Below are 114,143 nucleotides of genomic sequence, written 5' to 3' on the forward strand. Positions count from 1 at the left end.
GCGTCTGTGCTCAGGGCCTTGATTTGGCCTGTCGTCAACGCTGCCAGGCCTGCGGTGTTGACTACCCCGATCTGGTCTGTGGTCAGTGCCGCCACCGCCGTGGTGGTCAGTGCCTGGACGGTGCGGGTGCTCAGCCCACTGACTTGGTCTGTGGTCAGCGCCACCACTTGGTCGGTGGACAGGGCTTGTACACCAGTGGTGCTTAATGCCCCCAACTGGTTGGTCAGTAAGGCCTGAATTTGGTCGGTCGTCAGCGCCACGACGGTGCTGGTGCCTATCGTGCCCATCTGACCCGTGGTCAGCGCACGGATGTCGGTCGTCTCAATCGCCGCCACTTGTCCAGTACTCAGCGCTTTGAGGGTAGCCGTCGATAGGTTCGCCACTTGGTAGGTGGTCAGTGCTTCGATATCGGCCGTTTCGATAGCAGCAATTTGCTTCGTTGAAAGAGCGGCCAGGGCACTCGTGCTTAGCGAGCCGGCCTGCGCAGTCGACAACGCAATGATTTCATCCGAGGTAAGCGACTGGACTTGAGAGGTTTTCAGCGCAGAAACTGCCGCTGTTGATAACGATTGAAACTGATCCGTGGACAACACCACCAGGTTCGCCGTGGTCAGCGCGCCAACCTGCGCCGTAGTCAACGCACCAACATCATCCGTTGACAGCCCGGTAATCTGCTTAGTAGTCAACGCGGCGATCTGCGCGGTGGTACTACCCAGAATGAAATTTGATGCTGCCATTTTTAACCTCTATTCCTTTTTATTCACACCGGCTGAAGGATGCGAATGAAATGCCGACTTTATGAAACAGGCAATGCGCACCCCATTTATGGAGTTCGCCCGTTCCCTCATAACGACACTTTTTTACAAAACTTAAACAAATTATTTCAACCGACACAAAGAAACAGAATAGTTGCCTCTAAAAGTAGCACCTTATCGCACAAACGGCAGACCCAAGCAAAGGATTTGAGCCCAGAAAACCTGCATTCTTTTTAAAATACAAGTGATTTTACTTATCATTACCAGTTTGTTTGCGAGCACTCACATCCATCCAGATATCGGCTCTGCGCTGTGCTTCCGCAATTTGCATGAGCCCCAGCTGCGCCTCCGACCGCGAATAGTTTGCTATCGCTCCAGAATCGCCAGCCTTTGACGCCAAGATCAGCCACTTATGCGCCTCGATTGGGTCCAACGCCACGCCGTCCCCTGTTACATACATAAGTCCCAGCCTAGCTTGGGCGGGAGCAAGGCCCTGCTCAGCGGCTAAGACGATCCAGCGAAAAGCTTCTCCCAAATCAGCAGACACCCCCTGCCCCTTGATATAGGCCACACCCAAGTTGTACTGAGCTTCCGCGTCACCCAACTGCGCAGCCTTGCGCAGCCAGACCGCCGCTTGCTCAAAATCCCGAGTTCGGGTGAATAACACGCCCAAGGTCGCCTGAGCGGGCACAAAACCAGCGGCAGCAGATTTGTTGCACCACACAAATGCCGCGGGGAGATCGCGCTTGATGCCCCCGCGCCCGCTGGCAAAGATGGATCCGATGTTCCACTGTGCTTTGGCATCACCTTGCTCCGCCGCCTTCTGAAGCCATTCCAATGCTTGGGGAAAATCAGATGCGACGCCGACCCCAGCTAAGTAGCATGCCCCCAACGCACTTTGGGCTTCGGCATGCCCTTGCTCAGCTGAAAGCTTGTACCAACTAACTGCAACAGAAGGGTCCTTAAAAACACCAACCCCAGTGGCGTACTGCTGTGCCACCACATACTGCGCTTGCGCATCACCGAGCTCGGCAGCCTTTCGGTAGCCAATTGTCGCCAACTCCTGTGTGCAGTTGCGGAAAATATCTGCCAGTGCCCGCCAAGCCCGGTGGTCCCTCTGCTCACCCGCTTTGAGACACCAAGCCATGCCGCGAAACAAATCATGGCCGGCATTGTCAGCCCCTAGCAGCCGTTGACCTAAAGCCACTTGGGCGTCGACCGCACCCCGCTCCGCAGCCTTTAAAAGCCAATTACCGGCCCCAGGCGCCTGTCTGACCTCCAGCAACTTGGCCAATGCAAGTTGCGCACGGACATCGTCACCATGGGCGGATCGCGAATACCAATATTCCGCCTGGATCAGATCTTCAGGCACCGCCATCCCAAGCTCGAACATCAACCCTAGGTGGTACCAAACATTCGCATCACCGTGCTCCGCGGCATTTACCCATTCGTCAACCCCTATTTGTCGGCGCTCCGCCGCAGCCCTCCGACGGCGACTCTGACCAGATATCCGACCGACACCCTCGCTATCCAACAGCTCCATTGCCACCTGGGCGGGCGCATAACGTTGCGATGCCGCTCTGCGATACCAGAAAAAGGCGGCGTCCAGATCTGGCGATACGCCTTGTCCGGCAGCGTACATTTCCGCCAAAGCGTGTTGTGATGCTGCCAGCCCCTGTTCGGCAGCAGCTTTGCACCAATGAAATGCCTGAAGCACATCCGGATCAACACCGTCACCTTTGGTAAAAGCTTGTGCAACGGCCAGTTGGGCTTCTGGCGTACCCAGCTCCGCAGCCTTCATGAAACAGGCAAAAGCAGCCTCAGGATGGGCCGCGCCATGCAGCTTTCCCAAACGAAAGTAGGCCTTCGGATGCTCCTGTGCCGCCGCACGCAAGAACCATACAAACGCTTGGTGTTCGTTTTTTTCAATCGCTACGCCACTGGCATAGCGTGTGGCCAATAGATATTGCGCGGGTACATGTCCCCGTTCGGCAGAAAGGCGAATCCAGTGAATCGCCTGCTTGAAATCCTGCGCAACGCCAATGCCATTGGCATACATCAGCCCAACTTCGTACTGTGCATCCGGTAGCCCCAAGCGCGCCGACTTGATCGTTCTCAAAAAAATTGCCTTGTCTCTACCAGACGTCATGCGCACCTCCACCAAAGAAGGCCACACATGTCTTCAGACCCGTTACATGCTCTCAGCACGTTGCTCTCCTCCACCCAACGCCTTGTACAGCTGCACTTCAGCCTCAAGTTGCGCTCGCCGCAAAGTGATGACCGCCTGCTGCGCCGCCAACAAGTCTTGCTGCCCCTCAATCACCTCCCGATAAGCCACCAGACCTCCTTCGTAGCGGCCTAGCGCTATCTGCAAGCGTCGCTCTTGTGCAGTCTTGTTCGAGATCGCTGCGCGCATTTGCCGGCCCAAAGATTCACGGGCCGACAGCTGATCTGCTACCTCTCGAAAGGCCTGCTGAATGGTTTTCTCATACTCCGCCACGGCAATCTCTTGTCGAGCCTGCGCAACTGCCACCCCGCCTTGAATGCGTCCACCATCCCACAGCGCGGGCAACGACACCAGCGGCGAGAAGGTTGAGGCATTCGACGTGAACAAGCTGGCGAAACCGCCTCCGACAGCGCCAAAGCCCGCTGTAATCGCAATTTTCGGAAAGAAAGCTGCGCGCGCCACACCGATATTGGCGTGCGCCGCCCTCAGGCGTTGTTCACTGGCCATGACGTCGGGCCGAAACAACAGTACCTCACTCGGAATGCCTGGCCTCAAAACGGAGTCAAAACCCGGCTCCTCGATAGACTTTCCTTCTGGCTGCACGAAGTCGGTTTTGCCTACCAGGAAATCGAGCCGATTGCCCGCCACGGCCCGCTGGTGCTTCAGCGCCGCCAGACTGCTCTTGGCAGATTCCAGGGCTACTGTCGCCAACAGATACTCGTTGTCATTCGCGGCACCAAGGTCACGCCCCTTCCCAACCAACTCTGCGGCGTATTCGCGCAGATCAACGGTGGCCCGTAGCAAGGACACAAGCTCATCCAATTGCAGTATTTCGTAATACGCGTTCGCAACATCGGCTACCAACGTCAGCTGAACGGCACGGCGGGCATCTTCCGTAGCAAGAAAACTGAATCTGGCGACTTCCGTCATCCCGGTAATGCGCCCCCAAAAATCAAGCTCGTAGGAAACGCTCATCAACGGTGCGGCATACCCGGTAGTGATGGGGGTCCCCCCTGGAGGTCCCAAATTGACTGTCGGCACCCGATCAGCGCGCACCACACCATACTGCGCGCGCGCCTCCTGCACCCGCCCCACCGCCATGCGCAAATCGCGGTTGTTCTCCAATGCGGCCTCCAACAAGGCACGCAACCGCAGGTCTGTGAAAAAAGCTCGCCAATGGGTAGTCGCCGAATTGATCCCCGGAGCGGGACCCGCTTGCGCCCACTTGGCGGGAACAGGGGCGACAGGGCGCTGCAACTCCGTCTGCGAACAGGCCAAGAGGAGAAATGCAACCGCAGTAAGAAGAGAAACTCTGTACATAACAAGCCGAAGTACGCCCATGCAGGCTACGGATACTACGAGGCTTCCCGCGTCTGCAAGACCGTAAATGCCCCCTTTTCACCCCCCGTTTCACGCGGTTGATTCCAGTACATACTTGCTGTAATACCCCTTCATCCCATCGATTCGTTTGAGGCAATGTGGCATCTTTTGAAGAAAACTTCGTAGACATCGTCATGCGCGCATGGAACGGCCAGCTGGAATTTGCCCAGTTGATCGACTGTGCCGCCCAAATGGACGCCAAAAAGCTCAGCCCCTTGTCTGCAGTGCTTTATCAGACTTGGTTGAGTCGGACTCCATCTCCCTACGCATACGCCGCCTATTTCAATCTTGGGGTGACTCTGTCCAATCTGGATGATTTCCCGAATGCTGAAGCGGCCTACCGGAAATCGATGGAGTTACATCCCACATTTGCCCAACCCCGGTTGAACCTCGGCTCCTTGTTTGAACGCATGGGGCAGATCGACAAAGCCTTGGCGGAATGGCGCTGGGTGGCAGAAAACATCAGCGCCGAAGCGCCCGAAACCAGGCCCATGATCATCTTGGCCTGCAACCACCAAGGAAGAGTTCTCGAAGCAAGAAAGCAGCTACATGAAGCGCTGGAGTGGCTCACCAAAAGCCTGACATTGGACCCCAACCAAGAGGATGCGCTGCATCACTGGATTCATCTGCGCCAGAAGCAATGTATGTGGCCGGTTTATCCCGAGTTCCCGGGCATCAGTCTGGATGCCATGCATAAAGCGACCTCGGCGTTGGCCATGCTCAGCGTCTCCGACGAACCGGTCAGACAACTGGAAGCTGCACGCAGGTTCGTTGAAAAGAAGGTGATCTCCAACGTTCCAATCCTGGCCAACCCAAGAGGGTACGGCCACACGAAACTGCGTATTGCGTACGTTTCATCCGATTTCTCGTTACACCCGGTTTCCATGTTGACGGCAGAGCTCTTCGAGCTGCACAATCGCACTCAGTTCGAAATCTATGGCTATTGCTGGAGCCCGGAAGACGGTTCCGGGTTGCGCCAAAGGGTGATCCAGTCCATGGATCAATTCCACCGCATTGACAGGCTGACCGACGAAGATGCGGCCAAGCTCATCCGCTCACACGAAATTGACATCCTGATCGACCTGCAAGGTCAGACCGCAGGTGCACGCGCCAACCTTTTGGCATACCGCCCCGCGCCAGTGCAAATCACGTACCTGGGTCTACCGGCAACCACCGGTTTGCCATCGATTGACTACGTGATTGCAGACAAGTTCTTGATACCTGAAGCATCGGCATCCTTGTATTCCGAAAAACCTCTCTACATGCCTGATGTGTACCAGGTGAGCGATCGCAAGCGTCCCGTGGGCCCGACACCCACGCGAGCCGCATGCGGTTTGCCGTCAGATGCTTTTGTGTTCTGTTCCTTGAACAATAATTACAAGTACACGCCCGAAGTGTTTTCCGTATGGATGAATATCTTGCGCAGGACTCCAGACAGCGTGCTGTGGTTGTTATCCGATAACCCGTGGGCTGAGGCAAATCTCCGAATAGAAGCTCAAAGGCGCGGGATTGATCCAGGTCGCCTGTACTTTGCTGGTAGGGTGCTGCCGCCGGACTACCTGGCGCGCTACGCAGTGGCTGACTTGTTTCTGGATACGTTTCCATTCAATGCAGGCACTACCGCCAATGACGCACTTTGGATGGAACTACCTCTGCTGACCTATACCGGGCAATCCTTTGCCTCGCGCATGGCTGGCGCACTCCTAACTGCGGCCAAGCTGCCAGAGTTGATCACTTACAACCTGCAAGACTACGAAGAAAAGGCTGTGGCGCTAGCCAGTCAACCCAAGGAACTTGCACGCATACGCAAGCACTTGGCTCAAGAAAAAACGAGTGGCGTTTTGTTCGACACCCCTCGGTTCGCACGAAACCTAGAGGAACGCTTACAGCAACTTGTTGCCGCGCTCTAGAATTCGACAAGGATTAGTGCAGAAGGGTGCTCTGGGTGTTGAATCGGGCGTCGCAGTATGCCAGCCACGGTTCAGTCAGATCCCGTACTTTGGCGTCGTTACACAGGATGCGCAGCATGATGCGAGACTTCTCTGCTCGCTCCTGCGCATCCAACTCAAGACGGCGCGCCTGGCTGCGCAACTGTTCTATTAGAACAGCGCACACGCCCTCATGGTGGACAACGGTATCCCAATCCTGAGAGCGGGCAGCATCCAACATCTGAACGCTGCTAGCCTCTATGGCTCGGTAACACTCGATCAATGTCTTTGGCATAGCGGACCCAGTCTCAAACAGGCTTCAGGTAGGCAGGGCCTTGCCCATCAATTTGCTTCCATCCGCTGGCCACCGGCTCAATCAATTGCTTTACCTCATTGAGCAAAGCTGGATCGTTTTTGGCATTGGCAAGAACCAATCGCATGACGCAGTATTCGTACAGATTTTTCAAATTGCCAGCCAGTTCACCGCCTTTGGACAGGTCTAGCGGAGCAATCAGCCCCTCTTCCAGAATGCGAATTGCAGAGCTGATATGGTTGCATTTTGCGCCGATATCACCCGCCTGCATCGCTAGGACAGCAGACCCTAGCGTGCGCTGCAAAGCCTCAAACAGCAAGGTCACCAACTGATGAGGGTTCGCCATTTCCACACTGGCATCCACACTCGCTCTTTTGTAGGCGGAAGCCGAACGGGCGTTGACGGAAGTAAACATGCTGCAATTCCTTATCTTCTTGCAATCTATATCGGCACCGCCAGCGCCAACTAAAGTGCATTCAATCCGAAACCACTCTTCTAGCTGAGTTTGCGAAAGAACTTCGCCATTATTTGAAGCTTAGCGCAAGGCGCGCAAGTACTTCAGAAATAGGAACAAAACCGCCCGTCGGCTGCGCCGGGTCGTCTACGGCGGACGCAACCGCCACCCCAACCACCTTGCCCGTTTTGTCAAAAAACGGCGCACCCGCATCCAATGGTGCCAGCGGCACCGAAGTACGCACCCATTTCGGCCCCACTGCATCCTTCTGGGTACCGACCGCGCCCTTGCGGATGCCGATATCGGGCGCGCGCGCAACAACATCCATTACATACACATCCTCACCCGCTAGCACCGCCGGCGAGGACCGGAGGGCCAATGTTGACGCATTGCGCTCGGTAAGCTGCACCAACGCGACGTCGCTTTGTTCATCTCTGCGGATCACAAACCCAAGAGATTCACGTCCCGTAGCGGATTTGAGCTTGACCAGCTGGTAGCCGCGAACCGTGTGCTCACTGGTAATCAAATACCCATCCGCACTCACGACAAACCCGCTGCCTCGATTCATTCCCGCGATCACTGTGAATACGGCGGATCTGGGCTCATCCACGGCAGAAGCGCCCTTGGCGGCTTCCATTGCCCGCAGCGGTTCTGCCATGGCAGAAGCCCCCTTTTTATCCCCGTGGATGGTTCGATAAAAGGCCGCATCAGCCAGCAAATTTTGAGTCGCTGACGCAAACGCACTTCGCATTAGTTCGGTTGTCCCCCCAGAAACGCTGTCGTCCGTCTGGTACGAGCCTTCGGTTGCAGTTTCGTAGACTACCTTTTTCTGCAGGGTGCTGTACACCTGCCATTGCACCTTGACATAGGCACCGCCACGCGCATCCCGCCAGTTTCCGAAGTCGGACCAAGGGGCGCATGTGTCCATGCTCACACCGGCCACTTGTCCTGACACTAGAAATCCGGCTCGGGGGCTGATCGCGGTCTCAAGGGTCGCACCAGACTCCACCACGGTAGCAAATTTGGCTTTTTCGACTTCCTGGCGAAAGCTTTCCGCGAATTCATCGTCATTGACATTCACGCGTCCATCCCGCCACGCAAGGGGTTTGCCGGGAATGCACAGAACACCAAAACGCGACTTGCCAACCAGTTCGCCTTTGGGCAAGGCATCCGCGATTTTTCGAAACTGGATGATCTTGGTGCCAGCGTCGATGGGGGCCACCAGCGCAGCGCCCACAGGCACCTTTTGCACACTGGTGGAGCACGCGACCAGAAGGCCGGACAAGGCGGCCACCACCAATAATCCAACACCGTGCACCTGAGTTGTCATGGTCGATCACCCATCAACTGGTCGACTTGTTCCAGGTCGTTACCTGCTGCGCCACATAGGCGTTGAGCGCGGACAACGAGGCCATCTTGGTGTCCAACGCTGTGTATTGTTTGCGCAAACGCGCTTCTACGGCATCCGCACGGTCATTCACCCGCGTTTGCTCCGTTGCATTGCGATCCAGATCCTTTTGCAGGGAGGACGCCTTATTGACTACAGACCCACCCGTTCCCAATACCCCCTTCGCCAAGGCGCTGAATTTCAGAGCGAATCCGTTGGTCTGCGCGTTGCTATTGTCTGCAGTGAACAATTTCTGCAGCTCTGTTCCGTTATTGGCTGCAGTGCTCAATTTGGTCGTGTTGAGCGTCAACGAACCATCCAGTTGGCGTTCTACGCCCACGTCAGATAGCCGTTGGTACGTAGAACCCGTGCTGACCGAACCCAACATATTGCGCAAGATACTCTGAAGGCCCAAGACTGCAGAATCACCCTGGAAAATCGCAGGCGTCTTTGTCGAGGCGTCGTACTTGGTCATATCCGCTAAGGAGGCCGCCAGCGCGTTATACGCGGTAATAAAATCCTGCACATTTTTGACTGCAGGTGTGACATCCTCTCGCACCGCCATGGTGACGGGGGACTTCGTCTCACTGACCGTTCCGTAATTAGTCGTGGTTGTCGCCGTCAACGTGATGGTCACCCCTGGGATGTTGTCCGTCAGGGTATTGGTTTTGGAAGTCACTGCCAAGCCATTGATGCGGGCCTTGGCGTCCTGGCCATTTTGCGCAGGAATACCACTCGACGCCATCCCAAACGAAGCAGTCTGGGGGTCATACGCAAAACGGGAAAGCCCTGTGTTGTCCACATTGTTGCTATCAGCGTCAGTCGCCTGAATGCGGAAGCCCGCATCCGCACCCGTGCTCTTGGAACGCAGCAGAAGACGTTCACCTGTTCCATCACGGAATACGGTAGCAACGACCCCGGCATTGGCGGCATTGATTTTGGCGGCCAGTGTGGTGACGGTATCCGCTGCCGTTACCGTGATGGCTACGTCAGAACTGCTAGTTCCTGGAGTGAACGTGGGCCGCGCAGAATTCGCGGCGGTGACGGCTGCAGCCGCAGCGGCTGCCGCAGCCGTCGCCGCGGCGGCAGCCGTTGCAGAAGCAGTGGCAGCACTCAGCGCCACGCCTTTGAGTGCAGAGGCGTCCGTAGCGTCTGCAGTTGCCGTAATGCTGTCGGCCGCGGATTGCTCTCCGCCCGTCATCGCCGCATAAGCATTGTTTTTGGCCGTCAAAGCGGCAGACTCAGCAGCCTGCAACGCCGGGGTGCTGTGGTCATTCGCTGTGATAGCGGCAACCCAATCAGAATAGGCGCTGGCATAGGCTGACTGTTCAGGGGAAACCGCAGCAGATGCAAGATCCGATGCCGCCGTGTTGTCATCGGCCAACGCCGATGCCGCGGTGGCGGAAGTGCTGGCCGCCGTAGCACTGGCTGCAGTCGCAGCGTTCGCGGCGGTCGTGGATGCAGCAGCCGTGCTGGCAACCAACGCGTCTTTGGCGGCTACATCCGCATTGGTCGTAGCAGCATCGGTTGAGCCACCAGACCAAGTGCCGAGTCGGAATGTCAGGGTTCCCGCACCTACTGCAGAGCCCAAGGCAACAGAGGCAGACGAATTGGATTGCTCTTTGGCTAAAGCATCTACGTCTAGGGTGAAAGATGTTGCGGCTGTAGACGCCGTCGCGGTAATGGTCGCGGCACTGGTATTCGAAGATGATGCGACACGAGAACTCCACCCAGAAGTGGCCGATATCCGGGTCGCAACATCACTTAACGCGGAGAACTGAGACTGAATCTGCCCAAAAGAGGAGATTTTTGCCTGCTCAATGGTCGCCTTGGCCTTCAAGGTGGTGAGTGGCTGCTTTTCCAACGCCACCAATTTGGTGACGATCGCCTCAGAATCCAGGCCGCCAGTGCCGACCCCCAATGAAGAAATGGTAGCCATTCAAGCCTCCTACTCAGTCCAAGACTTCGAAGTGTCGCATTTTGGCACCGCGAATAAACCACGAAAAGACCCGGTTTTCCGCCGAAAGAAAAAAGGGTGGAAAGGGACTCCTCCCTTTCCACCCTCTATATCGGACGCCTTGACGAATACTTTAGCGCCGATCTTGGCCTGCGCCGCTTACCGCAACAAGGCCAGCACGCCTTGGGGCAGCTGGTTGGCCTGTGCCACCATCGCAGTACCGGCCTGTTGCAGGATCTGGGCACGGGACAGATTGGCAGTTTCTATCGCGAAGTCAGCATCTTGAACACGAGAGCGCGAAGCACTCAAGTTTTCACCAGTGGTATTCAAGCTCGAGATTGTGGTTTCGAAGCGTGATTGCAAGGCGCCAAACTTGGCGCGCTGACCAGAAACCACGCTGATCGCTGCATCCACCGTAGACAAGGTGCGCGTAGCCGCTTCCACAGTGCCCACATCCAGTGTGTCTGCCCCTTGCAGCTGACTTGCACCAGAGGTAGACAGAATGTAGGCCGTCTTGGCTGCGTTGGTGGAGCCGGCTGTTGCGGACACCGCAAACGATTTGTCCGAATCCAGAGTCAGCGAACCTGTGACGTAGGCGATGCTCGCTGCCGAAAGCGTACCCGTGTCACCTACTACGTTATCCATAAGAGTCGTACCGTTGAAATCCACCATATCAAAAGTGCTCGCCGCAGCGGACTTGTTGCGGATCACAATGTCCTCACCCGAAGCATTGACCAGCGAGATGCCTGTACCAGCGTCGTTCAACTTGGCTGTCACCCCGGTTTGCGAAGACTTCTCGTTGATGGCGCTGATCGCGGAGGCTAGGCCGTCAGCATTGTTTGCTGCGCCAGACGTAAAAGCCACAGTCACCGCAGTGGTGTTGTCCGACACGATTTCGAGCGAGTAACTAGAGCTGGCCTGGAAGTCACCTATCGCGATCTCAGTACGCGCTGACGCAGAAACACCAGTCGTGCCGGTTTTATTATTTATGGTCGCCGCCACGGTTTTCGCGCTGTCACCTTGTGCAATGGCCAGCGTTGCACTGCCCAGCGCGCCATCGATCTTGAAAGCGGCGTCGGCAACGATAGAAGAGTTTGCACTACCCTTGACAACAGTGGCAGCAGCCGATGCAACAGCAGAGGATGCGGTCATGGTGGCAGTGCCACCCACATTCAAGTCGCCCTTGGCCTTGTTGGCAGTCACAGCACCAGCCACCACAGAACCTTGACGATTGTTACCGTATTTGCTGGTCGTGAAATTGGCAGTTGTCGCCGTAATAGTCTGGTTCGCATTGGCTCCCACTTGGAAGTCTGCGGAGGTGAAGCTGCCGTTCAGAATGTTTTGACCGTTGAACTGCGTAGTCTGGGCAATACGATTCAGTTCCGAACCAAGTTGGCTAACTTCAGCGTTCAGCGCTGCACGGTCCGACGCGGAGTTGGTGGCGTTGGCTGATTGCACTGCCAGTTCACGAATACGCTGCAGGATGGTGCTAGATGCGCCCAAGGCGCCTTCAGCCGTTTGGGCCAGAGAAATGCCATCGTTGGCATTGCGGGCGGCTTGGCTCAGACCACGAATCTGGGAAGTAAAACGCTCAGCAATACTCAAGCCAGCCGCATCATCCTTGGCGCTGTTGATGCGCAAACCCGACGACAAGCGCTGGATGGACGTGCTCAACGACGCCTGACTATTGGTCAGGTTACGTTGCGCTGTCAACGAGTTGATGTTGGTGTTGATGGTTGCGGTCATGTGATAACTCCTGGTAAGAACCTGTAAATCCGGCGAAATGCCGATCTCAACGCCAGCATCGCTACTGGCCGCCATGACCGGTGCGCCACAGTGGCGCCTTCCGGACGACAGGCCCGCTAAGGCCCGTTGCATTTGTTTTCGGGTCAATCCCAGAAAACTTTAGCAACTTCACTTCAAAGCGCGCTTAACACGCAGTCCAGCCGACGGAAATTGAATTAGCAGGGGGTTTGCCGGGCAATTCATGCATTCAAGGGTTTACCCCTATCAAGATTGCCGAAGCACCAGGAATTTAGCCGCCTTTTGCCGTGCTTATTGCCCATATGCCAATAGAGGGCTTCTCCAGAATTCACCCATCGTTACTGATTGTCTGCGGGCTAGCAGGCTATGCAATCGGCGGCGACGCTGATTCACTTTATTTAGGAGTTCCGCAATGGCCTCAACCATCAACACCAACGTTCAGTCGCTGACTGCGCAACGCAACCTGAGCAGTTCGCAGTCGGCAATGAGCACCTCCATGGCCCGCCTGTCCTCTGGCTTGCGCATCAACAGCGCCAAGGATGATGCTGCCGGGTTGGCCATCAGTGAGCGCTTCACCTCGCAGATCCGCGGCGTCAACCAAGCCGCCCGAAATGCCAATGACGGCATTTCGCTGGCGCAAGTGGCCGAAGGCGCATTGGGCAGTGCCTCCAGCATCCTGCAGCGCGTCCGCGAACTGGCGGTGCAGTCGGCTAACGCAACGAACTCATCTTCGGACCGCGCCGCCCTGAACGCCGAAGTCAGCCAACTGACGGCCGAACTCAACCGCATCGCGCAGACCACCCAGTTCAACGGCCAGAACATTCTGGATGGCTCCTTCACCTCCGCCACCTTCCAGGTCGGAGCCAATGCCAACCAGACCATCATTGCCACCACCGCCAATTTCAGCACCACGAAATACGGCAATAACCGGATTGGCTCTTCGGTCGCCTCCAGCACAGGGGGAACCGGTGACTTGGTACTGGGCACCACCAGCGCAGGCACCAACCCGTCGACAGCGGTCACCGGCAGCACCAGCCCCGTCACAACCGCAGATACGCTGGTCGTGAGCGGCGCCACAGGCACGGCCAACGTGAGCGTCAACATTGGGGATAGCGCCAAACTCGTGGCTGCATCCATCAATGCCCAAGCTGGCACTACCGGGGTAACGGCAACCGCGCGCACCGAGGTTGACATCAACAACTTCACAACAGCTGGAAGCTATTCGCTCACCGTGGTGTCCAACAACCCGGCAGCCACCCCGGTAACGATCGGTTTCAATATCGGTACCACCCTCAATACCAACGACGGCTTGGCTGCAGCAGTTACTGCTTTCAACGACAAGTCCTCCCAAACGGGCATCACCGCGAAGCTAAATGCCGCTGGTACCGGCATCACGCTGACCAACGATTCGGGCGCCGACATTCAGATCAATAGCGCAGCTGCATCGGTTGGCACCTTCGATGTTGTTAATGCCCCCGTGGGCCCCATCCCGCCCGCCGTCGTAACGACAACACCAGCCGTTGTCTCAATGGCCGCTGGCGGCAGCGCATATGTTGTGGGCGCCTTGACCCTGGATTCCAACGGAAGCTTCAGTGTCAGCAACACCAACGGGGAAAGCACAGGAACTGGCGCCAGCTATTTCTCGACCGCGAACTCCGCAAGCGAGTTGCAATCCGCATCCACCATGGATGTATCCACAGTAGAAGCCGCCACCCGCACGCTGTCGACCGTGGACTCCTCCCTCTCGGTGATCTCCGCCCAGCGCGCCAAGTTCGGCGCCCTGCAGTCGCGCTTCGAAACCGCCATCAGCAGCTTGCAAACCACATCGGAAAATCTGAGTGCCTCACGCTCACGTATCCAGGACGCGGACTTTGCGATGGAAACCGCCAACCTGTCGCGCACGCAAATTCTGCAGCAAGCCGGTACCGCCATGGTGGCGCAGGCCAACCAGTTGCCACAGTCTGTGTTGCAGTTGCTTAAGGGCTGATAGAGCGGCCCTCTTTGAGGGAACCATCCATCGGATGGCGACCGTGGGACAGGTACGTCTGTCGCACGCTTAAATTAAGTTCTCAAGTTTGCAGCCCATGCTGCCGACAACCCATGAGTACGCGTCCTCAACGGACCGCCCACGCCCCTTTGCTGCGGGCCATTCCATGCTGCTTGCATTGCGCTTGTAGGAAGTTCGCCTACAGGGCGCGTCTGCGTTTCTGACACGCGGATTAGTCTTTTTCTGATTCAAGTTTTGAGGCCTGACAACCAGAATTCGCTCCATGGTGATTCACACGAATTGCCCTCACCAGGAGCCGAATATGAACGACGAACAACTACTGGCGCAGATCCGGGAAGCCAACATGACTTACCTGATGCTGGCCCAAAGCCTGATCCGCAAGGACAAGGCTGAAGCCCTGTTTCGCCTGGGCATGTCGGAGGAAGCCGCGGACATGATTACCGCCCTCTCCCCCGCACAAATCATGCGCATTGCATCGAGCAACATGCTGCTGTGCCGCTTCCGGGTGGACGACGACATCGTCTGGAACCTGCTGACCAACCACTCGACCAACAAGGTGGACAACGACGCCACCACCAAGCTGCACGCCAGCATTTTGATGGCCGGCCGTTTCGCCGAAGCCGTCTAAGCACCCCACCCCGCAGGAGCACCCCATGGCCACCAAAAGTGTTTTGAACGACTCCAAGCAAGTCGAGCGCGCAGTCTCCCTGATCCAGCTGGGCGCCCGCCTGCAGGTGCTGGAGAGCGAAACCGACCTGTCCTACGAGCGTCTCCTGCGCTTGTACAAAGAGGTGGCCGGTCGCTCTCCCAGCAAGGGTCAGCTGCCCTTCTCCACCGAATGGTTCCTCACCTGGCAGCCCAATATCCATGCGTCGCTGTTTCAGAACACCTACGAGTACCTGAGCAAGGTCAGCGCCATGGAGGACATCGATGCCATCATGGCCGCCTACCGGCTGTACACCGAGCAGATCGCCGCCTGCGGTGTCGAGCCCCTGCTCTCCATCACCCGCGCCTGGCGCCTGGTGAAGTTCATCGACAACAACATGCTATCCATGACCAAGTGCTCCAAGTGCGGCGGTCACTTTGTCTCCGAAGCCTATGAAAACTCCCGCCACTTTGAGTGCGGGCTGTGCACCCCCCCCGCACGGGCCGGCAAAGGCTCTACCGCCGGCGGCATCCTACTGCACTAGGCGCTATTAATTTAATAGCTTCTTGCGCAATATCTACGGGGGCTGGAGGTCATTTTGATATAAAACTCAAGACAGCGGACTAGGCGACGATATGATAGAGACGGCCCTGAAAAGCCAGGCTGTTCAACCCATGAAGCCCCTGGCTTCCCTGTCACAATGTCCCTATGTTCGTAATCATCGGCTGGCTGGTTGTTCTTGGCTGCGTGTTCGGCGTGTTCATCGCGCACGGGGGCAACATCAGTGTGGTGTTGCACGCACTCCCCTTCGAAATGCTCACCATCGGGGGGGCGACCTTGGGCGCCTTTTTGGCCAACAACCAGATGAAGGTGATCAAGTCCACCATGAAGGGCTTGGGTGCCTGCTTCAAAGGCAGCAAGTACACCAAGGCGCGCTACATGGAACTCATGGCGCTGATGTTCGACATCCTGCAAAAAGCCCGCAAAGAAGGGCTGATGGCGATTGAAAAAGACGTCGAAGAGCCCGAGCAGTCCGAAATCTTCAAAAAATACTCCACCGTAGGTTCCGATCACCACGTGGTGGAGTTCATCACCGACTACCTGCGCATGATGGTGTCGGGCAACCTGAACGCCCACGAGATCGAGTCGCTCATGGACAGCGAGATCGAAACCCACCACCACGAAGAACACGCGGCCGTCGCCGCCATCCAGCGCATAGCTGGCGGCCTACCCGCTTTCGGGATTGTGGCGGCGGTGCTGGGTGTGGTGAACACCATGGGCTCGGTGGGCCAGCCTCCTGCCGTGCTGGGCGGCATGATCGGCTCTGCGCTGGTCGGTACTTTCTTGGGCATTTTGCTGGCGTACGCCTTTGCCGAACCGCTGGGCGGCCTGCTGGAGCAAAAAGTGGAAGAAGCCGGCAAGGAGTTGCAGTGCATCAAAACCACGCTGCTGGCCAGCATGCAGGGCTACAACCCTTCCACTGCCATTGAGTTCGGCCGCAAAGTTCTGTACTCCACAGAGCGCCCCACGTTTGCCGAGCTGGAAGCGTATGTCAAGAAAAAGTAAGCGCGGGGGCGCCTGAGCATGGCCGGAGACGCCAAGAAGCTTCAGCCCATCATCATCAAGCGGGTCAAGAAAGGCGGCCACGCTGCGCACGGCGGCGCCTGGAAGATCGCTTATGCCGACTTTGTGACCGCCATGATGGCGTTCTTCTTGCTGATGTGGCTGCTCGGAAGCACATCGGAAGGCGACAAGAAGGGAATTTCCGATTACTTTCAATCGCCTCTCAAAGTCGCCATGCAAGGCGGCGCTGGTGCGGGTGCCAGCAACAGCGTGATCACCGGCGGCGGCAATGACCTGACCCAGCAAGCTGGCCAGTCGCGCCGCGGCGACGGTACCGAGAAGACCGCCAAAAAGATGTCGGGCGAGCAGACCAAGATCGAGCGCGCCAAGAATGATGCGAAAGCGTTGGCCGCCCTGGCAGCCAAAATTGCAGCCACCATCTCTAACAACCCCAAGATGGCGGAGTTCAGCTCGCAAATCAAGCTCGAAATCACCCCGGACGGCCTGCAAATCCAGATCGTGGACGACCAGCGCCGCCCCATGTTCGACAGCGGCAGCGCCACGGTCAAACCCTATATGCGAGACATCCTGCGTGAAATCGGACTCACCCTGGCCGATGTGGACAACAAGATCAGCCTCGACGGCCACACCGACCGGCAGGCTTATGGCAATGCTGCGCGGGGCTATAGCAATTGGGAGCTGTCAGCTGATCGCGCCAACGCATCCCGCCGGGAACTCATTGCGGCCGGCATGCCCGAAGACAAGCTGGCCCGCGTGGTAGGCATGGCCTCCAGTGTGCCGCTGGAACCTGACGACCCCTTGAGCCCCAGCAACCGACGCATCAGCATCCTGGTGATGACCAAAGAGGCGGAAGAACGGCTCTTGGGCACCAAGGTCGCAGTGCCGGAAATGGAGACGGAAACCGCTGGTCCCGCAGTGGCTACAGGGGCAAAATCGCCCCCATAACTCTGCGAAAATTCGGTCATACTTACAGAAATTCGAAAATCGCCCGGCAAAAGGTTATCTATGTCCAAAGAACTGCGCTTTCTCATTGTTGATGACTTCTCCACCATGCGGAGAATCGTGCGCAACCTGCTCAAGGAAAGCGGCTATGCAGATGCCGACGAAGCCGAAGACGGCGTAGCCGCGCTGCAAAAGCTGCGCAACAGCACCTTTGACTTCGTAGTCAGTGACATCAACATGCCCAACATGAATGGCTTTCAGTTGCTGGCCGAGATCAAAAAAGACGACAAGCTCAAGCACCTGCCCGTGCTGATGGTGACCGCGGAAGCTCGCAAGGAAGACATCGTGCTGGCTGCCCAACAAGGTGCCGCGGGTTACATCGTCAAACCGTTTACCAAGGCCACACTGGAAGACAAAGTGAACCACATCCTGACCAAGACGGGACTGAAGTAACTATGTCAGACGCTTCCACTCCAGCACCCGCACTCTCCACGGTCGAAGTCCACCAGCAGCTAGGCGCACTCACGCGCCAGTTGCATGACTCGCTCAATGGCTTGGGCTTGGCCGAAAAAGTCAAAGACTGGGCTGGCGAACTGCCAGACGCGAAAAGCCGCCTGTCCTACATCGCCCGCCTGACCGGTCAAGCTGCCGAAAAGGTGCTCAACCAGGTTGACCAGGCCAAGGCCCAACACGACCACATTGCGGCGGAGACCCGTCGCATTGGCGCATTGATCGTCAAAGACCCCGTTGGCGCTGTCGCCAAGGGCCATGTGATGAACTTCATCAATGATGTGGAGCAATCCAGCAAGAAGGTGGACAACCACCTGACCGAAATCATGATGGCGCAGGACTTCCACGACTTGACCGGCCAAGTGATTGCCAAGGTGGTCACACTGGCAGCGACCATCGAAGAACAGCTGGTGCTGTTGCTACTGCAAACCGCTCCCGCAGAAGCCAAGGTGAGCGCTGCCACCGTGCAGGAATACACCCCTGCACTGGCCGGCCCCGTGGTGGACGGACAGGCCAACCAGGAGGTGGTCACCGACCAATCTCAGGTGGACGATTTGCTGGCAAGTTTGGGCTTCTGAAATCTTCTTGAATAAGCGGAGGATTGCCCCGCTTATTGCCCTTTAGTTCAGGAGGTCGGTTGCGACAATGGTGAGAACTAGAGAGCTTCTTCACCATGGACTCAGGCAGTCAAGATCGCAACCTCCCGGCGTCGGAGCGCAAGCTCAAGAAAGCGCGCGAAGACGGCCAGGTTAGCCGCTCCGAAGATCTTTCCCACCTCGCGGTGTTGGGCGCCGGTGCCATCGCGGTTCTCGTCCTGTCCCCCGTGTTGTTCGACCAGCTCAAGCTCAGCATGGCACAGCAGCTGTCGTTTGATGCCGCCATCGTCATGCGCCCCGGCACCATGCTGCAGCGTTTGAGCGATACCACCACCATTGGTATTGCCGGCTGCGTCGCGTTCGCCGCCATCGTCACCACCGCTGCCATCGTGGCTGCCGTGGCCTCGGGTGGCTGGGTTAACAGCCTCAAGCCCTTGATGCCGGACTTTTCCCGCCTGAACCCGCTGTCCGGCTTCTCCAATCTGTTTTCCAAAAAGAAGCTGCTCAACACAGCCAAGATGGTCGCCATGACAGGCATTTTGTTTGCCATTGCGACCTCGTTTTTGACCTCTGGTTTCCAGGAAATGGCGTCCTTGCTGATGCAACCATCCAGCGCCGCCATTGCCCACCTGACACAGTGGCTGACCGGTGGTCTGGGCTTGATGCTATTGGTGGTGCTGATGGCGGCCATGGTGGACGTGCCGCTGCAAACCTTCCTGCACAAAGACCAGATGAAGATGTCCCACCAGGAAGTGAAGCAAGAAGGCAAAGAGTCCGACGGCAACCCTCAGATCAAAAGCAAGATCCGCCAGAAGCAGCGTGAACTGGCACAAAGAAGCAGTGTCAACGCCGTGCCGAAAGCCGACTTCGTGGTGATGAACCCCACCCACTTTGCCGTAGCCATCCGCTATGACGAAAAATCCATGCGCGCCCCGCGTGTGATCTCCAAAGGTGCTGACCTGCTGGCCATGAAGATTCGCGATGTGGCCAAACAGCATTCCATTCCCGTACTGCAGTCCCCCATGCTGGCGCGTGCGCTCTACGCCAATGCAGAGCTGGACCAGGACATCCCCTCTGCGCTGTACACCGCTGTGGCGCAGGTGCTGGCCTATGTGTACCGCCTGCGTGCCGCCCTGCGTGGCGAAGGTGTGATGCCACAAGAAGTACCGCAGCCCTTTGTGCCGCCCGAGCTGGATCCCCTGTCTAAAACCTTGAAGGCTGAAACGGCATGAACGCCCAAATCAAAAACCTGCAGCAATGGTTTGGCAGCAATGCCACCGTAATGCAGGGTGCGGCCGCCCCTATCCTAGTCGTCGCCATTCTGGCCATGATGGTGCTGCCACTGCCCCCCATCTTGCTGGACGCTTTTTTCACCATCAACATCGCCGTGGCGCTGATGGTGATGATGGTGGCGGCTTACATGATTCGCCCGCTGGATTTTGCGGCTTTTCCTTCCGTTCTGCTGCTCACCACGTTGATGCGCCTGTCGCTGAACGTGGCCTCCACCCGCGTAGTGCTGCTCGAAGGCCACACCGGCGCAGGCGCCGCCGGCGCGGTGATCGAGGCGTTTGGCCACTTCCTGATTGGCGGCAACTTTGCCGTGGGCCTGATCGTGTTTGCCATCCTCGTGGTGATCAACTTTGTCGTAGTGACCAAAGGCTCCGAACGTATTGCCGAAGTGTCGGCGCGGTTCACGTTGGACGCCATGCCCGGCAAACAGATGGCCGTGGATGCCGATCTGAATGCAGGCCTGATCGACGAAAAAGAAGCCAAACGCCGCCGTGCGGAAATTGGCGAAGAGGCCGAATTTTTCGGCTCCATGGACGGCGCCTCCAAATTTGTGCGCGGCGATGCCGTGGCCGGCATCCTGATCTTGTTGATCAACATCTTTGGCGGCTTTGCCGTCGGTATCCTGCAGCACGACCTGACTGCCAGCCAGGCCGCCAACTCCTACATCCTGCTGGCCGTCGGTGACGCCCTGGTCGCACAAATTCCAGGCCTGCTGATTTCGGTGGCCGCCGCCATGGTGGTGTCCCGCGTAGGCAAGGACAAGGACATCGGCAAGCAGATCATGGGGCAGATGTTTGTGTCCCCACGGGTACTCGGCATCACAGGGCTCATCATGTTCGTGGTGGGCATCATTCCCAATATGCCGCACCTGGTGTTCTTGAGCATCGCGGCCATCCTGGGCTATGGCGCGTGGGCTCTATCGCACAAGCCCGAGCCAGTGGATCCACAAGCCCAGGCCCCCGCTCCCGCACCGGACGGCGAAGCCTCTTGGGACGACCTTCAACCCGTGGACCAACTGGGCCTGGAACTGGGCTACCGCCTGATTGCCCTGGTGGACAAGACCCGTCAGGGCGATTTGCTCAACCGCATCAAGGGCGTGCGCCGCAAGTTTGCGCAAGAGGTGGGTTTCCTGCCGCCCGCCGTGCATGTGCGCGACAACTTGGAGCTCAAGCCCAGTGCCTACCGCATCACGCTGCGCGGTGTCATCGTAGGAGAAGGTGAAGCCTTCCCCGGCATGTACCTGGCCATCAACCCCGGTGGCATTACCACGCCCCTCATCGGCGCTGCCACTACTGACCCCGCATTTGGCCTGCCCGCACACTGGATTGATGAACGCCAAAAGGAAGCGGCGCAAATGGCCGGATTTACCGTGGTTGATTCCGAGACCGTCATGGCCACCCATTTGTCACACTTGATGCAAGTCCAGGCTGCCAAGTTGCTAAGCCGGACAGAAACACAACAACTCGTGGAACACGTGGCAAAGCTGGCCCCCAAACTCATCGAAGAAGTCGTCCCCAAGATGGTCTCGGTGGCTGTCTTCCAAAAGGTCCTGCAACTGCTGCTGGACGAATCGGTCCATATCCGCGACATCCGCACCATCATCGAATCCATCGCCGAGCACGCTACCGCCACCACAGATCCGGTCGAGCTGGCACGCCGCGTACGCGTGGCCTTGTCACCCGCCATCGTGCAGCAGATCTATGGCCCCACCCGCGAACTCAATGTGATTGCCATCGACCCCAGCCTGGAACGGCTGTTGGTACAGGCCCTGGGCGGTGCGTCCGGCCCCGCGCTAGACCCCGGCGTAGCCGACATGCTGACCCGCACGGCTGCAGAAACCGCGTTGAAACAGGAAGAAATTGGTGTACCGGCCTGCCTGCTAGTGCCAGACCAGATCCGCGGGTCCATTGCACGCCTAGTGCGGCGCGTTGCCCCCCGCCTGCAAGTGCTGGCCCACAGCGAAATACCTGAAACCCACACCATCCGCATCGGCCCGATTTTGAGAGGCGCAACACCATGAACATCCAACGCTTTACCGCCGCCACCTCCCGCGAAGCCCTTGCCAAAGCACGCCAGGCCTTTGGCGATGGCACGCTGATCTTGTCCAACCGCCCCACTGAAAATGGCGTGGAAGTGGTGGCCACCGCCGAAGATACTCTGGCCACGCTGAACCAAAATACCGGTAGCTCGGGGGGAAACAAACAACAACCCGCACCGCGCAACAGCACGCCACCCAGCTACCAGGATGTGGCAAGCCAAGTGGAGGACGATGCGGAGCAACTGGCCATGAGCACGCTGTCGTTCCAGGACTATGTGCGCGAGCGCATGATGCGCCGCCGGCACGAGGCCGCGCAAACCCAACCTCAAACCACCATCCTGCCGCCGCCCGTAGCGCCAGAACCGCCCCAAGCACCCGCGCTCAAGCGCATCAGCATGGACGTGGAAGCCCCTGTTGCCCCAAGGCCCATGCCAGCGCGCAAACCGCCAAGCTATACGCCCGCCCCTGCCGTGCCGCAAAACATGATGGATGAGCTGCACGCCATGAAGGAGCTGATTGAAGACCGCTTCAACACCTTGAACTGGCTGGGCCAAGCGCGACAAAACCCCATCCAGTCCAACCTGATGCTGAAGATGATTCGTGCGGGTTACTCGCCCACACTGTCTCGCACGATTCTGGAGCGCATGCCTGAAGACATGGATGCGGCGGAATCGGTACGTTGGGTGATGGACGTGCTGGAGCGCAACCTGCGCACCGATGCCAGCAACCCGCCCCTGCACGAAGAAGGCGGCGTGTTTGCCCTGATCGGCGCCACCGGCGTGGGCAAGACCACCACCGCCGCCAAGTTGGCCGGTCAGTGTGCCCGCGCACATGGCCCTGGCAGCGTAGGCCTGATCACACTGGACACCTACCGCGTGGGCGCCCATGAGCAACTGCGCGCCTACGGCAAGATGCTGGGCGTAGTGGCCCACTTGGCGCATGACAAAGCCGCGCTGCAAGACCTGCTGGGGCTGCTGGCCAACAAAAAAATGGTGTTGATTGATACCACTGGCATTGCCCCACGCGACCCGCGCAAGCGCGAACTGATGGAGCTGCTGGACCTACCCAAGATCAAACGCCTGCTGGTGCTCAATGCGGGGGGCCATGGGGACACTTTGGAAGAGGCTGTGTCATGCTTCAAAACCCCAACCACACTGCAAGCCATCCTGTCCAAGACCGACGAGGCCGTGAAACTCGGCCCCGCCCTCGACGCCGTCATCCGGCACCAGCTGGTGCTGCGCGGCGTGACCAACGGGCAGCGCGTGCCTGAAGACTGGGAACCCGCTGTCGCGGCCAAGCTGGTTCGCATGTCCATGCGCACCGCCGGCGTATCGGCCTACGACCCCAAGGCCAGCGACCTGGGTTTCTTCTTCAGCCAGTCCAGCAACGCGGCCACCGGCCAGGGGCGCTTGGATGCTTGATCACCCGATCAACCAGGCTGCAGGTCTGCTGGACCTGGCAGTCGTGCCTGCGCCCAAGCTCATCGCCATGGTCAGCCATGGTGACGAGCAGGTGGAACTTCCACTGTTGCTGCAACTGTGCAATGCCTTGGTTGGGTTCGGTCACCCGGTCACAGTGCTGGACGGCACAGTGCTGGAAACCCCGGACAACCCGGGCTTGGCCCAGCTGTTTGATTACTCCATGGCGCCACCACCCGTCTCCGATGCGCCCTCGTGGACGGTTTTGCCGGCACGGCTAGGGCTGCAAACCTTGGCCAGCGGCAGCGCTACGGGCATGCATTCCCTGATCGATGCGGGGGGACTATTCCCCCACGAGAGTGTGGTGATTGCGTACAGCACGGCGCAAACACTGGCCCACTTACTGCACGGCAGCGGCGTACGCCCGGTGCTGGCCGTATCGACAGCCAAAACCTCGCTGTTGACCAGCTATTTAGCCCTCAAACGCCTGTTGCTCAAAGGTGCACTGGAACCTACCATTGTCAATGTGGTGGACAATGTGCGAGCCAAAACACCGGTGTCCGAGAACCGCATGCCCACCAGCTTGAACGACTGCGCCAAATATTTTTTGAACTACCAAGTGAACGCCCTGAACATCCCGGCTCCGACCACCGATGAGCGCCCCTCGGCTAGCATCGGTCGGCTGGTGCTGGGTCTGCTGGAAAATGCCATGGCACTGAACAGTGGCTGGTCCGCGCCACACCGCCCCTATGCGCCTACGATGCGCCACCACTACCCCACAGGGGCACACTGATGTACTCCGCCAAAGGACAGCTGGACCGTACCGCTCTGATCAAGCAGTACCAGCCGCTGGTGCGTCGCCTGGCCCACCACATGATGGCCAAGCTGCCCGCCAGCGTGGAAGTGGATGACCTGATCCAGGTCGGGCTGATTGGACTGTCCGATGCACTCACCCGCTTTGAGGCCTCGCAGGGTGTGCAGTTTGAAACCTTTGCCACCCAGCGCATTCGCGGCGCCATGCTCGATGAGCTGCGCGAGAACGACTGGATGTCGCGCGGCTCCCGCAAGAGCCAGAAGGAAATCGAAGTCGCGATGCGCAAGCTGGAGCATGTGCTGGGCCGCAGCCCCGCGGAATCCGAAATTGCAGCGGAACTGGGAATGGGCTTGGCTGAATACCAAAGCCTGCTGGGCAAGGTACGAGGCACCCAGCTCGTGTACTTGGAAGACATGACGCGGCGCAACGAAGACGACGACACCTTCCTGGACCGCCACGTAGCCGACAACGATGCCGATCCGCTGAACATGCTGCGCGACATGCGTTTGCGCCAGTCCCTGGTGACAGCCATCAAAGCCCTGCCCGAACGCGAGCAGTTCATCATGAGCATGTACTACGAGCAGGACATGAACCTCAAGGAAATTGCAGCGGTGCTGGAAGTGACCGAGTCACGTGTTTGCCAGCTGCACAGCCAGTCCATCGCCCGGCTGCGGGCAAAAATGCGATCCCACTAAACCAGTGGAACCGCTTGGTAGCTCTTAGGCGGTGAAGCTTTGGAAACGGCCCGAGGCCTTGGGGCCTGCCCCGTAAGGGCTGGCTGTCGGGGCTGCATAGGTCTGGGTTTGGGTAGCGGGAACCACTACCTGCAGAGCCTGGTCCACCAAGGCTTGCCGGCGCAACAGGCTTTCACGTAACACGGGAAATCCCTGGCTGAGAGCCTTGGCGCGGCGCAACTGGGTCGAGGAAATGCCAGACTTGGCCGAAAAAGCCTCCAACTCACGCGCAAACTCCACCGTCATTTGCTGTAGCTGGCTGCTCAGAGACTCTAGCTGGGAAGTGTCGCCATCACGCAGGGCCGCCGCTACGGCGCCGAACTGTTGCTCGAGCGCATCAAACCGCGATGGTGAATCCTTAGACATCCTGAAACCTCCGCACTGTGGATAGTGCGCAGGCTGGATTTACCGCGTGGTGCGGTTCAGCATTTCCTGCGCGTTGGAAAGAAGTTGGTCGGCAATCGCCTCGGCGTTCACCACATAGGTTCCGTCTTCGATGGCCGCCTTCACGGAAGCCACTTTCTGGGTATCCACATCCGCATCGCTGCGTTCGGGTTTCTCCAGAGAACGTGCCAACGTGGACACGGTGACGGCCACACCCGCAGAGCGCGTGCCTTCGGCCGCGCTGTTGGTCGCGGCCGTGCTGGCGCTGCTGCTCTGGGCCGCTTTTTGGGCAGCACCGGACACCGTGGACGTGACGGACGAGGGGATATCTGAGGGTTGACCTATCTTCATGGCATTCTCCAAAGCCGCGATAAGCGCAGCCTCGTGGGATTGTTATCGGCCAGATCATGACGGACTTTAGGGTTCTTTGCACAGGAAGTTGGACTCAAAGGTCAATTCTGACTGTACGAACGTCCAGCACCATGCCCGATGTAACCCGTCCGTTGTCCATGCGCACCCGGGCTTGTTGCCCCACCACCCCAGCCGACAGAGCCTGGGCATCGCTGGACACCTGGAACCCGGGGCCTTGGGCGACCACCCGTACCGAGGCGCCGGCCTGGAATACCTGCGCCGGCTTCACCATCCCCTGGCGCAAAGCCTGGCCCGCGCTGAGCAGGCGGGTCGCCGTTTGTCCCACCCACAAGGGGCGCTCTTGCAACACCGCCGATGGTTCTTCGGCCCAGTCAACTTCGGCCTCGATCACATCCGACTCCGCCAGTGTGGCACCCGCCGCCACCTGGCTCTTCAGCACCCAGGCTGGGCCCACGGCCTTGACGACCACGGGCAAAGACACATTCCAGCGGCCGATACCGTCAGCGCAGCGCAAGCCCACCCTGCTGCGGCCCCACAGGCGGGCACCAGGCGGAACATACGCCTCCACATTGCCGCACACCGCCAACCGCAAGCGGCTGTCCAGCGCGCCCACGGTCGACTCCATGCGCAGGCCGGGGTTGTCGGCATTGGTTTTGGCCACGGTGTCTCGTACCCAGCGTTGCGCGAGCACCTGCAAATCGCCCAACGCCATGTCCTGCGCCCAAGCCACGGGCGCCGCGACAAGCACGGCCAACGCCAAGCCGCCACGCAGCCTGCGGGGCAGCAAACGCGCGAATCGCAAGCACAGGGACATGGCGGCACTCCTAAGTTGCAGCAACTATAGGCAGCCCCTCGCCAGCACAAACCCGCCAAATGCAGGCCAATCCCCCCGCTATTCCTCCGCTAAGAAATTAAAGCTTTTCCCATAATTGCCGCACGCCCCCATCCCGACCCCTCTGTCTGGACAGGACGCCCTTAGCCGAGGTAGCCCATGTTTGCCAATTTGACCAACGCCCTGGACTTTCAAGCGAAAGCTTTGGTGCTCCGCGCCGAACGTCAACGCGTCATTGCCAGCAACATCGCTAACGCCGACACGCCGGGCTACTCCGGGCGTGATGTGAATTTCAAGCAGGCCATGAGCGAAGCCATCGGTGACAGCCAGAGCGTGCGCCTGACCACCAGCAGCGGCGCCGGCCTATCCAGCGATGGCACCACCCATGCCCGCCACATTCCCCTGCCAAGTGCCAACGGCAGCAGCACTTTGGGCGATTCCAAGCTGGACTACACGGTGCAATCGCAACCCGCCATGGACGGCAACAGTGTGGACCTGGACCGCGAACGCGCCAACTTTGTCGACAACTCGGTGCGCTACGAAGCCACCCTCCGCTTCATTAACGGCTCTTCCAAAACTATCTTGAGCGCCATTCAGGGCCAGTAGGCCTCTGACCACGACTGAGGAGACCCACGATGTCCATGTTTTCCATCTTCAATGTATCTGGCAGCGCCGTCAGCGCCCAGTCGCAGCGCCTCAATGTGGTGGCCAGCAACCTGGCCAACGCCGATGCGGTGGCCGGCCCCGATGGCCAGGGCTACAAGGCGCGCCAGGTGGTGTTTGAGACCGTGCCCATGGGCTCCGACGCCTCCTCCGGCGTCAAGGTCAGCTCCATCCGCGAAAGCAACGACCCGCTCAAACGCGTGCACAACCCGACCCATCCGTCGGCCGATGCGGACGGCTACGTCACCCAATCCAACGTGAATCCGGTGGAGGAGATGGTGAACATGATCTCGGCCTCGCGGTCTTACCAAAACAACGTGGAAGTCATGAATACAGCCAAGACGCTGCTGCTCAAGACGCTCCAAATGGGTCAATAACCAAAGAGGCACACACCATGGTCGCCAGCGTAAGCAACACTAGCTCGACAAGCACATCCACCACGGGCACCACGCAAACCAGCGCACAGGCCCAGACGGACCGTTTCCTGAAACTCCTGGTGGCCCAGCTCAACAACCAGGACCCCATGAACCCCATGGACAACGCCCAGATGACCAGCCAGATGGCGCAGATCAACACGGTGTCGGGCATCCAGGAACTCAACGAGACCATGAAATCCATGGCCACCCAGTTTTCGTCCATGCAGGTGCTGCAGGGTGCCTCGATGGTCGGCCGCGAGGTGTTGACCGAAGGCAACGCCCTGCCGGTGAACGCAGGCGTGGGCAAAGGTAGCCTGGAGCTGGCGGGCGAGGCCGACAAGGTCACCGTGCAGGTGCTGACCCAGGGCGGCCAGGTGCTGGGCACCATCAACATGGGCGCGCAGACCGAAGGCCGCCACAACTTCGAGTGGGATGCCAGCAGCTACACCGGCACGACCACACCGGTCTTCAAGGTCACCGCAACGCTGAGCGGCAAGGCGGTCGATGTCACACCCCTGACCCGCAGCACCATCGAATCCGTCAGCACTGGCGCCAGCGGCCTGAACCTCAGTCTCAAGAGTGGCGCAACCGTTGCCTACGACGCCATCAAAGCCATCCTCTAATTCGCCACCCATAAGGACCACGCCATGAGCTTTCAAACAGGACTCTCCGGGCTCAATGTGTCGAGCAAAAGCCTCGACGTCATTGGGAACAACATTGCCAACTCCAGCACCGTGGGGTTCAAGTCGTCACGCAATGAGTTCTCCGAGCTGGTGGCCGGCTCGCTGGGCACGGGCGGCGGCAATGCGGCCGGTATCGGCGCGGCCACGGCGGCCATTGCGCAGCAGTTCTCGCAGGGCAACATCAATATCACCGGCAACAGCCTGGACGTGGGCATCAACGGCGGTGGCTTCTTCCAGGTCACCAAGACCGACGGCACCATCGCCTACACCCGCGATGGCGAGTTCAAGCTGGATAAAACCGGCAACCTGATCACCAACACCGGCTCCTTCCTGATGGGCTACCCCACCGACAACACAGGCACGGCCACCAGCATCACCCCACAAAAACTGGTGATGCCCACCGGCGCCCCAATTCCCGCCAAAGCCACCGTTGCCATCACGGCCGAGTTCAACCTGGACGCCCGAGCCAAGGACGCCACCCAGGCCGTCGCCGCCGGTGTCACGCCTTCTCCGCGCGCCACCTACGGCACATCCATCAGCGTGTACGACGCCCAGGGTGTGGCGTCTTCGGCCAACCTGTACTTCCAGAAGACCGATACGGTGGCCAATTCCTGGGACGTCTACACCGACCTGACCAGCACCACCCCGATTGGCACCATGACGTTTGACGCCACGGGCAAGGTGACCGGCCCGGTAGGCCTTACGCTAACGATTCCCGGCGGCACGATTACCTCCAACAACCCCAACGAGGCTACTGGCTTTATCCCAGGCGCCATGACGGTCGATATCTCTGGCGTCACCCAGTTTGGCGCGGCCTACAGCGTGACCGCACTGTCGCAAGACGGCTATGCCGCGGGCGAATTCACCAGCCTGGCGATTGACGGCAAGGGCGTGATCAGCACCAGCTACTCCAACGGCCAGACCCTGAAGACCGGCGGCATGATTGCCCTGGGCGACTTCCGCAACCTGCAGGGCCTGGCGCCCGTGGGAGGCGGCGAGTACCTGGAGACCTTCAAGTCCGGCCCCGTAGTGCTGGGCAAGCCGGGCATTGGCAAGTTTGGTGAAACGCGTGCGGGCTCCATTGAGGAATCCAACGTGGACATCACGGCCGAGCTGGTCAACATGATGACCGCACAGCGCAACTACCAAGCCAATGCCCAGACCATCAAAACGCAGGACCAGGTCATGTCCACGCTGGTCAACCTGCGCTAACCGAGGCTAGAACACTATGGACCGCCTGATCTACACCGCCATGACGGGCGCCAACGCGGCGGCCAACCGCCAGGCCGTCCTGTCCAACAACCTGGCCAACGTGTCCACCAACGGCTTTCGGGCCCAGCTGGCCACCTACCGCGCCGTGCCGCTGCGCGGCGAAGGCGCCACCACCCGCGTGTTCGCGGTGGAGGCTACGGCGGGTCACCTGAACACCCCGGGCCCGGCCCAACGCACGGGCCGCAGCCTGGACGCCATGGCCATGGGCGAGGCCTGGTTTGCCGTGCAGGGCCTGGACGGCACCGAGGCCTACACGCGCAACGGCAACTTTGAAGTGGCCACCGACGGCACCCTGACCACCGGCAACGGCCGCCAGGTGCTGTCCAGCGACGGCGGCGCCATCACCTCCCCTGCTGGCGCCGAGCTTTCCATCAGCCCCGACGGCAACATCAGTGCCAAGGTGGGCGGCCAGCCAGCCAACGTGATCGGTCGGCTCAAGCTGGCCGTGCCCACCGCCGACGACCCGCTCAAGCGCGGCGACGACGGCCTGTTCCGCACGCTGTCGGGCGACCCCATGAACAACGAAGACACGGCCCGCGTGCAGGTGGGCGTGCTGGAAGGCTCCAACGTCAACGCCATCGAATCCATGGTCGGCATGATCCAGACCGCCCGCCAGTTTGAAGCGCAAATGCGCCTGATGCAGACCGCCGAATCCAACGACCGCTCGGCCGGCCAATTGCTTGGCTTGCAAGGCTAACCTGAAGGAAACACACCATGATCAACTCCCTTTGGATCTCCAAGACCGGCATGGAAGCCCAGCAAATGCAGCTGGATGTGATTTCCAACAACCTGGCCAACGTCTCCACCAACGGCTTCAAGAAAGCTCACGCGGTATTCGAAGACCTGATGTACCAAAACCTGCGCCAGGTGGGCTCCAACAGCTCGGAGCAGTCAACCTTGCCTACGGGCCTGCAAGTGGGCTTGGGCGTGCGCACTGTGGCCACCAGCCGCACCTTCTCGCAGGGCAACCTGCAGCAGACCAACAACAACCTCGACGTGGCCATCCAGGGCAACGGCTTCTTCCAGGTGACCATGCCCGACGGCACCACCGGTTACACCCGTGACGGCGCCTTCCAGCTGGACAACCAAGGCCGCGTAGTGACCTCGTCCGGCCTGCTGGTGCAAGGCGGCATCACCGTACCGGCCAACGCTACCAATTTGTCCATCGCGCAGGACGGCACCGTATCCGCCACCGTGCCTGGCACCACCACACCGCAGACCGTGGGCACCATCACCACGGCCAGCTTCATCAACCCGGCTGGCCTGGAGCCCAAGGGGCAAAACGTGTACCAGGAGACCGCCGCCTCGGGCCAACCCAACGCGGGCGTGCCGGGCTCCAACGGCCTGGGCGCCGTGATGCAGGGCTTTGTGGAAACGTCCAACGTGAACGTAGTGCAGGAACTGGTCACCATGATCCAGACCCAACGCGCCTACGAAATGAACTCCAAGGCCATCCAGACCTCGGACCAGATGCTGCAAAAATTAGGACAGCTGTGAGGTGTGCTATGAAAAAAATAGCTGCTAGCGCATATCCCACAAGGGCTAGAGGCGGTTTTTACCTGACGCTGGCCAGCACCCTGCTGTTGAGCGCCTGCCAGGGCATTCCGCCCAAGGCCGTGGTGGACTTTGCCGAAGTCAAACCCGAGCTGGCTGCGGCCACCAACGCCGCGCCAACCAGGCAGGCCAGTGGCAGCCTGTTCCACCTGGCCACCTACCGCCCGGCGTTTGAAGACAGCCGCGCCCGCGCACTCGGCGACATCGTGACCATCCAGATCGTCGAAAGCCTGGCGGCCAGCCAAGTGTCCAAGTCCACGGTGAACCGCAACACATCCGCCAGCAACGCCATTACGCCGCCCCTGCCCAGCATGATTGGTGTGGACATGAAAAACCTGGAAATGAGTGTCAAGACCGACAACGACTTCAGCGGCAAGGGCGGAACGGAAGCCGCCAACACCTTCAGCGGCTCCATCTCCACCACCGTCGTCCAAGTGTTGCCCAACGGCAACCTGGTGGTAGCCGGCGAGAAGCAGATCGGCGTGAACCAGAACGTGGACGTGATGCGCTTTACCGGCACCGTCAACCCGCGCATGCTGCAACCCAACAATGTGATCAGCTCACTGCAGGTCGCCAATGTGCGTGTGGAGTCCAAGGGTCGCGGTGCCCAAGGCGAAGCCCAGACAGTTGGCTGGTTATCGCGCTTCTTTTTGAGCTTTAACCCCTTCTAAAGTTCTCCAGAATAGTGCCGAGGGGTAATAGGTCCAGTCGGACCGTCCCCATTACCGACTCTGCACATGACACACTGGAACCACGCTGTAACACCCCGTAGCCGACCCTGGCTAAGCGGGTTGTGCCTGGCCTTCCTGCTGGCAGCCAGCGGCGGCGCCTGGTCCGCCACCCGTATCAAGGAAGTCGCCGCCATCGAAGGCGTGCGCAGCAACCAGTTGACCGGCTTTGGCCTGGTCGTGGGTCTGGACGGCACCGGCGACCAGACCACCCAGATGCCCTACACCTCGCAGGGCTTGGCCAACTACATGAAACAGCTGGGCCTGACCCTGCCCGCAGCGCAAGTCGCCCAGTTGCAAATGAAGAACGTGGCCGCAGTGCTGGTCACCGCCCAGCTCCCCGCCTTCGCCCGACCCGGCCAATCCCTGGACATCAACGTCTCCTCACTGGGCAACGCCAAATCGCTCAAGGGCGGCACGCTGATCTCCACCCCGCTCAAGGGTGTGGACGGCGAGGTCTACGCACTGGCCCAGGGCAACCTGATCGTGGCCGGTGCTGGCGCTGCGGCTGGTGGCAGCAAGGTCACCGTCAACCACCTCAGCGTGGGCCGCATTCCTGATGGTGCGCAGGTGGAGCGTGCCGTACCCACCAACCTGCAGGAAGGTGACAGCATTAGCCTGAGCCTGAATTCGTCTGACTTTCAGACCGCACGCAAGGTGGCCCAGGCCATCAACCGCAAATTTGGCTCCGGCATTGCCCAAGCGCAGGACGGCCGCACCGTACAGGTCAAAGCCCCCGGCAACCCCAATGACCGCGTGAACTTCATCGCCGAGATGGAGGAGCTACCCATCGAGTCGTCGGTGGCCGCGGCCAAGGTCATCATCAATTCGCGCACCGGCTCCATCGTGCTCAACCAGGCGGTGACCCTGGGCCCCTGCGCCATTGCGCACGGCAACCTGTCCATCAGCATCTCCAGCACCCCGGTGGTGAGCCAGCCCGGCGCCTTGTCGGGCGGGCAAACCGTGGTCACCGAAAAAGCCAACATCGACATCAAATCCGAGCCCGGCAAACTGATCCAGATTCCCGCAGCCGCCCAACTCACCGATGTGGTGAAGGCCTTGAATTCACTGGGCGCCACACCGCAAGACCTGTTGGCCATCCTTCAGGCTATCAAGTCGGCCGGCGCCCTGAATGCGGAACTAGAGGTGATCTGACATGAGCTACGGATCCATTTACGGCACCTCCTCACTGTCCAGCTCGCAGAGCCTGGCGGCGGACTCCCAGTCGCTGAGCAATCTGAAGTTCGATGCGAGTAAGGCCACGCCCGAAACCATCAAGGAGACGGCCAAGCAGTTTGAATCGCTGTTCATGCGCGAGCTGGTGAAAAGCATGCGGGAAGCCAGCGCTTCGATGAAATCCGGCATGCTGGACAACCCTGGTACCGACCTGGGCGCCGACCTGCTGGACCAGCAGTTCGCTGTGCAAATGTCGGGCCAGCCCGGCGGCCTGTCGGACATGATTTCCCAGCAGCTGGCCCGCCAGATGGGCGTGACCATGCCCGGCGCTACTCCCACCACTGCCACTGGCACCGGCCCCACCAAAGCCGCAGCCACCACCGACCTGGGCATGGACGCCAAGATCACCCCGGTGAAGACCAAGCGTGCGCCCACCGAGACCCAAGCCGACTTTGTCAAGAAACATTCGGATGTGGCCAGCAAGGTGGAAAAAGCCACCGGCATTCCCGCCAGCTATATGCTGGGCCAGGCCGGCCACGAAACCGGCTGGGGCAGCCACCAGATCAAGGTCAAGGGCGGCGGCAATTCCTTCAACCTGTTTGGCATCAAGGCGGGTGCCGGCTGGACCGGCAAGGTGGCCGAGGTCACTACCACCGAATACGTCAACGGCGTCGCGCAAAAACAGGTCGCCAAGTTCCGCGCCTACGACTCCTATGAAGACTCCTTCAAGGACTACGCGCGCATGATCACGGAAAGCCCGCGTTACGCCCAGGCGCGCACGCAGACCACCTCGGCCCACGCCTTTGCCAGCGGCCTGCAAAAGGCGGGCTACGCCACCGACCCCGAGTACGCCGCCAAGCTCAGCCGCGCCATCAACACCACGCTGCAACTGCGCCGCGTGCAGGTGTAAACGGAGACCACCATGGGCATTCTGAACATCGGCGCGCAGGCCCTCCAGGCCAACCTGGTGGCGCTGCAAACCACCGGCAACAACATTGCCAACGTGAATACCGCCGGGTATTCACGCCAAAAGGTGGTGCTGCAAACCGTGGCAGGCCAGTTCACAGGCGGTGGCTATCTGGGCAAGGGTGTGTCCATCCAGACCATCCAGCGCAACTTTGACTCGTTTCTGAACCGCCAAAGCACATTGGCCAGCACCACGCAGGCCGCCGACGTGACCCGCGCCAACTACCTGACGCAACTCACCAATATTTTCCAGGGCGGCACCGACGGCGTGGGCGCCAGCATCAACGACATGCTGAATGCCTTCTCGGACGTGGCCAGTGCCCCCACTGACCTGACCGCGCGCACCGTGGCGCTGACCCGTGTGGACGAAACGGCACGGCGTCTGCGCTCTGCATCGCAAAGCCTGGACGACCTGCAAAGCGGCATCGCCCAGTCCATCGGCGAGAAGGTCACCGCCATCAACACCCTGGCGCACAACATTGCCGATGTGAACGAGCAGATCTCGCGCGCCCAGGGCAACGGCCAGCCACCCAACGACTTGCTGGACCGGCGCGACCAACTGATTCGCGACCTGAACCAGTACGTACAAACCACCTCCATCCCGGCGGACGACGGAACCGTGGGCGTCTTCATTGGAGGCAGCCAGGCCCTGGTGCTAGGCACCGAGGTGGCACCTGTCTCCATCGTGCCTGACGACTTTGGGGACACGCTGAAGAGTCGGCTGGCCATCACGCGCAACGGCAGCTCCATGGTGCTGGACGAAAACACCCTGGGTGGTGGCGAAGTCTCGGGGCTGCTGCGCTTTCAGAACAACGACCTGGCCGAGGGCCGCAACCTGCTGGGGCGCCTGACCATGGGCATCACCACCGCCATGAACGACCAGCACAAGCTGGGCCTGGACCTGGACGGCAATGTGGGCGGCAACCTCTTTACGCCCACCACCTTCGGCAGCTCCAACATTTACCAGGCCACCGGGCAGACCTCGGCCGCCAGCATGACCCTGTCGATCGCGGATGTCACCCAGCTGGAGGCTTCCGACTACGAGATCAACTTCACCACCCCGCCCAATGCCTCGGTGAAGCGCATGAGCGACGGACTGGTGCGCACCGTGGACCTGAGCAGTCCGGTGACACTGGACGGTCTGACCATCACCACCACCGGTGCGGCGGGTGCCACCGCGGGTGACCGCTTTCTGCTCAAGCCCTACAGCACCTCAGCCAGCAATGTGGCGCGCGAGTTTTCCACGCCACGTGCGCTGGCCGTGGCCGCGCCGCTGGCCGCCACACTCACACCCACCAACACTGGATCGCTGGCGCTGGCCAGCCTTAGCGCCAAGACCCTGGCCACCACGGCGGCCACCGTGCCCCAGCCCAGCTACACCGTCACCTTTACCAATGGCGTGGGCGGCACCACCTACGACATCGTGGACAACACGGGCCTGACCGCCGGCGTGACGGGCCAGTCCTACGTGTCGGGCCAGGCGATCAACTACACACCGGCCGGCTTCCCGGGCTTTTCGATGACGCTGACGGGCTCGCCCGCCACCAACGACACGGTGACCATAGGCCAGAACGCCTTTGCGGCCACCAGCGGTGGCAATGCCAGCGCCATGATGGACCTGCGCGACAAGGCCATGTTTGACGGCGCCGCGCTAACCGATGGCTACGCGGGTCTGATCTCGCAGATCGGTATCCGCTCGCAAAGCGCCAACTACTCGGCCCAGGTGTCCAGCAACATTGCCACCAATGCCGAGAAGGACCGTTCCGGCGTCTCCGGTGTGAACCTGGACGAGGAAGCCGCCAAGCTGCTGCAGTACCAGCAGGCCTACCAGGCCTCGGCGAAGATGATCCAGATCGCCCAAAGCATTTTTGACACCCTGATCCAGGGACTTTCCCGGTAGCCGCTAGGCGCCCAACGCTTGGAGAACACGCATGACCGCTACCGCCTTCACCCGGCTCGGGTCCGCCAACGCCTACGACAACACCCTACGCAACCTGCAAACCCGTCAGACCACCCTGTCCAACCTGCAAGAGAGCCTGACCTCGGGCAAGAAGATCAACAGCGCCGCCGACGACCCCACGGGTGCGGCGCAGGCCGAGCGCGCCATGAACCGCATAGCCCGCATTGCCACTGACCAGCGCGCGCTGGAGTCGCAACGCAACTCCATCGCATCGGCCGAGAGCACGCTGGGCAACATCACCGACGCTCTGCAAAACTTCCGCGAACTGGTGGTAACTGCAGGCAACGGCGTGTACACCGCATCGGAGCGCAGCACCATTGCCGGCCAACTGACTGGCATGCGCGACCAGATATTGGCACTGGCCAACACAAAAGACAGCAATGGCCTACCGTTGTTTGCCGCGCTGGGTAGCGCGTTGGCGCCATTTGTGGGCCCCCAGTCCGTGGAGCCGGACTACACCTTCAACGGCCTGCCCGGCCAAGCGGCCAGCGGCCAGCACACCATCCCGTTTACGCTGGATGGTGAGGCTGCATTCATGAACCAACCCGCGCGCGACGGCGTGTTCAACGTCACCGTGGGCAACACCACCACCGGCTCCATTCCCACCAGCCGGTCGCTGACCACCGATGGCGTAGTAGTGAACAACAGCGCCACCGTAGCCAGCACGGCAGCCTTGGCCCAGGCCACGGCCGGCAACCCCGACTACCCCAGCTACACCGTCACCTTCACGGCGCTGGACTCCACCACTGTGCCGGGCACCACCACGGTCACCTACGACATTACCGAGACCCCGGCCGTCAGCGGCACCAACCCCATTGTGTCGGCCGCTACCGCCTCGTACGCCACGGGCAGCAACGCCAAGATCGCCATCACCGGCATTCCCGGCCTGTCGTTCAATATCAACGGTATCCCGCCCACCACCGACAAGGACAGCGGCGCCACCGTGATTGGCAGTCCCGCTGTGGGTGACACGGTGAACGTGACCTTCAAGCGCAGCGTGTTCAGCGTGCTGGACACCGCCATCAACGACATCGGCAAAGCCACCAATGCCAACGCCGCCACCCAGGCCGTGGCCCAGGCACTGCACAACATCGACATCAGCATGTCCCGCGTGTCGGCCGTGCGCGGCCAGGCCGGTGACCTGCTGGGTCGCGCCGACCGCATCACCACCGACAACGACAAGCGCAACATCGAGCAAGAGGGCAACCGCTCGCGCGCAGAAGACCTGGACATGATCAAGGGCATCTCCGACTTCCAGAACCAGCAGACCGGCTACTCCGCGGCGCTGCAGTCGTACGCGCAGGTGCAAAAGCTCTCGCTGTTCAACTTCCTCGGATAGGCCATGACCCCCTCGGTGCTAGGCAGCGTGACCATGGGGTACCAGCCCCTGTGGAACCAGTGGCGCCGGCGCAGCGGCGTGCGCCTGTGGGTCGACCCGTACAGCGGCAGCGCGGTGGACGCACAGCACCTGCTGCAAGCCCTGCAAGAACTCTGGCCCGCCGGCAAGGAGACGCAGTTGCTCAGCGTGCGCACGCCCGCGCTGCTCAGCGACCTGCTGGAGCACGCGCCGCCCGGTGGCATCTGGCTGGAAGTGCCCGACGCCTGGCTCGGCGACACCCAACTCGCCAACCAGGTGCGCCAGGCCCACCAGCGCGGACGCCGCCTGGTCTGGAGCGGCGAAGTCGGCCAGGCCGCATCGCACGCCGAGGTGCAGGGCAGCTTTCACAAAACCTTGCGCACGCTGAGCCCGCAAGACGCCCTGGGCGCGTTGCGGGCTGCGCTGCGCCGCAACCAGGACGGTGGCAGCGGTGGTGCCGGCGTGGTGCCCAGCCCCGTGGTGCCCGGGGCGCTGTACGAGGGACTGGCCAGCCAGGCTTTGGTGGAGCACGCACTGGACCACCAGGCCGTCTGGGGTGTGGCTGGCTGGCCCACCGAGGAAATGCTCTACGCCTACCGCTACAAGCAGATCCAGCCCGCGCGCGAGGTCATGCGCGACCTGGTTCGCGCCATCGATGCCGATGAATCGCTCGAAGCGCTAGAGCGCCGCATGGGCGATGAACCACTGCTGATCTATCGCTTTTTGCGCTTCGCTAATTCCGCCGCACTGGCCCTGCGCAACGAAACCGCCAGCGTGCGCCAGGGCCTGCTCAACATGGGCTACAGCCGCCTGCGCTCCTGGCTGATGGAGCAAATGCCCCATGCCAGCAGCGATGCCAATCTGCAACCCATCCGCGGCGCCATGGTGCTGCGCGCCCGCATCATGGAGCGGCTGGCCGACGCGGGTGCGGAAGACGAACTGCGCCGCGAGGTCTTCATGTGCGGCATCTTTTCGCAAGTGGATTTGCTGCTCGGCGAAAACCTGGGCGCCGCCCTGCACCGCCTGCCCCTGCCCGGCCGCGTGGCATCGGCCGTGCTGGGCCAGACCGGCCCCTACGCGCCCTGGCTGCAAGTGGCCAGCGCGCTGGAAGGCAGCTCCACCAAAGTCATCCGCGATGTCTGCAAAGCCCACGACCTGCCCGCCGACGAAGTGAACCGCGCCCTGCTGCGCTCGCTGGCTTCTGCTTAGTGGTGTTTTAGGGCGCCAGCCCCCGTGGAATATGCGCAAGTAGCTCCTGAAATAGGAGCAACCACCATCTCAATCCAATAACTTGCTCCGCGCTGGCGCCACCCGTGCCGCCATTTCCAGCCGTAGCATTTGCTCCAACGCGGGGGACGGTGTGGTGGGGTCGGGCTGGTTCACCACACCCCACAGGTTGCGGATGATTTGCATGGGCGTGACCAGAAAGCCCCAAGGGAAGCCCCACCAACCCAGCACCACCGAGAACACGGTGTCGCCGACCTTGCGCTTGGTGCCACATCCCTGACAGCACACCCTGGGACGGCTGGACCAAGATGTCATAAACAGCACGGACCAGACGCGGTACGAAGTGTGCACATCGACCGGCCCCTCACCTTGGCAGGTCGGGCACTGGCCGCGGTGCACGCGGGCTACATACTGGTCGACCTCGGGCTGCGGCAGCGCGCGGGCTGTGATGGCCAACGCACCGCGCTGCATGCAGCTGGCATTGCAAAAGCGCAGGTCGCCCTGCCGTTTTCCGCCAAAAAAGATCGTGGTGTTGCAGTACGCGCAAGATGCCATGACGCTGTCTCCCCTGTGTCGCTGTTGATTTACCAATCGTAACGACTTCGACCACTGGCCCCCACAGTTTTAGCTCCAACGGACTATTGATTCGGCCATCAGTCCGTCAAACCATAGGGAGCGGGCATTCACGCCCGTTTACACCAGGGGAATTTCATGAAAAAGCTTTTGGGCGCGCTCACATTGCTCGCCGTATCTTCTCTATCCCAGGCCGCAAGCAATGTGGCTTTGGGCTCCAGCGTTACAACCACCGGCAGTGGTTTTGGCAACGACGGCGGCTGGTGTTGCTCGGCGCCCGCAGCCTTGTCCACCGTCGTTGACGGCTCGTTTGTCGCCAATGGCCAGCAATGGAATATCGGCACCGTGTTCTGGGGCGGCGCTTATGGGGCGGATGTAATCACCATCTCCCTGCCTACCTTGTCCTCGGTCAGCTCATTGGTTTTGCAGGGCGACAACAACGACGACTATTTGATCCGCTACCGCAATGCGTCCAATGTTTGGGCGGACCTGGCGACGATCTCGCCCAACCGTTCCTGGGGCATGGACATGGGCGGCGCCACCTTTGCCAGCCCTGTCACGGCCAACGCATTCTCCATCAGCATTGTGGGCGGAGATGGCCTGGCCTCCGTTTCCGAATTCCAGGCCATTGGCGCTCCGGTGCCTGAGCCCGAAACCTATGCCCTGCTGCTAGCGGGCCTGGGCTTGGTCGGCACGGTGGCTCGCAGGCGCCAGGCACGCCGCCAGGGTTAGCGGAACACAGGCCGGAAAAACGTGCGCTCGTAGCTCACGATGCAGCGTGTCTCTTCGGCATAGCGAAACGCGGCCTGGCATTCCGCATCGTTGAAAGACTGCTGGCGGTAGGTCTCGTACGCCGCCAGACTGGGGAAGCTGAACATGGCCAGCGCAATGTTGTTGGCGCCCTCGGACGGCAAAAAGTAGCCGTGGTGCTGGCCGCCGAAGCGCTCCACCAGCGGAATCCACAGCTTGCCGTAATGTTCAAACTCGGCGAGCTTGAAGGGGTCGATCACGTAGCGCAAATAGCAGGTCACCATTTCTATCCCCTTGAACTTGGTTGTTACTTTGCCACCGAGGTGGCCTTGCCCAGCTGCTCGTCGCGCAGCCGCGCAAAGGTCTTCCAGAACTGCGCCTCTTGGGTACACGCAAAGTTGATGCGCATAAGGCTGCTGGGCGTGCGCTGGGCGTGGAACAGCGCGCCGGGCGCCAGCAGGTAACCCTCGTCCAGCATGCGCTGGCTCAGGGCGTCGGTGTCCACCCCGGTCTCCACCCAGCCAAACAGGCCCACGGGGTCGGACGCAAAGGTGCAGCCGTGCGCCAGCGCCAGCTTCACGCTGCGCGCACGCGCGCCATCCAGCTGGGTGCGGATGCGCTCGGCATGGCGGCGCAACTGGCCTTGGTCGATGCACCAGGCCAGCGCTTTCTCCAGCAGCGCGGGTGTGGTCAGCGTGGACAGCAGCTTGGTGTCCAACAGGCGCTCGGCCAGGTCCTTGGGCGCGGCCATGTAGCCCACGCGCCAGTTGGGCGCCAGGATCTTGGCGAAACCGCCTACGTAGATGGTGCGCTGCAGCCCGTCCAGCGCGCACAGGCGCGTGGCGTGCTCAGGCGCAAAGTGGCTGTAGGTGTCGTCTTCGACGATATGAAAGTCGTGCTGGTTGGCCAGCTGCAGGATGCGGTAGGCGCTGCTGGGCGACAGGCAAAATCCCGTGGGGTTGTGGAACACGCTCACGCTCACAAACAGTTTGGGCTTATGCGCTTCGCAGTAGCGCGCCATCACCTCCAGGTCCGGCCCTTCCGCGCGGCGCGGTACCGGCAGAATGCGCATGCCCAGTGAATCGAGCCGCGCAAATTCGATGGCCCAACCGGGCTCCTCCACCATCACGTAGTCGCCCGCGCGCAGCAGCGTGCGGCTCACCACATCGAGCGCGTTGGTGGCGCCCACGGTGGTGATGATTTGCTCCGGCGCGGCCTGTATCGACAAACCCGCCAGCTTGGTGGACAGCGCACGCCGCAACCCCGAGTCGCCCGCGGGCTCGCCGTACTGCAACGAGAACGCGTTGAGTGCCTCCACGCTGCAGCTGCGCCGCACCGCCGTGGCCAGAAAGGTGGATTGCAGCCACTCCTTGGGCAACACGCCCATGCCGGGCTGGGGCTTGTTGCTCACGCCCTTGAACATGCCGCGAATCAACGCCGTGGCGTTCAGCGGCGCGTAGCGCTGGGGCACGGTGAGCATGAGGTTGGCCACTCCATTCGCTCCTGATTCGATAGCATCTTGCGCACTGCCGACGGCGACCGAAGGCAGATCGCGTACATAAAAGCCGCGGTTCTTGCGCGCCTCCACCAAGCCTTGGGCCAGCAGCTGGTCGTAGGCGCCCACCACCGTGGACGGGCTCACACCCTGCTGCTGCGCGCACAGGCGCACCGAGGGCAGGCGCGCACCGGGCGCCAGCAGGCGGTCGCGAATGCGCTGGGCAAACAGCGCGGCCAGCTGTTCAGCCAGGCTTTGGGCGGCGGTTTTCATGAGCATGGTGGGTGTCCTGGGGTGGTCCTGTGCTGGCGGTAGCAGCAATACAGTTGAATCGCTGTTTCCATAAACTGTACTGCAAGTGTGCTGTTTTTCAAAGTACAGTGATTCCCATGTTGAACCCATTTGCTCCCGCCGAATTCACCGCACTGCTGTTGCTGTCCACGGCGCTGACGGCCAACCTGGGCCTGCTGCGCGCCATGCGCTTTGTGGTGGCGGTGCCGCTGGGCTGGGGCCTGCTGTTCACGCTGTGTGCGGGTGGCCTGGGCGCGCTGGTGGTGGCCGGCGTGGCCACAGCCGCCTGGATGGAGTCCCTATGAACTCTCTCAAAAAAGGCCTGTCGCTGGGCGTGCTGGGCGTCACCATCTTTGCGCTGACCCTGCCGATGACGCGGCTGGCCGTGGGCACACCCGATGCGCCGCTGATGTCGGGCATGTTCATCGCGTTCGGCCGCGCCGTGGTCGCCGGTGTACTTTCGGGTCTGCTGCTGTGGTGGGGCAAGGCGCCGCTGCCGCCGCGCGATACCTGGGGCCCGCTGGTGCTGGTGGCGCTGGGCGTGGTGTTTGGCTTTCCGCTGTTCACCTCCATTGCCATGCGCCACGTGGAAGCGGTGCACGCCAGTGTGATGGTGGGCGTGCTGCCGCTGGCCACTGCGGTGGTGGGGGCCTTTTTGAACCGCCAGCGCCCGTCCACCGCCTTCTGGGTCTGCGCCCTGGCCGGCACGGCGCTGGTGGTGGCGTTTGCCATTCTGCGGTCAGGCCACAATGACCTCTCATTGCAAATGGCCGATGTGCTCTTGCTATTGGCCATGGCCTGTGCGGCGGTAGGCTATGGACACGGCGGCCGGCTGTCGCAGCGCATGCGCGCCGAATATGTGATTTGCTGGGCCTTGGTGATCGCACTGCCCATCAACCTGCCGTTGGCGGTGTGGCAGTTTCCGGAACACAATTTGCCGGCCAGCGCCTGGGCGGCGTTTGCCTATGTGTCGGTGTTTTCCATGTGGCTGGGCTTTTTCGCTTGGTACAAGGGCCTGGCCTTGGGCGGCACCGTGCGCGTGAGCCAGGTACAGCTGCTGCAGCCGTTTTTGGGCATGCTGTTTGCCGTGCCGATCTTGGGTGAGCGGCTGGACGCTGTCACCGTGGGCTTTGGCGTGGCGGTGATTGCCACCGTCTTCATTGGCCGGCGCATGCCGGTACAAACCGTTGTGAAAGGTGCTCCCGCATGAATCCCGAAACCCTGTTGGCCGCCAGCCTGTTTGCAGTGGTGAGCTCGGTCACCCCCGGCCCCAACAACGCCATGCTCATGGCCTCGGGCGTGAACTTTGGCTTCAAGCGCTCACTGCGGCATCTGTTGGGCGTGAACCTGGGCTTTTCGTTCATGGTGCTGTGCGTGGGCCTGGGCCTGCACTCGGTGCTGGACCGGTTTCCACAGTTTTACGACGTGCTGCGCTACGCGGGCTCGGCCTACATGCTCTGGATTGCCTGGAAGCTGGCCAGCGCACAACCCGGCAGCAGCACAGACACCCCCACCGATGTAGCTGCACGGCCCATGGGATTTTGGGCAGCGGCAGCCTTCCAATGGGTCAACCCCAAAGCCTGGGTGATGGCCGTGACCTGCATGAGCACCTACCTGTCGCCCAACGCCGGCCTGCCCCAGGTGGCGCTGCTGGCAGGGCTGTTTCTGGTGCTGGGCGGGCCTTGCTCGGCCTTCTGGGTGGGTTTTGGTCAGGCCATGCGCAGCCTCCTGCAAAACCCGCGGCGCCTGCGCATCTTCAATATCACCATGGCCCTGGCCCTGGTGGCCTCGCTCTACCCTATGCTCATGTCCTGAAAGAACACGGAGAACACTGGAACCGCTATGACACAAACCCACTGGACCCTGGCCGCACGCGCCGCAAAGATGAACCCCTCGGTGATCCGCGAGATCCTCAAGGTCACCGAACGCCCCGGCATCATCAGCTTTGCCGGCGGTCTGCCCTCGCCCCAAACCTTCCCCGTAGCCGAGTTCGAAGCCGCCTGCGCCAAAGTGTTGAAAGACGACCCCGCCGGCGCCCTACAGTACGCCGCCTCGGAGGGCTACGGCCCGCTGCGTGAGCTGGTGGCCGAGAACCTGGGCAAGCAAAGCGCCGCCGCTGGCGTGCCCTGGAAAGTAGACCCCGCCCAGGTGCTGATCACCACCGGCTCACAACAAGGCCTGGACCTGGTTGCCAAAATCCTGATCGACGCGGACAGCAAGGTGCTGGTCGAGTCCCCCACCTACCTGGGTGCCGTCATGGCCTTCATGCCCATGGAACCCAATGTGGTGAGCGTGGCCAGTGACGACGAAGGCCTGGACATTGCCGACCTGCGCGACAAAGCCAAAGACGCACGTTTTTTGTACGTACTGCCCAACTTCCAGAACCCCACGGGGCGCAGCATGAGCGAAGCACGCCGCGCCGCCTTGAGCGCCGAAGCGGCCCGTAGCGGCCTGCCGCTGATGGAAGACAACCCCTATGGCGACCTGTGGTTTGACCAAGCCCCGCCTGCGCCACTGACCGCGCGCAACCCCGAGGGCGGCATCTACCTGGGCTCGTTCTCCAAGGTGCTGGCACCGGGCCTGCGCATGGGCTTTGTGGTGGCGCCCAAGGCCGTGCACCCCAAGCTGCTGCAAGCCAAGCAGGCAGCCGACCTGCACAGCCCGGGTTTCAACCAGCGTATGATTTTTGAGGTGATGCAAAACGGCTTCCTGGACCGCCATGTGCCCACCATTCGCAGCCTGTACAAGGCGCAGCGCGACGCCATGCTGCAAGCGCTGGCCCACCACTTCCCCAGCACGGCCAACCCCGACGACACGCTGACCTGGAACACCCCCGCCGGTGGCATGTTCCTGTGGGCACGCCTGCCCAAAGGCATGAACGCGGTGGACCTGCTGCCCCGTGCGGTGGACAAGGGAGTGGCCTTTGTGCCCGGCGCACCGTTCTATGCCGGCAACGCCGATGCGCGCGCCATGCGCCTGAGTTTTGTGACACCCAGCGTGGAAGAGATCCGGCGCGGTGTGGCCGCCCTGGCCGAAGCTATCCACGCCCAAAGGAGCTGACATGACGGTGCATATCTGGGGCCGTCTGAGTTCGCTCAATGTCCGCAAGGTGGTGTGGGCCGCGCAGGAAACCGGCGTGACCTTCACGCGCAGCGACGCCGGCATGGCCTTTGGCGTGGTGAAGACGCCCGAATACTTGGCCATGAACCCGAATGCCCTGGTACCCACGCTGCAGGACGGTGACTTCACCCTGTGGGAGAGCAACACCATCGTGCGCTACCTGTGCGCCAGGTACGGAGATACCATGCTGTACCCGCAGGACCTGGCCGCCCGCTTTGACGCCGAGCGCTGGATGGACTGGCAGCAGACCACGCTGAACCGTGACAGCGGCGCCGCCTTTGTGCAGTGGTTCCGCACGCCCGCCGACCAACGCGACGCCGCCGTGATCGCCCGCTCCACCGCGGCCACCGAGCCAGCCCTGGCCCAGCTCAATGACCACCTGGCCCACCGTGCCTATGTGGGTGGCGATCACTTCAGCATGGCCGACATTCCCGTGGCCTGCGATGTGCACCGTTGGTTTGGCCTGCCCCAGCCCCGGCCCGCCTGGCCCCATTTGGAGCGCTGGTTCTCCAACATCCTGAGCCGCCCCGCCACGCGCGGCGTGCTCGACCTTCCCCTTTCATAACCGTTACCCACCTTCAGAAAGCCCACCGTGCCACAACAGCGCCCCTTCGCCCAAGTCGATGTGTTCACCGCCCAACCTTACCTGGGCAACCCCCTGGCCGTGGTACTGGACGGCGCGGGTGTGAGCGATGAGGCCATGCAGGCCTTCGCGCGATGGACCAACTTGAGCGAGACGACGTTTTTGCTGCCCCCCACGGCCGAGGCGGCGGCGCAGGGCGCGGACTACCAGGTGCGCATCTTTACACCCGGGCTGGAACTGCCATTTGCGGGCCACCCCACGCTGGGCAGCTGCCACGCCTGGCTCGAGGCCGGAGGCAAACCCAAGAACACCAAACGCATCGTGCAACAGTGCCAGGGCGGGCTGGTGCAGATTTGCCGCGATGGCACACGCCTGGCGTTTGCCGCGCCAACCCTGCAGCGCAAAAACCCCAGCCCCGGCCTGCTGGCCCAGGTGGCCGCAGCGCTGGGCCTGAAGGCCGCGCAAGTGGTGGCGGCGCAAACCCTGAGCAATGGCACCGACTGGATGGGCATCCTGCTGGACGACCGCCAGACCGTGCTGCAGCTGCAACCCGACCACCTGGCACTCAAACACCTGGGCGTCAAAGTGGGCGTGGCCTCCATGCCCGCCGCGACCACCCAGCATGGCGTGGCCAGCGAGATGGAAGTGCGCGCCTTTGCACCCATGGAAGGCATCCAGGAAGACCCGGTCAGCGGTAGCCTGAACGGCAGCCTGGCGCAGTGGCTGATTGAAGACGAGTACATGCCCAAAAAGTACGTGGTGGCGCAGGGCACCTGCGTCCAGCGCGAAGGCCGGGTCCACATCGAGCAGGACAGCAACGGCCAGGTCTGGGTGGGGGGCGACACCGTCACCTGCATTCGCGGCACCGCCGCCCTCTAAATTCACACAACCCAAGTTCGGGAGCGCCCATGCGCCAACGCCTTTTCAAGCAGGTGGACGTGTTCACCGCCCAGCCCTACCTGGGCAACCCCCTGGCCGTTGTGCTGGACGGCAGCGACCTCAGCACGGAGGACATGCAAGCCTTCGCCCGCTGGACCAACCTGTCAGAGACCACCTTTCTGCTGCCGCCCAGCCCCGAGGCAGCGACGCAGGGCGCGGACTACCGCGTGCGTATCTTCACGCCGGGCGACGAGCTGCCCTTTGCCGGCCACCCCACGCTGGGCAGCTGCCACGCCTGGCTGCAGGCTGGGGGCGTTCCTCAAACGGCGGGGTTCATCGTGCAGGAATGCGCCAAAGGCCTGGTGAAGCTGAGGCGCGACGGCACCCGCCTGGCCTTTGCCGCGCCCAGCCTGCAGCGCAGCGCCCCCGATGCCGCGCTACTGGCGCAGGTAGCCGCAGCGCTAGGCCTGCAGTCGCAGCAGATTCTGGGTGCGCAGTGGCTCAACAACGGCCCCACCTGGCTGGGCCTGCTGCTCGACAGCATGGACACCGTGCTGCAGTTGCAACCCGATGCCGCCGCACTCAAGGGCTTGGTGCCTGGTGTGGGTGTAGCCGGCATGGACATTGCGCCAGCAGCTCCTGATTTGATAGTGCGCAGCAACCGCGAAGCGCGGGCCTTTGGTGCCCGTGATGCCGCGGCGTCACCTGGAGACGACGACACACCGTCCGTGGAAGTACGCTTCTTCGCGCCCGACATCGGCGTGCTGGAAGACCCGGTCACCGGCAGCTTCAACGCCAGCCTGGCGCAGTGGCTGATTGCCGATGGCATTGCCCCGCCGCGCTATGTGGCCGCCCAAGGCACCTGCATAGGCCGCGCGGGGCGTGTGTATATCGAACAAGACGATGCTGGCCAGGTGTGGGTAGGCGGCGATTCGGTGACCTGCATTGACGGAAAGGTGACGCTATGACCGGCACACTGCTGACCGCCCATCTGGGCCTGGCCTGGGCGACCTACTTGGTGAACGCGGGCAGCCCCGGCCCCAGCAACATGGCCATCATGGGCATGGCGATGAACGCCGGGCGCAGGCCCGCGCTGTGGCTGGCGGCCGGTGTGGTCAGTGGCTCGTGGTTCTGGGGTGTGCTGGCGGCGCTGGGCATCTCGCAGCTGCTGGCGGCCTACAGCACCGGCCTCATCGCCATGAAGGTGGTGGGCGGCCTGTACCTGCTATGGCTGGCGTTCAAATCGGGCCGCGCAGCCAGCCAGCCCCATGCCCCCGACAACACCGCCACGGCCGCTGCGAATGCCAGCGCCCGCACGCTCTACCTGCGCGGCGCGGCCATGCACCTCACCAACCCCAAGGCCATCCTGTCCTGGCTGGCCATCGTCACGCTGGCACTGCCGCCCGGCGCACCGCATTCCGTGGCGCTGGCCGTGGTGGCGGGCTGCATGGTGCTGGGCGTGCTGATCTTCTTTGGCTACGCGCTGGCGTTTTCCACACCCACGGCACGCCGTGTGTACACCACAGCACGCCGCTGGCTTGAGGGCCTGCTGGCTGCCGTGTTCGGCTTTGCCGGCCTGCGGCTGCTGCAGTCTGCCACCCACCACTGACCGGAACCCCATGGCACTGAATGCTTTGCTCCCCACCCTGTCCGAGATCGAAGCCGCCGCCCTAGTGGTCTATCGTGAGTTTGGTCCCACCCCCCAGTACCGCTGGGGGCAACTGTCCGACTTGCTGGGCACCACCTGCTGGGTCAAGCACGAGAACCACACGCCCGTGGGCGCCTTCAAGATCCGCGGTGGCCTGACCTACTTTGACCAACTGGCTCAGCGCGGCGCATTGCCAGCCGAGGTGATCAGCGCCACGCGCGGCAACCATGGCCAGAGCATTGGCTGGGCTGCACGCGCCCATGGCGTGCCCTGCACCATCGTGGTCCCGCATGGCAACTCGGTAGAAAAGAACGCCGCCATGCGCGCGCTGGGCGTCACGCTCATTGAACACGGCACCGACTTTCAGGAAAGCCGAGAATTTGCGATGGACCTGGCCAAAGAACGCGGCTCCCACATGGTGCCCAGCTTCCACCCAGACCTGCTGCGCGGCGTGGCCACCTACTGGTGGGAACTGCTCAAAGCCGCACCCGACATCAACGTGATCTACGTGCCCATCGGCCAAGGCAGCGGCGTCTGCAGCGCCGTGGCTGCCAAACGTGCACTGGGCCATAAGACCCGCATCGTCGGCGTGGTTAGCGCCCACGCCACCACCTACGCCGATTCCCTCAAGGCCGGCAAGGTCGTCGAGGCCCCGGTGACCACCCAACTCGCCGACGGCATGGCCTGCCGCGTGGCCGACCCCGAGGCGCTGCAGATCCTGATGGGCGAGATCGACCACATCGTGCAAGTGACCGACGCCGAAGTCGCCCAGGCGATGCGCCAGATCTTTGCCTGCACCCACAACGTGGCCGAAGGCGCGGGCGCCGCAAGCTTTGCCGCGGCCATGCAGGAACGTGACAGCCTGCACGGGCAAACCGTGGGAATTACGCTGTGCGGGGGGAATGTGGACTCGGCGGTGTTTGCCGAGGTGCTACGAAACTAGGAGCTGCTTGCGCTTATGCGGCGTGGGCTAGCACCACCAAAATCCACAAACCGAGCACGGCCAGGAAGTTGACCGTGAACACCATGCCGCGGAGCCGCACATTGCGCGTCAGGATCTGCACCGCACTGTGCAAGATGCGGCCCGCGACAAAAATCCACGCCAACACCGACGCCACGTAGCCCGGCTGCGACTGCAACAGAAGCAGGCAGGCAACATGGAAAAACAGCGGCCACTCAAACTGGTTGGACAGGTTCGCGCTGATGCGCGGCTCCAGGTCCGCCCACGGATTGCTGCCATCTGCGCTGCGGCCAAAGCCCCAAACGGATGGCGCACGGGCAGCCGTTAGCAGGGCATAGAGGAAGGCTGCGATGGCCACATGCGCTGCCATGGGAAGGATCAGAGAGTGGGGCATAAGAGAAATATCAACGGGTCTAGAACCCACCTCACTTGAATTCGTAGTCCAGCTCGTAAAAGTGCTTGCCGTCCACGATCTCGATGTCCATCTGCCCCGAGATGCCCGCCAGCTCCCCCGTCCCCGAGTCCGGCACGATCTGCACTTTCAGCGAGCGCTCGCCAGCAGCCATCAGCCCCAGGTGCACCAAGGCAAAGCTGCCGCTACGCCCGTCCAGCGTACCCACAATGCGCTCAAGCGCCACATAGCCGGCAGACGTAGGCTGCGGTGTGCGGGCCGCCAGCATGTGCACGGTGCTGGTGGCGCTCAGCGGGCCGGTGAAGGTTTTGGAGATGCTGGCGCGCGACAGCGTGACGCCCTCCACCGTGTCGTACGGCGGTTCGCCCTGCATGGTGACTTCAAAGGTGCTTTTAATTTTCATGGAGAACTCTCTTCAATAAGGCCTTACAAGTATTCCGCCGCTGGCGTACACACGATCTGATTGCGGCCACGGGCCTTTGCGTCGTATAGCGCGGCGTCTGCGCGCTGCAGTGCTTTCTCGATCGCTTCCCCATTGCGGTAGGGGGTCACGCCAATGGAGACCGTCATTTTTACGCAATCATCTCCGACAGGCACTTCAATGTCGGCCACCTTGGCGCGAACTCTTTCCAGGCAGATTTGACCGACCGAAACATCAGTGCCGGTCAGCAAGGCCACGAATTCTTCGCCACCCCAGCGTGCCAGTGTGTCGTTGGCGCGAAGGTTGTTTTGTACGACGGCGGAGAATACTTGCAAGGCTCGGTCTCCAACTTGATGCCCGTATTTGTCGTTGATACGTTTGAAATGATCAATATCCAGCATGGCCAGCAGCAATGGCGAGGAGGACCTCTGTGCGCGCTGCACTTCCTCCCGCATTTTTTCCAGCATAAACCGGCGATTGACCAATCCCGTGAGTTCGTCTCGCGTGGCAATGATTTGTATCTGGTCGAGGGCTTCGACCAACTGGTTTTTTTGTTTGCGCATATGCGCGCTCATTTGCTGCAGGCGCCATGTTAAAAAAGTGGTGGCCGACAACACGATGAAAAGAATAAAGAAATAAGCCAGGAAAAGTTCGGGAGACTCGTCAGTAGACACGTAGCGCAGCGTGTACGCTGCCGCCGCACCAAACAGGACCAGGGCATAGACCGCAACCAGCACCACCTGGCGCATGGATAAGCCGAACATGCCAAACATCAGCACCACGGAAAGTATGGGCAACGTCACGCCCAGGCCATGGCCGGCAACGATGAAAGCGGCGGCGTTGCAGGCGATGGCGAAGAGCATTTGCAAAAATGCAAGGGAGGGGTCCGCCATGCGCAAAGAAAAACCGCTGCGGATCAGGACGTAGAACACCACCAACCCCGCAATGCAGACGAGGGCCCATGCATCCACATCCCCCATCCCTTGGATGCCGACCATACGCATGAAATAGAGCACACCAATGCATGCAAGCATCAACATCGCCGCCAGCAAGAATTGGCTGGTGCGAATGCGCATCGGCTTTTGCTCGCCGAGCAAATAATTCGAAGCCCGCTGGATTCGTCGGCCCATGGTCAAAATGCTTTCAGGTCCTTCAACGGTCGGAAATTCCGCTTCCCGCTTTATTGCTGCGGGACATGACCGTACCAAAGCTCAGCGCGCCTGGAGGGTGTCTCGGGTGACATCAAGGGGTTCACAAGTTCAATCACTGTACGCTCATTCAACCGTGCCTTGCGTATGGCCCCACCCCAGTACTCTTCAAAGAGCTTATTGAAAGACCCATCTGCAATAGCCTTCTCCAAGCCCTCGCGGATGTCATTGGCCAACTTCACATTCTGCTTATTGACGAAAAAGTAGGAGTCGTAGAAATAGTGCAGGGCAAGGTGGGGCTCGATTTGCATCGTGGCCTTGTTTTCGTCAAGCTCGCTCCATATTTCCATGACGCTTCGGGGAAAGTAGTCAAAACGTTTGGCAGTCAGCATCTTGAACAGGCTTTCATACGTGGCACCCGGGATGACATTGATTCCACTGCCTTCCAGTATCTGGGTATCCGGCCACTCATGGCCTTGCGCAAGCCGTACGCGTCGCAAATCTTCCAACGTCTTGACGTTTGCGAGCAAGCCTTCATCACCTTTGCGGATCAGGCCCAGGCGCCAGCCAAGCAGTCCTTTGTTGAGAGGAATCCGGATGGGCAACAGGCGCGCCTCGCGCTCGGCGGACGTGGGAATGGGGCCGACATCGATAGTGCGTCCCGCCTCCAACTCGCGAACCTGTCTCTCCTGGTTCATCGGAATGGACGGGTACACAATCTGGTACTTTGTCTGTGTTTTAGACAGTGCGAGCTCCAGAAGTTTGCGAGGGTACTCGTACCGCTGGTCTCCGCTGGTTTCGGGTATGGGATACCGTACGAATTCCACGCATGAGGCGCTCATAGAGTTGAGCGCTAAGACGAGGAAAAATACGGAACGGGCAAATTTCTTCACCCGAATTTCTTTTCTTTTTTCTAGCATGACTTGTCTCCTCGGCATCTGGCGAAGCAAGCAATGTCTCCATGCATGCCCTCATCGGTGCTCTCGGGAAAGTCTACTCCTTCGCTACTGCCAAGGCGACAAACGCAAATGCACCGCTATTGAATTCGTAGAGCCTGTCGCCCCAATTACAGGGATTCACTGCCAATCGGGCTTAAATTCTGCGCATGGGAAATCTCTATCTTGTACGCCACGGGCAGGCTTCGTTTGGGGCCGCGGACTACGACAACCTCAGCGAGCAGGGCCACCGGCAGAGCGTGCGACTGGGGGAATATTTTGCGCACAAAGGGCTGCAGTTTGAGGCGGTTATCGTCGGCACGCTGCGCCGCCACGCACAAACCTGGGCAGGCCTTGCCAAGGGGGCAGGGTTGACGCACGAGGCACTTGAGTGGCCAGGCCTGAACGAGTACGACAGCGAAGCCGTGATCAAAGCTATCCACCCCGGGCCGCTGGACAAACCCGACACGCCCGAGATGGTCCGCCACCACTTCCGCCTGCTGCGCGATGGTCTGACACAATGGATGAATGGCGTGGTCAGCCCGCAGGGCATGCCCCACTATGACGACTTTGTGCGGGGTGTGACCAGCGCGCTGGACCACGTGCGCCAGCACCACACAGGCAATGTGCTGATTGTCAGCAGCGGCGGTCCCATCGCCACCGCCGTGGGCCATGTGCTGGGCACCACGCCCGAAACGACGATTGAACTGAACCTGCGCATCCGCAACAGCTCGGTCACCGAGCTGGCCTACACGCCCAAGCGCCACATGCTGGTGACCTACAACACCCTGCCCCATCTGGACGACGCGCAGTACGCGGACTGGGTCACCTACTCCTAGCCCCCTGTCTACCAGGCTCCGCGCCCCAAAAGCCAACTGGCACGCCTTGTGCTTGGAACCCTCTGTTGGACCGTCCAGAGGAAAACAATGCACCGATTCGGAACGAAGTGGCTGGCCCCTTTGCTGGGAATTTGTGTTTTGGCATGGAGTGTGTCTAGCTACGCCCAAGCTGCGGCAGGCACGGTGACGGAGACTGCCCCGGCCGCAGCGGCGGCGGTTGTCCCATCGCCCCCTCCACCAAGCAAACCCAGCCTGGTCGGCCAAGACACGATCAACGGCGCCGACACCGCCTGGATGATGACCAGCACGGCGCTGGTGCTCCTGATGACGCTGCCCGGCATTGCCCTGTTTTACGGCGGCATGGTGCGCAAGAAGAGCGTGATCAACACCATGGCAAGCGTCGTGGCGATTGCAGCCATGATCAGCCTGCTGTGGTTTGCGGTGGGCTATTCGCTGGCCTTCACCCCCGGCAGCAGCTGGCTGGGTGGCACCGACCGCCTGTGGTTCAGCGGGCTCAATTACCTGAAGGAAGCCGGCCAGGTGGCCGTGAGCCATGTGGCGCCCAACGTGCCCGAGTCGGTCTACGCCATGTTCCAGCTCACCTTTGCCATCATCACCGCGGCACTGATCGTGGGTGCGTTTGTAGAGCGCATGCGCTTCTCGGCCATGCTGTGGTTCATCGGCATGTGGTCCATCGTGGTCTACGCGCCCATTGCCCACTGGGTGTGGGAGCCGGGCGGCTGGCTGGTGCAGATGGGCGTGCTGGACTTTGCAGGTGGCTCGGTGGTGCACATCAACGCCGGCATCTCGGGCCTGGTGTGCGCCTACATGCTGGGCGCACGCAAAGGCTATGGCAAAGAGCCGTTTGAGCCCTTCAACCTGGGCCTGACCATGGCCGGCGCAGGCCTGCTGTGGGTGGGCTGGTTTGGTTTCAATGCCGGCTCGGCGGTCGCGTCCGACGGACGTGCCGGTCTGGCCATGGCGGTGACACACATTGCCGCTTCAGCAGGCGCCATCTCCTGGATGCTGGGCGAGTGGGTCATGCGCGGACGCCCCTCGCTCTTGGGCCTGTGCTCAGGGCTGGTGGCAGGGCTGGTGGCGATCACCCCGGCTGCAGGTTTTGTCACCCCACGCGACGCGGTCATCTTTGGTGCTGTGGCGGGCCTCGCCTGCTACTGGGGTGCCACAGGGCTCAAGCGCATGCTCAATGCAGACGACTCGCTGGATGTGTTTGGCGTGCACGGCATTGGCGGCATCGTGGGCTCGCTGATGACGGGCTACTTTGCCAGCAAGAATATTTCGGGCGTGACTGGCAGCGTAGCCATCCAGGCAATAGGTGTGCTGGCGGTGCTGGCGTACAGCGGCCTCATGAGCTGGGCGCTGCTGTGGCTGACCAAAGTGATTGTGGGCTTGCGGGTGGACGAAAACTCCGAACTCGTGGGCCTGGATGTCTCCCAGCATCGGGAGCACATGGGTACCTGACAGTGAAACTCAAAGGAGTGTTGCATGTTGAACAGTGAAAAGCTGGCGATAGCCGCCCATTTGCATGTGCTGTTGCGGCGCAAGACCGGGCGTGTGACCGACACTGAATGGATGGCCAGCAACACCGAATACGCCGCCGAGATCGTGCGCTTTGCGCGTGCCAGCGCAGAGGAAGACGGCCACACCGACCTGGCCGATTGGGCCGCCAAGCTGGAACTGGCCATGGTGCCGCAGCCCCCCAGGCCCGTGCGGGACCGGCTATTTGGCGTGGTGGGCGGCAACACCAAGCCCGCACCCCTGCCCGGCGCCTCCGACTCACTGTTTGGCGCCACGGAAAGCGAAGCACACCGCTACGTCCGCGGCATTCGTTAGCCGGCGCACAGCGCGACGCCAAAGTCCGCGCACAATGCGGCGATGCCTATTTACCGCACCACTGCTTTCTCCACACTGACGCTGCTGTTCCTGTTGGGCCTCAGCCAAGCCACTGCGGCCAAGCCCGCAAAACTACAGACGCTCACCAACACCCTGGGGATGAAGTTGGTACGCATTCCCGCAGGCAGTTTTCGCATGGGCAGCAACGAGTCCGTCGCCAGCCTGCAAAAGGCCTACCCGCTGGCCGAGCGCGAGCGGCTGGAAGCGCTGAAAGACGAAGCCCCGGTGCACACCGTGCGCATCAGCCATGCGTTTTACATGGGGCAGACAGAGGTGACCGTGGGCCAGTTCCGGCGTTTTCTGCAGGTATCAGACTACGTACCTGAATCAGAGGCCGATGGCACCGGAGGCTACGGCTACAACCCCGACTACAACCCCGCCAAGAGTGTGCGCGGCGATGCCTTTGAAGGCCGCGACCCGCGCTACAGCTGGCGCAACCCCGGCTTTGCGCAGGACGACAGCCACCCCGTGGTCAACATCACCTGGAACGACGCGCAGGCCCTGGCGCAGTGGCTGAGCCAGAAGGAGGGCCGCCACTACCGCCTGCCCACCGAGGCCGAGTGGGAGTACGCGGCCCGCGCCGGCACCCGCACGCGCTACCACAGCGGCGACGCCCCGCTGTCCCTGCTGAAGGTGGCCAACACCTTTGACGCAAGCGCCAAACCGTTGTGGCCCAAATTTGCCGCCAACGCACTGGCGGGCGATGATGGCTTTGCCTTCACGGCTCCGGTGGCCAGCTTCAAGCCCAATGCCTTTGGCCTGTACGACATGCATGGCAACGCCTGGGAATGGACCAACGATTGGTATGGCGAGGACTATTACGCACACTCCCCAACCACCGACCCGCAGGGCCCCAAAGAAGGCAATGTGGTTGTGCGACGCGGCGGCTCGTGGCACACCTGGGCGCTGTATGCGCGCGCCAGCTACCGCAACTGGAATTCACCCCAGACGCGCTACACGCTGGTGGGCATGCGGCTGGTGATGGACGCGCCGAACTAAGCCCTAGTTGCGCAGTGTGTCGGCCGGCAGCTGGTGGATTTCGGCCAGCGTCTGCGCCAAAGCGCGCCCGGCGGCGTCCAGCACGGCGCGGCCCTTATCGGCCGTGGCCGCTGCAGCATGGCCCACCGCACCAGCCGCGTTGTAGTCTTGCATCTGCCAGCCCAGCTTGGCGCTTTTACCGTTGCCAAGGATGGTGAATTTTTTGGCGCGGTCTTCGGACGTGGACGCAAAGTTTTGCGCCTGCGCCATCACCACCTGGTCCGGCGCCAGCGCCAGCATCATGGAGGTTTCGATCTCACCCGCATGGATGCCAAAGCGGTGCTCGTGGGCGCTGAACAGCGCATTCACGTCTTCACCCGCCGGGCCAGTCAGCGGCAGGCCAAACCAGTTCACGCTGTAGACCAGCATGCCCAGCCGTGCACGCAGGTCGCGCGCCACCACATCCAGCAAGCCCACCTGACCCCCATGCGAATTGAGCAGCACGAGTTTTTTCACGCCGGTGGCCGCCACGCTTTCTCCGAGTTCGGTCCAGAGGCGGATCACGGTGTCGGCCTTCAGCGTCAGCGTGCCGGGAAAGCGCGCGTGTTCAGGGCTGAAGCCCACGGCTTGCGTGGGTAAAAACAGGGCGGGAACGTCTGTCGGAATGTGCGGCACGGCAGCGGCCACCACGCCATCGACCAGGGCCGTGTCCACGCGCAGCGGCAGGTGCGGGCCATGCTGCTCCGTGGCTGCCACCGGTAGCACGGCAATGGTGGCGTCCAATCGCCCGGCATCACGCTGCTGCGTAAAGTCGCGCGTGCTCCAGTCGGCCCAAAAACGAGAAGGGTTTTGCATGCGCCTATCTTAGGCCAGGCTAGGTGGCCAGCGCCTCGGGCTCCACACTCTCCATAGCCAGCACGGGCGCATGGCGCGGCAGCAGCAAGCTGAAGGTCGCGCCCTCGCCGGGGTTGCTGGCCACGTGCACCGTTCCGCCCAGCGAACGCGTCACCAGGTTGTAGACAATGTTCAACCCCAAGCCGCTGCCGCCCTGGCCCAGCTTGGTGGTGAAGAAGGGGTCAAACACCCGCGGCAGATGGGCCGACGGAATACCCACCCCGTTGTCGCTGACCTGCAGGCGCACGGCGCCATCAGGCGTAAGGCTGGCCGCCACCTGCACGCAACCCTGGTCCACGCCGTCAAACGCGTGGAGCAAGGCGTTGTTGATGAGATTGGTGATGACCTGGCCCAGCGGGCCGGGGTAGCTGTCCATGACGATGTCGGGCGCGATGTCGCAAAGCACGCGGTGGTTGGACTTGCGGATGGTGGGGCCCAGCGTGAGCAAGATTTCGCTCACCGTCGCGTGCAGGTCAAAGGTGCGGCGGTTTAGGCTGGTCTGGTCCACCGCCACCTGCTTGAAGCTGGACACCAGCTCGGCCGCATGCTGCAAGCCGCGCATGAGGATGCCCGCGCCCTGGCGCGTGTTGCCCACAAACTCTTCGAGCCGGCTGCGCGTGAGGCCCTGGGCCATGCTGCTGGAGAAAGCATTTGCGTGGTCTTGCAGCGTACTGGCCACGGTCAGGCTGTTGCCAATGGGGGTGTTGAGCTCGTGCGCAATGCCGGCCACCAGCGAGCCCAGTGCCGACATTTTTTCAGCCCGCACCAGTTCGGCCTGGGCCACTGTCAGCTGGGTCAGCGTGGCCGAGAGCTCTTGCGTGCGCTCTTCCACGCGGTGCTCCAGCGTGGCGTTGAGCTGCAGAATGTTTTCTTCGTAACGGTGTTTGGCGGTGATGTCGTCAAACGCCATGATGAGCACGCGGTCGGTGCCCAGCTGCACCACGCGGCCGGACAACTCGCACAGCATGGGATCGCGGGATTGGCCGCGTTGCATCCAAGACTTGAAGCCCTCCAGCTCGCCCGTGGCCTTCAGAATGCGCAGCGCCTCCTGGCGCGAGGCCACGTCGCGCCAGATGCCGGTATGGGCGCCGTTGGAGCCGATCACGGCCGTGCGATCCAACCCGAACACGCGTACCCAGGCGGAATTCACGTCCACGGTCAGCACATCGGGGTCCACCATGGAAACCGACATGGCGATGGGCGAGGCATCAAAAATGGCGGCGAACTTGGTCTGGCTCACGCGCAGGGCTTCTTCGGTGCGTTTGCGCTCGGCCAGCTCGGTTTGCAGGGCCGCGGTTTTTTGTGCGCGCTCAGACATCAGGGCCGCCAGGTCGGTGCGCATGGTGTCCAACGCATGGGCCAGCTCGCCCATTTCGTCTTGGCGCTGCCAGGCCAGGGGTTGGTCCAGCTCGCCGCGGGCCAGGCGCGAGGCGTCTTCGCGCAGCTGCAGCAGGGGTTTGAGCACACGCCGATTGAACAGCGGCCAGATGAACAGGAAGGCCAGCGCCATTTGCACCAGCAGGGCCAGCATGAAGCGCATCAGGTCCTGGCGCATTTCGCGCTCGATGCGCTCGGGGCTCATCTCCACGGTGAGCCGGCCGACGCGTGCGCCGTTGTACGAGATATCGCGCTGGTCCGTCAGCGTGGGAACGGTGGGTACGGCCTCGCTGTGCTTGCGCACAAACACGTCGCGGAATTCGTCGGTCACGGTGACACTGACCACATCGGGGTTGCGCATCACGGCGTCCACCAGCTCGCTGGCCACACCGCGGTCCAGGTTCCACACCGCCACGGCCATGCCGCGCGAGAGCACCTCGGCGTACTGGCGCATGGGGGCTTCGACCCGCAGTTTGACCTCGGTTTCTAGCTTGCTGGTGACCTGGAAGTAGGCGAGAAACAAGGCCGGCAACAAGATCCCCAGCGCGGCCCCGAGCATCAGCGTCTGGCGCAATGACAGACTCGGAAATTTCCCCGCAAAGCCGTTTTTTTGGACCAACCTGACGCCCCCAGAAATGGAATATCACACCGCCGTGCGCAAAGTATCGTTGGGCAACTTGGGTATGGTCAAGCAAAAGGCACGCCGCAGGTGCCCCCTATGATGCCGCCATGTCTTCCCCGCGCCCCCGCAATGCCACTGGCGAATCCTTCTTTGCATGGGACGGCGACACGCTGGTGGTGAACATCCTGGGCAAGCCCGCCGCCAGCAAGGACGCCATTGGCAAGCCGCTGGGCACGCAGCTCAAGGTCAGCGTGACGGCCGCCCCCAAGGACGGTCGGGCCACCGACCACATGGTGCGTTTTCTGGCGCCGCTGTTTGGCGTGACCGTGGCCGACATCACCGTGGTGTTCGGACGCGAGAGCGTGCACAAACAGCTGCGCATCCGTGCGCCCCAAAAACTGCCTGCGGTGTTCACGCAATAAGACCGCCCCGGAACTTTCGACCGCCCAACCGCTCCCACACTGCCATGACCTCTCGCGCTCCCCTCTTCTCTCGCCGCTGGGCACTTCCATTTGCTTCTTTTTTGATAGCTGCCAGCGCAATGGTGACGGAGGCTAGCGCCCAAATTTCCATACAAACCACAGGCAGCAGCATGCCCAGCACTGCCAGCAGTGTGGTGCAGACTGAGCAGGTGCGCGCCGAGCTGGTGGCCCATGCGCCGGACGGCGTGGGACCAGGCAAGACCGTGTGGCTGGGCCTGCAACTGCAGCACCAGCCACACTGGCACACCTACTGGAAGAACCCCGGCGACTCCGGCCTGCCCACGCAGCTGCAGTGGACGCTGCCGGCCGGTGCCACAGCGGGTGACATTGCCTGGCCCACACCGCAAAAAATCGCCATTGGCAGCCTGGCCAACCTGGGCTACGAGGGCACGGTGCTGCTGCCCGTGCCGCTGACGCTGGGCGCGGACTTCCGCCCCGGCGCGCTGACGCAGGACCTGGAGGTGCGCCTCTCGGCCAGCTGGTTGGTCTGCCGGCAGGAGTGCATTCCGCAAGAAGGCCAGTTTGCGCTGCGCCTGCCGCTACGCAGCTCCACCGCTGGCCAGGCGGCCGACTTCACCAAGGCCTGGGCCGCCGCACCCCAAGCCTTTGCCGGGAAGGTGGCTGCGGAAGTCCACGCCCAAAGCATGGCGCTGCAGGTCAGCGGCCTGCCCGCTGCTTGGCGCGGCAAGGCTGTGCAAGCCTTCCCCGAAACCACCGAGCTGCTGAACACCCCGGCCCTGCCAGCATCCGGCGACGGCGTGGCCAGCAAGACCGCCAGCCGCGCGGGCGAGCAAGGCTGGCAGGATGGCGTGTGGACCGCGTCTGTGCCGCTTTCGCCCCAGCGCTCCACCAGCCCCACCGCCGTGGCCTGGGTGCTGGTGCAGGGCGATGCCCGGCTGCGTGCCGAGGTGCCGATCACCGGCACTTGGTCCAAGACCGAGGCCCCGCTGCAGGTGTCGCCCGCGCTGCAGGCGGCGCTGGACGCCAATGCCCAGGTGCCTACGGCGAATGCCGTGCCCGGCAGCCTGCTGTGGGTCCTGCTGACCGCACTGCTGGGCGGGCTGATCCTGAACCTCATGCCCTGCGTGTTCCCGGTGCTGGCCATCAAGGTGCTGGGCTTTGCCACCCAGTCTGGCCAGTCGCGCACGGCGCAACGCGCCCAGGGCTTGGCCTACACGGCCGGCGTGGTGCTGTCGTTTCTGGCGCTGGGCGGCCTGCTGCTGGCGCTGCGCGCGGGCGGCGAGCAGCTGGGCTGGGGCTTTCAGCTGCAGTCGCCCGGCGTCATCGTGGCGTTGGCGCTGCTGTTTACGCTCATCGCGCTGAACCTGGCGGGCTGGCTCAACGTGGGCAGCGTGCTGCCGCAGCGCCTGGCCACGCTGCAGCTGCGCCACCCGGTGGCGGAGGCCTTCTTGTCCGGCGTGCTGGCCGTGGCCGTGGCCTCGCCCTGCACCGCGCCGTTCATGGGCGCGTCGCTGGGCTATGCCATCACGCTGCCGGGCGCACAGGCGCTTGCCATTTTTGCGGCGCTGGGCCTGGGCCTGGCGCTGCCCTACCTGCTGGCCAGCTGGGTGCCCACGGTCGGCCGCTGGTTGCCCAAGCCCGGCGCGTGGATGGACACGCTGCGCCACTTCATGGCCTTCCCCATGGCGGCCACGGTGGTGTGGCTGGTGTGGGTACTGGGGCATCTGAGCGGGGTGGACGGCGCCGGCAGCCTGCTCCTGCTGCTCCTGGGCCTGTGCATGCTGGTCTGGTCGTTGGGTCTGCAGGGTCGCAGCCGCGCGCTGCTTGCTACTGTTTCCATAGCTGTTTGCGCACTGTTTGCGTGGGCTAGCGGCCAATATCTCTTGGGATATGCCGATGCCACGGTGGAGAGCACCAGCACGGCCCCAGCCCCTGCAGCAGCCGGTCATGGCTGGCAGGCCTGGGCGCCCGGCAGCGTGCAGGTGGCGCTGGAGCAGGGCAAGCCGGTGTTTGTGGATTTCACCGCGGCCTGGTGCATCACCTGCCAGGTGAACAAGAAGACCACGCTGGCCAATGCGGAGGTGCAGGCCGACTTGGCGGCCAAGCAGGTCACGCTGCTGCGCGCCGACTGGACCCGGCGCGACCCCGCCATCACCCAAGCGCTGCAGGCGCTGGGCCGTAGTGGCGTGCCGGTGTATGTGCTCTACGCCCCGGGCAAGGCACCCGTGGTGCTGTCCGAAATCCTGACGCCCGGCGAGCTGCGCAGCGCCATTGCCACCCTCTAGAGCCTGACCATGACCACACCCTTGACCGAAGCCCAGACCATTGCCCACCTGGTGAGCAAGCCCTTGACCGTGGCCGTGGTGGGCCTGTCCCCCAAGACTCACCGCGACAGTTTTGGCGTGGCGCAGTACATGCAGGCCCACGGCTGGCGCATCGTGCCCATCAACCCCAATGCCAGCGAGATCCTGGGCGAGAAGGCCTACCCCACGCTGACCGAGGCTGCGCAGCACGAACGCATCGAGCTGGTCAATGTGTTCCGTAACAGCGCCGATGTGCCGCCCGTGGTGGACGAGGCCATCGCCATTGGCGCACCCGCCATCTGGCTGCAGTTGGGCATTGCGCACGAGGTGGCCGCGGCCAAGGCGCGCGCCGCGGGCCTGCTGGTGGTGCAAAACAAGTGCCTGAAGGTGGAACACGCGCGCCACGCCTGAGCCCGAAGCAGCTTGCGCCAGCGCAAGGCCGGGGTGGCCTTGGCCTGCGACAATCGGTCTATGACCGACACCACCTTCGACACCCTGCACAACCCCACGTTTTTACAAGCCTGCATGCGCCAGGCCACGCCCCACACCCCCGTGTGGCTGATGCGCCAGGCCGGGCGCTACCTGCCCGAGTACGTGGCCACGCGCGCCAAGGCCGGCAGCTTCATGGGCCTGGCCACCAACCGCGACTACGCCACCGAGGTGACCCTGCAGCCGCTGGACCGCTACCCGCTGGACGCGGCCATCCTGTTCTCCGACATCCTGACCGTGCCCGATGCCATGGGCCTGGGTCTGTCGTTTGCCCAGGGCGAAGGCCCGCGCTTTGCCTTCCCCGTGCGGGATGAGGCCGCAGTGGCCAAGCTCGAAGTGCCCGACATGGCCAAGCTGCAGTACGTGTTTGACGCGGTCAGCAGCATCCGCAGCGCGCTGACCCAGGACGGCAAAGGCCGCGTGCCGCTCATCGGCTTTTCCGGCAGCCCCTGGACGCTGGCCTGCTACATGGTTGAGGGCAAGGGCTCAGACGACTACCGCTTGGTCAAGACCATGCTCTACAGCCGCCCCGACCTGATGCACAAGATGCTGGCCATCAACGCGGACTCGGTTGCCGCCTACCTGAACGCGCAGATCGACGCGGGTGCCCAAGCCGTGATGATTTTTGACAGCTGGGGCGGCGTGCTGGCCGACGGCGCTTTCCAGAGCTTCAGCCTGGCCTACACCGCGCGCGTGCTGGCCCAGCTCAAGCGCCACGGCGCTGATGGCAAGGTGGTGCCGCGCCTGGTGTTCACCAAAGGCGGTGGCCTGTGGCTGCAAGACATGAAGGCGCTGGACTGCGACGTGCTGGGCCTGGACTGGACCGTGAACCTGGGCACCGCACGTGCACTGGTGGGCGGCGCCGAATATGCACCGGGAACCAGCGGCCCCGGCAAGGCCCTGCAGGGCAACATCGACCCCAACGTGTTGTTTGCGCCACCCGCTGCTATCGAACTGGAAGTGGCCAAAGTGCTGGACAGCTTTGGTACGCCATTCCAGGGCGCGGGCACCGGCCCCACGCACATCTTCAACCTGGGCCACGGCATCAGCCAGTACACGCCGCCCGAGCATGTGGCGGCGCTGGTGGCCGCGGTGCACAGCCATTCCAAGCGCTTGCGTGCGTAATTTCATTACCACGATTCATGCACCAAACCAAACTCCAAGAAACTTACTTATGCACAAAAATGGGGGTGCTAGGGTTATCCCTTCCCCCGCATGGGGGATGGGCGCTATAAAAGCCATAGCGCTCGTAAGTGCTTGATTTATAAGGAGTTAAAAGTTTGCTTTTTTTCTGGGCATCGCAAGCAAACCCTTGATTTACAAGGCTCCAGACCCGGCCGGGCAGACATATCAACAAAGTTATCCACAGAAAACGTGAACGGCCTGTAAAGTTCTTTCAAATCAAGTACTTAGCCCTTATTTCGCCAGTTCACATCAATAAATTACCCCAAGTGCCGTTTCATCCCACAAATGCCTTTTCAGGCCCGGTGCAGCCCCCATGAGCTGCTGGTTGCCGGTGCTGGTCAACACCCCCGCACATGCCGCGCTGGGGCCGGTGCTGACCTACCAAAGTGAGCAGACACTACCTGCCGGAACGCTGGTGCGCGTGCCCTTGGGCAGCCGCGAAACCCTGGGTGTGGTGTGGGACGGGGCGGGGGCCGGGGCCACTGGCGAGTTCGATCCGGCCAAGGTGCGCGCCATCGCGGGCGCGCTGGAAGGCATCGCACCGCTGACGGCGCAGTGGCAACAACTGCTTACATTTGCAGCGAGCTACTACCAGCGCTCGGTGGGCGAGGTGGCACTGGCCGCACTGCCGCCGCAGTTGCGTGAACTCTCGCCCGAGCAAATGGCGCGCCGCCTCAAGCGCAAGAAACCGGCAGAAGGTGCCAGCGGCGCCGTGCTGGCCACCCCGGCCCTGACGCCCGAGCAAGCCACGGCGGTAGGCCAGATTGCCTCCCACCCGGGGCCATTCCTGCTGTTCGGCGCCACCGGCAGCGGCAAGACCGAGGTCTACCTGCACTGTGTACACAAGCTGCTGGCGGCCGATCCCGACGCCCAGGCACTCATCATGGTGCCCGAGATCAACCTCACGCCACAGCTGGAAGAACGTTTCAAGGCGCGCTTTGCCCCGCTGTACGGCGAGCACGCCGTGGTGAGCCTGCACAGCGGCATGACGAATCCGCAGCGCCTGAAAGCATGGCTGGCCGCGCACGGCGGCGTGGCGCGCATCGTGTTGGGCACGCGCATGGCGGTGTTTGCCAGCCTGCCCAAGTTGCGCCTGATCGTAGTGGACGAAGAACACGACCCCAGCTACAAAAGCAGCGAGGGTGCGCGCTACTCCGCGCGCGACCTGGCCGTGTACCGCGGCAAGCTTGAAGGCGCCAAGGTCATCCTCGGCTCGGCCACGCCCTCGCTGGAGAGCTGGCACCACAGCCGCCCCGCGGAAGACGGCGGACGCTACCTGCGTCTGCACATGCCCAGCCGCGTGGGCGAGGCATCGCGCCTGCCGCTGGTGCGCCGGGTGGACATGAACCACCAGCCGCGCAAGGCCGTGTTCTCCACCCAGCTGGTGGACGCCATCAAGGAGCGCGTGGCGCGCGGCGAGCAGTGCATGGTGTTTTTGAACCGACGCGGCTACGCCCCCGTGCTGGCCTGCGACGACTGTGGCTGGAAAAGCGAATGCCCGCACTGCAGCGCCTTCCGCGTGTTCCACAAGATCGACCGCACGCTGCGCTGCCACCACTGCGGCTTCACCGAGCGCGTGCCGCGCGCCTGCCCCACGTGTGGCAACGTAGACATCAGCCCCATAGGCCGTGGCACCGAACAGCTCGAAGAACACCTGGCGGAGCTGCTGGTGGACGTGCGGCGTGCCGGGTCGGTCACTCCCGAGAACCCGGACGGTGAGCACCTGCGCATCGCCCGCATCGACGCCGACTCCACCCGCCTTAAGGGCGCGCTGGAAGAACAGCTGGCCGCCGTGCACGCGGGCGATGTGGATGTGCTGGTGGGCACCCAGATGATTGCCAAGGGCCACGACTTCCGCCGCATCACGCTGGTAGCCGCCGTGAACCCCGACGGCGCCCTGTTCAGCAGCGACTTCCGCGCGCCCGAGCGCCTGTTCAGCCTCTTGATGCAGGCCGCCGGCCGCGCCGGGCGCGATGCAGCCCTGGGCGCGCAGAGCGAGGTGTGGATACAGACCTTCCAGCCCGCGCATCCGCTGTACGCCGCGCTCAAGGCCCACGACTACCCGGCGTTTGCCACACAGCAGTTGTTGGAGCGGGAGCAGGCCGCCATGCCGCCCTTCAGTGCCCAGGCCCTGGTGCGTGCCGATGCCAAAACGCAAGAAGCCGCGCAGGCGTTTTTGAACGCCGCACGCACGTTTGCGCAAACCGAAATGTTGCAGTGGGAGGGCTGGCCCCCCGTGCTGGACCAGCTCACGCTCTACCCCGCCGTGCCCATGACCATCCAGCGCATCGCCAACGTGGAACGCGCGCAGATGCTCATTGAGAGCCCCTCGCGCGCGGCGCTGCAGCAGTTCTTGAACGGCTGGCAAAACGTCCTGCACGCCACCCGCGGGCAACCGGAATGCAAGGGGCTGATCCGCTGGGCGATTGATGTGGATCCGTTGGCGATCTAAGACTGAATTTGGCTCTAGCCCACGTCAAATATGCGCTGGCAGCTACTGTTTTTATAGTGCCGCTTTTAAGATTTCACGCAAACGGGTGGGCGGGCCGGTGAACCGGGTATCCGTTCTCTGGCCCAGGCTCGCCGTCAACTGGAGTTGGTTCGCCTGAGATCGCTCATCAACACGGCGACGGCGCACGCCCTCTGTGGCAACGGCGAATCGGACCGGCGCCCGGACACCCAATTCACCGACTTAAAAACGTGTTGGCGTGAAAGACGCGCGCTCCAACAACATTCCTTTGAGGCCGGTAGTGGGGCCCGCGGGCGCAGGTTCGATTCGCGGTTGCCACAGAACAGGTGCGCCAACCAAGGTGTTAACGCAGAAGCCTCAACCCACCAAAAGAATCCGCCCGCGAGCTGAACCGGAGAACGCGGGCCACGCTGTCGGCCGTGCCAACCCGCAGGCGCAAATACAGCGCCTCAAAGAACTCAGGACTTGTCAGACACCCCAGGCAAGGGCAAGACTTCGGAACGCACCTCATTGGCCTGTACATCCACCACGTCCTCCGCAGTGGGCCGCGCAAAGCCACCCTGGCGATTCCAGCCACCCGCACTGAACTGCTGCGAGGCCTGGCGAAAACGCGTGAAAGTAGTGAAAAGGGCGGGCTTGCGGCCCCTGAGCAGGGACCACAGCACCGTAAGCAGTGCGGCAGTCACGGCCAGCGACAGCAGAGCCAGGGCAAACAGACTCACCCAGACCACCAGCACCAGCTTGAACACGCGGCGCAACACCTGGGCGACAAAATTCAACAACGTTTCCATGTGGCCATTTTGCACAGTACGCTATGGCCCCAGCGAAATTGCGGTTTGAACTGATATTGCGAGGAAGAAAAATGCCATTTGCCGGCCTGGGTTTGCACATTCTGATTGCGCTGTTCTTTGCGGTCCATGTGGTGCGCAGCGGCCAGCAGCTGTACTGGCTGTTCGTGCTGTTCTCGTTTCCGCTCTTGGGCAGCATCGTCTACTTTCTGGTGATCTACCTGCCCAATTCACGGCTGGAGCGCGGGGCGCGCCAGGTGGTGGCAGCCGCCGCCAAGACGCTGGACCCGACCAAGGAACTGCGCGAAGCGCGCGCGGCCTTTGACTACACCCCTACGGCGCAGAACCAGATGCGGCTGGCGGCTGCGCTCCTGGGCGGTGGCTTGGCCGAAGAGGCCGCGCAGAACTATGAGGCTTGCCTCAAGGGCCCGTTTGCGGCCGACCTGGAGATTCGCCTGGGCGCCGCCAGCACCTACCTGGCATGCCAGCGCGCGACGGACGCCATCACCCACCTGCAGTTCATCCGCCAGACCGATGCGGGCTTCCGCGCCGAGCAGATCGGCCTGTTGCTGGCCCAGGCTTACGCTGCGGCAGACCGGCACCAGGAGGCGCAGGCAGAGTTTGAGTCGGCTATGGCGCGCTTTGGCACCTTTGAGAGCCGCGCCGAATACGCGATCTGGGCTTGCACCAGCGGCGAGCACGCACTGGCCACACGCCTGCAACCCGAGCTGCAGCAAACCATGGACCGCTGGAGCCGCCACACCCGCAGCATGAACCAGCCCCTGATACGCCGGCTCAATGCCGCCTACGCGCAGGTCAAAGCCGGCTAAATCCCCACCATCAGCGCCACCGCACCGGAGAAGGTGAAGAACGCTGCGGCGGTGGACACCAGGATGATGCGGGCGATGCGCCCGTTGTCGGCGCCAAAGCGCTCGGCCAGCAGCGACACATTGCTGGCGCTGGGCAGCGCGGCCAGCAGCACCAGCACGGTGAGCGCAAACTTGTCGATGGGCACGCCCAGGCCAATGGCCGACACGCCCACCAGCAGCACCAGCAGCGGGTGCAAAAACAGCTTGATCAGCGCGACCGGCACGTACTCTTGCCAATGCACCTCGTGCGACTTGTCCTCCTTGGCCAGGATCTGCGAGCGGGCCAGCACCGCACCAATGGTGAACAGTGCCACCGGCGAAGCCGCGTCGGCCAGCAGCCCCACGGTGGCCACCACGGGCTGCGGAAATTCGATCTGCAAGGCAGACACCAGTGCGCCCAACAGAATCGACCAGGGCATGGGGTTGGCGGCCACGCCCTTGAGGGCATTTTTGGCGGCCTGCGCGGCGGACACACCGCCCGCCGCCGTGTTCCCACCCAAGCGCGAGAGTGCGATGCACAGCGACGAGGTAATCACCATGTCCACCAGGATGGTGACGATGGCCGGACCCGCGGCCTTGGCCCCAAGCAGCGCCACCAGTAGGGGCACGCCCATGAAACCGGTGTTGGGGAAGGCGCCCACCAGTGCGCCAAAGGCGGCGTCATTCCAGCCAATGCGGCCATGCAGCGTGACGGCCACCACAAACGTCACGATCACCAGAGCGCACAACAGATAAGTCAGCGCCACGCTGGGATCCAGCAACTGGGCAATCGGCGTGCTGGCGCCAAAGCGGTACAGCATGCAGGGCAGCGCAAAAAACAGCACAAAACCGTTGAGCCCGGGGATGGCCGCCAGCGGCAGCATGCCGCGGCGCGCGGCCACAAAACCGCAGAGCACCAGGGCGAAGAAAGGGAAGGTGACGGTGAGGATTTGCAGCACGGGCTCCATTGTGGCGGGGATTTACACCCACCCGTTAAGATGGCGCGCTCGCTTCTGTGCCGTTTTCGCTCCAGTTCTCCCCCGCATGTCTGCCTCCCCGCCCAACGCCGACCACGGCATGAACCCCGCCCAGCAAGAGGCCGTCAATTACCTGCACGGGCCCTGCCTGGTGCTCGCCGGGGCCGGTTCGGGCAAAACCAGGGTGATCACCCACAAAATTGGGCGGCTGATGCAAATGGGCATGCCGGCCAACCGCATTGCCGCCATCACCTTTACCAACAAGGCCGCCGCCGAAATGCGCGAGCGTGCCAAACAACTCATTGGCCGCACCGCCAAGGACGTGCTCGTGTGCACCTTCCACGCACTGGGCGTGCGCATGCTGCGCGAGGACGGCGCGGTACTGGGCCTCAAGCCCCAGTTCAGCATTCTGGACAGCGACGATGTGACCAGCATCCTCAAGGACGCGGGCGGCACGGTAGATGCGGTCACAGCGCGCCAGTGGCAGTGGACCATCAGCGCGTGGAAGAGCGCGGGGCTGACTTCTGCGGAGGCACTGGTGCAGGCGGCCGACGACAACGAACGCATCATCGCCACCGTGATGGGGCGTTACGAAGAACGGTTGACGGCCTACCAAAGCGTGGACTTTGACGACCTGATCAGCCTGCCGCTCAAGCTGCTGCGCGACTACCCCGAGGTGCGCGAGCGCTGGCAGGCCAAGCTGGGCCATGTGCTGGTGGACGAGTACCAGGACACCAACGCCACACAGTACGAGGTGCTGAAGCTGCTTGTGGGCGAGAAGGCGCGCTTCACCGCCGTGGGTGACGATGACCAGTCCATCTATGGCTGGCGTGGCGCCACGCTGGACAACCTGAAAAAATTGCCGGTGGACTTCCCCACGCTCAAGGTCATCAAGCTGGAGCAGAACTACCGCTCCACCAGCGCCATCCTGCGCGCGGCCAACAACGTGATCGGCCCCAACCCCAAGCTGTTCCCCAAGACCCTGTTCAGCGAGCTGGGCGAAGGCGAGCCGGTACGCGTGGTGGACGCCGACAACGAGGAGCACGAGGCCGAGCGCGCCGTGGCCCGCATCCAGAGCCTGCGTGCCGAGGGTTTGGCGGACATGCAGGGCAAGCAGTACAAGGAGTTCCGCGACTTTGCGGTGCTGTACCGCGCCAATCACCAGGCCAAGCCCTTTGAGAAGGCGCTGCGCAAGGCCGGCATTCCTTACAAAGTGTCGGGTGGACAAAGCTTTTTTGACCGCGCCGAGATCCGCGACCTGTGCGCCTGGTTTCGTCTGTGGAGCAACAACGATGACGACCCGGCGTTCCTGCGCGCAGTGACCACGCCCAAACGCGGCATTGGCCACACCACGCTGGGCACGCTGGGCGTGTACGCCAGCCAATACAAGCTGAGCCTGTTCGAGGCATTGTTTTCCTCCTCGCTGAGTGCCGCGCTCAGTGCCAAGGCACTGGGCAGCCTGCACGAGTTTGGCCGCTACATCAACGACCTGGAATTCCGCGCCCGCCACACCGAAGGCGCCGAGGCCGCCACCGCGTTTATGGCCGAGTGGCTGAAAGAAATTGGCTACGAAAAACACCTGTACGACGGCGAAGAAAGCGAAAAGGTCGCCGCCGCCAAGTGGACCAACGTACTGGAGTTTTGCGACTGGATGGCGCAGCGCTGCGGCGGGCAGATTGAAGATGTGGCCGGCGTCACCGCGCGTGAGGTCAAGAGCCTGCTGGAAGTTGCACAAACCATCGCCCTGCTCTCCACCATCAGCGAGCGCGAGAAGGACCAGGACGTAGTCACACTGTCCACCCTGCACGCCTCCAAGGGGCTGGAGTGGCCGCATGTGATGCTGGTGGGTGTGACCGAGGGCATGCTGCCCTTCAAGCTGGGCGACGGTGCTGACACCCTTGGCGGCTCCACCCGGGCCGACGAGGCCGCGAATGAAGACATGGCCACCCGCCTGCAGGAAGAGCGCCGCCTGATGTACGTGGGCATCACCCGCGCCCAGCGCAGTCTGGCCGTGAGTTGGACACGCCGCCGCAAAAAAGGCCGCGAGATGGTGGCTGCGCTACCCAGCCGCTTCATCGCAGAGATGGGCCTGGACCAGACCACCGTGAAAGAAGACCCCCGCGAAAAGCTGCGTGCCCTGCGCGCCGAATTTGCTGCCAAAGCCCAAGCCAACGCGGCTGCCGCCGCCACACCCCGATGACCTTGCAACTCCGATTCGCTACTCTTTTCATAGCTGTTTGCGCAGTATCTACGGGGGCTAGAGCCCAAAACGGCACAGAATCCTCCGCATTGACCACGCCCCCGGCGGTGGCTGTGGACAGCACGGCGGCCACCGCCGTCCAGCCCGGGGTGAGCTGCAAGAACCCACGTGCCACTCCGTTGTCGCGCTTTTGGGAACTGGAGCCCTCCAGCGACTGCGGCACCTTTGGCCTGCGCGGTTATAGGCCCATCAGCCTGTCGGTCATCGGCTCAGACAGCGTGAACATGCAGCCCACCTCACCCAGCGCGGGTCACACCGGCACCTACCAGCCCTACACCACCAGTGAGACGCGCATCCAGCTCTCGGTACGCACCAAGGTGGCCCAGGGGCTGCTGACTGGCGGCGACCCGAACCGGCTGGATTCGCTGTGGTTTTCGTACAGCCAGCAGTCGTACTGGCAGCTGTTCAACAACGACCTGTCGCGCCCTTTCCGAGCCACGGACCATGAGCCGGAGCTGACCTACATCTTCCCGGTGGAGTCGGCCCTCCCTTCGGGTTGGCGCCTACGCTACGGTGGCGTGAGCCTGAACCATCAGAGCAACGGCCAAAGCCTGCCACTGTCGCGCAGCTGGAACCGCGTCATTGCCCGGGCCGGGCTGGAGCTGGGCAGCACGGTGGCGGTCAACGCCAGCCTGTGGCAGCGTCTGCCCGAAGACTCCGCCAGCGACGACAACCCCGACATTGCTGACCTGATCGGTCGTGCCGAAATCTCTGCCGCCTGGAACATCAACCCGACCAACACACTGGCGCTGACCGTGCGGCATTCGCTGCAGGCAGACGCGAATGGTTCCATCCGCCTAGGCTGGTTCCGCAAAGTTGGCAGCGCCAGCGACACCGACCAGCGTGGCAGCCTGCGCTTCCACACCGAAGTGTTCAGCGGCTATGGGGATTCACTGATGGACTACAACCGTCGCCGCACCGTGCTCAGCGTGGGGCTGACGTTGCTGGACTGGTAAGAGGCGGTGCGGCGACCGCCTCAGCGGTGGCCATCGAAACCTGTGGTGAACGAGGCATCGGCAAACCCCAATCCACCACCAGAATCGGCCGAACCGAACTCGGCGTCGTGCAGGTCAGCCAGCACCATCATGGCATCAGCCGCTTCTTGGTTAAAACCAATGCGCGCGTTGCCCATGCCGTCACCACCGTTCATGATCAGCTTGTTGATATAGACACTGCATTCCTTGTAGCCCCACAGGGTGCGGATGGTGTTGGCAATGCGGTGGTGGTGCAGCTCCACAGTCTCCAGCGCTGTGGCCTTGCGCTGGGCGGGTGTCGCGTCTTCCAGCCCCATGGGCACCGTGGGTGCATCCAACTCAGGGAAGGCTTGCGCAGCGGGAGGCTCCGCGCGAACATGGGGAACTGGTGGTGTGGGCGCCAAGGGCGCGGGAGCAGAAATGGGCGGCAGCCCACTGAAACGCGAGTCCTGCTCAGCAAGCGCACTGTCCCACAGGCTCCAGGCAGTGTCCGGGTCGTCTTCGCGGACTTCCAGTCCACGCGAACCCGGGGCCTCCTGCTTGGGGTCCGGCGTGCCATCTTTGCCCCGAAACCTGCTGAACATGGGACTCCTTCTTGTTTTCGCCTGCATGTTACTCCAGCATGCAGGCCTTTGCCACTTTGCGGTTTGCCTCCCTACAGGCGCCCCTTGAACTGCGCGCAAGCGTACCGTGGGGTACCCCGTGAAACAAGGGGCCAGTTGGACTATGGAGCGACCGGCGTGGGCGTGCGGTAGCGCACAGCACAAAGAAAAAGCGGCCTCTCTTTGCAGAGAAGCCGCTTTCGCATTTTGGTGGCCTGGGGCGGAATCGAACCACCGACACAAGGATTTTCAATCCTCTGCTCTACCGACTGAGCTACCGGGCCTGAGCCTTGAATTATAGCATTAACTTAAACGCCATTTCGCTTCCCGCGCGTCAAGTCCACGCCAAGTTGTTTGAGCTTGCGATAGAGATGGGTGCGCTCCAGCCCAGTCTTCTCGGCCACGCGGGTCATGGAGCCGTTCTCCTTGGCTAGGTGGTATTCGAAATAGGCTTTCTCGAATTCGTCGCGGGCCTCGCGCAGGGGCTTGTCGAGCTCAAAGTTTTGCTGTGCCTGAGGGCCCGTATCTGCCTTTTCGGCGACCATGACAGAGGTGGCCTCTTGCGCAACCGCGGTGGCCACCGACGCCATGGGCAAAGGCACAGTCTTGCGCAGGTTGCCGCGCGACAAGCCCTGCTCCACAGCCTTGAGCAACTTCTGCAACGTGACGGGCTTTTCGAGGAACGCCAACGCTCCAATCTTGGTGGCCTCAACGGCGGTGTCGATGGTGGCGTGGCCACTCATCATGATCACGGGCATGGTCAATGCGCCGGTGGTAGACCACTCCTTGAGTAGCGTCACACCGTCGGTATCGGGCATCCATATATCCAGCAGCACCAGGTCCGGACGCTCACGCAGCCGAGCAGCACGCGCCTGGGCAGCGTTCTCCGCCAGTTCGACGGTGTGGCCTTCGTCATTCAGAATTTCCCAAAGCAATTCACGAATACCGTGCTCGTCGTCTACTACCAGTATGTTTGCCATGTTGTCTGCGCAGTCCCTTTGATGCCTGTGTCCGCACTCAAACGGGTGCGCTGTGGTCTATCGCCAATGATAACGACACTTGAGCGCCCACGATTACGCCGTCCACGGTGCGGTTGCCAATGTCAATGCGGGATCCATGCTCGTCCGCAATTTTCTTCACGACCGCCAAACCCAGGCCCGTCCCGCGCGCTTTGGTCGTCACATACGGCTCAAAGGCCCGCTTGAGAATGCTCTCGGGGAAGCCACTGCCCTGGTCCTGCACAATCAGGCGTACACGGCCCGAGGCTTCTTGCCACTGCGTCTTCACCAGCACGTTGCGAGGCACGCCCGGCGAGGCCGCAACAGCAGCCTCCGATGCGTCCTGCGCGTTTTGCAACAAATTGTGAATCACCTGGCGCAGTTGCTCTGCATCACCCAGAACTGGCGGGCAACGCGCATCCAGGTCAGTGGCGATGGGCACCTTGGCCGCGTCCACGTCATAAAGCTGCAAAACGTCTTTGACCAGCCCATTCAGGTCCAGCGATTTGAGCTCGGCAGCAGGTAAGCGCGCATAGTCGCGGAACTCGTTCACCAGTCGCTTCATGGCATCCACCTGGTCCACGATGGTTTTTACCGATTTGGTGAGGATGGCCTGCTCACTCGCCTCCAGTTTGCCATTGAGCTTCATCTCCAACCGCTCGGCCGAGAGCTGAATGGGGGTCAGAGGATTTTTGATTTCATGTGCCAGCCTACGGGCTACCTCGCCCCAGGCCTGGGCACGCTGGGCCGACACAATCTCGGAGATGTCGTCAAACACCAGCAGGCGCAAGTCACCAGGCAGCTCCGCTCCGCGGGCCACCAAGGTGACGGCCCGATCGAATGGGCTTCGCATTGGCGACTGGTTGGCGGATAGTTCAAAGGACTGCTGCCAATGGTCCAAGCCATGTTCGACCTGGCGCGCCAGGAATTCCCCAAACTGCTGCTGCACTGCGCTGCCGAAAGGCTCCAGCCCAGGAACCTCTGCCAGGGAATGGCCCTGGTATGCGGCCAGTGGTTGTTGCAGGATGCGCGTGGCCCCGGGGTTGGAGGAACGAATGGATCCATCGGCACCCAAGACGACCACACCTGAGGTCAAATTGTCCAGAATCGTCTGCAAGTTGGCGCGCGCAGCGTCCACCTGCGACATGCTGCTTTCCACCGCCTGGCGCGCGTCGGCCAGCTGCTGGGTCATGGACGCAAACGCACGGGTGAGCCCCCCCAGCTCATCCTTGCCCTGCATCGCCAACTTGGGAGTCAGGTCGCCGGCGGCCACCTGGCTCACGCCTTCAGTGAGCAGCAGCAAAGGGCGGGCAATCTGGTTACCCAATACCACCGCCAACAACACCGCGCCAAACACTGCGAGAAACAAACTCAAGGTCAGCGTACCGATGTACATGCGTTTGAGCCCCGTTCGTGCCAGCGCGCGCTCCTGGTACTCGCGGTTGGCACTGTCCACCGCGAGTGCGTTGGCCACCAGATTGGGCGGCAAGGCACGCGACACCAGCATGTACCGGGTCTCGGCATTCAGGCCCAATGTGGGGCTGGAAATGGGCACCAGAGTCTTGATGCGGGCATTGCTCAGAGCCCCGGGCACCGCGTCCTCCAGCCCTTCGATCCAGGCCAGCGAGCGCTCTTGTCGTGCCGTACGAAACTGGCTAGTGGTGGGCTTGTCCGGACTCAACTGAAATTTGGATTGACCCACACTGGCAATCAGGTTGCCCGAGCCCCCCCAAACCGTGATGTCGGAGGCCCCCAGTTGATCCAATAAGCGCTCGATGACCAGACCCGCAGTGCCATCACTGCTTTCCGACAGCTGCGCTGCCGCAGCGCGCGACTTGGTGGCCAGGTCATTCGACAGCGTATCGAGCGTGACACGGCCCAGACTCAGTCCGGCCTCCAGCGCGCCTTCGACCTTGACGTCAAACCAGGTCTCGATAGAACGCGAGACGAATTGGTACGACACCACGTAAATCAACAGCCCGGGCATGACCCCCACCAAGGCGAAGATGGTGGCCAGCTTGACCAGCAAGCGGCTGCCAAAGCGTCCCTGGCGCACACGCACCATCAGCCGGTACCCCACCCAGGCAATGCCAGCAGCCAGCAAAACCGCCACCACCACATTGATGGCGAACAGGCGAGCGTAGTTGCGCTCGTACAGTTCACGGTTGTTCGTGGCCTGCGTCAGCAAGTAGAGCAGCAGCATGCCAATGACGACCATCAGGGCGGCACCCAATGTCACTGTTCGGCGCACCGCGCGCGAAGTGTGGCCGGGAACCACCGGGGCCCGGGGCCCTTCCAAGTCGGTCATTTGGCTGCCTCTGGCGCCAGAATCACGAATCGGGCCAGCGCGACATCCCACTCAGATTGGCCTAGCGCCCCGATTTGAAAAGGGCGTGGCAGTTGCCCCAGGTCCAGACGAAAACGGAACTCCAGGCGGTAACGCTGACTGGGGTCCAGGTCGGACGTGTTGGCTACTTTCCAGCGTGAGATGCGCTTGATGGCCGACAGCGCTTGCGGCAGGGTGTCGTAACTCTGGTTCAAGGCCAAGCCCAGCCCAGTGGCTGGCCCTGGACCGGTGCTGACGTTGAGCCGCCAGCGGCGCGTCAGTGGCTGGAACGCCAACCGGAACTGACGCGTGGCGCTACCCATCGATTTATCAGACCAATACCAGCGCTCCTTGAGCACTTCGGCCTCCGCCACAAACACCATGGGGATGCCTTTGAGCAGCGCATCTTCCACCGTGCTGGACAACTCAAACTGCAACTGGGCAGAGACGGTGACTTCGTCAGGTCCACGCTCCACCTCAAACTGCGACAGGTCCACCGCGCCCTGAGCCGCGGCCACGCGAAGGAGGCCGGCCAAGCCGACAAATACCAACCAGCGTACCGCTTTGTTAAACAGCACGCTTTTCAAAGAGCGCATAGAAAAAGCCGTCGTGGTCACCCAATGGATTGTCGGGGACAACGCCAGCGGTCACTTCACTTTGCGGCAGCAAATGGCCGGGAGACGGAAGCAACTGGGCATCAGTGTTGTTTGCAAGAAACGCTTGCGCCTGGCCCTGGCCTTCGGCGACGAAGAGAGAGCAGGTGCAATACAGCAGGCGCCCACCGGGCCGCACCAGAGGCCATAGCGCCTGCAAAATGCGCTTTTGAATTGCTGCGAGCTGGTCCACATCGGATGCACGGCGCAACCAGCGAATATCAGGATGCCGCCGGACAATGCCAGAGGCGGTGCATGGGGCGTCCAGCAAGACGAGGTCAAAAGGCTTTGCGTCCCACCAGCTGTCAGGCCGGCTGGCATCGGCCGTCACCACCTGCGGTGTCAGGCCCAGGCGCTGAGCGTTGCTTTGGATACGCTGAGCCCGTCGCGCATCCACTTCCAGCGCGATCACTTCGGCGTCGGCCAACTCGAGCAGGTGCCCGGTTTTACCGCCCGGCGCAGCGCAAGCATCCAGGATGCGCCAGGGCTGCGGGGCCGCATATCCATCCAACAGCAAGGGAGCCGCCACCTGTGCAGCCGCGTCCTGCACCGACACCATGCCTTGCGCAAAGCCGGGTACGGTCTGCACAGGCACGGCCTGACCCAACTCCACAATCTGGGCACTGCGGTGGATGCCACGCAACTGGGCTTGCTCCAACAATGGCAAATAGTCGTCAACACAGGTCCGCCGTCGATTGAGCCGCAGCGTCATGGGCGCATGCCGATTGGCAGCCGACAACAAAGCCATCCACTGCGCTGGGCGCTCCGCCTTCAGACGTGTAATCCACCACGCTGGGTGGTTCCACACAGCCTCCGGGTCTTTCTGGGTAGCGGCGACCAACGTATCCTTTTCACGCAAAAATCGGCGTAAACAAGCGTTCATGAAATTGGCCTGGGCCTTGGTTTCCTGCTGGCGCTTGGCGGCCTCCACGGCCTGGTTCACCAGCGTGAAGGCATCGTAGGGCGCTTGTGCGTCGTCCCATGCCAACGCCAGAGCAACGCACAGCAAAGCATCTGCGGCTGGCGGTGGCTTCTTGCTGGCCAATAGGGCACACAGGGCCTGGGCGCGCCCCAGATTGCGCCACACCTGAAAAGCAAGCGCCTGGACGCCGGAGCGCAATTCGGCCTCCACGGCGTCAATCGCCACCGTGCCGGAAGCCCCGCCACGCACGGCGAGCACCACGCGGGCCGTGGCTTGCAGTTGGCGCCACAGCGCTGGAGTTTTGTGAAGTTCTGGCATGCTGGCTTAAAGTTGTCCTGCGGGGAGAAACCCCATGACGCCAGCGACGACGCTGGCAGGGAATTGGCGAATGGCCTCGTTGTAGCGCCCAAGAATTTGGTTCAAACCGCCACGTGCACTTTGAACTTTGAGCACACCAGCGTCCCAATCCGCACGCAATTCTGGTGGGACACTGGGGCCGGCCAAATCGGCGGGTACATCACTGGCCGCCAGCCACTGGGCGTGCACGGCGTCCCATGCAGCAGCAAGCGGCATCAACGACTCGGAAGCCAAAGGATTGGGGCGCGGCAGCTTCCATGCAGCATCGAGTGCCTGAATCGCCTTCGCCAACGCCGCCCACTCCGCAGGCGGCTTGTCGTCTGTCTTAGCGCCATCGGACAGGGCAACATTGACCACCGCAGCGCAAGCGCGCATGTACTTCTCTAATACCTGGAGGACCTCCATGCCGCGCGCACGCAACCGCATGAGGCGGTTGTATAGGCCCACACTCCAGAAAACCAATGCGGCCAACAGCAGCCACAACAACAATGAAGCATCCATGCCGGTCCTCTCTTCTGACTAGATAAGCGATCTTAAGGAACGTACAGCCGCCCCATAAAAAAACGCCCCAAGCTGCTTTCGCAGACTTGGGGCGCCTCAGCCACTAAGGCATTGCGCGATTACTCGGCAGCAGCACCTTCGTTAGACTGGTACTCACCAGCATCCACACCACCTGCCAATTCGGCAGCTTCGGCTTCCGCAATGGCACGACGCTCGGCGTCGTCCATCGTCTCGCGCACCTTGCGCGCTTCGTGGTAGGCCAGGCCCGTACCCGCGGGGATCAAACGACCCACGATGACGTTTTCCTTCAAGCCGCGCAGCTCATCGCGCTTGCCCATGATGGCCGCTTCGGTCAGTACGCGGGTAGTTTCCTGGAAGGAAGCCGCGCTGATGAAGCTATCGGTGGACAGCGATGCCTTAGTAATACCCAGCAGCAAGTTGGTGTAGACCGCAGGGATCTTGCCGGCCGCACGCAATGCATCGTTGGTGTTGAGCATTTCGGAACGCTCGACCTGTTCACCATTGATGTAGCCAGAGTCACCGGTAGCTTCCACCACCACGCGGCGCAGCATCTGGCGAACAATCACTTCAATGTGCTTGTCGTTGATCTTCACGCCTTGCAAGCGGTACACGTCCTGCACTTCGTCCACGATGTAACGGGCCAGTTCTTCCGAACCCAACAAGCGCAAGATGTCTTGTGGATCGGCTGGGCCGTCCACAACGCTTTCGCCCTTGTTGACCACTTGGCCTTCGTGCACCAAGATGTTCTTTTCCTTGGGCACCAGCTCTTCCCAAACCTTGCCTTCGGGATCGGTGATCTGCAAGCGCACTTTGCCCTTGGTTTCCTTACCAAAGGACACAGTACCGGTCACTTCGGCCAGAACGCCCTTGTCCTTGGGCGAACGGGCTTCGAACAGCTCAGCCACACGGGGCAGACCACCGGTAATGTCGCGGGTCTTCTGACCTTCGATCGGGATACGGGCCAGCACTTCGCCAGGACCCACGTCCTGTCCGTCGCGTACCTGCACCAAAGCGCCAACGGGGAAGCCAATGGTCACCGAGTGATCGGTACCAGGGATCTTCACTTCGTGGCCTGACGCATCGATCAGTTTGACCTGAGGACGCACGACCTTAGCAGCACCACGGCGTTTCGGATCGATCACCACCAGCGTGGACAGACCGGTCACTTCATCCACCTGCTTGGCAACCGTCAGACCTTCTTCCACATTCTCAAAGTGCGCCTTACCAGCGAACTCGGTGATGATGGGGCGAGTCAACGGATCCCAGTTGGCCAGAATCGCACCCGCCTTCACAGCCTGGTCAGCCTTGACCGTCAGGATGGCACCGTACGGTACCTTGTGGCGCTCGCGCTCACGACCATGCTCGTCATGGATGATGATTTCGCCGGAACGGGCAATCACCACCAACTCAGACTTGCTGTTGGTCACATAGCGCATGGTGGCGTTGAAGCCGATCGCGCCGTTGGACTTGGCTTCCACGCTGGAAGCGATCGCAGCGCGAGACGCAGCACCACCGATGTGGAAGGTACGCATGGTCAACTGGGTACCGGGTTCACCGATGGACTGGGCAGCGATCACACCGACGGCTTCGCCGCCGTTGATCAGACCACCGCGGCCCAAATCGCGTCCGTAGCACTTGGCGCAAATACCAAAGCGGGTTTCGCAGGTCAATGCCGTGCGTACCTTGACTTCGTCCACGCCTGCAGCTTCGAGTTCTTCGATCAGGTCTTCGTCCAGCATCGCGCCAGCAGGCGCCAAGACTGCACGATTCTCAGGGTGCAGCACATCATCAGCGGCTGTACGACCCAAGATACGGTCGCGCAACGATTCGATCGTTTCACCGCCTTCGACGATGGCACGCATCAGGTAACCGTTGTGGGTTCCGCAATCCTGTTCGGTTACAACCAAGTCCTGTGTCACGTCGACCAAACGGCGCGTCAGGTAACCCGAGTTCGCTGTCTTCAACGCCGTATCGGCCAGACCCTTACGGGCACCGTGGGTGGAGATGAAGTACTCCAACACGTTCAGACCTTCGCGGAAGTTGGCGGTAATGGGTGTCTCGATGATGGAGCCATCAGGCTTGGCCATCAGACCCCGCATACCGGCCACCTGGCGAATTTGCGCAGCAGAACCACGGGCGCCGGAGTCGGCCATCATGTAGATGGAGTTGAACGACTCTTGCTGGACCTGCTTGCCATGGCGGTCGGTGACCATTTCCTTGGACAGCTTGGCCATCATCACCTTGGACACTTCGTCACCTGACTTGCCCCAGATATCCACCACCTTGTTGTAGCGTTCACCAGAAGTCACCAGACCGGACACGTATTGCTGTTCGATCTCTTTGACTTCCTTCTGAGCGCGCGCAATGATGTCGTGCTTCTCTTGCGGCACCAGCATGTCATCGATACAGATGGAGATACCGGCCTTGGTTGCCAAGCGGAAACCGCTTTGCAGCAGCTTATCGGCAAACACCACGGTTTCTTTCAATCCACACTTGCGGAAGGACACGTTGATCAGTTTGGAGATTTCCTTCTTCTTCAACGCCTTGTTGATGTTGGAGAAAGGAAGACCCTTGGGCAGGATTTCGGACAGCAGTGCACGGCCGGCGGTGGTTTCCCACAGCTTGGTCGACGGCACAAACTCACCGGTTTCCTTGTCCTTGGTGTACTCGGTCAAGCGCACATTGATGCTGGCGTTCAACTCGACTTCACCCGCGTCAAACGCGCGCTGCACTTCACCGGTGTCGGCGAAGATCAGACCTTCGCCCTTGCCGTTAATGCGCTCGCGGGTCGTGTAGTACAGACCCAGCACCACGTCTTGCGACGGAACAATGGAAGGTTCACCGTTGGCGGGGAACAGCACGTTGTTGGAGGCCAGCATCAGCGTGCGGGCTTCCATTTGCGCCTCCACCGACAAAGGCACGTGAACGGCCATCTGGTCACCGTCGAAGTCGGCGTTAAAGGCCGCGCAAACGAGAGGGTGCAACTGAATGGCCTTGCCTTCGATCAGGATGGGTTCAAAGGCCTGGATACCCAAACGGTGCAGCGTAGGCGCACGGTTCAGCATCACGGGATGCTCTTTGATGACCTCTTCCAGAATGTCCCACACCACGGGCGTGCCAGATTCGACTTCCTTCTTGGCAGCCTTGATGGTGGTCGCAATGCCCATGGCCTCCAGGCGTGCGAAGATGAAGGGCTTGAACAGTTCCAAAGCCATCAGTTTCGGCAGACCGCACTGGTGCAGCTTGAGTGTTGGGCCCACGGTAATCACCGAACGACCGGAGTAATCGACGCGCTTGCCCAGCAAGTTCTGGCGGAAGCGGCCGGATTTACCCTTGATCATGTCGGCCAAAGACTTCAGAGCGCGCTTGTTGGCGCCCGTCATGGCTTTACCGCGGCGACCGTTGTCCAGCAAGCTGTCCACGGCTTCTTGCAACATGCGCTTTTCGTTGCGTGCAATGATTTCCGGCGCCTTCAGTTCCAGCAAACGGCGCAGACGGCTGTTGCGGTTGATGACGCGGCGATACAGGTCGTTCAAGTCGGAGGTCGCAAAACGACCGCCGTCCAGCGGCACCAGCGGACGCAGGTCCGGCGGCAACACGGGCAGCACATCCAGCACCATCCACTCAGGCTTGATACCGGATTTCTTGAACGCTTCCAGGACCTTCAAACGCTTGGCGTTCTTTTTGATCTTGAGCTCGGAACCGGTCAGGTCGTTGCGCAGCTTCTCGATCGAACCTTCGATATCGATGCTTTGCAGCAGGTCCTTAATACCTTCAGCGCCCATCTTGGCTTGGAATTCGTCGCCGTATTCCTTGAACTTGGCGTCGAAGTCGTCTTCCGACATGATGCTGAATTTCTTCAACGGGGTCATGCCTGGGTCGGTGACCACATATGCTTCAAAGTACAGCACACGTTCGATATCGCGCAGCGTCATGTCCAGCACCAGACCCAAACGGCTTGGCAGAGACTTCAGGAACCAGATGTGCGCGCAAGGTGCGGCCAGGTCAATGTGACCCATGCGTTCGCGGCGAACCTTGGTCTGTGTGACTTCAACGCCGCACTTCTCGCAGATCACACCACGGTGCTTCAAACGCTTGTACTTGCCGCACAGGCATTCGTAGTCCTTGATAGGTCCGAAAATCTTGGCGCAAAACAGGCCGTCGCGCTCAGGTTTGAACGTACGGTAGTTAATGGTTTCCGGCTTTTTCACTTCACCAAAAGACCAGGAACGGATCTTCTCGGGAGAAGCCATGCCGATCTTGATGGCATCGAAATGCTCATCGGGGGTGAACTGCTTGAATAGGTCGAGTAAAGATTTCATGTGAGTTCTTTCCCTTTTCTTTAAGAGCGTTCGAGTTCAATGTCGATGCCCAAGGAACGGATTTCCTTGACCAGCACATTGAACGATTCCGGCATGCCGGCTTCGATGGAGTGTTCGCCCTTGACGATGTTCTCGTACACCTTGGTACGACCTTGCACGTCATCGGACTTGACCGTCAGCATTTCCTGCAACACGTACGACGCGCCGTAGGCTTCCAGTGCCCACACTTCCATTTCACCGAAGCGCTGGCCACCGAACTGTGCTTTACCGCCCAGAGGTTGCTGGGTCACCAAGCTGTACGGACCAGTGGAACGGGCGTGCATCTTGTCATCGACCAAGTGGTGCAGCTTCAGGTAGTGCATGTAGCCCACCGTGGTAGTGCGCTCGAAAGCATCACCGGTACGACCGTCATACAGCTGGGCCTGGGTACGCGCGGCGGTCAGGCCCTTGGCCTTGGCTACGTCGTCCGGGTATGCCAGTTGCAGCATGTCGCCGATTTCCTTTTCGGTCGCGCCGTCAAACACAGGGGAGGCAAAGGGCACACCGCTGGTGAGCTCTTTCGCCATTTCCTGCACTTCTGCGTCCGACAGTTGGGCCAAGTCTTCCTTACGGCCTGTGCTGTTGTAAACCTGCTCCAAGAAACCACGGATTTCAGTAGCAGCAGCTTCACGTTGCAGCATGTCACCAATGCGGTGACCCAGGCCCTTACCTGCCCAGCCCAAGTGCACTTCCAGCACCTGGCCGATGTTCATCCGCGAAGGCACGCCCAATGGGTTCAGCACGATGTCCACAGGAGTACCGTCTGCCATGTAAGGCATGTCTTCCACGGGCGTGATCTTGGAGACCACACCCTTGTTACCGTGGCGACCGGCCATCTTGTCACCGGGTTGCAGGCGGCGTTTGACGGCAATGTAGACCTTGACCATCTTCAGCACGCCAGCGGGCAACTCGTCGCCTTGTGTGAGCTTCTTGCGCTTTTCTTCAAACGCCAGATCGAAGCTGTGGCGGGTCTGCTCCAGCGAGTTCTTGATGCTTTCCAGCTGGCTTGCGACTTCTTCGTCGGCAGGACGAATGTCGAACCAGTGGAACTTCTCGACCGATGCTAGGTAGGCCTTGTCCAGCTTGGTCCCCTTGGCCAGCTTTTGCGGACCACCGTTAGCCACCTTGCCGGTCAACAACTTCTCGATACGGTCGAACGCATCGGCCTCCACGATACGCAACTGGTCATTCAGATCCAGGCGGAAACGCTTCAGTTCGTCGTCAATGATCTGCTGGGCACGGCGGTCACGGGTGATGCCTTCACGGGTGAAGACCTGCACGTCAATCACGGTGCCCGAGCTGCCTTGGTCTACACGCAGCGAGGTGTCCTTCACATCGGAGGCCTTTTCACCGAAGATGGCGCGCAACAACTTCTCTTCGGGAGTCAGTGTGGTCTCACCCTTGGGTGTGACCTTGCCAACGAGCGTGTCGCCAGGCAAGACTTCCGCACCCACGTAGATGATGCCGGACTCATCCAAACGGTTCAGCTGCTGTTCGCTCAGGTTGGGGATGTCGCGGGTAATTTCTTCCGCACCCAACTTGGTGTCACGCGCCATCACCACGAGTTCTTCGATGTGGATCGAGGTGTAGCGGTCTTCTGCCACCACACGTTCGCTGATCAGAATCGAATCTTCGAAGTTGTAACCGTTCCAGGGCATGAAGGCCACCAGCATGTTCTGGCCGATAGCGATTTCACCCAGATCGGTCGAAGCACCGTCAGCAATCACATCACCCTTGGACAGCTTGTCACCCTTCTTAACGATGGGACGCTGGTGGATGTTGGTGTTCTGGTTGGAACGCTGGTACTTGATCAGGTTGTAGATGTCCACACCCACTTCACCGGCTTGCGCCTCAGCGTCATTAACGCGGATCACGACACGGGTCGCATCCACATAGTCGACGATACCGCCGCGGGTGGTGGTGACCACCGTACCGGAGTCCACCGCAGCGACGCGCTCGATACCGGTGCCCACCATGGGCTTTTCCGGACGCAGCACGGGCACCGCTTGGCGGGACATGTTGGCGCCCATCAACGCGCGGTTCGCGTCATCGTGCTCCAAGAACGGAACCAGAGATGCCGCCACCGACACGATTTGCGCAGGAGACACGTCCATGTACTGCACGCGCTCAGCGCCGACCAGAATGGATTCGCCTTTTTCACGGGCAGATACCAAGTCACCTGTCAGCGTTCCGTCTTTGTCCAAGGCCGCGTTGGCCTGGGCAATCACGTACTTGCCTTCTTCGATGGCAGACAGGTAGTCAATGTCCATCGTGACCTTGCTGTCCACGACGCGACGGTACGGTGTTTCAATGAAACCGTATTCGTTCAAGCGGGCGTACAAGGCCAGCGAGTTGATCAGACCAATGTTTGGACCTTCGGGTGTTTCAATGGGACACACGCGACCGTAGTGGGTCACGTGCACGTCACGCACCTCGAAGCCAGCACGTTCCCGCGTCAAACCACCCGGGCCAAGGGCCGATACACGGCGCTTGTGGGTGATTTCAGCCAGCGGGTTGGTCTGGTCCATAAACTGGGACAGCTGCGAGGCACCGAAGAACTCTTTCAGCGCTGCCGAGATGGGCTTGCTGTTGATCAGGTCGTGCGGCATCAGAGGCTCTTGCTCCGCTTGACCCAGACGTTCCTTCACAGCCTTTTCGATACGTGCCAAGCCAGTACGGTACTGGTTCTCGGCCAATTCGCCCACGCAACGCACGCGGCGGTTGCCCAAGTGGTCGATGTCATCCACGTCGCCACGGCCGTTGCGCAGATCCACCAGGATCTTGACCACAGCCAGGATGTCTTCGTTCGTCAGCACCATCGGGCCGGTCGATTCCGAACGACCCATCTTGGCGTTGAACTTCATGCGGCCCACACGCGACAGATCGTAGGTGTCAGGGTTGTAGAACAGGCGCTGGAACAGCGCTTGCACGGCATCTTCTGTCGGCGGCTCGCCGGGGCGCATCATGCGGTAGATAGCAACACGGGCAGCAAACTCATCCACGGTTTCATCCGTGCGCAAAGTTTGCGAGATATAGGCGCCTTGGTCCAGCTCGTTGGTGTAGATGCAAGCCAGATCCTGGATGCCAGCGGTGCGCAGCTTCTTCAGCAGTGCTTCGGTCAGCTCTTCATTGGCCTTGGCCACGATTTCACCGGTGTCGCCGTCGACCACATTGCGGGCCACGACGCGGCCGATCAGGAAGTCTTCGGGCACGCTGATGTGCGAAGTACCCGATTGCTCCAGTTCGCGGGTGTGGCGCGCGGTCACGCGCTTGTCTTTGGCCACAACCACTTTGCCGGACTTGTCGGTGATGTCGAAACGGGCGACTTCGCCTCGCAGACGTTCCGCCACAAACTCCATCTGGGCGCCACTGTCCATCAGACGGAAATTGTCGTTGACGAAGAAGTTGGCCAAGATGGATTCGTTGTTCAGGCCGATGGCCTTGAGCAGAATCGTGACCGGCATCTTGCGGCGACGGTCCACACGGAAGTACAGCAGGTCTTTGGGGTCGAATTCAAAATCGAGCCAGGAGCCGCGATAGGGAATAATGCGCGCGGAAAACAACAGCTTGCCCGAGCTGTGGGTCTTGCCCTTGTCATGTTCAAAGAACACACCAGGCGAACGGTGCAGCTGGGACACGATCACACGTTCCGTACCGTTGATGATGAAGGAGCCTTTGCCAGTCATCAAGGGCACTTCGCCCATGTAGACCTCTTGTTCCTTGACTTCCTTGACCACCTTGTTCTGACCGGTCGACGATTCACGGTCGTAAATGATCAGCTGCACCTTGGCGCGCACGGCCGAGGCAAAGGTCAAACCACGGGTCTGGCATTCACGCACATCAAACGCTGGCTTGGCGAGGTTGTACTCGAGGTACTTCATCTCCACAAAGCCGTTGTGAGAGACGATGGGGAAGGCGGCTTCGAACGCAGCCTGCAGGCCTTCAACCGTGCGTTTTTTGGGGGCTACGTCGGCTTGCAAAAACGCGGTGTACGCGTCTTTTTGCATTTGCAACAAGTAGGGAATCTCGAGCACGCTATCGCGATTACCGAAGTTTTTGCGAATTCGCTTGCGTTCTGTGTATGTGTAAGCCATTAGATCTCCGGGCAAAGGCTGAGGAATCCTGGGGGTCCTAGGCGACTGTCGCGTTGAGCATCACTCTCAACAGGCTTGGCGATTGGCCACTACCAATCACTGGCGGACGGTTGCGCATTGCACACAACCCGTACCAAGGCGTCTTCTGCAGTCGGATCAGAAGACACTCAAAAACGGTCCTTAGACCACTTTTGAGTGTGCACTAATTTCAATGCTCACAAGCAGCAAAGGCTGGAGGCCCTTTCGGAACCTCCAGCCCTGGCAAAGTGGTCGATTACTTGAGTTCGACCTTGGCGCCAGCTTCTTCCAGCTTCTTCTTGGCAGCTTCTGCATCAGCCTTGGAAGCGCCTTCCTTGACAGCCTTGGGAGCGCCGTCCACCAGATCCTTGGCTTCTTTCAGGCCCAGACCGGTGATTTCACGCACTGCCTTGATGACGGACACCTTGTTGGCGCCGGCTTCAGTCAAGACCACGTTGAATTCAGTCTTTTCTTCAGCAGCAGCAGCGGCACCGCCACCAGCAGCAGCGGGAGCAGCCATAGCGGCAGCGCTCACACCAAATTTCTCTTCGATGGCTTTCACCAGGTCGTTGAGTTCCATGACCGTCATGCTATCCAGCGCGGTCAAAAATGCGTCTTTATCGAATGCCATTTTGATTTCCTAACAATATTGGTTACTACAGACAGGGCGCAATTAAGCGGCGACTGCCTCTGCGGGAGCAGCTTCTGCTGCTGCACCTGCGCCACGCTGCTCCGCCAACGCGGACAGCACACGGGCCGTACGCGAAATGGGGGACTGCATCAAGCCCAACAACTGCGCCAACAACACTTCCTTGGAAGGGATGCTTGCCAATTGCTTCACGCCGTTCACGTCCAGGGCTTTGCCGCCGTACGCACCAGCACGGATCACCAACTTGTCGTTGGTTTTCGCGAACTCGGCCACCACCTTAGCGGCAGCCACTGCGTCTTCGGAAAAGCCGTAGATCAGAGGACCGGTCATCTGGTCGGACACAATTTCAAAGCTGCTACCGGCGACAGCACGGCGGGCCAGGGTGTTTTTCAACACACTCAGGCTCACACCATTGCTGCGCGCGTTGTTGCGCAGTTTGGTCATGTCAGCGACCGTGATGCCACGGTATTCCGCGATCACGAGCGTTTGAGCTTTAGCGGCGAGGCCAGTCACATCACTGATGACTGCTTCTTTCTCACTGCGATTCAGACTCAAGGTCTACTCCTTTAAATGCACCTTGCAACTTGCGTCGCGCGGTGCTCCACATTGCAGCGACCAACTGTTAACAGAACTCTCATTCCATCTGCAGCGGGATCGCCATCTGCGTTGGCTTAAAACTATTAAGCGCAGTTACCTGCACACCAACGGTCTTGGATGGCCTGCCCACGCTTTGAAGCATTGGCAGCCCACCACATCGGACACTTCTTGCGAAGCATCCAAATTTGCGATTACGCCGAGATGGTTTGCAGGTCCACGCGGACACCCACACCCATGGTCGACGAAACAGCGACTTTGCGCAAATACAAGCCCTTGCTGGAAGCGGGCTTAGCCTTGTTCAGCGCATCAACCAGAGCGGCCAAGTTGCCTTGCAACTGAGCAGACTCGAAGGAACGGCGGCCAATGGTGCTGTGCACGATACCGGCTTTGTCCACACGGAACTGCACTTGGCCAGCCTTGGCATTCTTCACTGCAGTAGCGACGTCAGGGGTCACGGTGCCAACCTTAGGGTTAGGCATCAAACCACGTGGTCCCAGGATCTGGCCCAGAGTACCCACGATGCGCATGGCATCGGGCGCAGCAATCACGATGTCGAAAGGCATGTCACCGGCCTTGACCATGGCAGCCAGGTCGTCCATACCTACCACGTCAGCGCCAGCAGCCTTGGCTTCTTCAGCCTTGGCGCCTTGGGCGAATACCGCTACGCGCTTGGTCTTACCTGTGCCGTTCGGCAGCACCACGGCGCCACGCACCACTTGGTCAGACTTCTTGGCGTCAATACCGAGTTGCACGGCCACGTCGATGGATTCATCGAACTTGGCGTTGGCGAATTCCTTCACCAGACCCAATGCATCTGTCAGGGCGTACAGCTTGTTGCTGTCGATCTTGCCAACTTGGGCTTTTTGTTTCTTAGTGAGCTTGGACATTTACACGCCCTCCACATTCACGCCCATGGAGCGGGCAGAACCAGCGATGGTACGAACGGCTGCATCCAGATCGGCGGCAGTCATGTCTTTCATCTTGGTCTTGGCAATTTCTTCGAGTTGGGCGCGGGTGATCTTGCCAACCTTGTCCTTCAACGGATTGGAAGAGCCCTTGTCAAGCTTGATAGCCTTCTTGATCAGCACAGTGGCTGGAGGCGTCTTGATCACGAACGTGAAGCTCTTGTCAGCAAATGCCGTGATCACCACGGGCAAGGGCAGACCTGGCTCAACACCTTGGGTCTGCGCATTGAATGCCTTGCAGAACTCCATGATGTTCAGGCCACGTTGACCCAATGCAGGGCCGATGGGGGGGGATGGATTGGCTTTACCAGCTGGCACTTGCAGCTTGATGAAACCAACGATTTTCTTCGCCATGATTTCTCCTTACGGGTGATAACGCCTTGGCGCTGAACAACTCAGACCTTGGCTCCCCGGGGTTAACGACTCTTCAAATTCATTCGCGCCGAGTCGGATAACGCAAATGCAGCACCAGCCATCACTGGCCAGTAAACTTTAGGTCTTAGTGAAACTTACGTTTTCTCGATCTGAGAAAACTCCAATTCAACCGGTGTGGAGCGGCCAAAAATAGTGACCGACACACGCACCTTGCTCTTTTCGTAGTTGACGTCTTCGACCGACCCATTGAAATCGGTGAAAGGACCTTCCTTGACGCGGACATACTCGCCAACCACAAACTCGATCTTGTGGCGCGGCTTTTCTGTGCCCTCTTGCATCTGGTTGACGATCTTCATCACTTCGGCTTCGGAGATCGGGGCGGGGCGATTTTTTGCGCCGCCAACAAAGCCCGTCACTTTATTGGTGTGCTTCACCAAATGCCAGCTTTCGTCATCCATGACCATTTCCACCAGCACGTAGCCGGGGAAGAACTTCCGTTCTGTGGTTTTCTTTTGACCGTTCTTGACTTCCACCACCTCTTCCATGGGAACGAGGATGCGGCCAAACTTGCTTTGCATGCCAGCACGGGTAATGCGCTCAATGATGTTGCGCTCAACCGCCTTCTCCATGCCGGAGTAAGCATGCACCACATACCAGCGCAGATCTGGATTCACAGGCGCGGATGCAGGCTGCTCTGCTACGGGAATTACCACGTCATCAGTCATTATTTTTTCCACCCCAGAATCAGATCGTAAAAAAGCCACTCAAGGGTTTTGTCCGTGAGCCACAAGAAGAGCGCCATGATGAGCACAAAACCGAATACATAGGCAGTAATCTGGATCGCCTCTTTCCGAGCAGGCCACACCACTTTCTTGACTTCACGCCAGGCATCCCGACCAAACGCGATCAATTGGCGCCCGGTTTCTGATGTGAAGAACGCGCCAGCCGCAAAACCCAGACCGACAACCAGCGCAGCCCACTGAACCAGTTGCCCCTGCTTGGTCAGCAGGTAGAAGGCAGCCAGCGCAGCAACCACCAGCAATGCAGCAGCAGCCAGCTTGGCTTTGTCTGCGCCGGTGTTGACAGTTTGAACTTGTGTCGTGGCCATAGTCTTTATTCGCGTTTCACTTGTACTAAATTTTCAGCATCCTCAAGACACTGAAGCCCGCTACACCGTAGCGGGCTTGGTTGCCACCTATTCCCAGGTGGCAGGGGCAGTAGGAATCGAACCTACAACCTTCGGTTTTGGAGACCGACGCTCTGCCAATTGAGCTATACCCCTAGATTTTCCTTACGCGATGATTTTCGCAACCACACCGGCGCCGACGGTACGACCACCTTCGCGGATGGCGAAGCGCAGGCCTTCTTCCATGGCGATGGGGTTGATCAGCTTCACAGTGATCGACACGTTGTCACCAGGCATCACCATTTCTTTGCCTTCTGGCAGTTCGATGGCACCAGTCACGTCCGTTGTACGGAAGTAGAACTGGGGACGGTAGTTGTTGAAGAAGGGCGTGTGACGGCCACCTTCGTCTTTGGACAACACGTAGATTTCGCCGGTGAAGTGGGTGTGTGGCTTGATCGAAGCGGGCTTGCACAGCACTTGGCCGCGCTGCACGTCTTCGCGCTTGGTGCCACGCAGCAAGATACCGACGTTGTCACCAGCCTGGCCTTGGTCCAGCAGCTTGCGGAACATTTCCACGCCCGTGCAGGTGGTCTTCTGGGTGTCAGTGATACCAACGATTTCGATTTCTTCGCCAACTTTGACGATACCGCGTTCTACACGGCCAGTCACCACAGTGCCACGACCAGAGATGGAGAACACGTCTTCCACGGGCATCAGGAAGGCGCCGTCCACTGCGCGCTCGGGCAGGGGGATGTAGGTGTCCAGTGCGTCAGCCAGCTTCATGATGGCGCCTTCGCCCAACTCACCCTTGTCGCCTTCAATGGCGAGCTTGGCAGAGCCGTGGATGATGGGGGTCTTGTCACCAGGGAAGTCGTACTTGTCGAGGAGTTCGCGAACTTCCATTTCGACCAGTTCCAGCAGCTCAGCGTCGTCCACCATGTCGCACTTGTTCAGAAACACGATGATGTAAGGCACACCAACCTGGCGAGCCAACAGGATGTGCTCGCGGGTTTGGGGCATGGGGCCGTCAGCAGCGGAACACACCAGGATGGCGCCGTCCATTTGGGCAGCACCAGTGATCATGTTCTTCACATAGTCGGCGTGTCCTGGGCAGTCTACGTGGGCGTAGTGGCGGTTGGCCGTTTCGTATTCCACGTGGGCGGTGTTGATGGTAATGCCGCGTGCTTTTTCTTCAGGTGCTGCGTCGATCTGGTCGTACGCCTTGGCAGAGCCGCCGAACTTGGCTGCTAGCACGGTGGTGATAGCAGCAGTCAAGGTGGTCTTGCCGTGGTCCACGTGGCCAATCGTGCCTACGTTGACGTGTGGCTTGGTTCGTGTGAATTTTTCTTTACCCATGTTCAGCTCCGAAAAGTAATGAGTTAAAAACAATCAAAATTCGCACTACCGCTATCACCAACATGCCAGCGGCAACGCTTTAAAAATGGTGCCCTTTGCGGGAATCGGACCCGCGACCTCTCCCTTACCAAGGGAGTGCTCTACCACTGAGCCAAAAGGGCAAAAGTTTGTCGCAGACAAACTTTAAAAATCTGCATCACAACGTAGCAACAAGCGAACTGTGGAGCGGGGTAGGAGAATCGAACTCCTCGCTTTAGCTTGGAAGGCTAAGGTATTACCACTATACGAACCCCGCAGAGGCTCATCCAAAAGTCAACTCATCACTGGTGGAGAGGGCTGGATTCGAACCAGCGTACTCGTAAGAGGGCAGATTTACAGTCTGCTGCCATTAACCACTCGGCCACCTCTCCTTCGGTGAACCCCGGATTATGCCACGTTAATTTGCCTTCGTCATGAACTTGCACACAAATTTGCATTTAGGCCGTGCCATGCTCATCGCGCCAGGCACGGGCCTGCGAGAAGTGCCCACAGCCGATGAAGGGGACGGGCGGACGCAGCGCCGACAGCGGCGAGGGATGGTTGGCCGTCAGCACCAGGTGGCGGCTGGCGTCGATCAGCGCGCGCTTGCTTTGGGCATGAGCGCCCCACAGCATAAAGACCGCAGGTTGGGCTTCTTGCGAGACCTGGCGGATCACCGCGTCGGTCAGCACCTCCCAGCCTTTGCCCGAGTGGCTGGCGGGCTGCCCCTCCTCCACCGTCAGGCAGGTGTTGAGCAGCAAGACGCCCTTTTGCGCCCACTTCACCAGGCTGCCGCCGGGCTGCGGAAAGGTGGGCGGCGGCGTACCGAGATCGCGCTGCAGCTCCTTGAAAATATTGCGCAAAGAGGGTGGAAACGCCACTCCCGGCGCCACGGAGAACGCCAGCCCTTCGGCCTGGCCACGCCCGTGGTACGGGTCTTGGCCCAGGATGACCACGCGCACGGATTCAGGCGGCGTCAGCTCCAGCGCGCGCAGCGGCTGGGGTGGAAAAACAACGGCGCCCGCGTCAAGACGATGCTGCAGGAACTGCAGCAGGCCCCGTCCGCTCTGACCCTCAAAAAAACCGTCCACTAACGACCGCCAGCCCGGCGCAACAGGCCAGGCCGCAGGATCAGCGCTTTGCAACTGGTCCGCCATGGGTTTAACCGAACAGTGCCGCCAGCGCCTCGCCTGGCTCGGGCGCCCGCATAAAGGCTTCGCCTACCAGGAAGGCATTGACGCCTGCAGACCCCATGCGCAACACGTCCTCACGGGTGTGAATACCGCTTTCTGTGACCAATAGACGGTCGGCCGGCACCAGGGCTTTGAGTGCCAGGGTGGTGTCCAGCGAGACCTCGAAGGTCTTGAGGTTGCGGTTGTTGATGCCGATCAGCGGGGTCCTGAGCTTGAGGGCGCGCTCCAGCTCGGGCTGGTCGTGTACCTCCACCAGTACCGCCATGTCCAGGCCGCGCGCGATGGCCTCGAAGTCCCGCATTTGCGCATCGTCCAGAACGGCGGCGATGAGCAGGATGGCGTCGGCCCCCATCGCACGCGACTCGTAGATTTGGTAGGCATCGACCATGAAATCCTTGCGCAGCACGGGCAGCTGGCAGCTGGCGCGGGCTTGCTTGAGGTAATCGATCTCGCCTTGGAAGAATTGCACGTCAGTAAGCACTGACAAGCAGGCGGCGCCATATTCGGCATAGCTTTGGGCAATGTCGGCCGGAATGAAGTCTTCACGCAGCACGCCTTTGGACGGGCTGGCTTTTTTGACCTCGGCGATCACCGCGGGTTGGCCGGCGGCGATCTTGGCGCGCAAGGCGCCCACGAAGTCCCGCGTCAGCACGCGCGATTCAGCGTCGGCGCGCACCACGTCCAGTGATTTGCGTTTGAGGGCCGCGGTCACCTCCTGGTGTTTGACGGCTACGATTTTGTCCAGAATGTCGCTCATAAGATTTCCTAGTGGGCCAGGCGGGCAGAGAGTGCCACCAAGGCGTCGAGCTTGGCCTTCGCCGCTCCTGATTCGATAGCTGCTCGCGCAAGCGTGATACCGGTTTCCATGGTATTGGCCACATTGGCCGCGTACAGGGCAACGCCGGCGTTGAGGATCACGATGTCCTTGGCCGGGCCAGCCTGGTTGTTCAGCACCCCCAGCAGCATGGCGCGCGAGTCCTCGGCGGTTTCCACCTTGAGCGACCGGTTGCTCGCCATGACCATGCCGAAGTCTTCGGGGTGGATCTCGTACTCGCGGATTTCGCCGTCCTTGAGCTCGCCCACCATGGTGCCGGCGCCCAGGCTCACCTCGTCCATGCCGTCGCGGCCGTAGACCACGATGGCGTGCTCGGCGCCCAGGCGCTGCAGCGCGCGCACCTGGATGCCCACCAGATCGGCATGGAACACGCCCATGAGGATGTTGGGCGCGCCGGCCGGGTTGGTCAGCGGGCCCAGGATGTTGAAGATGGTGCGCACGCCCATCTCCTTGCGCACCGGCGCCACGTTTTTCATGGCCGGGTGGTGGTTGGGCGCGAACATGAAACCAATGCCCTGCTCGGCAATGCACTGGGCGATCTGCTCGGGCTTGAGGTTGATGTTCAGGCCCAGGGCTTCGAGCACATCGGCGCTGCCGCTCTTGCTGCTGACGCTGCGCCCGCCGTGCTTGCTGACCTTGGCGCCCCCGGCCGCGGCCACGAACATGCTGCAGGTGGAGATATTGAAGGTGTGCGAGCCATCACCGCCGGTCCCTACGATGTCCACCAAATGGGTTTTGTCGGCAACCTCCACCTTGGTGGAAAACTCGCGCATCACCTGCGCGGCGGCGGTGATCTCGCCAATGGTCTCTTTTTTGACGCGCAGCCCCGTGATCAGGGCTGCCATCATGACGGGCGACATCTCGCCGGACATGATCTGGCGCATCAGGTGCAGCATCTCGTCGTGAAAAATCTCGCGGTGCTCGATGGTGCGTTGCAGGGCTTCCTGCGGGGTGATCTTGGCAGTCTGGGTCATGTCCATGTCCTTAAGCCTTGGGCGCTGCGGTGAGCGCCAGTTTGATTCCGAATCCTACAAACATCGCGCCGGCGATGCGGTCCAGCCAGAGGAATATGCCCCCACGCTCCACCGCTGCGCGGGTCGCTGCCCCCCGAGGGGGCGCATTTTCACCTTGGGGCGGCCCGGCGGTGAAAACCTTGCTCGCTCTGCGGGCCAACCATGCGGCCGCCACGGCCCAGCCCAGGTTCACCCACATGCCGTTGAAGTTGAACAGCAGGCCCAGCAATAGAAAGGCCAGCGGCTTGTTCTCCACGCCGGGCGCGATGAACTGCGGCACAAAGGCCAGGAAAAACAGCGCCACCTTGGGATTCAGCGCATTGGTCCCAAAACCACGCAGAAAGATAGTTTTCAAGCCATTTTGGCCACTAGCCCCCGTGGAATCTGCGCTAGCAGCGCCTAATTGCATAGCAGATTCACTCTTGGCCAGCAGCAGGCGCAGGCCCACATAGACCAAATAGGCCGCGCCTACCCACTTGAGCACGGTGAAAGCCGTGGCCGATGCTGCCATCAGCGCGCTCACGCCGACGGCGGCCGCAAAGATGTGCACAAAGCAGCCTGCCGTGATGCCCAGCGCCGCCACCATGCCGGCGCGCGCGCCACGGCGCAGCGCGTGGGTGACGATGTAGAGCACGTCCGGCCCGGGCGTGAGGTTGAGCAGCACGCCGGCCGCCATGAACAGCAAGAGTTGATCAATTGCCATAGCCTGCCCCTACGCCGCGTTGGCGAAAAACTGGCGGATGCTGGCAACGGCGTGGTCCACGCCGACCGCATCCACATCCAGATGGGTCACAAAGCGCAAACGGTACAGACCGTTGCCCCGCACGCCATGTGCGGCCAGGTGAGCCAGCAAGTCATTGGCCCGTGCACGGGCCGCGCCCTCCAGGTCCACAAACACGATGTTGGTCTGCGGCGCCTCCACCACCAGGCCGTCGATACCCGCCAAGCCATCGGCCAGGCGGCGTGCCAGCGCGTGGTCATCCGCCAGGCGGCGCACATGGTGGTCCAGCGCGTAGCTGGCGGCCGCGGCCAGAAAACCGGCCTGGCGCATGCCGCCACCCGCCATTTTGCGCAGGCGCACGGCGCGGGCAATCAGTTCCTTGCTGCCGCACAGCGCCGAGCCCACGGGTGCGCCCAGCCCTTTGCTGAAGCAGACCGACACGCTGTCAAAGCATTGGGCAATCGCCTTGGCCTCGGCATAGGCGTCAGTGCCGCGCTCGGCGGCCTGCGCCACCGCGGCATTGAACAGGCGGGCGCCGTCCAGGTGCCGGGCCAGGCCCTTGCTCCGCGCCAGATCGGTAGCGGCTTGTACGTAGCTGAAGGGCTGCAGCTTGCCGCCCCAGGTGTTTTCCAGCGCCAGCAGTCGGGTGCGGGCAAAGTGGGCGTCGTCGGGTTTGATGGCGGCCTCAATGTCGGCCAGCGCCAGCGAACCATCGGGCTGGTGATTCAGCGGCTGCGGCTGCACGCTGCCCAGCACCGCGGCGCCGCCGCCTTCCCAGCGGTAGGTATGGGCCATCTGGCCCACGATGTACTCGTCCCCGCGCTGGCAGTGGGCCAGGATGGCGCACAGATTGCTCTGCGTGCCCGTGGGCATGAACAAGGCGGCTTCGAACCCCAGCAGCGCGGCAAGCTTGTCCTGCAGCGCGTTGACGCTGGGGTCATCGCCATACACGTCGTCACCCAAGGGCGCGGCGAACATGGCGTCGCGCATGGCGGGGGTGGGCTGGGTGACGGTGTCACTGCGCAAATCAACGGTCATGGCGAGCCTCATTGCAGAAAGTTCTTCAGCATGGCATGGCCGTGCTCGGTCAGGATGCTTTCCGGATGGAACTGCACGCCCTCCATGCGCTGCGCAAATGGCAAGCCCGTGTGGCGCACACCCATGATCTCGCCGTCATCCGTCCACGCGGTCACCGCCAGCTCCTTGGGGCAACTGGCACGCTCGATAGCCAGCGAGTGGTAGCGGTTCACCGTGAACTGCTGCGGCAGGCCGGCAAACACGCCCTCTTGCGTGGTGGTGATCACACTGGTCTTGCCGTGCATGAGTTCCTGCGCGCGGATGATCTTGCCGCCCAGCGCGGCACCAATGCTCTGATGGCCCAGGCAGACGCCCAGGATGGGCAGTTTGCCCATGAAGTGCTGAATGGCCGCCACCGAGATACCCGCCTCGGCAGGCGAGCAGGGACCAGGGGAAATCACCAGGCGGTCGGCCTTGCGCTCGGCAATGCCTTCCAGCGTGATTTCGTCGTTGCGGAACACCTCCACCTCGGCGCCCAATTCCCCAAAGTACTGGACGATGTTGAAGGTGAAGGAATCGTAGTTGTCGATCATCACGAGTTTCATGCTGCTGCTCCTTCCCGCAAGCGGGCGAATTCCCGGTGTTCAAATGCAATGGATGCGTCCATCAGGGCGCGGTAGGCGGCTTCCACCACCTCGGGCTGGCCGCCCAGCTCAGCGGCCATGCGGCGCACGCGGGCGGCGATGAATTCAATGCGCTCCTGGTCGTGCACCTTGGCGGCGTCCTGCTTGATGCGGGCCGCCTGGCTCATGTAGTGGGTGCGCTCCACCAGCAGCGCGGTGATGCGCTCATCCAACGCGTCGATGTGGCTGCGCACCTCGGCCATGGTGTCGCAGTGTTGGGCTTGGGGTTTGGTGCTCATTGCAGCCCCTCCTCTACCAGCTCGGCCGCACGCAGCAGCGCGCGCGCCTTGGCCTCGGTTTCCTTCCACTCCAGCTCGGGCACGCTGTCGGCCACCACACCGGCCGCGGCCTGCACGTAGAGCACCTGGTCCTTGATGATGCCGGTGCGGATGGCAATGGCCACGTCCATGTCCCCCGCGTAGCTCAGGTAGCCGCAGGCGCCGCCGTAAATGCCGCGCTTGATGGGTTCCAGCTGGTCGATCACCTCCATGGCATGCACCTTGGGGGCACCGGTCAGCGTGCCGGCCGGGAAGGTGGCCTTCAGCACGTCCATGCTGGTCATACCGGGGTTCAGCATGCCCTCCACATTGCTCACGATGTGCATCACATGGCTGTAGCGCTCCACGATGAAGGCATCGGTCACCTTGACCGAACCGATCTGCGCAATGCGGCCAATGTCGTTGCGCGCCAGGTCGATCAGCATCACATGCTCGGCACGCTCCTTGGGATCACCAATCAGTTCCACCTCGGCGGCCTTGTCCAGCTCGGGCGTAGCGCCGCGCGGGCGGGTACCGGCCAGGGGGCGGATGGTGACTTTGGTTCCGGTCTTCCCATCGACGACGACTTGCTCCTGGCGCACCAGAATCTCCGGCGACGCACCCACCACATGGAAATCACCGAAGTTGTAGAAATACATGTACGGGCTGGGGTTCAGCGTGCGCAGCGCGCGGTACAGACTGAGCGGCGAGGCGGTGAAGCGCTTCTTGATGCGCTGGCCCACCTGCACCTGCATGAAGTCGCCGCCGGCAATCATCTCCTTGGCGCGCTCCACGGCGGCAATGTAGTCGGCCTTGGCAAAGTCGCGCTGGGCTTCAAAGCTCTGCGAGGGCTTGATGTCGGGCGCACTGACCGCCTGCGCCAGCTTGGCCTTCAATTCGGTCAGGCGGGACTGGCCGGCGGCGTAGGCGTTGGGCGTGGCCGGGTCCACATAGACCATCAAGTGCAGCTTGCCCGACAGGTTGTCGATGACGGCCAGCTCTTCGCACTGCAGCAGCAGGATGTCGGGCGTGCCCAGCTCGTCGGGCGGGCAAGTGCTTTGCAGCTTCTTCTCGATGTAGCGCACCGCGTCATAGCCAAAGTAACCGGCCAAGCCGCCGCAAAAGCGCGGCATGCCGGGCTGCAGCGCCACCTTGAAGCGCTGCTGGTACTGGGCGATGAAGTCCAGCGGGTTGGCGGTAGAGGTTTCTACCACCACGCCATCGGTCACCACCTCGGTACGGGCATCCGCGCCAAAGCCGCTGGCGCGCAGCAGCGTGCGGGCTGGCAGGCCAATAAAGCTGTAGCGGCCAAAGCGCTCGCCGCCCACCACCGACTCCAGCAAGAAGCTGTGGGCAGCAGGTTCGGTGGCGCCATCAGCGCGGGCCAGCTTCAGGTACAGGGAAAGTGGGGTTTCCAGGTCGGCAAAGGCCTGGGTGGTCAAGGGGATGCGGTTGAAGCCTTGCGCGCGCAGGGCTTGGAACTCGGATTCGGTCATGGAGACGGGCCTCTCAAATCACACGGGTCACTGGGTGTTTGCAGCGGAGTGCCACAAAGACAAAGGGTGCGCGCAATAGATCGGAAGGGAATCCGTGCCACTTGACCGCGCAAAGCTCAGAAACCGTGCGCGTTGGCCGCCAGAAGTGGCGGCCGGCAGGTGTTAGAGCCCAGGCACAACAGACGAGGTACGCCAGGGCCAGGCTCCCCGGTCGCTAAGACCCATTCTGCTGATGTGGTGGATAAACATGGATGCAGTGTAGCAAACCCCGCAGCCCCAGTCTGACGCACCAAATTTCACGTCACCCGCAAAAACCCTGATGCACAGTGGACGGGAACCTTGGACAATTCCACCATCAAAAACGAACGATCGTTCCTTTTTAAAGGACTCCTCTCCCATGACGCTCCCCAAATCCTTGCTCGCTGGCCTGGCCTCTCTGATGTTGGCATGCTCCGCCTTCGCCACCACCCAGGAGATCAGTGGTGTGAAGGTCGAAGACACCGCCACCGTGGCAGGCACCAAGTTGCAGCTCAACGGCGCCGGCATCCGCTACAAGGCCGTGTTCAAGGTCTATGTGGGCGAGCTGTACACCACCCAAAAAGTCAGCTCGCTGGAGGAGTTGGTCGCTGCACCGGGCCCCAAACGTCTGACCATGACCTTTCTGCGCGAAATTGAAGCAGGCCCCTTTGGCAAGTTGCTGACCCGTGGCGTGGAAGACAACGTGCCCAAGAACGAGATGTCCAAGCTCGTGCCCGGCCTGATCCGTATGGGCGACATCTTCACGGTCAACAAGGCGTTGATGCCCGGCGACATCATCCTGCTGGACTGGATTCCCGGCACCGGCATGGTCGTCACGGCCAAGGGCAAGGTGCAGGGCGAACCCTTCAAGGAGCCCGAATTCTTCAAAGCCATCATGTCCATCTGGTTCGGAACCTCCCCTGCCGACTTCAAGCTCAAGGATGCACTGCTCGGCATAAAGTAAACCGCCCTCCCCCGGCGTCGCGCACTGCGGCGGCCCACAACCAGCCTGCCCGGTTCGTACCACGGCAGGCTTTTTTATGTCTTCTCATTTCACATGAAGGGATGACACAGACCGCCAATCCTTGTAGTCTGTAAGTGCTTGTCGTATCCGATCGTCTCCCACGCAAAGGATTTCGCTATGAAGCTCAGTCTCAAACTGCCTCTGGCATTCGCGGTAGCCCTGGCGCTACTTTTTGTGGGCGGGCTGTTTGGCATCACCCAGCTCAACCACGCGGTCGACACCTACAGGGTAGAGGTGCTGCGCCACGTGGCGGCCAACAAGAAGGCGGCCGACATTGCCGGCGACTTTGCCACTGCCATCCAAGAGTGGAAAAACGTGCTGTTGCGCGGCAAGGAGCAGCAGGACCTGGACAAGTACTGGGCCGCCCACCTGAAGGAAATGAAATCCGTAGGCGAGGGGCTCCAGACGCTCAACACCATGCTGGAAGAGGGCGAGAGCAAGGCCACGACCCAGAAACTGACCTCGGCCATGCAGGTAGCCGCCCAGGGTTACCAAAAAGGCTTGGAAGATTACAAGGCCAGCGGCATGGACTTCCAGGCGGGTGACAAGGCCGCCCGCGGCAAAGACCGCGATGCCGTCGCTCTACTAGGCGAATTGCGCGTCCAACTGTCCCAAAAGGAAAAAACCGCCTCGGAAGCCGCCAGTGCCGAGGCCTTGCGTGGCAGCCAGATGGCGTATGGCGTGATGGTTCTGGTCACGCTCGCCGGACTGGCCGGCAGCATCTGGCTGAGCCGCCAGATTGTGCGTCCGCTCAGCGAAGCCGTGACTGTGGCCGACAAAGTGGCCAATGGTGACCTGACCTCGCAGCTGCACATCCAGGGGCGCGACGAGGTGGCCGCGCTGATGACCTCGCTGCAAACCATGCAGGCCAGCCTATCCATGCTGGTGACCAAGGTGCGCGAGGGCTCCCACGGGGTGGCGCTGGCCAGCTCCGAGATTGCCCAGGGCAATCACGACCTCTCAGCACGCACCGAGCAACAGGCCAGCGCCCTGCAGGAAACCGCCGCCAGCATGGAAGAGCTGGGCGCCACCGTAAGCCGCAGCGCCGACAGCACCCGCCAAGCCAACCAGATGGCCACCAACGCCTCCAGCGTGGCCCTGCAGGGCGGCGAGGTAGTCTCCCAGGTGGTGCAAACCATGAAGGGAATCAACGAGTCCTCCAACCGCATCTCCGACATCATCAGCGTGATCGATGGCATCGCGTTCCAGACCAACATCCTGGCGCTGAACGCGGCGGTGGAAGCGGCACGCGCGGGCGAGCAGGGCCGCGGCTTTGCCGTGGTGGCCAGCGAGGTACGGGCCCTGGCGGGCCGCAGCGCCGATGCCGCCAAAGAAATCAAGCAACTCATCAGCACCAGTGTGGAGCGTGTGGAACAGGGCACCGCCCTGGTGGACCGGGCCGGCAGCACCATGGGCGAGGTGGTGAACGCCATCCGTCGCGTGACCGACATGATGGGCGAAATCAGCGCGGCCAGCACGGAGCAAAACACCGGAGTGGCCCAGGTGAGTGAGGCGGTCTCGCAAATCGACCAGGCCACCCAGCAAAACGCCGCCCTGGTGGAACAGATGGCTGCCGCGGCCAGCAGCCTGAAGTCTCAGGCGCAGGATCTGGTGCAGGTGGTCGCGGTATTCAAGCTGGCGGTGTAGCCGCCCCCGCAGTTCAGCCCTGCCAGGACAAGTCAGCCAGCGTATCCACGAACGCGTCCGCATCCACCGCGTGGATGAGCTCGCCATGGTTGTAGCCATAGCTAACCAGCAACACCGGACAGCCCGCCGCGCGCGCGGCCTGGGCGTCGTTGCTCGAATCCCCCACCATCAGCGTGCGCGCAGGGCTGCTGCCCAGCAAGCTGCAGGCATGTAACAGGGGCATGGGGTCCGGCTTTTTGCGCGCCACCGCGTCGCCACCCACGGTATGCAGGAAAAACCCGGCCAGCCCCTTGTCGGCCAGCAACGCCTGGGCAAACGCCGTGGGCTTGTTGGTCACACAGGCCAGGCGCAGGCCCGCGGCCTGGCACTGCGCAAGCCCCTGCAGTGCGCCGGGGTAGACGCTGGAGTAGCGGCCGTTCACATCCGGGTAGTGGCGTTGGTAGCTGGCCCAGGCCGCATCGAATATTGCTCCTGAATTCATAGCTGTTGGCGCATATTCCACGAGGGCCAACAGGCTTTTTATCAAGTTTTCCGAGCCCTTACCCACCAGGCGCTCCACCAGCACGCGGTCCACCGCAAAGTCGCGGTAAGGCGATGGCAAATCGCCCAGCATGCGCTGCAGGGCCTCCACAAAGTCACCCAGGGTGTCAACCAACGTGCCGTCCAAATCCACGATGGCGGCGTCGAATGCGGGCAGGGCCCAGGGCAAGGTATTCAAGGTCATCAAAAACATCAAAGAGGATGGGGGCCAGACTGGATCCACATCACCAGCGGAGCCACATCCATGGGTTTGGCAAACAAGTAGCCCTGGCCTTCGGCACAGCCCAGTGAGGCCATCAGCCGCGCCTGCTCGGGCGTTTCAATGCCCTCGGCCACGGTGCCCAACCCCAGGGTGTGCGCCATGCGCAGCGTGGCTTCAATCAGCACGCGGTGGTATTCGCTGTCGCTGGCCTGGCTGACAAAAGAGCGGTCGATCTTCACGGTGTTCACCGGTAGCTCGTGCAGACAGGAGAGCGAGGAGTAACCGGTACCAAAGTCGTCCAACGACAGGCCCACGCCCAGCGCGCGGATTTCGCGCAGGGTGTGCTGTACCGTCGCGTCCTGCGCGGCCAGGCTTTCGGTCACCTCCAGCACCAGCTGGTGGGGCGACATGCCGGTGTCGCGCAGCGCCTCCTGGATGTCGGCCACCAGCCGTGGCTGGCGCAGTTGGGCGCGCGACAGGTTCACCGCCACCACCGGCGGCGCCACGGGGCCCAACTGGTGCTGCAGCAGCTCAAAGGTGCGGCAAGCCTGGTGCAGCACAAACTGCCCCACGGCGTCGATGAGGCCGCAGGCCTCGGCCAATGGAATGAAGTCGGCCGGCGACACCAAACCGCGCTGCGGATGGCGCCAGCGGGCCAGCGCCTCGATACCCGCCACGGTGTTGCCTGGCAGGTGCACCACGGGCTGGTACTGCACAAAAATCTCGCCATTGGGCAGGGCCTGGCGCAGGTCGTTTTCCAGCGCCACCGAGGCACTGACATCTGAGCGCATGGAGGGCTCGAACAGCACGTAACGGGCCCGCCCGGCGCGCTTGGCCTCGTACATGGCAATGTCGGCATCGCGCAGCACGCTGTCGGCGTCCAGCTCGGCATGGGTGCTGGTCACGATGCCGATGCTGACCGTGGAGCTGATGCGGTGGGACTCCACCGTGTAGGGCACAGCCAGCACATCGAGCAAGCGGCTGGCCACAATCTCGGCGTCCAGGTCGCCGCGCATGTCGTCCAGCAGCACCACGAATTCGTCACCGCCAATCCGGGCCGCAATCTGCTGAAAGTCGCTGGTGTGCACAAAACTGTCGCCCGGGCGCAGGCTGTCTTGCAGGCGACGTGCAATCTGGCGCAGCAGCTCGTCGCCCACGCTGTGGCCCAGCGTGTCGTTGACCTGCTTAAAGCGGTCAAAGTCCATGAACAACACGGCAAAGTGGTAGCCCGGCTGCGCCTTGTGGCGCTCGATGGCGGCGCGGATCAGGTCCACCACCACCGCGCGGTTGGGCAACTGAGTCAGGCCGTCGGTGCGGGCGGCCACGCGCAGCTGCTGCTCCATGGCTTTTTGGGCGTTCACATCCATGGCCACACCGGCCATGCGCACGGCGCGGCCTTGCGGGTTGCGGTCGGCCACGGTGCCGGCAAACATGATCCAGACCCAGCGGCCACTGAGGTGGCGGGCTCGCACAGCCAAGCGGTGCGGCACCGAGGGGTTCTGCAGATGCTGGCGCATCGACTGCTGCCAGTGATCGCGGTCTTCCGGGTGGATCAATTCATTCCAGAAGGTCGCTGCCATGTCCATCTCGCCGGGCTCATAGCCCAGGATGGTATGCATGCGCAGGTTGCAGTGGATGGTGTCAGGCACCATGTCCCAGTGCCAGATGCCCAGGCCTGCCCCGTCTACCGCCAACGACAGCAACTGCTGCTGCTGGCGCATGGCGGTCAGGTCGGTGGCCACCAGCACCCAGCCGCTCAACGTGCCCTGCTCATCGTTGATGGGTTGCATGTCCACCAGCACCCAGCCCACCTCGGTGCCCTTGATGCTGATACGCATCTCGCGCTTGATGCCCCGCCCATCCCGCAGCGCTTCGCTGAACTCGGCGAAACGCTCGGGGTCAGCACTGCGGGCTTTCAGCAAGGTGCCAATGCGGCGGCCCTGCGCCCGCGCTGGCATGTATGCGGTGAGCTCGGTAAAGGCTTCGTTGACCCAGATCACGCGGTGGTTCTCGTCGGTCACGGCCATGGCGTTGGAGCTGAGCTCGGCCACCATGGCCAGGCGCTTGAGTCGGTCCGTCTGGCTGGCCAGCGTGCGGTACTGGCGGCGCACTGCACGTGCGGTGGGCTCCACCAACCACAGCCCCAGCAACACAAACAACAGCAGCGCACCGCCGGTCAACCACCGCATCATGCGCACCGCATCCCGGCTGCGCTCAACCGCTGTGTTCTGCACTTGCACCACCAAGTCGCCGCTGGCCAGCAGCGACTGTTCCAACTCCGCCTGCAGCACATCCAGCGCCTGGACCAGGGCTTGCGCGTCATGCAAGGAGGCCTGCAGCAGCACCGCCTTGACATCGTTCCATAGGCCTACGCGGCTGCGCTGCCAGCGCAGTTGCGCTTGCTGCAGCGCCGTACTCGCCAGAGATTGCAAGGGCACTTGCTGGGCCAGCAGGTCTTCCAGGTGCTGCGCCTGCGCCTGCGAAAGGATCAGCGTGTCTGACAACGGATTGGCCGCGAAAGGCTCCAGCGGGTGCAAGGCCAGTCGGGCCGCCTGCACGCCCAGGCGCTGGGTGATAGCACTTTGCTCCGCGGCCACGCGGATGATGTCCATATCCAACTGACGCACCTGCTCTGCCTGCCCCAAGCGCACCACCCGCACCGTGGCCAAAATAGCCAACAGCAGCAGCGTGCTGTACATGGCCACGCGCACCCGGCGGTGGGCGCCCCCCTCGCCCATGACCGCGCTAAACCAGTGCGCAGAGGGGCGAGGCGATACCACGGGTGGCAAGGGCGCGGTCAATGCCGGTCAGCCTTGAAGCGCTACACGCATGGCGTCGATCACACCCTTGTAATCGGGCTTGCCAAAGATGGCACTGCCCGCCACAAAGGTGTCGGCGCCAGCGTCTGCCACGCGGCGGATGTTGTCGGTCTTGATGCCGCCGTCCACCTCCAGGCGGATGTCCTTGCCGCTGGCGGTGATGCGTTTGCGCACGTCTTCGATCTTGCGCAGCGCCGAGTCGATGAAACTCTGGCCGCCAAAACCGGGGTTCACGCTCATGATCAGAATCAGGTCGATGTCCTCGATCACCCAGTCCAGCACATCCAGCGGCTCGGCCGGGTTGAACACCAGCCCGGCCTTCACGCCCTTGGACTTGATGGCCTGGATGCTGCGGTGCACGTGGCCCGAGGCGTCAGGGTGAAAGCTGATGTAATCGGCCCCGGCTTCAGCAAAGCTGGCAGCCAGCGCGTCCACGGGTGAAATCATCAGGTGCACATCAATCGGCACGGCCACGCCCGCTGCCGTCTTGGCGTGCGGCTTCAAGGCGCTGCAGATCATGGGGCCAAAGGTCAGGTTGGGCACGTAATGGTTGTCCATGACGTCAAAGTGGATCCAGTCGGAGCCTGCGGCGATCACGTTTTTGACCTCTTCCCCCAGGCGGGCGAAGTCGGCAGACAGGATGGAAGGAGCAATGCGGTACGTCATGGCGGGGGCTTGGAAAGAGGGTTGACAAGACTATCATTTTCGCAGGTAGCATTGGCCCATGGCCAAATACGAATTTCTGGTGGAAGTGACGCCCCAGTACCTCCCCGACCAGTCTGCACCCGCCGATGACCTGTACGTGTTTGCGTACACCATCACCATTACCAACACGGGCGACGTGACCGCGCAGCTGATCTCGCGCGCCTGGAACGTCAACGACGCCAATGGCCACACCGAAAAGGTCAAGGGCCTGGGTGTGGTGGGCCAGCAGCCCCTGCTCAAGCCCGGCCAGGCGTTTGAGTACACCAGCGGCACCCGGCTGCGCACGCCAACCGGCACCATGCACGGCAGCTTTTTCTGCGTGGCCGAGGACGGTGAGAAGTTCGACGTCACCATCCCCATGTTTGTGCTGGATGCCTTGAGTGACGCGGGTGGCTCCCGCACCCTGCACTGATGGTCGCGCCTGGCGCCCGCAGCGACATCGCCACGCTGCTCGACACTTTGGACCCCGCTGCGGGCCTGGTGGAGCGCCATGTCTGGCTGATTGCATTGCTGGACTGGATACGCGGCCACAACGACGGCGCTGATGCCGCGGTGGGCCGCGTGGAGCTGCTGCTGGACGTGCTGGACGCCCGCCCCGCGACTACCGAGAAACTGCAAGTGTGGTGGCGTGCCCTGCTGCACACCGTGGATGGCAGCACCCTGCTGTCGGACTACGGCTTTGCCTCGCGCAACGCCTTTGTCAGCGAATTTGTGGAGCGCCTGCACCACAAGCTGCTGCCCGCTACGCCCGAGACCAGCGATGCCTCGGAGCTGTTTGGCTTGGTGCTGGACGGTGAGCACGACGCCCAGTGGCTGGCCGTCCTGCCCGAGCCCACGCTGCGACGCCTGGCCGCCCTGCTGGGCACGCCCGCCGTAGGCCAGCACGCCGCCCTGCGCCCGCAACTCACGCACTGGCAAAGCACCCTGTTGGATGCGATGCGGTTTTGCACCAGCCAGATCAGTGCGGCCGGGTTCTCGCCCGAAATTCGCCTGCGCATGAGCGTGCCCGCGCGCGATGCCAGCCCCTTCCACCACCTGTCGGCCGACCTGGATGCGGTGTGCGACGCCTGGCTAGCTGGCGAAGACACCCACGCCGCGGTGCAGCAGTTCCGCACCCGGCTGGACGCCTGCCGCCACGCCGCTGCCTCGGTCTACACCCACCTGGAGGCGCATGGCATCTCGGTGGACCTGGTGTTCCGCCTGCGCCAACTGCGCGAACGCGTGCTGCGTGTGCGCGCCCTGCTGGACTGCCTGATGGACGACGACGGCCACCGCGCCAGCGCACGCCTGGTCTCGCACCTGGCCAGCGTCAGCCAGGAGCAGCGCAGCATTGGCGCGCTGGTGGCGTCCAACTCGTCGCTGCTGGCGGCCAAGGTAGCCGAGCGCAGCAGCGAGACGGGCGAGCACTACATCACCCGCACCCGCGCCGAGTACCGCGAGATGCTGGGCAATGCCGCCGGTGGTGGCGCGCTCACCGCGCTCACCACCCTCATGAAGTTCGGCCTGATGGCGTTTGGCCTGTCGGCCTTCTGGATGGGCATGTGGTCGGGCGTGGTCTATGCGGCCAGCTTTGTGCTGATCCAGCTCATGCACTACACGCTGGCCACCAAGCAACCCGCCATGACCGCCCCGGCCATGGCCGCCAAACTCAAGGACATTTCGGATGACACCGCACTGGCGGCCTTTGTGGACGAGGTGACCCATCTGGTGCGCTCGCAGGTGGCGGCGGTACTGGGCAATGTCACCATGGTGTTCCCGGCCGTCATTGCACTGTCGCTGGCCATGCAGTACACGCTGGGCCAGCCCATGATCAGCGAAGACAAGGCGCATTACGTGCTGCACTCGCTCACGCTGCTCGGGCCTTGCCTGCTGTTTGCGGCCTTCACTGGCGTGCTGCTGTTTGCTTGCAGCATCATCGCAGGCTGGGTGGAAAACTGGTTTGTGCTGCACCGGCTGGACTCGGCCATCCGCTACAACCCGCGCATCACCGCCTGGCTGGGTACGGCGCGGGCCGACCGCTGGGCGCATTTCATGCGCAACAACGTGTCGGGTCTGGCGGCCAGCATTTCACTGGGCTTCATGCTCGGGCTGGTGCCGCCCATCCTCGCGTTTCTGGGCGTGGGGCTGGACGCGCGCCACGTCACCCTGTCCACCGGCCAGTTGGGCGCGGCCTGCGCCAGCCTGGGCTGGGATGTGGTGAAGCTGCCCGCCTTCTGGTGGGCTGCGGCCAGCATTCCGCTGATTGGCGTGCTCAACCTCAGCGTGAGCTTTTACCTGGCGTTCCGCGTGGCGCTGCGCGCGCACAACGTCTCGGGTGTGGGGCGCACGCGCATCCAGGGCGCCGTGTTTGCCCGCCTGCGCCAGGCCCCGCTGAGCTTCTTCTGGCCCGCACGCGAACCCGCGGCCTGATGAAAGCCGGTGCATAGCGTGGCCGGCCTGGGCGAGTTTGAACTGATTGCGCGCTACTTCCGGCGCCCCGAGCGGGCGCTGGGCGCCGGCGTGGCGCTGGGCGTGGGCGACGACTGCGCCCTGCTACAGCCCACCCCCGGCATGCAGTGGGCCGTCAGCAGCGACATGCTGGTCAGCGGCCGCCACTTCTTCCCCGACGTCGATCCACGCACCCTGGGCCACAAGGCGCTGGCGGTGAACCTCAGCGACCTGGCCGCCTGCGGCGCCCGCCCGCTGGGCTTCACCCTTGCGCTGGCCCTGCCCGAGGCCAATGCCGCCTGGCTGCAACCGTTTTCCGAAGGCCTGTTCGCCCTGGCCGATGCGCACGGCTGCGCGCTGGTGGGTGGCGACACCACGCGGGGCCCGCTCAATATCTGCATCACCGTGTTTGGCGAAGTGCCACCCAGCCAGGCCCTGCTGCGCAGCGGCGCCCAAGGGGGTGACGACGTGTATGTGAGCGGCACGCTGGGCGACGCCGCGCTGGCGCTGCAATGCCTGCAAGGCAAAGTTCACCTACCACCCGCGCTGCTGACGCAAGCCCGCCAGCGGCTGGAGCAACCCACGCCACGTGTGGCGCTGGGCTTGGCCCTGCGCGAGGTGGCCAGCGCCGTGGCCGATGTGAGCGACGGCCTGCTCGGCGACCTGGGGCACATCCTGCAGCAAAGCGGTGTGGGCGCTACGCTGGATGCGGGCATTGCTATGCATTTGCTAGCTGCTGGCGCATATTCCACGGGGGCTAGCGGCCTATTTTCTTCTCAAATGCCAGTTGCACAGCTGCTGCAGTGCGTGCTGGCCGGTGGCGATGACTACGAGCTGGTGTTCACCGCCCCACCCGACCGGGCCGCCGCCGTGCAGGCTGCGGCTCTGGCCAGTGACACACCCGTCACCCGCATTGGCCGCATTGACGCAGCCGCGGGGCTGCGCGTAGTGGACGGCCGCGGCCAACCCCTGCCGGGGGACTGGAAGAGTTTTGACCATTTCGCCTGACGCCGCATGACCGCCCTGTCCCTCACCCGCGAGAAGATCTACCGCACCGTGGCCCGCCAGCTGCATGGCCAGGTGCCCTGCTGGATTTGCGGTAAACACGTCGCTCACGCTGATGCCACGCTGGAGCACATCGTCCCGCGCAGTGAGGGCGGCAGCAGCCACCTGGAAAACCTGGCCATCAGCCACGACTTCTGCAACAACCAACGCCACATCCGCGGCACCACCCCAGACAGCAAACGCCCAGAAACTTGACACGGCCGTTTTTTTCTTCTTTAATTTACCAACTGGTTAATTAAAAACATGCAAGACGCCCTCAGCACCACCTTTGCCGCCCTGGCCGACCCGACGCGCCGCGCCATTCTGGCGCGCCTGTCCAGCGGTGAAAGCTCGGTCAGCGACCTGGCCAAGCCCTTTGCCATGAGTGCCCCGGCGGTCACCAAGCACCTCAAAGTGCTGCAACGCGCCGGCCTCATCAGCCAGGGCCGTCAGGCCCAATGGCGCCCCTGCAAGCTCGAAGCCCAGCCCCTGCGCGAAGCCGCCGACTGGGTAGCCCAGTACCGCCAGCACTGGGAAGAGCGGCTGGACCGCCTGGAAGATTACCTAGCCACCCTGCAACCCCCATCTAGTGAGGAACCCCAATGACAACCCACGCCCCTTTCACCATTTCCCGCCTGCTCAAGGCGCCCCGCCAGTTGGTGTGGGAGGTGTATTCCTCGCCCGAGCATCTGCAACACTGGCTGGGCCCCAAGGGCAGCACCGTGACGCACAGCCAACTGGACTTCCGCGTGGGTGGTACCTACCACTACGCCATGAAGGTGGAGGGCGGCATGGAGCTCTGGGGCAAATGGCTATTCCTGGAGTTGCAGGCGCCAGAGAAGCTGGTGCTGATCCAGTGCTTCTCCGATCCGCAGGGCGGCGCCACGCGCAACCCCTGGGCGGCGGGCTGGCCGATGTACACCCACTCCACCACCACGCTGACCGAACAAGACGGTGGCACGCGAATGACCCTGGTGTGGGCACCGCATGAAGCCAGTGCTGAGGAGGAAGCCCTGTTTGCCGCCAGCCACGACAGCATGCGCCAGGGCTGGAGCGGCAATATCGATGTGCTGGAAGACTATCTGTCCCTGCTGCAAACGCCTTGATCGCCACAGGCCCCACCACCATGTCCCTGACGCTGTACTACCACCCCCTGGCCTCGTACTGCCACAAGGTTCTGGTCGCCCTGTATGAGCACGACATTGCGTTTGAACCCCGCATCATCGACCTCGGTGCGGAGGAGGACCGCGCCGAGCTGGGCGCCCTGTGGCCGTTCCGCAAGTTCCCCGTGTTGCGGGACCATGAGCGCCAGCGCACGGTGCCGGAGTCGTCCATCATCATCGAATACCTGGACCCGTTTGCGGCCCTGCCTCCGCTGATTCCGCAGGACGTCAACGACGCGCTGCAGGTGCGGCTGTGGGACCGCATTGTGGACAGCTATGTGCACGAGCCCATGCAGGACATCGTGCTAGACCATCTGCGTGGCGCCAAAGGCGACACGAGTGGCCTGCGGGCCACACTACAGACCGCCTACGGCCTACTCGACACTCAGTTGGCCACACGGCCCTGGGTGGCCGGCCACGCTTTCAGCATGGCCGATTGCGCCGCAGCCCCCGCGCTCTTCTATGCCCACACGCTGGAGCCGTTCCCGGAGCCCCTGGTGCACCTACGGGCCTATTTCGAACGGTTGATGGAGCGGCCCTCGGTGCAGCGCGTGCTGGCAGAGGCCAAGCCCTACTTCCCCATGTACCCGTTTCACGGCGCCATCCCGGCGCGGTTTCTGTAGCCCCCGACACCTGCGCCGAGGCCTGACCCATGCGCGTGTAAGCCCCGAACGAAATCCTGATCCAGCGCGTGCTGAAGGCGTCGCGTGGCCTGTGCGGATAACCAGAATGGCAAACCCAAAAATTCCGACACTCCAGATTGCGGAACATAGAGTTTCCAATAAAAACAACAACTTACAAGCGTTTTTCTCCTGGCACATCGTGTGCTAAATGATGCCGCTGGCAATACCAGCCACATTATTTAGGAGACAACATGTTGAAAAGAAATCTGGTTCAAGCCCTGGCCTTATCGGTAGTGTTTGCCACCACCGCACAGGCCCAGGACGTGGTCCGTTTGGGCAACCTCAAATTCGCCCATTACGGAGCCATTTCCTACATCAAGGAGATCGCGCCCAAGTGCGGCATCAAGGTAGAAGAGCATGTGTTCGCCAAGGGGCCCGACGTCATGCAGGCGATTCTGGCTGGTGAACTCGACGTGGGCGCCACCGCCTCCGAGGGCGCCATCTCTGGCCGCGCCAATGGTGCTCCCATCTACGTGGTGGCCGGCTTTGCCAAGGGCGGCGCGCGCCTGGTGGCCCGCCCGGACGCCAACATCAAATCGGTCAAGGACCTCAAAGGCAAACGTGTGGGGGTGACCCGCGGCGGAATCCATGAGGTGTTGCTGGCCGCCGAGTTGGGTCAAAACGGGCTGACCATGTCCGACCAACCAGGCAAGGACGTGCAGGTGGTTTATCTGGCCTTTGCCGACCTGAACCAGGCGCTGCTCGGCAAGAACCTGGACGCCATCATGCAGAGCGAGCCCCAGTCCTCGCAAGCCATCAACAAGGGCTTTGGCGTGGAGGTCATGAAACCCTACGACACCCCGATTGGTGAGCCGGTGCGCACGCTGGTGATGACGGAGAAGTTCTACACCGAACGCCGTCCGGTGGCCGAAAAATTCATGCGCTGCTTTGTCGAATCCACCAAGGGTTTCATCGAGACCAAGGGCCTGGCCGAGAAGTATGTGCGCGAGACCATTTTCAAGAGTCAGATTAGCTCTGACGATTTTCAAGATGCGATTGCCAACTCGCCCTACTCCTATGACGTGACCGCCGCCCATATCCAGACCACGACCGACACCATGGCCAAGTACGGCGTCGGCAAGATGGCTAAGCCGCCCGTGGCAAGCGAATGGGTACGAACCGATTTGCTCGACCAGGCGAAGAAGAGCCTGGCCATCAAATAAGGAAACCGGACATGAAAACTTTCAATTGGCGCGCGGTAGCGTCAGGACTGGTCGTGCCCGTGGCGGTCATCGCCGTGTGGCAACTGGTGTGTGTGCTGGGCTGGGTCAGCCCGCTCAAACTGCCGTCTCCGCTGGCGGTGGCCGGGCGCTGGGTGCAATACATCAGCCCGGCAGAAGCCTACACGCCCGAGGCGGGCAGCTGGATGGCCTGGGCTTTTTCGGGTGAGCTCCTGCGCGATGCCATGGGCAGCATGTACCGGGTGGTCATGGGCTTCCTGATTGGTGGCGGTCTGGCCCTGCCCATCGGCATCCTCATGGGCGCCAACCAGCGCATCTACGACAAGCTCTACATCCTGGTGCAAGTGCTGCGCCCCATCCCACCCAGCGCGTACACACCACTGGCCATGCTGTGGTTTGGCCTGGGCAACCCGCCAGCGGTGTTCATGATTGCGATTGCGGCCTTCTTCCCGGTGCTGATCAACACCATTGTGGGTGTGCGCCAGGTAGACAGCATCTACCTGCGGGCCGCACGCAACCTAGGCGCCAGCCAGAGCACGCTGTTCCTGCGCGTCATGCTGCCGGCTGCCACGCCCTACATCCTGGCCGGCATACGCATCGCGATTGGTGCGGCCTTCATGATTGTGATCGTCTCCGAGCTGATCGCCGTACCCGATGGACTGGGCTTTCGCATCAACGAGGCGCGCGAGTATTCGTGGACCGACAAGGTCATGGCCGGCATGTTCACCATCGGCCTGATTGGCCTGGCGCTGGACATCGGCATGAACAAACTCAACAACTATTTGCTACGCTGGCACCGTGGCCTGGAGAGCTGACCCATGAACGCAAAACACATCCAAGTCCAAGCCGTCAACAAGATCTTCAAGACCGCCGACAAAGAAGTCGTCGCCTTGCGCGACATCAACCTGGACATTCCCGAAGGACAGTTCGTCTGCCTGCTGGGGCCATCGGGCTGCGGCAAGTCCACGCTGCTCAATGCGGTGGCCGGCTTTGCACTGCCCAGCTCGGGCGCCATCACCGTCAATGGCGCCACAGTCACCGGACCGGGACCGGACCGCGGCATGGTGTTCCAGGAGTACGCGCTGTTCCCGTGGATGACGGTGGAGCAGAACATCGGCTTCGGCCTGGAGATCAAAGGCACGGACAAGGCGGCAATTCGGCGGAAGGTCGACGCGCTGCTGGCCATGCTGGGCCTGACGGACTTCCGCGCGCGCTTTCCCAAGGACCTGTCGGGCGGCATGCGCCAGCGCGTGGCCATTGCCCGCGTGCTGGCCTTGGACTCCCCGACCATGCTGATGGATGAGCCCTTTGGCGCGCTGGACGCGCTGACCCGCCGCAACCTGCAGGACGAACTGCTGCGCATCTGGTCCGAACTGAAAAAAACCATCATCTTCGTGACCCACAGCATCGAAGAGGCCATCTACCTGGCGGACCGCATCGTGGTCATGACCTACCGGCCCGGTACCGTCAAGCGCGACATCCTGGTGGACCTTCCACGCCTGCGCGATCCGTCGTCCGCGGCCTTCAATGCGCTCAAGCGCGAACTGGGCCAATTGGTCATGGAAGAGCAGCAGCGCCACCATAACGATGAGTTGAAGATGGCGGCGGTAGACTAAGGAGATGGTCCGTGCCCGACGCCTTGTCTACTGGTCTGGCGCCTTGGCGCTGGCGGCAGGCTTGGTGTTGGCGGCCTACTGGCTGGGCGCCCGCAACGCCGATGAGAACACCCACCTCACCGGCGAGCGCCAACTGCAAATCATTGCACTCGACCTGGAGGCGGTGCTAGACCGCTTTGACACGCTACCCTACTCGATTGCCCACTTGCCTCTGACCTCGCAGTTGCTGGCGGCTCCGGCCAACACCGGGCTGCAGCAGGAACTGAACGGCACACTGCAAGACTTGGCCTTGCAGGCCAAGGTGGCTGCCATCTACTTGATGGACAAAACCGGCAAGACAATTGCAGCCAGCAACTGGGATACATCGCAGAGTTATATAGGACAAAACTTTGGTTTCAGGCCCTATTTTCGTGATGCCATCCAGGGTCAGCCCGGCTACTTCTACGCGATCGGCAACACCACCAATATTCCCGGGTACTTCATATCGCAGGCCGTATACCCGGTCGGGGTCAAACGTGGATCGGTCGCATCCGTTGGCGTCATCGCTGTCAAGATCACGCTGGAATCCTTCGAGAAAACCTGGCGCAGCAACGAAGACCCTATCGCCTTGGTCGATCGCCATGGTGTCGTGTTCCTCAGCAACCGCAGTGAATGGGTTTACAACAGCCTGCAACCGTTAACCCCCCTGGTGCAGAGTGACATAGAACAAACCCAGCAGTACATGGGCAAGCAAATCCAACCCATTGCCAGCCTGTCCCGCGCTGCACGCAAAGGCTTTGGTGAATACATGGGCCGCCCGGTGGGGCGACTGGGCTGGCAGTTGATGCTGTTCCCATCACAGGCCAAGGTGGTACGGGCAGGCATGCTATGGGCCGGCATCACCGTGCTATTGCTGCTGGTAGCGGCAGCGGTGGCTGCCATGCAGTACCAACGTAGACGCAGATTGGAAGAACGCAGCGTCGCGCAACAAGCTCTCAAACAAGCGGCAGACGACCTGGAACACCACAT

The 114,143-nt window shown here is 61.7% G+C and carries 106 protein-coding genes, 5 tRNA genes and 2 pseudogenes (1 of these 113 running past the window's edge); 60 read left to right on the forward strand and 53 right to left on the reverse strand.

Annotated elements, in window-relative coordinates:
- From J2X15_RS19075 to J2X15_RS19085, 3 genes and pseudogenes are all read right to left on the reverse strand, one after another.
- Positions 1–737: pseudogene (locus tag J2X15_RS19075) on the reverse strand (heme utilization protein); the annotation flags it as partial.
- 268 nt (positions 738–1,005) lie between these two features.
- Positions 1,006–2,904 carry an SEL1-like repeat protein gene (locus J2X15_RS19080; protein WP_310345955.1) on the reverse strand — a complete coding sequence of 633 codons (1,899 nt, stop codon included), beginning with the start codon at positions 2,902–2,904 and terminating at the stop codon, positions 1,006–1,008.
- 42 nt (positions 2,905–2,946) lie between these two features.
- A complete protein-coding gene (locus J2X15_RS19085; RefSeq protein ID WP_310345957.1) occupies positions 2,947–4,323 on the reverse strand; it encodes an efflux transporter outer membrane subunit in 1,377 nt (458 codons plus the stop codon).
- A 137-nt stretch (positions 4,324–4,460) separates the two neighbouring features.
- Between J2X15_RS19085 and J2X15_RS19090 the strand changes: the two genes are divergently transcribed.
- The gene (locus tag J2X15_RS19090) at positions 4,461–6,272 is read left to right on the forward strand and encodes an O-linked N-acetylglucosamine transferase, SPINDLY family protein (RefSeq protein WP_310345959.1); all 1,812 of its coding nucleotides are present in this window, start codon (positions 4,461–4,463) and stop codon (positions 6,270–6,272) included.
- Positions 6,273–6,285: 13 nt separating this feature from the next.
- On the opposite strand, the gene J2X15_RS19095 is transcribed toward J2X15_RS19090, so the two are convergent.
- From J2X15_RS19095 to J2X15_RS19115, 5 genes are all read right to left on the reverse strand, one after another.
- Positions 6,286–6,585, reverse strand: a complete 300-nt coding sequence (locus J2X15_RS19095; protein ID WP_310345960.1) for a flagellar protein FliT — start codon at positions 6,583–6,585, stop codon at positions 6,286–6,288.
- Between the two features lie 13 nt (positions 6,586–6,598).
- Positions 6,599–7,018, reverse strand: coding sequence for a flagellar export chaperone FliS (gene fliS, locus J2X15_RS19100; RefSeq protein ID WP_310345962.1), 420 nt, complete (start codon positions 7,016–7,018; stop codon positions 6,599–6,601).
- A gap of 109 nt (positions 7,019–7,127) precedes the next feature.
- Positions 7,128–8,387, reverse strand: a complete 1,260-nt coding sequence (locus J2X15_RS19105) for a S1 family peptidase (protein WP_310345965.1) — start codon at positions 8,385–8,387, stop codon at positions 7,128–7,130.
- Positions 8,388–8,400: 13 nt separating this feature from the next.
- Positions 8,401–10,383 carry a flagellar filament capping protein FliD gene (gene fliD / locus J2X15_RS19110; protein ID WP_310345968.1) on the reverse strand — a complete coding sequence of 661 codons (1,983 nt, stop codon included), beginning with the start codon at positions 10,381–10,383 and terminating at the stop codon, positions 8,401–8,403.
- Positions 10,384–10,560: 177 nt separating this feature from the next.
- Entirely contained in the window at positions 10,561–12,147 is a 1,587-nt protein-coding gene (locus J2X15_RS19115; protein WP_310345970.1) for a flagellin N-terminal helical domain-containing protein, read from the reverse strand.
- Between the two features lie 430 nt (positions 12,148–12,577).
- Between J2X15_RS19115 and J2X15_RS19120 the strand changes: the two genes are divergently transcribed.
- The 12 genes from J2X15_RS19120 (at position 12,578) to J2X15_RS19175 (ending at position 24,706) form a co-directional block, all read left to right on the forward strand.
- Complete coding sequence (locus J2X15_RS19120) at positions 12,578–14,152, forward strand: flagellin N-terminal helical domain-containing protein (protein ID WP_310345973.1); 1,575 nt, start codon at positions 12,578–12,580, stop codon at positions 14,150–14,152.
- Positions 14,153–14,474: 322 nt separating this feature from the next.
- A complete protein-coding gene (gene flhD / locus J2X15_RS19125; RefSeq protein ID WP_310345975.1) occupies positions 14,475–14,801 on the forward strand; it encodes a flagellar transcriptional regulator FlhD in 327 nt (108 codons plus the stop codon).
- 25 nt (positions 14,802–14,826) lie between these two features.
- Positions 14,827–15,363 (forward strand): flagellar transcriptional regulator FlhC, encoded by a 537-nt coding sequence (flhC, locus tag J2X15_RS19130; protein ID WP_310345978.1) that lies wholly within the window; start codon positions 14,827–14,829, stop codon positions 15,361–15,363.
- A gap of 164 nt (positions 15,364–15,527) precedes the next feature.
- Positions 15,528–16,385, forward strand: a complete 858-nt coding sequence (gene motA / locus J2X15_RS19135) for a flagellar motor stator protein MotA (RefSeq protein WP_310345982.1) — start codon at positions 15,528–15,530, stop codon at positions 16,383–16,385.
- Positions 16,386–16,403: 18 nt separating this feature from the next.
- A complete protein-coding gene (motB, locus tag J2X15_RS19140; RefSeq protein ID WP_310345988.1) occupies positions 16,404–17,348 on the forward strand; it encodes a flagellar motor protein MotB in 945 nt (314 codons plus the stop codon).
- Between the two features lie 60 nt (positions 17,349–17,408).
- Entirely contained in the window at positions 17,409–17,798 is a 390-nt protein-coding gene (gene cheY, locus J2X15_RS19145) for a chemotaxis response regulator CheY (RefSeq protein WP_310345991.1), read from the forward strand.
- A gap of 2 nt (positions 17,799–17,800) precedes the next feature.
- A complete protein-coding gene (locus tag J2X15_RS19150) occupies positions 17,801–18,433 on the forward strand; it encodes a protein phosphatase CheZ (protein WP_310345994.1) in 633 nt (210 codons plus the stop codon).
- 95 nt (positions 18,434–18,528) lie between these two features.
- Positions 18,529–19,683, forward strand: a complete 1,155-nt coding sequence (locus J2X15_RS19155) for an EscU/YscU/HrcU family type III secretion system export apparatus switch protein (protein WP_310345995.1) — start codon at positions 18,529–18,531, stop codon at positions 19,681–19,683.
- A complete protein-coding gene (gene flhA, locus J2X15_RS19160; protein ID WP_310345997.1) occupies positions 19,680–21,761 on the forward strand; it encodes a flagellar biosynthesis protein FlhA in 2,082 nt (693 codons plus the stop codon). Before J2X15_RS19155 ends, flhA begins: the two co-directional genes overlap by 4 nt.
- On the forward strand, positions 21,758–23,200 hold the full coding sequence (gene flhF, locus J2X15_RS19165) for a flagellar biosynthesis GTPase FlhF (RefSeq protein ID WP_310346000.1): 1,443 nt from the start codon (positions 21,758–21,760) through the stop codon (positions 23,198–23,200). Before flhA ends, flhF begins: the two co-directional genes overlap by 4 nt.
- Positions 23,193–23,990, forward strand: a complete 798-nt coding sequence (locus J2X15_RS19170; protein ID WP_310346003.1) for a hypothetical protein — start codon at positions 23,193–23,195, stop codon at positions 23,988–23,990. Before flhF ends, J2X15_RS19170 begins: the two co-directional genes overlap by 8 nt.
- Entirely contained in the window at positions 23,990–24,706 is a 717-nt protein-coding gene (locus J2X15_RS19175; RefSeq protein WP_310346005.1) for an RNA polymerase sigma factor FliA, read from the forward strand. The genes J2X15_RS19170 and J2X15_RS19175 overlap by 1 nt, the downstream gene beginning before the upstream one ends.
- A 24-nt stretch (positions 24,707–24,730) precedes the next feature.
- On the opposite strand, the gene J2X15_RS19180 is transcribed toward J2X15_RS19175, so the two are convergent.
- The 3 genes from J2X15_RS19180 to flgA form a co-directional block, all read right to left on the reverse strand.
- Positions 24,731–25,111, reverse strand: a complete 381-nt coding sequence (locus J2X15_RS19180; protein WP_310346007.1) for a hypothetical protein — start codon at positions 25,109–25,111, stop codon at positions 24,731–24,733.
- A gap of 39 nt (positions 25,112–25,150) precedes the next feature.
- Positions 25,151–25,480 carry a flagellar biosynthesis anti-sigma factor FlgM gene (gene flgM / locus J2X15_RS19185; RefSeq protein WP_310346009.1) on the reverse strand — a complete coding sequence of 110 codons (330 nt, stop codon included), beginning with the start codon at positions 25,478–25,480 and terminating at the stop codon, positions 25,151–25,153.
- Positions 25,481–25,574: 94 nt separating this feature from the next.
- The gene (flgA, locus tag J2X15_RS19190) at positions 25,575–26,315 is read right to left on the reverse strand and encodes a flagellar basal body P-ring formation chaperone FlgA (RefSeq protein WP_310346011.1); all 741 of its coding nucleotides are present in this window, start codon (positions 26,313–26,315) and stop codon (positions 25,575–25,577) included.
- Between the two features lie 177 nt (positions 26,316–26,492).
- Here flgA and flgB point away from each other — a divergent pair, with 177 nt between their 5' ends.
- From flgB to J2X15_RS19250, 12 genes are all read left to right on the forward strand, one after another.
- A complete protein-coding gene (gene flgB, locus J2X15_RS19195) occupies positions 26,493–26,939 on the forward strand; it encodes a flagellar basal body rod protein FlgB (RefSeq protein ID WP_310346013.1) in 447 nt (148 codons plus the stop codon).
- 29 nt (positions 26,940–26,968) lie between these two features.
- Positions 26,969–27,373: a flagellar basal body rod protein FlgC gene (gene flgC, locus J2X15_RS19200; RefSeq protein WP_310346015.1), complete on the forward strand. Its 405-nt coding sequence runs from the start codon at positions 26,969–26,971 to the stop codon at positions 27,371–27,373.
- Between the two features lie 17 nt (positions 27,374–27,390).
- The gene (locus J2X15_RS19205) at positions 27,391–28,035 is read left to right on the forward strand and encodes a flagellar hook assembly protein FlgD (RefSeq protein ID WP_310346017.1); all 645 of its coding nucleotides are present in this window, start codon (positions 27,391–27,393) and stop codon (positions 28,033–28,035) included.
- Between the two features lie 24 nt (positions 28,036–28,059).
- Positions 28,060–29,307 carry a flagellar hook protein FlgE gene (flgE, locus tag J2X15_RS19210; protein ID WP_310346020.1) on the forward strand — a complete coding sequence of 416 codons (1,248 nt, stop codon included), beginning with the start codon at positions 28,060–28,062 and terminating at the stop codon, positions 29,305–29,307.
- Between the two features lie 16 nt (positions 29,308–29,323).
- Positions 29,324–30,064, forward strand: a complete 741-nt coding sequence (locus tag J2X15_RS19215; protein ID WP_310346023.1) for a flagellar basal body rod protein FlgF — start codon at positions 29,324–29,326, stop codon at positions 30,062–30,064.
- Between the two features lie 17 nt (positions 30,065–30,081).
- Positions 30,082–30,864, forward strand: a complete 783-nt coding sequence (gene flgG / locus J2X15_RS19220; protein ID WP_310346026.1) for a flagellar basal-body rod protein FlgG — start codon at positions 30,082–30,084, stop codon at positions 30,862–30,864.
- Positions 30,865–30,872: 8 nt separating this feature from the next.
- Positions 30,873–31,592: a flagellar basal body L-ring protein FlgH gene (locus J2X15_RS19225; protein WP_310346028.1), complete on the forward strand. Its 720-nt coding sequence runs from the start codon at positions 30,873–30,875 to the stop codon at positions 31,590–31,592.
- Positions 31,593–31,658: 66 nt separating this feature from the next.
- Entirely contained in the window at positions 31,659–32,804 is a 1,146-nt protein-coding gene (locus J2X15_RS19230) for a flagellar basal body P-ring protein FlgI (protein WP_310346030.1), read from the forward strand.
- Position 32,805: 1 nt separating this feature from the next.
- The gene (gene flgJ, locus J2X15_RS19235; protein WP_310346032.1) at positions 32,806–33,735 is read left to right on the forward strand and encodes a flagellar assembly peptidoglycan hydrolase FlgJ; all 930 of its coding nucleotides are present in this window, start codon (positions 32,806–32,808) and stop codon (positions 33,733–33,735) included.
- 12 nt (positions 33,736–33,747) lie between these two features.
- Positions 33,748–35,691 carry a flagellar hook-associated protein FlgK gene (gene flgK, locus J2X15_RS19240; RefSeq protein WP_310346033.1) on the forward strand — a complete coding sequence of 648 codons (1,944 nt, stop codon included), beginning with the start codon at positions 33,748–33,750 and terminating at the stop codon, positions 35,689–35,691.
- A 31-nt stretch (positions 35,692–35,722) separates the two neighbouring features.
- Complete coding sequence (gene flgL, locus J2X15_RS19245) at positions 35,723–37,090, forward strand: flagellar hook-associated protein FlgL (protein ID WP_310346034.1); 1,368 nt, start codon at positions 35,723–35,725, stop codon at positions 37,088–37,090.
- Between the two features lie 3 nt (positions 37,091–37,093).
- Positions 37,094–38,317, forward strand: coding sequence for an HDOD domain-containing protein (locus tag J2X15_RS19250; RefSeq protein WP_310346037.1), 1,224 nt, complete (start codon positions 37,094–37,096; stop codon positions 38,315–38,317).
- 69 nt (positions 38,318–38,386) lie between these two features.
- Here J2X15_RS19250 and J2X15_RS19255 read toward each other — a convergent pair whose 3' ends face one another.
- Entirely contained in the window at positions 38,387–38,890 is a 504-nt protein-coding gene (locus tag J2X15_RS19255; protein WP_310346039.1) for a hypothetical protein, read from the reverse strand.
- Positions 38,891–39,046: 156 nt separating this feature from the next.
- On the opposite strand from J2X15_RS19255, the gene J2X15_RS19260 reads away from it, so the two are divergent.
- Positions 39,047–39,640: a PEP-CTERM sorting domain-containing protein gene (locus J2X15_RS19260; RefSeq protein ID WP_310346042.1), complete on the forward strand. Its 594-nt coding sequence runs from the start codon at positions 39,047–39,049 to the stop codon at positions 39,638–39,640.
- Here J2X15_RS19260 and J2X15_RS19265 read toward each other — a convergent pair.
- Together J2X15_RS19265 and J2X15_RS19270 are read right to left on the reverse strand one after the other, a co-directional pair.
- Positions 39,637–39,942, reverse strand: a complete 306-nt coding sequence (locus J2X15_RS19265) for an NIPSNAP family protein (RefSeq protein ID WP_105261452.1) — start codon at positions 39,940–39,942, stop codon at positions 39,637–39,639. The genes J2X15_RS19260 and J2X15_RS19265 overlap by 4 nt on opposite strands.
- A gap of 23 nt (positions 39,943–39,965) precedes the next feature.
- Positions 39,966–41,432: an aminotransferase-like domain-containing protein gene (locus J2X15_RS19270; RefSeq protein WP_310346047.1), complete on the reverse strand. Its 1,467-nt coding sequence runs from the start codon at positions 41,430–41,432 to the stop codon at positions 39,966–39,968.
- A 110-nt stretch (positions 41,433–41,542) separates the two neighbouring features.
- Here J2X15_RS19270 and J2X15_RS19275 point away from each other — a divergent pair.
- The 9 genes and pseudogenes from J2X15_RS19275 to J2X15_RS19315 all read left to right on the forward strand — a co-directional run.
- Positions 41,543–41,713 (forward strand): annotated as a pseudogene (locus J2X15_RS19275) (LysE family translocator); the annotation flags it as partial.
- Positions 41,714–41,745: 32 nt separating this feature from the next.
- Positions 41,746–42,654: a DMT family transporter gene (locus J2X15_RS19280; RefSeq protein ID WP_310346049.1), complete on the forward strand. Its 909-nt coding sequence runs from the start codon at positions 41,746–41,748 to the stop codon at positions 42,652–42,654.
- Positions 42,651–43,259: a LysE family translocator gene (locus J2X15_RS19285; protein WP_310346052.1), complete on the forward strand. Its 609-nt coding sequence runs from the start codon at positions 42,651–42,653 to the stop codon at positions 43,257–43,259. The genes J2X15_RS19280 and J2X15_RS19285 overlap by 4 nt, the downstream gene beginning before the upstream one ends.
- A 27-nt stretch (positions 43,260–43,286) precedes the next feature.
- The gene (locus J2X15_RS19290; protein WP_310346055.1) at positions 43,287–44,504 is read left to right on the forward strand and encodes an aminotransferase-like domain-containing protein; all 1,218 of its coding nucleotides are present in this window, start codon (positions 43,287–43,289) and stop codon (positions 44,502–44,504) included.
- Between the two features lies 1 nt (position 44,505).
- Entirely contained in the window at positions 44,506–45,129 is a 624-nt protein-coding gene (locus J2X15_RS19295) for a glutathione S-transferase family protein (protein ID WP_310346057.1), read from the forward strand.
- 27 nt (positions 45,130–45,156) lie between these two features.
- Positions 45,157–46,026, forward strand: a complete 870-nt coding sequence (locus tag J2X15_RS19300; protein WP_310346060.1) for a PhzF family phenazine biosynthesis protein — start codon at positions 45,157–45,159, stop codon at positions 46,024–46,026.
- 29 nt (positions 46,027–46,055) lie between these two features.
- The gene (locus J2X15_RS19305) at positions 46,056–46,994 is read left to right on the forward strand and encodes a PhzF family phenazine biosynthesis protein (protein ID WP_310346062.1); all 939 of its coding nucleotides are present in this window, start codon (positions 46,056–46,058) and stop codon (positions 46,992–46,994) included.
- Positions 46,991–47,635 (forward strand): LysE family translocator, encoded by a 645-nt coding sequence (locus J2X15_RS19310; RefSeq protein WP_310346064.1) that lies wholly within the window; start codon positions 46,991–46,993, stop codon positions 47,633–47,635. The genes J2X15_RS19305 and J2X15_RS19310 overlap by 4 nt, the downstream gene beginning before the upstream one ends.
- 10 nt (positions 47,636–47,645) lie before the next feature.
- Complete coding sequence (locus tag J2X15_RS19315; protein ID WP_310346065.1) at positions 47,646–48,617, forward strand: threonine dehydratase; 972 nt, start codon at positions 47,646–47,648, stop codon at positions 48,615–48,617.
- Between the two features lie 13 nt (positions 48,618–48,630).
- On the opposite strand, the gene J2X15_RS19320 is transcribed toward J2X15_RS19315, so the two are convergent.
- From J2X15_RS19320 to J2X15_RS19335, 4 genes are read right to left on the reverse strand one after another with little or no spacing between them, the layout of a single operon-like run.
- On the reverse strand, positions 48,631–49,029 hold the full coding sequence (locus J2X15_RS19320) for an MAPEG family protein (RefSeq protein WP_310346066.1): 399 nt from the start codon (positions 49,027–49,029) through the stop codon (positions 48,631–48,633).
- Between the two features lie 31 nt (positions 49,030–49,060).
- The gene (locus J2X15_RS19325; RefSeq protein ID WP_310346068.1) at positions 49,061–49,450 is read right to left on the reverse strand and encodes a DUF3224 domain-containing protein; all 390 of its coding nucleotides are present in this window, start codon (positions 49,448–49,450) and stop codon (positions 49,061–49,063) included.
- Positions 49,451–49,473: 23 nt separating this feature from the next.
- Complete coding sequence (locus J2X15_RS19330) at positions 49,474–50,598, reverse strand: diguanylate cyclase (RefSeq protein ID WP_310346070.1); 1,125 nt, start codon at positions 50,596–50,598, stop codon at positions 49,474–49,476.
- A gap of 50 nt (positions 50,599–50,648) precedes the next feature.
- Entirely contained in the window at positions 50,649–51,536 is an 888-nt protein-coding gene (locus J2X15_RS19335) for a substrate-binding periplasmic protein (protein WP_310346073.1), read from the reverse strand.
- 185 nt (positions 51,537–51,721) lie between these two features.
- On the opposite strand from J2X15_RS19335, the gene J2X15_RS19340 reads away from it, so the two are divergent.
- From J2X15_RS19340 to J2X15_RS19355, 4 genes are all read left to right on the forward strand, one after another.
- Complete coding sequence (locus J2X15_RS19340) at positions 51,722–52,390, forward strand: histidine phosphatase family protein (protein ID WP_310346074.1); 669 nt, start codon at positions 51,722–51,724, stop codon at positions 52,388–52,390.
- A 294-nt stretch (positions 52,391–52,684) separates the two neighbouring features.
- Positions 52,685–53,872 (forward strand): ammonium transporter, encoded by a 1,188-nt coding sequence (locus J2X15_RS19345; protein WP_310346234.1) that lies wholly within the window; start codon positions 52,685–52,687, stop codon positions 53,870–53,872.
- A gap of 24 nt (positions 53,873–53,896) precedes the next feature.
- On the forward strand, positions 53,897–54,244 hold the full coding sequence (locus J2X15_RS19350) for a hypothetical protein (protein WP_310346076.1): 348 nt from the start codon (positions 53,897–53,899) through the stop codon (positions 54,242–54,244).
- Positions 54,245–54,286: 42 nt separating this feature from the next.
- Entirely contained in the window at positions 54,287–55,303 is a 1,017-nt protein-coding gene (locus tag J2X15_RS19355; RefSeq protein ID WP_310346078.1) for a formylglycine-generating enzyme family protein, read from the forward strand.
- A gap of 3 nt (positions 55,304–55,306) precedes the next feature.
- Here the strand turns inward: J2X15_RS19355 and J2X15_RS19360 are convergent, their stop codons facing one another.
- Positions 55,307–56,137 (reverse strand): creatininase family protein, encoded by an 831-nt coding sequence (locus J2X15_RS19360; protein WP_310346081.1) that lies wholly within the window; start codon positions 56,135–56,137, stop codon positions 55,307–55,309.
- Positions 56,138–56,156: 19 nt separating this feature from the next.
- Positions 56,157–58,112, reverse strand: coding sequence for a sensor histidine kinase (locus J2X15_RS19365; protein ID WP_310346085.1), 1,956 nt, complete (start codon positions 58,110–58,112; stop codon positions 56,157–56,159).
- Positions 58,113–58,282: 170 nt separating this feature from the next.
- Between J2X15_RS19365 and J2X15_RS19370 the strand changes: the two genes are divergently transcribed.
- From J2X15_RS19370 to priA, 5 genes are all read left to right on the forward strand, one after another.
- A complete protein-coding gene (locus J2X15_RS19370; protein ID WP_310346089.1) occupies positions 58,283–58,597 on the forward strand; it encodes a DUF167 domain-containing protein in 315 nt (104 codons plus the stop codon).
- A 44-nt stretch (positions 58,598–58,641) separates the two neighbouring features.
- Complete coding sequence (locus tag J2X15_RS19375; protein WP_409034311.1) at positions 58,642–60,903, forward strand: protein-disulfide reductase DsbD family protein; 2,262 nt, start codon at positions 58,642–58,644, stop codon at positions 60,901–60,903.
- 9 nt (positions 60,904–60,912) lie between these two features.
- A complete protein-coding gene (locus J2X15_RS19380) occupies positions 60,913–61,332 on the forward strand; it encodes a CoA-binding protein (RefSeq protein WP_310346090.1) in 420 nt (139 codons plus the stop codon).
- 60 nt (positions 61,333–61,392) lie between these two features.
- Positions 61,393–62,535, forward strand: a complete 1,143-nt coding sequence (gene hemE / locus J2X15_RS19385; protein ID WP_310346092.1) for a uroporphyrinogen decarboxylase — start codon at positions 61,393–61,395, stop codon at positions 62,533–62,535.
- Positions 62,536–62,908: 373 nt separating this feature from the next.
- A complete protein-coding gene (priA, locus tag J2X15_RS19390) occupies positions 62,909–65,047 on the forward strand; it encodes a replication restart helicase PriA (protein ID WP_310346094.1) in 2,139 nt (712 codons plus the stop codon).
- Positions 65,048–65,523: 476 nt separating this feature from the next.
- Here the strand turns inward: priA and J2X15_RS19395 are convergent, their stop codons facing one another.
- Positions 65,524–65,856 (reverse strand): hypothetical protein, encoded by a 333-nt coding sequence (locus J2X15_RS19395; RefSeq protein WP_310346096.1) that lies wholly within the window; start codon positions 65,854–65,856, stop codon positions 65,524–65,526.
- Between the two features lie 71 nt (positions 65,857–65,927).
- On the opposite strand from J2X15_RS19395, the gene J2X15_RS19400 reads away from it, so the two are divergent.
- A complete protein-coding gene (locus J2X15_RS19400) occupies positions 65,928–66,683 on the forward strand; it encodes a hypothetical protein (RefSeq protein ID WP_310346098.1) in 756 nt (251 codons plus the stop codon).
- Here the strand turns inward: J2X15_RS19400 and J2X15_RS19405 are convergent.
- Positions 66,680–67,660 (reverse strand): AEC family transporter, encoded by a 981-nt coding sequence (locus J2X15_RS19405; RefSeq protein WP_310346100.1) that lies wholly within the window; start codon positions 67,658–67,660, stop codon positions 66,680–66,682. The genes J2X15_RS19400 and J2X15_RS19405 overlap by 4 nt on opposite strands.
- 85 nt (positions 67,661–67,745) lie before the next feature.
- Here J2X15_RS19405 and J2X15_RS19410 point away from each other — a divergent pair, with 85 nt between their 5' ends.
- Positions 67,746–69,878 carry an ATP-dependent helicase gene (locus tag J2X15_RS19410; RefSeq protein WP_310346102.1) on the forward strand — a complete coding sequence of 711 codons (2,133 nt, stop codon included), beginning with the start codon at positions 67,746–67,748 and terminating at the stop codon, positions 69,876–69,878.
- An 89-nt stretch (positions 69,879–69,967) separates the two neighbouring features.
- Entirely contained in the window at positions 69,968–70,894 is a 927-nt protein-coding gene (locus J2X15_RS19415) for a phospholipase A (RefSeq protein ID WP_310346107.1), read from the forward strand.
- A gap of 20 nt (positions 70,895–70,914) precedes the next feature.
- On the opposite strand, the gene J2X15_RS19420 is transcribed toward J2X15_RS19415, so the two are convergent.
- The 28 genes from J2X15_RS19420 to trpE all read right to left on the reverse strand — a co-directional run bounded on the left by J2X15_RS19420 (position 70,915) and on the right by trpE (position 98,066).
- The gene (locus tag J2X15_RS19420; RefSeq protein WP_310346110.1) at positions 70,915–71,496 is read right to left on the reverse strand and encodes a hypothetical protein; all 582 of its coding nucleotides are present in this window, start codon (positions 71,494–71,496) and stop codon (positions 70,915–70,917) included.
- A gap of 226 nt (positions 71,497–71,722) precedes the next feature.
- A tRNA-Phe gene (locus J2X15_RS19425) sits at positions 71,723–71,798 on the reverse strand.
- 24 nt (positions 71,799–71,822) lie between these two features.
- Positions 71,823–72,494 (reverse strand): response regulator, encoded by a 672-nt coding sequence (locus tag J2X15_RS19430; protein ID WP_310346112.1) that lies wholly within the window; start codon positions 72,492–72,494, stop codon positions 71,823–71,825.
- 37 nt (positions 72,495–72,531) lie between these two features.
- Positions 72,532–74,820, reverse strand: a complete 2,289-nt coding sequence (locus tag J2X15_RS19435) for a sensor histidine kinase (RefSeq protein ID WP_310346115.1) — start codon at positions 74,818–74,820, stop codon at positions 72,532–72,534.
- Positions 74,817–75,434, reverse strand: coding sequence for a DUF4390 domain-containing protein (locus J2X15_RS19440; protein ID WP_310346117.1), 618 nt, complete (start codon positions 75,432–75,434; stop codon positions 74,817–74,819). Before J2X15_RS19440 ends, J2X15_RS19435 begins: the two co-directional genes overlap by 4 nt.
- Complete coding sequence (gene rsmB / locus J2X15_RS19445) at positions 75,406–76,731, reverse strand: 16S rRNA (cytosine(967)-C(5))-methyltransferase RsmB (protein ID WP_310346120.1); 1,326 nt, start codon at positions 76,729–76,731, stop codon at positions 75,406–75,408. Before rsmB ends, J2X15_RS19440 begins: the two co-directional genes overlap by 29 nt.
- Before the next feature lie 6 nt (positions 76,732–76,737).
- Positions 76,738–77,271: a hypothetical protein gene (locus J2X15_RS19450; protein ID WP_310346122.1), complete on the reverse strand. Its 534-nt coding sequence runs from the start codon at positions 77,269–77,271 to the stop codon at positions 76,738–76,740.
- 119 nt (positions 77,272–77,390) lie between these two features.
- The gene (rpoC, locus tag J2X15_RS19455) at positions 77,391–81,614 is read right to left on the reverse strand and encodes a DNA-directed RNA polymerase subunit beta' (RefSeq protein WP_310346125.1); all 4,224 of its coding nucleotides are present in this window, start codon (positions 81,612–81,614) and stop codon (positions 77,391–77,393) included.
- Positions 81,615–81,634: 20 nt separating this feature from the next.
- On the reverse strand, positions 81,635–85,747 hold the full coding sequence (gene rpoB / locus J2X15_RS19460) for a DNA-directed RNA polymerase subunit beta (protein ID WP_310346130.1): 4,113 nt from the start codon (positions 85,745–85,747) through the stop codon (positions 81,635–81,637).
- A 274-nt stretch (positions 85,748–86,021) separates the two neighbouring features.
- Positions 86,022–86,396, reverse strand: a complete 375-nt coding sequence (gene rplL / locus J2X15_RS19465) for a 50S ribosomal protein L7/L12 (protein WP_105261490.1) — start codon at positions 86,394–86,396, stop codon at positions 86,022–86,024.
- Between the two features lie 42 nt (positions 86,397–86,438).
- Complete coding sequence (gene rplJ, locus J2X15_RS19470) at positions 86,439–86,969, reverse strand: 50S ribosomal protein L10 (protein ID WP_310346134.1); 531 nt, start codon at positions 86,967–86,969, stop codon at positions 86,439–86,441.
- A gap of 233 nt (positions 86,970–87,202) precedes the next feature.
- Positions 87,203–87,898 carry a 50S ribosomal protein L1 gene (gene rplA, locus J2X15_RS19475; RefSeq protein ID WP_310346137.1) on the reverse strand — a complete coding sequence of 232 codons (696 nt, stop codon included), beginning with the start codon at positions 87,896–87,898 and terminating at the stop codon, positions 87,203–87,205.
- Positions 87,899–88,330, reverse strand: a complete 432-nt coding sequence (gene rplK / locus J2X15_RS19480) for a 50S ribosomal protein L11 (RefSeq protein ID WP_057674553.1) — start codon at positions 88,328–88,330, stop codon at positions 87,899–87,901.
- Between the two features lie 155 nt (positions 88,331–88,485).
- Positions 88,486–89,076 (reverse strand): transcription termination/antitermination protein NusG, encoded by a 591-nt coding sequence (gene nusG, locus J2X15_RS19485; RefSeq protein ID WP_310346146.1) that lies wholly within the window; start codon positions 89,074–89,076, stop codon positions 88,486–88,488.
- On the reverse strand, positions 89,076–89,459 hold the full coding sequence (gene secE, locus J2X15_RS19490) for a preprotein translocase subunit SecE (protein WP_310346149.1): 384 nt from the start codon (positions 89,457–89,459) through the stop codon (positions 89,076–89,078). The genes nusG and secE overlap by 1 nt, the downstream gene beginning before the upstream one ends.
- A 98-nt stretch (positions 89,460–89,557) precedes the next feature.
- Positions 89,558–89,633, reverse strand: a tRNA-Trp gene (locus tag J2X15_RS19495).
- 9 nt (positions 89,634–89,642) lie between these two features.
- On the reverse strand, positions 89,643–90,833 hold the full coding sequence (tuf, locus tag J2X15_RS19500) for an elongation factor Tu (RefSeq protein WP_310342543.1): 1,191 nt from the start codon (positions 90,831–90,833) through the stop codon (positions 89,643–89,645).
- Positions 90,834–90,919: 86 nt separating this feature from the next.
- Positions 90,920–90,994: transfer RNA gene (locus tag J2X15_RS19505), tRNA-Thr, on the reverse strand.
- 60 nt (positions 90,995–91,054) lie between these two features.
- Positions 91,055–91,128: transfer RNA gene (locus J2X15_RS19510), tRNA-Gly, on the reverse strand.
- A gap of 29 nt (positions 91,129–91,157) precedes the next feature.
- Positions 91,158–91,243: transfer RNA gene (locus J2X15_RS19515), tRNA-Tyr, on the reverse strand.
- A gap of 66 nt (positions 91,244–91,309) precedes the next feature.
- Positions 91,310–92,008 (reverse strand): uracil-DNA glycosylase, encoded by a 699-nt coding sequence (locus tag J2X15_RS19520; protein WP_310346153.1) that lies wholly within the window; start codon positions 92,006–92,008, stop codon positions 91,310–91,312.
- 4 nt (positions 92,009–92,012) lie between these two features.
- Positions 92,013–92,801 carry an indole-3-glycerol phosphate synthase TrpC gene (gene trpC / locus J2X15_RS19525; RefSeq protein ID WP_310346156.1) on the reverse strand — a complete coding sequence of 263 codons (789 nt, stop codon included), beginning with the start codon at positions 92,799–92,801 and terminating at the stop codon, positions 92,013–92,015.
- An 8-nt stretch (positions 92,802–92,809) separates the two neighbouring features.
- Positions 92,810–93,853, reverse strand: coding sequence for an anthranilate phosphoribosyltransferase (gene trpD, locus J2X15_RS19530; protein ID WP_310346158.1), 1,044 nt, complete (start codon positions 93,851–93,853; stop codon positions 92,810–92,812).
- A 10-nt stretch (positions 93,854–93,863) separates the two neighbouring features.
- A complete protein-coding gene (locus J2X15_RS19535) occupies positions 93,864–94,595 on the reverse strand; it encodes a LysE family translocator (RefSeq protein WP_310346159.1) in 732 nt (243 codons plus the stop codon).
- A gap of 9 nt (positions 94,596–94,604) precedes the next feature.
- The gene (ltaE, locus tag J2X15_RS19540; RefSeq protein ID WP_310346162.1) at positions 94,605–95,651 is read right to left on the reverse strand and encodes a low-specificity L-threonine aldolase; all 1,047 of its coding nucleotides are present in this window, start codon (positions 95,649–95,651) and stop codon (positions 94,605–94,607) included.
- An 8-nt stretch (positions 95,652–95,659) separates the two neighbouring features.
- Complete coding sequence (locus J2X15_RS19545; protein ID WP_310346164.1) at positions 95,660–96,235, reverse strand: anthranilate synthase component II; 576 nt, start codon at positions 96,233–96,235, stop codon at positions 95,660–95,662.
- Positions 96,232–96,552 carry a chorismate mutase gene (locus J2X15_RS19550; protein WP_310346167.1) on the reverse strand — a complete coding sequence of 107 codons (321 nt, stop codon included), beginning with the start codon at positions 96,550–96,552 and terminating at the stop codon, positions 96,232–96,234. Before J2X15_RS19550 ends, J2X15_RS19545 begins: the two co-directional genes overlap by 4 nt.
- Entirely contained in the window at positions 96,549–98,066 is a 1,518-nt protein-coding gene (trpE, locus tag J2X15_RS19555; protein WP_310346170.1) for an anthranilate synthase component I, read from the reverse strand. Before trpE ends, J2X15_RS19550 begins: the two co-directional genes overlap by 4 nt.
- A 397-nt stretch (positions 98,067–98,463) precedes the next feature.
- Between trpE and J2X15_RS19560 the strand changes: the two genes are divergently transcribed.
- Entirely contained in the window at positions 98,464–99,048 is a 585-nt protein-coding gene (locus J2X15_RS19560; protein ID WP_310346172.1) for a chalcone isomerase family protein, read from the forward strand.
- A 177-nt stretch (positions 99,049–99,225) separates the two neighbouring features.
- On the forward strand, positions 99,226–100,755 hold the full coding sequence (locus tag J2X15_RS19565; protein ID WP_310346174.1) for a methyl-accepting chemotaxis protein: 1,530 nt from the start codon (positions 99,226–99,228) through the stop codon (positions 100,753–100,755).
- A gap of 13 nt (positions 100,756–100,768) precedes the next feature.
- Here J2X15_RS19565 and gph read toward each other — a convergent pair whose 3' ends face one another.
- Genes gph through rpe form a run of 3 tightly spaced genes read right to left on the reverse strand, consistent with a single transcriptional unit; the run spans position 100,769 to position 104,982 of the window.
- A complete protein-coding gene (gene gph / locus J2X15_RS19570; RefSeq protein ID WP_310346178.1) occupies positions 100,769–101,479 on the reverse strand; it encodes a phosphoglycolate phosphatase in 711 nt (236 codons plus the stop codon).
- 8 nt (positions 101,480–101,487) lie between these two features.
- Positions 101,488–104,298 carry a putative bifunctional diguanylate cyclase/phosphodiesterase gene (locus tag J2X15_RS19575; protein ID WP_310346180.1) on the reverse strand — a complete coding sequence of 937 codons (2,811 nt, stop codon included), beginning with the start codon at positions 104,296–104,298 and terminating at the stop codon, positions 101,488–101,490.
- A gap of 6 nt (positions 104,299–104,304) precedes the next feature.
- Complete coding sequence (gene rpe, locus J2X15_RS19580; RefSeq protein ID WP_310346184.1) at positions 104,305–104,982, reverse strand: ribulose-phosphate 3-epimerase; 678 nt, start codon at positions 104,980–104,982, stop codon at positions 104,305–104,307.
- 58 nt (positions 104,983–105,040) lie between these two features.
- Between rpe and apaG the strand changes: the two genes are divergently transcribed.
- From apaG to J2X15_RS19635, 11 genes are all read left to right on the forward strand, one after another.
- Positions 105,041–105,433, forward strand: coding sequence for a Co2+/Mg2+ efflux protein ApaG (gene apaG / locus J2X15_RS19585; RefSeq protein WP_310346185.1), 393 nt, complete (start codon positions 105,041–105,043; stop codon positions 105,431–105,433).
- Complete coding sequence (locus tag J2X15_RS19590) at positions 105,433–107,430, forward strand: site-specific recombinase (RefSeq protein WP_310346187.1); 1,998 nt, start codon at positions 105,433–105,435, stop codon at positions 107,428–107,430. The genes apaG and J2X15_RS19590 overlap by 1 nt, the downstream gene beginning before the upstream one ends.
- A 27-nt stretch (positions 107,431–107,457) precedes the next feature.
- Positions 107,458–108,456, forward strand: coding sequence for a thiamine-phosphate kinase (thiL, locus tag J2X15_RS19595; RefSeq protein ID WP_310346239.1), 999 nt, complete (start codon positions 107,458–107,460; stop codon positions 108,454–108,456).
- Positions 108,457–108,462: 6 nt separating this feature from the next.
- Positions 108,463–108,708, forward strand: a complete 246-nt coding sequence (locus J2X15_RS19600; protein WP_310346189.1) for an HNH endonuclease — start codon at positions 108,463–108,465, stop codon at positions 108,706–108,708.
- A 48-nt stretch (positions 108,709–108,756) separates the two neighbouring features.
- Entirely contained in the window at positions 108,757–109,098 is a 342-nt protein-coding gene (locus tag J2X15_RS19605) for an ArsR/SmtB family transcription factor (protein ID WP_310346193.1), read from the forward strand.
- On the forward strand, positions 109,095–109,598 hold the full coding sequence (locus J2X15_RS19610; RefSeq protein ID WP_310346195.1) for an SRPBCC family protein: 504 nt from the start codon (positions 109,095–109,097) through the stop codon (positions 109,596–109,598). The genes J2X15_RS19605 and J2X15_RS19610 overlap by 4 nt, the downstream gene beginning before the upstream one ends.
- 20 nt (positions 109,599–109,618) lie before the next feature.
- Entirely contained in the window at positions 109,619–110,278 is a 660-nt protein-coding gene (locus tag J2X15_RS19615; RefSeq protein WP_310346197.1) for a glutathione S-transferase family protein, read from the forward strand.
- A 251-nt stretch (positions 110,279–110,529) separates the two neighbouring features.
- Positions 110,530–111,501 (forward strand): ABC transporter substrate-binding protein, encoded by a 972-nt coding sequence (locus tag J2X15_RS19620; protein WP_310346200.1) that lies wholly within the window; start codon positions 110,530–110,532, stop codon positions 111,499–111,501.
- 11 nt (positions 111,502–111,512) lie between these two features.
- Positions 111,513–112,334 carry an ABC transporter permease gene (locus tag J2X15_RS19625; RefSeq protein WP_310346203.1) on the forward strand — a complete coding sequence of 274 codons (822 nt, stop codon included), beginning with the start codon at positions 111,513–111,515 and terminating at the stop codon, positions 112,332–112,334.
- Positions 112,335–112,337: 3 nt separating this feature from the next.
- Positions 112,338–113,135 carry an ABC transporter ATP-binding protein gene (locus J2X15_RS19630; RefSeq protein ID WP_310346207.1) on the forward strand — a complete coding sequence of 266 codons (798 nt, stop codon included), beginning with the start codon at positions 112,338–112,340 and terminating at the stop codon, positions 113,133–113,135.
- 4 nt (positions 113,136–113,139) lie between these two features.
- A protein-coding gene (locus J2X15_RS19635; RefSeq protein ID WP_310346209.1) for a sensor histidine kinase crosses the window boundary here: on the forward strand, positions 113,140–114,143 show its 5' portion. The gene runs 808 nt beyond the window's last position; 1,004 of the gene's 1,812 nt are visible here — the first part of the coding sequence; it begins with the start codon at positions 113,140–113,142; the stop codon falls past the right edge of the window.

Origin of the sequence: Rhodoferax saidenbachensis (assembly GCF_031457975.1) — a bacterium.
GTDB classification, from domain to species: domain Bacteria; phylum Pseudomonadota; class Gammaproteobacteria; order Burkholderiales; family Burkholderiaceae_C; genus Allorhodoferax; species Allorhodoferax saidenbachensis_A.

What these genes read in the sequence shown, in the direction of transcription:
- J2X15_RS19345 (WP_310346234.1), top strand. Translation starts at nt 52,685, where the DNA reads ATGATGACCAGCACGGCGCTGGTGCTCCTGATGACGCTGCCCGGCATT.
- J2X15_RS19395 (WP_310346096.1), bottom strand. Translation starts at nt 65,856, where the DNA reads ATGGAAACGTTGTTGAATTTTGTCGCCCAGGTGTTGCGCCGCGTGTTC.
- J2X15_RS19400 (WP_310346098.1), top strand. Translation starts at nt 65,928, where the DNA reads ATGCCATTTGCCGGCCTGGGTTTGCACATTCTGATTGCGCTGTTCTTT.
- rpoC (WP_310346125.1), bottom strand. Translation starts at nt 81,614, where the DNA reads ATGAAATCTTTACTCGACCTATTCAAGCAGTTCACCCCCGATGAGCAT.
- J2X15_RS19355 (WP_310346078.1), top strand. Translation starts at nt 54,287, where the DNA reads ATGCCTATTTACCGCACCACTGCTTTCTCCACACTGACGCTGCTGTTC.
- flgM (WP_310346009.1), bottom strand. Translation starts at nt 25,480, where the DNA reads ATGAAGATAGGTCAACCCTCAGATATCCCCTCGTCCGTCACGTCCACG.
- J2X15_RS19565 (WP_310346174.1), top strand. Translation starts at nt 99,226, where the DNA reads ATGAAGCTCAGTCTCAAACTGCCTCTGGCATTCGCGGTAGCCCTGGCG.
- flgJ (WP_310346032.1), top strand. Translation starts at nt 32,806, where the DNA reads ATGAGCTACGGATCCATTTACGGCACCTCCTCACTGTCCAGCTCGCAG.
- J2X15_RS19305 (WP_310346062.1), top strand. Translation starts at nt 46,056, where the DNA reads ATGCGCCAACGCCTTTTCAAGCAGGTGGACGTGTTCACCGCCCAGCCC.
- J2X15_RS19330 (WP_310346070.1), bottom strand. Translation starts at nt 50,598, where the DNA reads ATGGGCCGACGAATCCAGCGGGCTTCGAATTATTTGCTCGGCGAGCAA.
- J2X15_RS19280 (WP_310346049.1), top strand. Translation starts at nt 41,746, where the DNA reads ATGAACTCTCTCAAAAAAGGCCTGTCGCTGGGCGTGCTGGGCGTCACC.
- J2X15_RS19365 (WP_310346085.1), bottom strand. Translation starts at nt 58,112, where the DNA reads ATGCTCGGGGCCGCGCTGGGGATCTTGTTGCCGGCCTTGTTTCTCGCC.
- rplA (WP_310346137.1), bottom strand. Translation starts at nt 87,898, where the DNA reads ATGTCCAAGCTCACTAAGAAACAAAAAGCCCAAGTTGGCAAGATCGAC.
- J2X15_RS19620 (WP_310346200.1), top strand. Translation starts at nt 110,530, where the DNA reads ATGTTGAAAAGAAATCTGGTTCAAGCCCTGGCCTTATCGGTAGTGTTT.
- flgA (WP_310346011.1), bottom strand. Translation starts at nt 26,315, where the DNA reads ATGTCCCTGTGCTTGCGATTCGCGCGTTTGCTGCCCCGCAGGCTGCGT.
- J2X15_RS19225 (WP_310346028.1), top strand. Translation starts at nt 30,873, where the DNA reads ATGAAAAAAATAGCTGCTAGCGCATATCCCACAAGGGCTAGAGGCGGT.
- J2X15_RS19325 (WP_310346068.1), bottom strand. Translation starts at nt 49,450, where the DNA reads ATGAAAATTAAAAGCACCTTTGAAGTCACCATGCAGGGCGAACCGCCG.
- nusG (WP_310346146.1), bottom strand. Translation starts at nt 89,076, where the DNA reads ATGACTGATGACGTGGTAATTCCCGTAGCAGAGCAGCCTGCATCCGCG.
- flhC (WP_310345978.1), top strand. Translation starts at nt 14,827, where the DNA reads ATGGCCACCAAAAGTGTTTTGAACGACTCCAAGCAAGTCGAGCGCGCA.
- hemE (WP_310346092.1), top strand. Translation starts at nt 61,393, where the DNA reads ATGACCGACACCACCTTCGACACCCTGCACAACCCCACGTTTTTACAA.
- J2X15_RS19150 (WP_310345994.1), top strand. Translation starts at nt 17,801, where the DNA reads ATGTCAGACGCTTCCACTCCAGCACCCGCACTCTCCACGGTCGAAGTC.
- J2X15_RS19520 (WP_310346153.1), bottom strand. Translation starts at nt 92,008, where the DNA reads ATGGCGGACCAGTTGCAAAGCGCTGATCCTGCGGCCTGGCCTGTTGCG.
- J2X15_RS19180 (WP_310346007.1), bottom strand. Translation starts at nt 25,111, where the DNA reads ATGTCTAAGGATTCACCATCGCGGTTTGATGCGCTCGAGCAACAGTTC.
- motB (WP_310345988.1), top strand. Translation starts at nt 16,404, where the DNA reads ATGGCCGGAGACGCCAAGAAGCTTCAGCCCATCATCATCAAGCGGGTC.
- J2X15_RS19105 (WP_310345965.1), bottom strand. Translation starts at nt 8,387, where the DNA reads ATGACAACTCAGGTGCACGGTGTTGGATTATTGGTGGTGGCCGCCTTG.
- rsmB (WP_310346120.1), bottom strand. Translation starts at nt 76,731, where the DNA reads ATGCCAGAACTTCACAAAACTCCAGCGCTGTGGCGCCAACTGCAAGCC.
- J2X15_RS19615 (WP_310346197.1), top strand. Translation starts at nt 109,619, where the DNA reads ATGTCCCTGACGCTGTACTACCACCCCCTGGCCTCGTACTGCCACAAG.
- rpoB (WP_310346130.1), bottom strand. Translation starts at nt 85,747, where the DNA reads ATGGCTTACACATACACAGAACGCAAGCGAATTCGCAAAAACTTCGGT.
- flhD (WP_310345975.1), top strand. Translation starts at nt 14,475, where the DNA reads ATGAACGACGAACAACTACTGGCGCAGATCCGGGAAGCCAACATGACT.
- J2X15_RS19230 (WP_310346030.1), top strand. Translation starts at nt 31,659, where the DNA reads ATGACACACTGGAACCACGCTGTAACACCCCGTAGCCGACCCTGGCTA.
- J2X15_RS19080 (WP_310345955.1), bottom strand. Translation starts at nt 2,904, where the DNA reads ATGACGTCTGGTAGAGACAAGGCAATTTTTTTGAGAACGATCAAGTCG.
- J2X15_RS19335 (WP_310346073.1), bottom strand. Translation starts at nt 51,536, where the DNA reads ATGCTAGAAAAAAGAAAAGAAATTCGGGTGAAGAAATTTGCCCGTTCC.
- J2X15_RS19085 (WP_310345957.1), bottom strand. Translation starts at nt 4,323, where the DNA reads ATGGGCGTACTTCGGCTTGTTATGTACAGAGTTTCTCTTCTTACTGCG.
- J2X15_RS19320 (WP_310346066.1), bottom strand. Translation starts at nt 49,029, where the DNA reads ATGCCCCACTCTCTGATCCTTCCCATGGCAGCGCATGTGGCCATCGCA.
- J2X15_RS19440 (WP_310346117.1), bottom strand. Translation starts at nt 75,434, where the DNA reads ATGCGCTCTTTGAAAAGCGTGCTGTTTAACAAAGCGGTACGCTGGTTG.
- J2X15_RS19175 (WP_310346005.1), top strand. Translation starts at nt 23,990, where the DNA reads ATGTACTCCGCCAAAGGACAGCTGGACCGTACCGCTCTGATCAAGCAG.
- rpe (WP_310346184.1), bottom strand. Translation starts at nt 104,982, where the DNA reads ATGACGTACCGCATTGCTCCTTCCATCCTGTCTGCCGACTTCGCCCGC.
- flgC (WP_310346015.1), top strand. Translation starts at nt 26,969, where the DNA reads ATGTCCATGTTTTCCATCTTCAATGTATCTGGCAGCGCCGTCAGCGCC.
- rplK (WP_057674553.1), bottom strand. Translation starts at nt 88,330, where the DNA reads ATGGCGAAGAAAATCGTTGGTTTCATCAAGCTGCAAGTGCCAGCTGGT.
- J2X15_RS19630 (WP_310346207.1), top strand. Translation starts at nt 112,338, where the DNA reads ATGAACGCAAAACACATCCAAGTCCAAGCCGTCAACAAGATCTTCAAG.
- J2X15_RS19600 (WP_310346189.1), top strand. Translation starts at nt 108,463, where the DNA reads ATGACCGCCCTGTCCCTCACCCGCGAGAAGATCTACCGCACCGTGGCC.
- trpE (WP_310346170.1), bottom strand. Translation starts at nt 98,066, where the DNA reads ATGACCGAATCCGAGTTCCAAGCCCTGCGCGCGCAAGGCTTCAACCGC.
- J2X15_RS19270 (WP_310346047.1), bottom strand. Translation starts at nt 41,432, where the DNA reads ATGCTCATGAAAACCGCCGCCCAAAGCCTGGCTGAACAGCTGGCCGCG.
- flgG (WP_310346026.1), top strand. Translation starts at nt 30,082, where the DNA reads ATGATCAACTCCCTTTGGATCTCCAAGACCGGCATGGAAGCCCAGCAA.
- J2X15_RS19550 (WP_310346167.1), bottom strand. Translation starts at nt 96,552, where the DNA reads ATGAGCACCAAACCCCAAGCCCAACACTGCGACACCATGGCCGAGGTG.
- secE (WP_310346149.1), bottom strand. Translation starts at nt 89,459, where the DNA reads ATGGCCACGACACAAGTTCAAACTGTCAACACCGGCGCAGACAAAGCC.
- J2X15_RS19315 (WP_310346065.1), top strand. Translation starts at nt 47,646, where the DNA reads ATGGCACTGAATGCTTTGCTCCCCACCCTGTCCGAGATCGAAGCCGCC.
- fliD (WP_310345968.1), bottom strand. Translation starts at nt 10,383, where the DNA reads ATGGCTACCATTTCTTCATTGGGGGTCGGCACTGGCGGCCTGGATTCT.
- flgE (WP_310346020.1), top strand. Translation starts at nt 28,060, where the DNA reads ATGAGCTTTCAAACAGGACTCTCCGGGCTCAATGTGTCGAGCAAAAGC.
- J2X15_RS19255 (WP_310346039.1), bottom strand. Translation starts at nt 38,890, where the DNA reads ATGGCATCTTGCGCGTACTGCAACACCACGATCTTTTTTGGCGGAAAA.
- J2X15_RS19420 (WP_310346110.1), bottom strand. Translation starts at nt 71,496, where the DNA reads ATGTTCAGCAGGTTTCGGGGCAAAGATGGCACGCCGGACCCCAAGCAG.
- flhA (WP_310345997.1), top strand. Translation starts at nt 19,680, where the DNA reads ATGAACGCCCAAATCAAAAACCTGCAGCAATGGTTTGGCAGCAATGCC.
- J2X15_RS19375 (WP_409034311.1), top strand. Translation starts at nt 58,642, where the DNA reads ATGACCTCTCGCGCTCCCCTCTTCTCTCGCCGCTGGGCACTTCCATTT.
- J2X15_RS19350 (WP_310346076.1), top strand. Translation starts at nt 53,897, where the DNA reads ATGTTGAACAGTGAAAAGCTGGCGATAGCCGCCCATTTGCATGTGCTG.
- gph (WP_310346178.1), bottom strand. Translation starts at nt 101,479, where the DNA reads ATGACCTTGAATACCTTGCCCTGGGCCCTGCCCGCATTCGACGCCGCC.
- fliS (WP_310345962.1), bottom strand. Translation starts at nt 7,018, where the DNA reads ATGTTTACTTCCGTCAACGCCCGTTCGGCTTCCGCCTACAAAAGAGCG.
- trpC (WP_310346156.1), bottom strand. Translation starts at nt 92,801, where the DNA reads ATGAGCGACATTCTGGACAAAATCGTAGCCGTCAAACACCAGGAGGTG.
- J2X15_RS19370 (WP_310346089.1), top strand. Translation starts at nt 58,283, where the DNA reads ATGTCTTCCCCGCGCCCCCGCAATGCCACTGGCGAATCCTTCTTTGCA.
- J2X15_RS19170 (WP_310346003.1), top strand. Translation starts at nt 23,193, where the DNA reads ATGCTTGATCACCCGATCAACCAGGCTGCAGGTCTGCTGGACCTGGCA.
- flgL (WP_310346034.1), top strand. Translation starts at nt 35,723, where the DNA reads ATGACCGCTACCGCCTTCACCCGGCTCGGGTCCGCCAACGCCTACGAC.
- J2X15_RS19290 (WP_310346055.1), top strand. Translation starts at nt 43,287, where the DNA reads ATGACACAAACCCACTGGACCCTGGCCGCACGCGCCGCAAAGATGAAC.
- J2X15_RS19095 (WP_310345960.1), bottom strand. Translation starts at nt 6,585, where the DNA reads ATGCCAAAGACATTGATCGAGTGTTACCGAGCCATAGAGGCTAGCAGC.
- J2X15_RS19625 (WP_310346203.1), top strand. Translation starts at nt 111,513, where the DNA reads ATGAAAACTTTCAATTGGCGCGCGGTAGCGTCAGGACTGGTCGTGCCC.
- flgK (WP_310346033.1), top strand. Translation starts at nt 33,748, where the DNA reads ATGGGCATTCTGAACATCGGCGCGCAGGCCCTCCAGGCCAACCTGGTG.
- J2X15_RS19535 (WP_310346159.1), bottom strand. Translation starts at nt 94,595, where the DNA reads ATGGCAATTGATCAACTCTTGCTGTTCATGGCGGCCGGCGTGCTGCTC.
- J2X15_RS19285 (WP_310346052.1), top strand. Translation starts at nt 42,651, where the DNA reads ATGAATCCCGAAACCCTGTTGGCCGCCAGCCTGTTTGCAGTGGTGAGC.
- J2X15_RS19590 (WP_310346187.1), top strand. Translation starts at nt 105,433, where the DNA reads ATGGTCGCGCCTGGCGCCCGCAGCGACATCGCCACGCTGCTCGACACT.
- priA (WP_310346094.1), top strand. Translation starts at nt 62,909, where the DNA reads ATGAGCTGCTGGTTGCCGGTGCTGGTCAACACCCCCGCACATGCCGCG.
- J2X15_RS19260 (WP_310346042.1), top strand. Translation starts at nt 39,047, where the DNA reads ATGAAAAAGCTTTTGGGCGCGCTCACATTGCTCGCCGTATCTTCTCTA.
- J2X15_RS19560 (WP_310346172.1), top strand. Translation starts at nt 98,464, where the DNA reads ATGACGCTCCCCAAATCCTTGCTCGCTGGCCTGGCCTCTCTGATGTTG.
- J2X15_RS19115 (WP_310345970.1), bottom strand. Translation starts at nt 12,147, where the DNA reads ATGACCGCAACCATCAACACCAACATCAACTCGTTGACAGCGCAACGT.
- ltaE (WP_310346162.1), bottom strand. Translation starts at nt 95,651, where the DNA reads ATGACCGTTGATTTGCGCAGTGACACCGTCACCCAGCCCACCCCCGCC.
- apaG (WP_310346185.1), top strand. Translation starts at nt 105,041, where the DNA reads ATGGCCAAATACGAATTTCTGGTGGAAGTGACGCCCCAGTACCTCCCC.
- motA (WP_310345982.1), top strand. Translation starts at nt 15,528, where the DNA reads ATGTTCGTAATCATCGGCTGGCTGGTTGTTCTTGGCTGCGTGTTCGGC.
- J2X15_RS19545 (WP_310346164.1), bottom strand. Translation starts at nt 96,235, where the DNA reads ATGAAACTCGTGATGATCGACAACTACGATTCCTTCACCTTCAACATC.
- J2X15_RS19435 (WP_310346115.1), bottom strand. Translation starts at nt 74,820, where the DNA reads ATGACCGACTTGGAAGGGCCCCGGGCCCCGGTGGTTCCCGGCCACACT.
- J2X15_RS19155 (WP_310345995.1), top strand. Translation starts at nt 18,529, where the DNA reads ATGGACTCAGGCAGTCAAGATCGCAACCTCCCGGCGTCGGAGCGCAAG.
- rplL (WP_105261490.1), bottom strand. Translation starts at nt 86,396, where the DNA reads ATGGCATTCGATAAAGACGCATTTTTGACCGCGCTGGATAGCATGACG.
- trpD (WP_310346158.1), bottom strand. Translation starts at nt 93,853, where the DNA reads ATGACCCAGACTGCCAAGATCACCCCGCAGGAAGCCCTGCAACGCACC.
- J2X15_RS19605 (WP_310346193.1), top strand. Translation starts at nt 108,757, where the DNA reads ATGCAAGACGCCCTCAGCACCACCTTTGCCGCCCTGGCCGACCCGACG.
- flhF (WP_310346000.1), top strand. Translation starts at nt 21,758, where the DNA reads ATGAACATCCAACGCTTTACCGCCGCCACCTCCCGCGAAGCCCTTGCC.
- J2X15_RS19250 (WP_310346037.1), top strand. Translation starts at nt 37,094, where the DNA reads ATGACCCCCTCGGTGCTAGGCAGCGTGACCATGGGGTACCAGCCCCTG.
- J2X15_RS19430 (WP_310346112.1), bottom strand. Translation starts at nt 72,494, where the DNA reads ATGGCAAACATACTGGTAGTAGACGACGAGCACGGTATTCGTGAATTG.
- J2X15_RS19120 (WP_310345973.1), top strand. Translation starts at nt 12,578, where the DNA reads ATGGCCTCAACCATCAACACCAACGTTCAGTCGCTGACTGCGCAACGC.
- J2X15_RS19265 (WP_105261452.1), bottom strand. Translation starts at nt 39,942, where the DNA reads ATGGTGACCTGCTATTTGCGCTACGTGATCGACCCCTTCAAGCTCGCC.
- flgB (WP_310346013.1), top strand. Translation starts at nt 26,493, where the DNA reads ATGTTTGCCAATTTGACCAACGCCCTGGACTTTCAAGCGAAAGCTTTG.
- J2X15_RS19360 (WP_310346081.1), bottom strand. Translation starts at nt 56,137, where the DNA reads ATGCAAAACCCTTCTCGTTTTTGGGCCGACTGGAGCACGCGCGACTTT.
- J2X15_RS19295 (WP_310346057.1), top strand. Translation starts at nt 44,506, where the DNA reads ATGACGGTGCATATCTGGGGCCGTCTGAGTTCGCTCAATGTCCGCAAG.
- cheY (WP_310345991.1), top strand. Translation starts at nt 17,409, where the DNA reads ATGTCCAAAGAACTGCGCTTTCTCATTGTTGATGACTTCTCCACCATG.
- J2X15_RS19205 (WP_310346017.1), top strand. Translation starts at nt 27,391, where the DNA reads ATGGTCGCCAGCGTAAGCAACACTAGCTCGACAAGCACATCCACCACG.
- J2X15_RS19410 (WP_310346102.1), top strand. Translation starts at nt 67,746, where the DNA reads ATGTCTGCCTCCCCGCCCAACGCCGACCACGGCATGAACCCCGCCCAG.
- J2X15_RS19310 (WP_310346064.1), top strand. Translation starts at nt 46,991, where the DNA reads ATGACCGGCACACTGCTGACCGCCCATCTGGGCCTGGCCTGGGCGACC.
- J2X15_RS19610 (WP_310346195.1), top strand. Translation starts at nt 109,095, where the DNA reads ATGACAACCCACGCCCCTTTCACCATTTCCCGCCTGCTCAAGGCGCCC.
- J2X15_RS19215 (WP_310346023.1), top strand. Translation starts at nt 29,324, where the DNA reads ATGGACCGCCTGATCTACACCGCCATGACGGGCGCCAACGCGGCGGCC.
- J2X15_RS19340 (WP_310346074.1), top strand. Translation starts at nt 51,722, where the DNA reads ATGGGAAATCTCTATCTTGTACGCCACGGGCAGGCTTCGTTTGGGGCC.
- J2X15_RS19380 (WP_310346090.1), top strand. Translation starts at nt 60,913, where the DNA reads ATGACCACACCCTTGACCGAAGCCCAGACCATTGCCCACCTGGTGAGC.
- tuf (WP_310342543.1), bottom strand. Translation starts at nt 90,833, where the DNA reads ATGGGTAAAGAAAAATTCACACGAACCAAGCCACACGTCAACGTAGGC.
- J2X15_RS19450 (WP_310346122.1), bottom strand. Translation starts at nt 77,271, where the DNA reads ATGGATGCTTCATTGTTGTTGTGGCTGCTGTTGGCCGCATTGGTTTTC.